Genomic DNA, 115,343 nt, shown 5'->3' on the forward strand with positions numbered 1-115,343 from the left:
TCTTACTGAACTTTTGGTGATGCTGATAACTGTATATATATCGTCTACCTATGTTATAAAAGCAGTAGCAGAAAAATCGATCTATTTAGTTTTGACCAAAGCTGTTACAAAACCTAAATATATTATGGGAATAAATCTGGGGATAATTTATTCTGTATTTTGTAATGTGTTTGTCATGGGAGGAATATTAGGGCTTATCCTTTATACCAAAGGGCAATTTGACTGGTGGTATATACGTGCATTATTCTTTATAGGATTAAAACTATCAATTGTGAGCAGTTTAGGAATATTTTTCTCAATAATCTCAGATTCCTTTGTAACTTCTACAATATTTACCTTATTTACCTATATATTGGGTCACGGGGTTATGGAGATAAAGGCTATCTCAGAAAAATTAACGGGAAGTTTATTTCAGTGGATCTTAGATCTGCTGTATATTGTTCTGCCTAAATTTAACCTGTTAAATTACAGGGATTATTTGAAACCATTAGATACTAATTATTTTTTGATTATTGGCTATGTAGTAATCTATATAACTTGTGTTGTGGTAGCTACCAATATAGCTTTTGAAAAAAAGCGACTGTGATGAATTGGAGATCCGTAATTAAAAATTGATAATGTACAATTGAAAATTAAAATCAAAAAATGAACCGCGAATGACGCAAATGTACGCGAAAAAAGATATGAAATTATTTTGCTTAAGAACCCAAAAACAAAGGTTTTATTCGTCAGCATTAGCGAATATTAGCGGTAAAAAATATTTTGAATTTATATATGCGGTTCGTGACAAAAGAAAAAGGTTGTGGTGTAAGTGATTAAAGACAGTAAAATATACATCCTTCTACTATGTCTTGGGATATTATTTTTATTAAATCCATATCTCAGAGCAGATGAAAAGATCTTACTTAAAAATAGTTATAGAGAGACTGATGGGATGAACCAGAACACCCTCCTCCTACGAACTATGGGAATGAAGAAGATCGGTACAGCATTTATATGGGTAGATCAGGTGTTGACAGTAGGAGAAGGTGGGGATCCAGATCTGGTAGTAGAGAAGATAAAGACCAATTCCGACAAGATGGCATATTTAGATCCTTATTTTCTCACAAATTATAATTTCAGCGGGAGTATCTTGGGGCTTATCAGGATCTATAAGAGATTTGATCTGGCCAGTGAAATATATCAAAAAGGAATAGAATATAACCCTGATGATATGGTATTGAAAAACTATTTTGCAGGGATGATGTCAGCGTCTAAAAATAATGTAGAGGGACTATTGGTAAATTTTGAAAAGGTAGTGGATGAGACCAGAGATGACCTCTTGACCAATATGGTGGCTTACCTATATGAAAGGCAGTATAAAAAATTAGGAGATAGGAAAGACCTGGAGAAGGCGCTTAAATATTGGAGCATATTGGCAAATTCTAAAGATGAAAAATACAGGGAGATAGGAGTGAGGAAGCTCGAGGAGATAAAAAAGAGATAAGAAGTTAGTCACAGACTATACAATTCTAACAAAATAATTTATATTAAAAAAAACCATGAAAAGAGTATAAGAATTAAAAAAAACTAATAAATGCTAATATACTTGACATAATGTGTTGATATCTTATAAACTATAATAGCGATAAGCATAAAAAAAATAAAAGTAATTTTTATTTTTGGAAGTAAAATAGTCTGGAGTAAGGAAAAAAAAAATTTGGAGGAATGAAAATGAAAAGATTGAAAAAAGGATTCACACTGATTGAATTATTAGTAGTAATCGCAATAATCGGAATATTAGCAACAACATTGGCACCGAAGTTAAGAGAACAGTTAGCAAAGGCTAAAGACTCAAAGGCAATAGCGTTATTAGGAGCAGCAAGAACAGCAGGGAGTGTAGTATTAGTAGATAAGATGATAACTACAACAACTGCGAGTATAACTATGAGTTTAGCAGATGTAGAAGTAAAATTAGATAAAAAATCAAAAGCTTTAACAACTACAAGTGCTGGAGGAGTGACTATTGGTGGAGGAGATAATGGTACTAAAATAGTGTATGGTGGAGTAGTAGACTTTACCATTACTGATGATGCCGGTGCTGAAAAATCTGCTGCTGGAGATGTTACTGTTGGAGAAGAGTTTGGGTTAAATTTAGTTAAAGGAACAGATGCTCAGGATAAAAGTACAGAAGGGAAACTTTGGACAGAATATTAAACTAATTTAAAGTATTAATAATAAATAAAATATTAAAAGGATTGAGGATTTTATCGATCCTTTTTTTATTCTCTAAAATGGAGCAATTAAAGTATAGGGAAGAATGGATAAATAGTTAGAATTTTAGGGAGATGTATAAGTTTATGTTTTTTCTTGTTAACTGATCTTACGTTGTCAAATTAAATGCAACACTTTTCAATTTCACCCCAAAATACTTCTTTTGGGGTTTTCCAATTTAAACACTTCCTTGGTCTATTATTAATTTTGTTTACCGCTTTATAAAATTCACATCTCTTTATCTTACTAAAAATAGTCCCTTTAGGGAAAGTTCTCCTTAATAAATCGTTTGTATTCTCATTTGTTCCTCTCTCCCATGAGTGATAAGGGTTAGCAAAATAAGCTTTAATACCTAATGCTTCCTCTAATTCTTTAAATTTAGAGAATTCTTTCCCGTTATCCGATGTAAATGTTTTTATGTATTCTTTAGGTATATATTTAAAATTCTCTATTGTTGCCTCATTAAAAGTATCTGATTTTCTATTAATCATTAGCTCCGCTACAAGATATCTTGATTTCCTATCAACATAAGTCATCATAGCACCTTTTTTCCTGCGCCAACGATAGTATCGCTTTCAAAATGACCAATCTCACTTCTATCATTCGCTTCTTCAGACCTTTCTTCTATCATCTTTTTATTAGGGATTTTACCCCTTGTTTCTTTCAATCCTCTAGGCTTTTGTTTGCCTTTTCTAGTTAAAAGGTATTTAGTACTCTCCGTAAGAAAATCAAGATATATTGCTCTATAAATTGTTTTAAATGAAATAGAATATTGGTTGTCTAATTTAGCTCTTCCTGATATTTGTTCTGGACTCCAACCTGATTCTAACTTTTCTTGAATATCTACCAAAAGGATCGAATCTCTTAATTTGTGCTTTCTTCCACAAAGTTGTTTTCTTTTTTTGTATAAAAACTGGGCTTTATTAGGAGTGTACTCACCATCAACTGAATTTCTATTAATTTCTCTATAAATACTAACTCTATTTTTCTTTAATTTAGCTGCAATAAAACTAATTGATTTTTTTTGCGCTAAAAATTTAAATATACTTTCTCTTTCTTCAATGGTAAAATGTTTATGATTCATAAATACTCCTTTAATGTTTGGTCGCACTTACATTATACCAAGGAAATATTTATGAATTTTTTTGTTGCATTTAATTATACAATTCAAGAGGTAAAAAAAAAAATAAAATAAAGGAAATTTTTTTTTTTTGAGAAGATGGTATATAGTTGTAATTTTAAATCGAGGAGGGATTGGTATGAGAAGAATGAAAAAAGGATTTACATTGATAGAACTATTAGTGGTAATCGCAATAATCGGGATATTAGCGACAACTCTAGCACCAAAGTTAAGAGAACAGTTAGCCAAGGCTAAGGACTCAAAAGCGGTGGCATTACTGGGAGCAGCAAGGACAGCAGGGCAAGTAGCATTTATGGATGAAATGGTAAAAAATGATACAGGAACTATAACTGTGACAATGGGGGGGATAAAAGCTAAACTAGATACAAAAGCAAATGATATGTTCGGTACAGATGATATATTAACAGTAGGAGGATCAAGGGCTTCAGAATCAGCTAGTATAGATTATGATAATAATAAAATTGCTTTAGCAATAACAATGAATGATGATGTTTCAGTAGATTTTACAACGACAGGAACAAGTGTAACAGTTGGAAGTCATAGTGTGGAAGATAAAGAGTGGGTTAAATACTAAATTAAGTTGTTATATTTAATTTCTTATTCTTGTGTTTCGGGTTAAAGTTAGAGGAAGTGAAATTAAGTGAGATAAAATTGAATGGAAAATATTTAAAGGGTTTGAGAAATATCTCAAACTCTTTTTTATTTCCTGGGTAATAAAAAAATCTCCTTTTTATTAGTATTTATTTATAGTATTATAATAGTATGAATATAACTAAGTATTATGGTGGAGAGTATGAAAAAATTAAAGCAAGGATTTACTCTGATAGAGCTGTTGGTAGTGATAGCTGTAATTGGTATTTTAGCAACAACGTTGGCACCTAAACTAAGGGAGCAATTGGCTAAGGGAAAGGATGCAAAGGTAATAGCAGCTTTAGGAACAGGAAGAACAGCGATAAGCACAATATCTTTTGAGAAGATGGTAAATACTGATACAAATAATATTACAATAACCTATGATGAATTCAGAGATAGGTTAGATAAAAAAAGCAGAAAAATATTTAAAGAGGACGATGGAGATATATGGGTAGGAGGATCAAGAAAGGATCCGAAGACAGATCCTAATTCACCTATTAAATATAATATGAATTTAACCCTGTCCCATGTATATAAAAATAATGAACAGGGAGAACAATCATTTAATAAAACATTGCCTATGATAATAGATGATGATGAGACATTGCTATTTTTATCTCCAAGGGCAACTCCAAATGGATATGTTTACAGTATAGAAGGAAAAAAATGGATTGATTATTAAAAAAGGAATTGAGGCAGCTGCCTCAATTCCTTTTTTTTTTTAAAACCCTAAACTATCCAGGATCTTTTCTCCTAATTTTCTATTTTTACCTTTATATGGGTAGCAGTGAATGTGGATAGCGGGATTAAAGTTGATCTCGATTATCCCGTGATTACTGTCATTTGGAATCTCTTTTATGTCTTTTATCATCATATCCACACCGCAGATAGTAGCATCTGCAGCTTTAGCTGAGTCTATGGCAATCTGCTTATATTCATCCAAAATATCATCGGTGAAATCGATACTGTCTCCCCCAGTGCTGATATTTGAGTTCTCTCTGAGGTATATAGTTTCAGCTTTTTTCGGTATATAGTCAAAGTTTAAATTTTGACTTGCTAAAAATGTCTCCTCAGCTTCTCCTAGATTTATCTTTTGCAGGGGTTTTTTATAACCTGTTCCCCTTAAAACATCTTTATTTTTTTCTTCCACCAATGTTTTGATAGAGTGTTTTCCGTCTCCTACAACATTTGCCGGGACCCTGTGAAGGATTCCTACAACTTTATCCTTTAATACAAAGATTCTATATTCCTTCCCCTCTATAAATTCCTCTATCAGGATAGAATCATCCTCTCCAAAGGCAAAATTTAGGGCAGTTTTATAATCTGTCAAAGTAAATTCCTTGGGAAGGATTGTTATCCCCAATCCAAAATTAGTGGAGTTAGGTTTGACAACTGTTTTAGTGCCCTGATATCTATAAAAGTCATCTATAGCATCCTGTGAATTGGTATAATATCCTCCTTTAGGAACTTTTATCTGATTCTTTTCCAATATCTTTTTAGTCACCAATTTATTTTCCATGATGAGGACAGTGCTATATGAATCTAAGGAAGTTTTAGTAGCCTGGACTATATATTCTGTCTTTCCACCCTTAGTCAGTGAGATAAAATTTTCCTTTCGATCTAAGATCTCAAATTTAACCCCTCTTTTAATAGCATCTTTAAGTAAAATTTGGGTAGAAAGCTCTAAATCTTCATACCCTTTTAGAGAGAAGTTATCGATCTGGCTTTCTTTATAGTATTTTTTAGCTAAATTCAGGTTGAAATCTATAAATCCTTCCTCCCTGATCCCCCTTTCGATTTGACTCGAGATAAGAAGATCGGTATTGTGGAATGATTCCAAGGCCTCTCTGAGAGTATTTGAATAATTTAAATTGGAAATTTTTAAGTTCTCTACAATCATTTCAATCTTTGAAATAATGTCTAATCCTAAATCCTTTAAAAATTTAAATTCTCCTCCATCAAATAATTCCAGATCCACCTTTCTGCCATAGTGGGCTACGAGGTCATGATTTTTATTTCCTTCCCACATCTCTTTTTCTGTGAGACTGTCTTCATCTGTAAATAGGCAGAACAATAGGAATAGGTGTACAAAGTACAGCTGATCTATGGAAATTCCTGTTTTTATCATGGGGTTTAGGTCTAATAACCGGACTTCTAAATATTCAATTCCATCTTCTTCGATGGATTTCAATAAGTTTGTATTGTCTTTAGCTTTTAATCTGATAGGGCTGTAGTATTCCTTTTCACTGATTAATTTTTCCTGAGAGATCAATTTTTTGATATTTTCTACATATTCTGCTCTGGAATTGTAAGGAATATTGAATACTTCCTTATTTTTATACCCGCACATCCCGTTTCTAAAAGAGTTACCTGAGGTATAGGAGAATGAATCGGGAGCTACTTCGTCTAACATATCCACACATTTTCTACTATACGTACCATGGATACTTGGGTTAGCTCCAAATAAGTATATAAGGATCCATCTGTACTTAAAGAAATTTCTCGAAATCTTTAGATAGATCTCATCTTTGAATAATTTAAAATCAGAACTTTCAGACTCTTTGTATAATAGATCTAAAAATTCATCTTTAAAGGAAAAATTATAGTGGATTCCCGATAAAAGCTGCTTTTGTTTACCATATTTTTGCGAGAGATAATCTCTGTATTTTTGAGCCCGATTCCCTTCACAGGTTTCTTCAAATGTAGAAACGGGAATATCCTCCTCGTCTGGGAGCGATGGAGGAGTGCTTTGAGGCCAGAGATACTCGTCTTTTAGTTCAAGACTCACAATATCGTGTAAACTATCTAAAAAATTATAAGTTTCCTCGATGGTATCCATAGAGGGAGTGATCATCTCTACCTGACTCTCGGAAAAATCAGTTGTAATATATGGATTTTTTAATTTATTTCCAAAAATATCAGGGTGTTTTGTCATAGCAAGATGACCGCTAGAATCTACCCTGACATTTTCCTTTTCTATCCCAAAATTGCATCTAGTTAAAAATCTATTTAATTTTTTATCATTTATAATATCCATTAATTTTTTCATTTCTGCCCTCCCTCTTTTTTATACTGTCTAGATTTTGATTGTTTTTAATTATTTATGCTATTTTTAATTTGTGACTAAAGTTTTTTCTTCTTTAAATCTTTTTAAATGGATCATAAACCAAATTGGAAGAGCTATCCCTTTGAAAATACTACTTATAGTAATACTCCACCAAATACCATTTAATTCTAACACTGTGGCAGATAATAGGAGAGCCATAGGTATACGAGCTCCTGTAAGGATTATACTTACAATAGATGGAGGCAATGTTTTTCCGATACCCTGGAATCCTCCTACAGTGGTCATCTCAACTACCATAAATAACTGGGATACCCCTAATATTCGTAGGTAATTAGCTCCTAAACTGACTATATAATCATCCTGTAAAAATATCCTGAATATAGGCTCTGGAAAGACTATCAGGATAAAACTTACAAAGACTCCTAAAACAGAGATTATCCCAATGGCATTGAAGTATCCTTTTTTTATTCGGTCATATTTTTTAGCTCCATAGTTTTGTCCTACAAAGGCAGCCAATGCTCCTTGGAACCCTCCTGCTGTAATCCATGAAATAGATTCTATCTGTACCCCTACTCTTTGGACAGCTATGGCATCTGCTCCCCAATTGGCTATAATCCTTGCGATAAATACAGAGAATCCTGTAAAAAGAATTCTTTGGGCAGCTATAGGAGTACCAATCTTTATAATATCTCTGGTTTTTTCCATATCATATATGAATCCACGAGTAAATATCTGGTAGTTTTTTCTAAGATAGATAAATAAAATAGTAGAAACTATTGTCTGGGCCAAGACTGTGGCTATGGCAGCTCCTACTACCCCCAATTTTGGAAATCCAAATAATCCAAAGATTAATATGGGGTCTAAGATAATATTTAAGATAAGCCCGATACTGGTTATTAAAAATGGTGTTTTACTGTCTCCATGACCATTGAATATTCGTGTGAAAACCAATGACAAAGAGGAGAAAAATATCCCGAAAGCTGTGATGGACATATAATCGACTGCCATCTTTTCAATTGCTGGATTATTTAATTTAAAAAATCCTATAAGCTGGTATCTGGAGATCAGAATCAAAACTATAAAGGCCGCAATAAGACCCATGGTATTGATGATAGATGTTTCGGCGTAGGAGTTTGCTTTTTTATAATTTTTTTCTCCTACAGACTGGGATGTTCTGATCCCTGTTCCTATAAAGATAAGGGCTGTTATTGCAAATCCGAATTTCAGGAAAAATCCAGCTGTACCAACAGCAGCTACAGCTCCATTTCCCAATCGTCCAATCCAAATCATATCTATCATATTATATGCCATCTGAATCAATGACATCCCCATGATAGGCAGGGAAAGAAGGGTCAATTTATAGAGAATATTCCCCTCGGTTAAATCATATTTTTTTTTCATATTTCCTCCAAACTGCCTCTCTATTTTCCTTATGAGGGGAATTTAGATGAGGGTCGTTAGTTATAAAAGTTTTTTGATGTAGTTGGTAGCCAAATCTTCACAGTTACTCAAAAGATCGATAGTTTTATCATCTGATATACGATAGTGGGAATAATTTCCTTCCTTTCTTTTGACAATCAGACCTGCATTGCTGAGAATTTTTAGATGCTGAGATAGATTTGCCTGTGTAAATTCAGTGTCATCTACTAATTTGCATACACAAAGTTCTCCATCTACTAATTTTTTTAAGATCTTTAATCTTAACGGGTGACCTAAAGCTTTGAATATTCGAGCTTGGAAATCAATGTTATTCATAAAATCCCTCCTTAAGTATTTAACTAAATAATTATTTGCTTATATATTAAGTTATTTTAATTATAAAAGCAAGGAATATTTATTAAATTAAATTTTAGATTTTATTGCATATAGAATAGATGTATAATAAACTGTTATTATCATAAAAAAAAGGGGTGCAGGAGATGAAAATAGCATTTGTATGTAACGGAAATTCCTTTAAATCTATCATAGGTGAAAGGTTTGGAAATGAATTTAATGATGGAACTTTTGAGATTTTTTCAGCAGGAACAAAGCCGGCTGAAAAACTAAATGAAGCAGGGAAGAAAATAATGGAATCCAAAGGTTATTCTATGGATGGTTATTTTCCTAAAGATATGGATACCTTACCTAAAAAATTAGATGTTTTGGTAAAGATGGGGTGTAATATAGATTGTCCGATCTATATGGCTGATAGAGTAGTAAATTTTGAATTAGAGGATGTAGATGACAAGGAAAGATGTATAGAGTTGATAGAGGTAAAAGTAAAGGAATTATTGGAAACTTTAAAAAGAGGGCGAAAAGCAGAGTCGGCAGCAAGCTGTTGAGGGGATATAAGAGATAATTCTGGAATTGAATTAAAGGAAGATAAAAAAATAAAAACTCCTATAGAGAAAAAGATGTATGAATATATCTGTTATTGTGACAAGGTAACCAAGGGAGACATAGTTACTGCTGTGTTTGGAGGAGCTAAAACTTTCAAGGAAGTAATACAAATAACAGGAGCTATGAAAAACTCTAATTGTGAGGAGAATAATCCAAAAGGTGTCTGTTGCAGTGCTGATATAATAGAACTGCTAAAAGAATACAGCTAAGATAAAGTCAACTAATAAAATGGTAAAATAAAGGTAAGATGAAAGTTGGGAAAGGGAAAATAAAGGGGTGTTAAAAATAACAGATATATAGTATAATGCCCTGTGAAATATAATAAATTTAAGGAGTGATTATTCAATGAATATCATGTTATTTGGAGCACCAGGTGCCGGTAAAGGTACGCAAGCAAAATTTCTAATAGAGAAATACGATATACCTCAAATCTCAACAGGAGATATTTTGAGAGCGGCTATAAAAGCTGGAACAGAGATGGGATTAGAAGCTAAGAAATTTATGGATGAGGGGAAGTTAGTACCAGATTCAACTATCATCGGAATAATAAGAGATAGATTAGCTGAAAAAGATTGTGCAGAAGGATTTATCTTAGATGGATTCCCTAGAACAATACCTCAGGCAGAGGCATTGGAAAAATTGATGGAGGATATGAAAATATCGTTGGATAGAGTAATATCTCTAAATGTACCTGATGAACTGATTGTAGATAGAATTACTGGAAGAAGAGTATGCCCTAAATGTGGAGCATCTTTCCATGTTGAATTTAATCCACCAAAATCTACAGATATCTGTGACTACTGTGGAGAAGCATTGATCATAAGAAAAGATGATACAGCTGAGACTGTTGTAAATAGATTGGCTTCATACCATGCTCAAACAGCACCATTATTTGACTTCTATACTACTAGAGGAGTAATGGCAGAAGTAGATGGAACAAAAGACGTTTCAGAAGTAAAGGAAGATATATTTAAAATATTAGGATAAAGTTATCTAAAAAAGGTGAGGTGGCTCACCTTTTTTATTAGGTAGCAATTAAGAGTTAATTCTCTTTTTATTATATTTAATTAAAATAAAGAGAGTGTAAGGAGGATAAGATGTCAATAACAATTAAAACAAGGGAAGAGATAGAAAAAATAAAGGCAGCAAACCAGATAATCGCTAGATTGTACAATGAAATATTACCTAGTAAGATAGTTCCAGGAGTATCAACAAATGAGCTCAATGTAATAATAGAGGATTATATCAGAAGCCAGGGAGCTATTCCTGCAACTATAGGTGTAGGAGGACCGCAAAATGCTTACCCGGCAGGTTCTTGTTTATCTGTAAATGAAGAGGTAGTACATGGGATTCCCGGGAACAGGATCTTACAGGAAGGAGATATAATCAGTGTCGATACTGTAACTAACCTAGATGGTTACTATGGAGATTCGGCTATTACATTTCCTGTAGGAGAGATCGATGAGGAATCAAAGAGATTATTAGAAGTAACAAAGGAAGCTCTGGAAATAGGTATAGAGCAATGCTATGCTGGGAACAGATTAGGAGATTTAGGAAATGCAATAGAAGCTCATGTAAAGAAAAATAAATTTACAGTGGTAAGAGACTTTTGCGGGCACGGAGTAGGACATGCTATGCATGAAGATCCTATGGTAATGAACTTTGGAAGAAAAGGCAGAGGGATAAAACTAGAAGAAGGAATGGTGATCGCTATAGAGCCTATGGTGAATTCGGGGTCTTATAAGGTAGGAATTCTAGATGATGGTTGGACAGCTGTAACTAGAGATGGAAAAAGAAGTGCACACTTCGAACATTCAGTGGCTATTGTAGATGGAAAACCACTAGTTTTAAGTAGATATGAAAAATAAAATTTTGATTATAAATATTAGATCTAACCTAGTAAAATAGAGTTTTTGAACAATATAGCAACAGAACTGTAGAACAATACTTTTATCTTTGTTGAAAACTAAAAAAAATAGAGCAAAACAAAAATAAAAAGTAGACTTCTTGTGTGACTTATGATATAATAATTCGGTATTAACAATAAGTTTCGAGGAGGAAGTATGGCGAAACAAGACGTAATAGAATTAGAAGGAGTAATACTTGAAACGTTACCTAATGCTATGTTTAAAGTAGAATTAGAGAACGGACATGTGATTTTAGGTCACATATCAGGAAAGATGAGAATGCATTACATTAGAATCTTGCCTGGAGATAAGGTATTAGTTCAAGTTTCACCTTATGATTTATCAAGAGGGAGAATTGTTTACAGAAAAAAATAATTTTTTTGTGAGAGGAGGTTTCAAATGAAAGTAAGAGCATCAGTAAAGCCTATTTGCGATAAGTGTAAAGTTATTAAAAGACACGGAAAGATCAGAGTAATCTGTAAATCTAATCCTAAGCACAAGCAAGTTCAAGGGTAATTGAAAGCAACACACATTTGAAAAACGCGTACTGTAAAGATATGTTGACCCGTAGGGGCGGTACTTTTGGGTGAAAATTCGGAGTAATCAAAAGGCATGTCGAGGAAAGTGTTTAGCTGGTTATTATACCAAGCGATATATAAAGTAAACGAGGAGGAAAATACGTGGCAAGAGTAGCAGGAGTAGATATCCCTAGAAATAAGAGAATCGTAATCGCATTAACTTATGTCTTTGGAATCGGACAAACAACTTCAGAAAGAGTTTTAACAGAAGCTGGAATCAGTTTTGATGTTAGAGTTAAAGATATGACTGAAGAAGAATTAAACAAGATCAGAGCTATAGTTGACGGAATTAAAGTTGAGGGTGACTTAAGAAAAGACATCAGACTTGATATCAAGAGATTATTAGACATCAGATGTTACAGAGGTTCTAGACATAGAGCAAACTTACCTGTAAGAGGGCAAAAGTCTAAAACTAATGCAAGAACTGTTAAAGGACCAAAGAAAGCAGTTAATAAGAAATAATAATAATAATAAATCTAATTATATAGAAAAATTTAAGTAAGGAGGAGTTAACTTGGCTAAGAAAAGAGGCGCAGTTAAGACTAAGAAGAAATTAAAGAATATTCCTTTAGGAATAGCTCATATACATTCAACTTTTAACAACACTATCATCGCTATCACAGATACTGAAGGAAGAGTTGTAGCTTGGAAATCTGGAGGAACTTCAGGATTCAAGAACACTAAAAAAGGAACTCCATTCGCAGCTCAAATAGCAGCGGAAGAAGTAGCTAAAGCAGCTATGGAGCATGGAATGAAAAAGGTAGAAGTAAGAGTGAAGGGACCTGGTTCTGGAAGAGAAGCTACTATCAGATCATTACAAGCAGCTGGATTAGAAGTATCAAAAATTGTTGATGCTACACCAGTTCCACATAATGGATGTAGACCACCTAAAAAGAGAAGAGTGTAGTTCACTTATTCAAAATTATCGTAGATAAAACGAATTCTGATTATCGGAGTTAAAATAAGAAATAAAGGAGGATATAGGTCAATGGCAATTAATAGACAGCCTGTATTAAAGAGATGTAGAGCTCTTGGATTGGATCCAATAGTTTTAGGTATAAATAAAAAATCAAACAGAGGTCCTAGACCAAATGCAAATCAAAAACCAACTGAATATGCTATTCAATTAAGAGAGAAGCAAAAAGCGAAATTCGTATATGCTGTAATGGAAAAGCAATTCAGAAAGTTATATGAAGAAGCATCAAGAAAAGACGGAGTAACTGGTCTTAACTTAATTCAATATTTAGAGAGAAGATTAGAAAATGTAGTATACAGAATGGGGTTTGTTTCAACTAGAAGACAAGCTAGACAAGTTGTATCTCATGGACATGTTTCTGTAAATGGAAGAAAAGTAAATATCGCGTCTTACAGAGTAAAAGCTGGAGATGTTGTAGCAGTTATAGAAAATTCAAAAAATGTTGAGCTTATCAAATCTGCAATTGAGGAAGCTAACGCTCCTTCATGGATTGAATTAGATAAAGCTAACTTTGCTGGAAAAATCTTACAAAACCCTACAAAAGACGATATGGACTTCGAATTAAATGAAGCATTAATCGTAGAATTCTACTCAAGATAATAAGTTTTGAGAGCACAAAATTTTATGTAGGAGTGATTCAATGTTAAAGATCGAAAAATTAGCAAGAAATATAAACATTACAGAAGAAAAAACTAGTGAATTTGGTGGAAGCTATGTAGTGGAGCCATTATATAGAGGGTATGGAAATACGATTGGTAATGCACTTAGAAGAGTGTTATTATCATCTATTCCAGGAACAGCTATTAAAGGTGTAAGAATTGACGGTGTTTTAAATGAATTTTCTACTATGGAAGGCGTTAAAGAAGCTGTAACTGATATTGTCCTTAATGTTAAGGAGATTATCGTTAAAGCCGATGAGCCTGGTGAGAAAAAAATGACATTATCAATTGAAGGACCAAGAGTTGTTACAGCTGCTGACATCATTCCTGATGCTGGTATCGAAGTAATAAATCCTGATCATATTATCTGTACAGTTACTACTGACAGAAAAGTAGATATGGAATTTATTGTTGATACTGGAGAAGGTTTTGTAGTTGCAGATGAGATCGACAATACAGACTGGTCTGTAGAGTATATCGCAGTTGATGCAATATATACTCCAATCAAAAAAGTTTCTTATGCTGTAGAAGATACTATGGTAGGAAGACAAACTGATTTTGATAAATTAACATTAAATGTTGCAACTGATGGAAGTGTTGAAATCAGAGATGCAATTTCATATGCAGTTGAGCTTTTAAGTTTCCACTTAAACCCATTCTTAGAGATTGGTGACAGAATGGATAGCTTAAGAGACCAAGATGAAGAAGAATTAAATGATGAGCCTGCAACAGCTGTTGTTGAAAACAATGTAGCGGGAACTAAAATTGAGGAGTTAGATCTTACTGTAAGATCATTCAATTGTCTTAAAAAGGCTGGAATTGAAGATGTTGGTCAACTTTCTGAGATGGGATTAACTGAATTGTTAAAGATCAAGAACTTAGGAAGAAAATCATTAGATGAAATTTTAGACAAAATGAGAGAATTAGGATTTGACTTACAGGGTAACAATACCTCTAATTAATCTTATAAGCAAAGGAGGCTAGCTTAAAAATGAATCATAATAAATCATATAGAAAGTTAGGTAGAAGATCAGACCATAGAAAAGCTATGTTAATGAACTTAACTATCTCTTTAATAAATGAAGAAAGAATAGAAACAACTGTAACTAGAGCAAAGGAATTAAGAAAGTTTGCTGAAAGAATGGTTACTTTAGGTAAAAAAGGAGACTTAGCGTCAAGAAGAAGAGCACTTGCATTCTTAAGAGACAAAGATACTGTAGCAAAGTTATTTGCTGAAGTAGCTCCTAAGTACACTGAAAGAAATGGTGGATATACTAGAATTATGAAAACTGCTATCAGAAGAGGAGACTCTTCACAAATGGCAATAATCGAATTAGTATAATTCAATTATAAATAGTTAGATCACTATGTGATCTAACTATTTTTTTATCTCTAAAAATATTAAGAAATAAAAAAGGAGAAGCAGTCAGCTTCTCCTTTACTATTTTTTTGAAAATTTATGATTTACTATGAGTGCTCCAAAGACACATCCCATTCCGATAAATGAGATAAGGTTAGGAGATTCATTGGGTAGGATACTCCAGCTGATGATAGCTCCCGACACAGGAACAAAAAACTTAAACATATTCAGTTCAGATACTTTAACTCCATCTACCTGTATCAAGAAGAACCAGATAGAGAAAGCAACAGCTGAGACCAATGCCAGCCAAACTAAAGCTATATAAAAATTAACTGGCTGATTCAGTTGAATTTCCCCTTCAAAAACTCTTCCCATACCTAGGAGGATAAGTCCCCCCCACAGCATTTGGTTGGTAGTTAAAAATACTCCTGAAATTCCTTTTTTTATCTGAGCTACCTTTATATTGGCAAAACTAGTCAGAGTAGAATTAGCCAGAAGCAGAAGGATTCCAAAAACTTCCTTCTGACCAACTGGTGTCAGAGGTTTGGAGTTGATCATAATAACAACTATTCCTGTCAATCCCAGCAATATACTCAACCCTTTATATCTGTCTATTTTATCATCAGCCATAGTAAAGTGAGTCATAACGGCTGTGATAAGCGGTCCGGATCCAATAACGATAGCAGCAGTAGCTCCTCCTACATAGCTCATGGCTATATAGTAAAGGGCATAACCCACAGCAGTATTGAGAAAAACGACATATGTGATCACCTTTCTATGGAGAAACAGCTGACTAAAACTATCTCTTTTCCAGGCAAAGGGGATCAGGATAAGTCCCGCTAAGGTAAATCTGAGTCCCGCAAAAGTAAACGGTTTTGGCATATATTCAAATCCGATCTTAACTCCTGCAAATGCAGTGGACCAGAGTAGGCAGGCTAGTATAGCCAGTCCTGCAACATATTTTTTTTGTAATTTCATTAAATACTCCTATTCCCTTTCTTTTAAATATTTTGATAGACTAGAAAATTATACTTGTAAATTGTATTACCAAAATATTAATAGTTTACTCTGTAAAAATAGAATTTTGCGATAAAATTTATGGATGTATTAAACCTTTAAACTCTATAATTAATTCTAGTCTGGATACAACGTCACGTTGCTTTATTTTCTGTTAAATTTTTCGATAACCCTGTCGATACTTTTGGCAGTGATCATAGACTTAGCTGCTTTAGATGCAGTTTCTATAAGAGGTTCAATCTCTTCAATTCTATCTTTTTTACTAAATGTATCTAAAACAAAGTTTATAACTTCCTCAGTTCTTTTAGGTTTTCCGATTCCGCATTTTATTCTGATAAATTCTTCTCCAAGGTGGGAGATGATAGATTTGACTCCGTTATGTCCCCCGGCTCTTCCTTTTTTCTTGATCTTAAGTTTACCCAATGTAATATCCATATCGTCATAGATAACTATGAGATCTTCGATGGGATCTAACTTATAGAACTTTACGACTTCCCTGATAGAATCTCCACTGAGGTTCATAAATGTCATAGGTTTCAATAAAAAAACTTTTTCCCCATCAACGGTAGCTTCTCCCAGATCACCATTGAACTTATCTCTAAAATTAGTTACTCCTAATTCCTCTGCTAAATAATCGATCACATCGAATCCAATATTATGTCTTGTCTTATCATACTTACTTCCTGGATTTCCCAGTCCTACAATTAATTTCATGCTTTTGTTCTCCTTCGTTTTTTTAGTTCTTATTTTTGGACACGGAGATTAACGGAGCTTTAAATCAGAGATTCACAGAATTGCTCCTCTGTGTAACTCAATATTTTCTCTGTGTAACTCAGTGACTAAATTTCATTTCTTTTAATTTATGTGGTCTTATTAATTATTTTGCCAGTCCATTTGCAAAATAACCCTTCATCTCCTTTAAAAATTCACCTTTATCTTTGATATTATTCGTAAAGAAAAATTCAATACCCATATAATGAGCTACTCCTAATAGGACCGATGAGATTATTCTCTTTTCCTCAAAGTTGTAGGAAAGGCCTTCCATGGTTTTTATATAGAGTTCATCCAGGGAATGGTTATAATCGACTACCATATCTTCAGCTATAAACTCAGATCTTCTTAAAAGTTCGTATTTATGGGGAGATCTTCCATAAAATTCCAATAATAGATAGAGGAACAGTATATGAGTCTCATTCTGAGAAAAATTATTTTGAACATTGTCTTTGAGAAAATAAAGGGTTGTCCTTTTTAAATTTTCTACAATTTCCCTTAAAAATATCTCTTTATTTTCATAAAAATGATAAAAGCTGCCTACGCCTATCTGGGCTTCTCCGGCAATATCATTTATGGTAACTTTGTAATAATTTGTCTCGCCAAAAAGTTTTTCTCCAACTTCTAAAAGTTTGTGTTTTTTATTGCCGCTATTGAACAAAACTCTCAAATAAAAATCCATATCTTCAAAAGTTTCTACTTCTAAATCACTCTCATTAAAGAATCCATGAAGTAGGATTTGAGCTAAAAACTTTTCATCTATCTCGAGGCCTCTTTTTACAAAATTAACATTTATATATCTTATACCTGACATTATGAATAGATACTCTAACTCCTTTAGTTCCCTTCCATAAACAACTTTTAATGCTTCTAAGTAAACATTTCGGAGTTTTTGCTCATACTCGATAAATTTATACTGCCCTTCACGATAAACTCTGATAAGGGGAAATTCCTTCTTGGTTATATCGAAATTTAAAAGGATGAAATTCTCCATTCTGGCTTGAAGATCCTTCCCCTCAATATTTTTAAATTGCTCCTCTATTCTGTTACTGGTTTCTTCCAAAAGGTATGTGAATAATTCCTCCTTATTTCTGAAATAGTTATATATTATACCATTTGAAATTTTTGCATTTTTACAGATTTGAGCTATTGAAACTTTTCCATATGAATCTTTTGAAAAAAGATCAATGGCTGAATCTATAATTTTCTGTTTAGTCTTTTTTTTCATATTTCCTCCAATAGCAATTTATTTTAATACCAATTAATACTTAATTATTCTCTCTATTATAACACGAAAGAAAAGACCATAAACAATTAATTTTGTCCATGGTCTTTTTCCCTTACACTAAGTGTCTGACTATGCTTTCTTTTCAGCTAATTTACTGATTTCATTATTTAAAAGTGGTAAAATTTTGTTAACATCTCCTACAATACCAAGATCTGCAGTATTGAATATAGGAGCTCCCTTGTCTTTATTTATAGCTATGATATACTCAGATTCTTCCATCCCGGCAATATGCTGTATAGCTCCAGAAATTCCCAAGGCAAAGTAGATATCCGGTCTAACAGTTTTTCCAGTCTGACCTACCTGTCTATCGTGACTCATGATTCCTGCATCTACCATAGCACGAGAAGTAGAAACTGTAGCGCCGATATTATCAGCTAATTTTTCTAAATTTTTAAAGTTTTCAGCAGTTCCAACTCCACGACCACCAGAAACTAAGACATGAGCATCTTCAATTTTTACTAATTGTTTAGCTTCTTTTACTTCTTCGATAAGTCTAACTTTAAATTTACTTTCATCAAAGTTTACACCGAACTCTATGATCTCTCCGGTTCTGGTATTGTCTACAGCTAACTTTTGCATTACTCCAGGTCTAACACTAGACATTTGTGGTCTATGATCCGGGCATACAATAGTTGCCATCAAGTTTCCACCGAAAGCAGGACGTGTCATAAGTAATTCTCTTTCTTCTGAGATCTCGAGAGATGTACAATCTGCTGTAAGTCCTGTAGATAATCTTGCAGATACTCTAGGAGCCAGGTCTCTTCCTGTAGAAGTAGCACCGATTAAAATTATATTTGGTTTTTCAAATTTTGAAATAGCATCAAGTGCCTGGGCATATGGTTCAGTTAAATATCTATCTAATTTAGGATGATCTACATAGATTACTCTGTCTGCTCCATGTGAAATAAGATCCTGACATTGGTCTTTAATTTCATTTCCTAAAAATACTGCCACTAATTCCTCTTCTAAGGTATCGGCTAACCCTCTACCTCTACCTAATAGTTCGAGGGAAACATTTTGAATCTCCCTGGATTTTTGTTCTATAAATACATATACGCCTTTATATTCGTTTAAATTCATAGTTCCCCCTACCTATATAATGAAATTTTCTTTTAATTTATCTACAATAATTGTAACAGCTTCTTGTGCTGTAACTTCATGAATTTTACCAGCTGTTTTTGCTCCCTTGGTAAATGATTTTTTTACCTTTGTAGGAGAACCAGCAAGTCCAAGAACTTCTAAGTTGATATCGATCATACTAGTATCCCAAACTTCTATTTTTTTCTCTCTAACTGCCTCTATTATTTTAGATACAGACATATATCTTGGGGTATTAGCTTCAGATAATATAGTCAGAACACATGGAGTTTCGGCCTCTAATAATTGATAACCATCTTCTACCCCTCTTTTAACTCTGACTAAATTTTCACCTACGATATCCATCTCTTTTACATATGACATCTGAGGTAATCCTAAATGTTCTGCTAATTGCGGACCAACCTGTGCTGTGTCTCCGTCGATAGCCTGTCTTCCTGTGATTACGATATCAAAATCTAATTTTCTTAGTGCACCTGCTAAGGCATTTGAAGTTGCCAAGGAATCTGCACCTGCAAATTTTCTGTCTGTCAATAATATTCCTTTATCTACACCCATTGCAAAAGCTTCTTTAAGAGCCTGCTCTGCTTGGGGAGGTCCCATTGTAATTGCTGTGATATGTGCTCCGTGAAGCTCTTTTAATTTTAGAGCCTCCTCTAAACCAGCCTTATCATCTGGATTTATAATACTAGGAACTCCATCTCTAATCAATGTTCCTTTGATTGGATCTAATCTGATTTCTGTGGTATCTGGTACTTGTTTTATACAAACTACTATATTCATAAAATCCCCCATTTTTATATTTTATTATTTCAATAAACTTCCTGCTATTACCATTTTTTGAACTTCAGAAGTTCCCTCATATATTTCAGTTATCTTGGCATCCCTCATCATTCTTTCTACAGGATAGTCTCTGGTATAACCATATCCTCCATGGAGTTGAACAGCTTTTGTAGTTACTTCCATAGCTGTTTCGGCAGCAAATAATTTTGCCATGGCAGCTTCTACAGAATACCTTTCTTTTTTATCTTTTTTCGCAGCAGCTTTTCTAACTAATAGTCTAGATGCCTCTACCTTTGTGTCCATGTCAGCCAATTGGAATTGAGTATTTTGGAATTTAGAAATTGTTCTTCCAAATTGAGCTCTTTCCTTTACATATTTTACAGTTTCATCCAATGCACCTTGGGCAATTCCAAGTGCTTGAGAAGCTATTCCGATACGTCCCCCATCAAGGGTCATCATAGCTATTTTAAATCCTTTTCCAACAGCCCCTAATAAATTTTCTTTAGGGATTCTGCAATCTTCAAATATAAGTTCGCAGGTAGCTGAGGCTTTTATTCCTAATTTTTTCTCTTTCTTTCCAATACTGAATCCATCTCTGTCTGCTTCTACAATAAATGCAGTGATACCCTTTAAACCTTTAGATTTATCGGTCATAGCAAAGATAACATAAACATGGGCATAGCCGGCATTGGTAATAAATATCTTAGAACCATTTAGCACCCATTCATTAGTTTCTTCATCTAAATAGGCAGTAGTCTGTTGTCCGGCAGCATCAGTTCCTGCATTTGGTTCTGTTAATCCGAAAGCTCCAAGCCATTCACCGCTACACATCTTAGGTAAATATTTTTGTTTTTGTTCCTCTGTACCAAATTCATAGATAGGAGCCATTCCAAGTGATGTATGTGCAGATACAATTACTCCTGTAGTTCCACAAGCTTTAGATAGTTCTTCTACTACCATAGAATACATGAGATTATCTCCGCCTTCTCCTCCATATTCCTTAGAAATAGGAATACCAAAAAGTCCCAACTTAGCCATTTTTTCCACCGTTTCTACAGGAAATCTTTCCTCTTCATCGATCTCTCCAGCTATAGGTTTGACTTCTCTCTCTGTGAACTCACCAATCATTTTTTCCAGTATTTTGTATTCTTCGTTCAATCCAAAATTCAATTTATGCCCCCCCTTTTGTTACAAAAAGTTATTTTTTTCACTTTTGTTATAAAAAAAATTATTTATTACTAAGTTTATATAACTTTTTATTGCTGATGTCAACATTTTTTTCGAAAAAAAGTATTTTTTTTGAATAGTCGCTCATTAAAGGAATGAGAGGCTTTTTTATAGAATTAAATTTTTAATTCATGAAATTTCGTTATAGTGTAAATAAAAATAGTTTATTTGTATTATTTAATTACAGTTATATATGTTTTTTCAAAAGTTTTCTAGTTGACTAAGTCAGGAAATGGTGGTAATATTCTATTGTTTATTGAATTAGTTCTCAAAAAAGAAAACGAAGGTAAATATATCCTTACTTATAGAATGAGTCAAGAAAAAAGTATTGTAAAATGTTTATAAAGTAGAAAAACTATAGTATATATTAGTATTGAAGAAAAATTAAAAGAGGGGGTAAAAAATGAGATTAGAAGGAAAAGTGTGTGTAGTAACTGGTGGAGCTAATGGAATAGGTGCTGAGATGTCTAAATTATTTGCTAAAAATGGAGCAAAGGTAATAGCGGCAGATATGGGAGATTTAACTTATACGGCAGAAAATGTTGAGGGATATAAACTCAATGTAACAGATCCAAAAGGTTGTGAGACATTATTTAATTTTGTATTGGAAAAATATGGAAAAATAGATGTTTTGGTAAATAATGCAGGGATAACTAGAGATGCACTTACTCATAAGATAACAGATGATATGTGGAATATGGTAATAGATGTTAATTTAAAAGGGGTATTTAATCTGACTAAATTTGTAGGACCTCATATGATGACTTCAGGGTCAGGATCTATAATTAATATTTCATCGGTAGTAGGAGAATATGGAAATGTAGGTCAGGCTAACTATGCAGCTACCAAGGCAGGAGTTATTGGTCTGACTAAAACATGGGCAAAGGAATTTGCTAGAAAAGGAGCAGCAGTAAGGGTAAATGCCATAGCTCCAGGTTATGTAATGACAGATATATTAAAGACTGTTCCTCAGGATTTATTGGATAAATTCGCTAAAAAGACAATGTTAGGTAGATTGGGTCAGCCTGAAGAAGTAGCTAAGGTAGCATTATTTTTAGCAAGTGACGATGCCAGTTATGTGACGGGACATACTCTCAGTACAAATGGTGGAATGAGATTATAGGTAAAAAAAAATGAAAAGTAGTTATAAAATTCACTTTATAGCTGGTAGGAGTTTTTACAAGGGGTGTTGATATGTCAAAGGTATATATAGTTTCGGCTAAAAGAACTGCAGTAGGTGGATTTATGGGAAGTTTAAGTGGTGTGAAAGCAGCACAATTAGGTGGAGCAGTTATAAAAAATATAATTGAAGAAACCAAGATAGATCCTAAAAATATAGATGAAGTAATCTTGGGGAATGTACTTTCTGCAGGTCAGGGACAGGGAGTGGGAAGACAAGCTGCAATAGATGGTGGAGTTCCAGTGGAAGTTCCGGCATACACGGTAAATATAATCTGTGGAAGCGGGATGAAAACTGTGATGTTAGCGTATAATGCTATAAAATCTGGAGAAGCTAATCTGATAATGGCTGGAGGAGTAGAATCTATGTCTACAGCACCATACTTAATCCCTGAATCTGCCAGATCCGGGCATAGGATGGGAGATTTTAAAACTATAGATCATATGGTTTTTGATGCTCTCACAGATGCTTTTGAAGGATGTCATATGGGAGTTACAGCTGAAAATATAGCCGAGAAATACAATTTATCTAAGGAATCTCAAGATGCCTTTGCTATAGAATCTCAAAGGAGAGCTATAGCTGCTGTAGACAGCGGCAGATTTAAAGATGAGATAGTACCTATAGAGGTAAGATCTAGAAGGGAAACTGTACTTTTTGATACTGATGAACACCCAAACAGAAAAACAAGTTTAGAAAAATTAGGGAAATTAAAAACTATCTTTAAAAAAGATGGAACAGTTACAGCAGGAAATGCTTCTGGAATAAATGATGGAGCCAGTGTGATGCTGGTGGCGTCTGAGGAAGCGATAAAAAAATATGATCTGACTCCTTTGGTTGAGATTGTGGCTACAGGACAGGGCGGAGTGGACCCGTCTATCATGGGGATGGGACCGGTTCCTGCTGTAAACAATGCTTTAAAAAAAGCCGGAATGACACTAAAAGAGATTGAACTACTGGAATTAAATGAAGCCTTTGCGGCACAATCTCTTGGTGTAATGACAGAATTAACCAGACAATATGATGTGACTCTAGATTGGTTTAGTGATAAAACCAATGTAAATGGAGGAGCTATAGCTTTGGGACATCCTGTAGGAGCAAGTGGAAACAGAATTACTACAACTCTTATCCATGAGATGAAAAAAAGAGAGGTAAACTTTGGTCTAGCATCCCTTTGTATCGGTGGAGGAATGGGAACAGCAGTGATTTTAAAAAATGTAAAATAAACTTTTGATTAAAAAAGGAGTTAACCAGTCTTTTTACTGGTTAACTCCTTTTTACTTCTTTAGAAAATTATAAATTATTTATAGAAATAAAAAAACGTATAATTACTCCTGATTGAATGAAATGTTATGTTTTTTTAATTATCTGAATCTGTAACCAATTCCAAATGTCCATCTAGAATAATCGTAGTTTGTTTTGTGCACCTTAGAACGGGTGTCCTGGTATGCAACTTCCAATACTACTCCATCATTTTCTACTCCGCCACCAAGAGCATAGTATAATCCATCTTTAGGAGTGTAATCTCCTCCATCTTTCATATTAAATGAGTAACCTAGGTTAGCTTTAAGGAAAGTTTCCCAAGAAGAGTCTCCTAAATATCCGATCTTATATTTTAATGCACCATAAACCGGAACAGATCTGAATAAAGGATCGTTTGCCTTCTTGTTTTCCTGGTTAATCTGGTAGGCGATACCGGCACCTAGATATAAATTGTCATTTACAGAGTTCATGATCTCCGCTGCAAAATCTACTCCTACACCAGAAGTTTTCTCTTTGTAAACAGTGCTGGAGTTATCATGGTTGTAGGTTCCAAAACCATTTAATCCGATTCTTGTTTCTATATACTTGTCTGCCATGGCTGTAGTAGCAGTTCCTACTAACAGTCCTATCAATAGTATTTTTTTCATAACTCCACCTCTTTAAATAAATTTAAATATGATTTGACCTGTATATTCAATAGGTCATAAAATGTTAATGTATTTTAATATGGTTTAGATTATAATACAACTAAAATTATAGATATATTAGTTAAATTTTTCTTCTACATATTTTTCACTGACTACAGCAGCTATAGCACCATCAGCAGAAGCTGTTATAACCTGGTATAATAATTTTTCCCTGCAGTCACCTGTAGCATATACACCTTCTAAATTATCTCCGGTAGAAGAAAGCTTTACATTTAGAGTTTTTTCATCTGTGATCAAGAATCTGCCAGAGTTAACTACTAATTTGTCTTTAAATAACTCGGTGTTTGGGACATTTCCAACTAGAACAAAGACACCGATTGGTTTATCTCCACCACTGTGTTCTGTGATTTCTCCAGTTATCTTATTCTTTAAAACGATACTCTCAAGACCTTTAATAGGGTCTCCCTTCATCTCCTCTACAACAGTATCCCAAATAAAGTTTATTTTTTCATTTTTAAATGCCTTTTCCTGGATAGATTTGGCAGCTCTTAACTTATCTCTTCTATGAACTACATTTACTTTTTTAGCAAATTTAGTTAAAAAGATAGCCTCCTCTACTGCAGTATCTCCACCACCGATTACAAATACCTCTAGATCTCTGACGAAAAATCCATCACAGGTAGCACAATAAGAAACTCCTCTGCCGGTATATTCTTTTTCCCCGGGAGCACCAACTAATCTAGGGGATGCTCCAGTAGCCAGGATAACGGACTTGGCTTTGTACTCAATTCCTGATTCCCCTGTTAGAGTTTTTATCTTGGATTCTAAATCAAGATCGATGATGGTGTCGGTCTTAAATTCACATCCAAAATTTGCAGCCTGGTTTTTCATCCTTATTGTAAGTTCGGTTCCCGATTCAGATATCATTCCACCGGGGTAATTTTCAATCTCAGATGTAGTAGAAATCTGCCCTCCTACCAGCATGTTTTTCTCTATTATTAGTGTTTTCATCATACCTCTGGCACCATAAAGACCGGCAGACAGACCAGCAGGACCGGCACCTAATATAATTAAATCATATAAATTTTCCATAAAATCCCTCCTAAAACATTAGTATTACATAATATAACTATATACTTATTTTACTGAAATAACAACTAATAAATTATTTTTCTTTTTCCCTTGCAATTGAGTAAAATGGAGGTATAATTGTATTAAAATATAAAAAAATGGAGGATGAACCTATGAAGGAAAAAATTTTAAAGTTGTTGTTTAAATCTGAGCCACTAAAGACTGGGGATATCGCTAAGATTTTGAAGGTTGACAGTAAGGAAGTTACCAAAGCTCTAAAAGCCTTGAAAAAGGAAGAAAAAATTATTTCTCCTAAAAGGTGTTTCTACACAGTTGAAAAAGTGGAGGAGAAATTAGTTGTAAATAAAAAAGAATTTATTTCTCTCTATAAAGAAAAGGGAACTTTTAAAACTAAAGTGGAAGCCGAAACAAATTTAAATGCCTTCATGGATCTTATAGGAGAGTTGCTGACCTCTGGAAAAGAAGTGAATTTCACAGGATGGGGAAAGTTTAAAGTGGTTGAAAGAGAGGAAAGAAAAGGAAGAAATCCTCAAACTGGAAAAGAGATTACTATTTCTGCAAAAAAATTAATTAAGTTTAAATCTGGAAAAAAATTAGATGAGAAAGTGAATAATTAATTTAAAAAGAAAGAGTAAAAAAAGTTCTAATATTTTACTATAGATGTAAAATAAGGAGGTTTGTATGAGTAAAATTAAAGTGAATAGTATACAGGATGTAAGAACAGAATTGTTGTGTAATTCAGAAAATGACATAAAAATAAGAACTAGAAATATAAAAGTGAAATATGAAAATGGAACCACAAGAGTTGTAAGGCATCTTCCAATAGAAGCTTTTTTACAAATTTCAGAAGATGAGAAATTTTTAAAAACTGCTAAAATAATTGACTTTTATGTGATGCGTGAAGATGCAGATTTAATAGTGTTTTTAGATGGTAGTATGGATGTATCTGCCTATGACTCGGTCTCTTATAAATCGTTAAAAGAGCTAAATGACCGGGATGTAGTTAAAACTATAGTTATAAAAAATGGAGAAGAATTAACTGAGGAATACAAAGAAAAAATTAAAAAGAAGTTGAAAAAAGTAGTTGTAAAAAATGTAGAATAAGGGAATTTTCGAATTTAGTTAAAATTAATTTAAATCTTCTTAGTTGATGGAGTGAAACCTGTTGATTAGGAGGATTTTTTATTGAGGAAAACAGTATATAACTTAAATAATGGTTGAAGTGAAAATGAAGTTCTAAAATAATTTTTAGAACTTCAAAATAATAATTTTCAATCTTTGTTTTTAAATTTTTTCTTCTTCACGTTCATCTTCCCTTCCATAGGGGTCTTCTGGGGTATCTAGGCCATATTTTGCTAAAATTTTCTGCATCATATCTTGGATAGCATACCATTGGGGAGAATAAACGTCCTCTTTCATAGAGTAAAGTCTTTGGTATTCACGGAAATCTTCCGGTGTCATCAATTCTTCTAATTTTTCTATACTCATAATTGTCCCATCCTTAATAATTTATTTTTTAAATTTATAACAACTAACAGTATATTCAATCTTATTTCTAAAATTCCTTTATTATCTTTGACAGTTTTTATTATGTTGTTCCGACTGGAGATATAAATTTATTTATTAGTTTTAGAGATATATTTGTCTTTGTGGTAGATAAGGTTAAAGGATCTTTTGAGAACGATGTCAGTGATACTATGGGTATTTATTTTGTCATCAAAAACTTCATTTTTGCAAGCTAAATTAGGGGATGCACTTACCCCTAAATTGTTTATAATTAATATTGGAGTCTGTTATAAAAATATAATAAAAAAGATGGAACGATACCGCTCCACCTCCAGTGTTTAATAGTTCTGTAGGAAAAATTAGTAATTTTTTCCTGCTGCCATTATATTGTTGATATCAAAGGCATGACAAGGAGTTACCCCGTATACCATCCCACAGTGAGGACAAGTATATTCCATAGTAACCATTGTTATTTCTTCGTTGCATTCGTGGCACTTAAAAACTGCCGGAATAGGCATAGACTGTTGACTGAATCCCATCATTCTCACCTTATCAACTACTTGTTTTCCATTTTCAAAACTTCCATTACATCCATCGTGCATATTTTTCCTCCTAATTTTTTATTATTTCAAAATTTGCTTCTAATTCTTGTCCATATCTAAGCTTAGTTCTCATTCCCTGTATAACTTCATCCAAAGATTCTAACTTATGTAAGATAGCTTTCTCTTCAACTGTTATCTCCATAACTTTGTCGATTCCACCGTTACTGATGATGATTCTTTTATCACCCATAAGAGCCAGGATAGGGTCGTGGGTAGCCATAAGAACTATCTTTTCTTCTCCTACCAGTAGATCCAGTGCTTTCTTTCTGTCAATCCCGGCATTTTCTATCTCATCTATAAGTACAATGGGAGATTTACTTAAGATAGCAACATCGGCAATCATAAGAGCTCTGGATTGACCGCCACTGAGGCTGGTAATGGGAGTATCCAGAGAGAATTTTTCTCCTGCTAGTTCATTGGCTTTATTGAATATTTTCTCTATAATTTCTTTTTCGTTTTCTACCATTCTACTCTTAGCGTGGAGTTCGATAAACTCCTCTACACTGAGGTCCATAACAAAGTTCATATTTTGTGACAGCTGTGCTACCAACTTGTTGTTGCTGGAAAATCTACTCTGGATATCCATAACTTTGCCGTCGATAAGAACAGTTCTGTTAGTAGGAGTGTCAGCATTAGCTCCCCATTCGATATCGGCTAACAACCTACTTTTCCCACTTCCAGTAGGACCGACGATGGCGATTATCTCGCCTTTATTTATAGTTAATTCATTAAAAGTTTCGGCTTCCTTATATTTATTGAATCCGGGTTTTAGAGTGATGCTTTGAACACCTTTGTCCTCTTCAACCCCTAAAAAATCTATCATCTGGTTAGTATAAGTGATAAATGAATCGATTAGCTCATCTGGAATAATAGCTTTTTCTTCCAAAACCTCTGGATCTAAAAGATTAAGATGTGTAATAAGTGTAGTATCTTTAGCGTCGTCTAAATCGATAAGGTGATCAGTCAAAAAATCTTCGATGAAAGGGTATAGATTAAGTAATTCTGCAACGGTTTTATTATCTACTATATTTTTATTAATCATTGTTATCCTCCAAATTTATTTTTCTGACGTTACCCATTTGATGTTCTTCACCTATTCTAGTCTCTCCTAAACAATAAGAACATAGAGCAGAAGGCATAGAGAATCTTAATTTTTTCCCTTTTAAAGTTTTTAATTCCTCGTCTTTACCATAGATAAGAGTTGAAAATTCATATGCACCCTGGCCAGTTAATCCATTGACATGCATAGTTGTGGCTCTAGGATTTACAGATGTAACTCTAGACATAAATACTTCCCTTTCAGCCTGAGATACTATATCTCCCTTTGTGATTACAACAATGTCTGCTGTTTTTAACATAGGTCCGATTTTTTTCGGGGTATTTATTCCACTTAAGTTGTCAATAACACAGATAGCTTTTATATCCTGGATATAAGGTGAACATCTGTTACATAATCCGGCACTCTCTGTGATAAGAAGATCTAGCCCCTGCTTTATCCCCCATTGGGTTACTTCCTCTATATTACTTACGAAATAGTGGTCAGGGCAAAGTGATGCAGATAATCCTTTTTTTACAGGAACACCAATTTTTTCATATAATATATCGTCATCGGTGTATAGACAGTCAAATTTTACAACTCCCACTTTTACACCTCTGGATTTTAGATTTTCTATTGTTTTTATTATTAAAGCTGTTTTCCCTGATGAAGGGGGTCCAGATACTGTTATTAAATTCATGATTTATACTCTCCTTATTTTACTTTTTAGTTTCTTCGAAAAATAATTTTTCACAGTGTTTCAAGATAGATCCAATATCGTTATTTTTTATATAATCCCATCCTACCCACATAAATTTTTTGTCTCCTAAGTTGTTTTCAACTCCGGGATTTACAGTCGGGAATAATCCTTGGTGAGATAAGATCTCTCCGATCTCCTTAGAAGCAAAGAAATCTGCCAGGGGTTTCAATTCTTTTTCCTTGGATTTTTTAGTCAGCATAAATATTGGAGAAAGTGCAGCACCGTCTTCGGGCCATTGTGCTACCATTGGTCCACCCTGTCCAGTCATCTTAGTGAAGAAATAAGGCATGATTGTTACTGCTGGAACATTTGCTTTAAGTTTGTCTGATTTAACCATTTGAGATGGGTGCATATTTTGTAGGAGTGTTTTTCCTAATTTTTTGACTCCATCCTCTCCGTAATTTTTATAGATACTGATCAAGATTGCATTGAACAGATCAAAGTCAGATATAGGTAAACTTACTGAATTTTCAAATTCGGGTTTTAAAAGATCAGCCCAAGATTTTGGGAAAGGTCTGTCTCCTAAAGCGTCTGTATTAACTAAAAATACAGCTGGAACTACTGCTAGCATAGAATAATCTCCATCTGGATCTTTCAATGATATATTTTCATTATTAAAATCTTTGTTATACTCTGTCATCCCTGTGATATCTTTAAAAATTCCCTCGTGTTTAAATTTACCCATAAGTTCATCTTCGAAAAACAGGTCAAATCCAGCAGAGATAAACATATCTGCTAATTTTTCTGGATGATTAGCCTTTATAACATCTTCTTTTAACCAATCAAGTCCGCTAGATGCAGCTTTCAATTCGTGGTTTATCTTCATTCCGGTTTTTGACTGGAATTTTTTCAGTCCTTCTAAAAGTGGATTTTTTACCGGGCAGGGTAGGAGACCCATTACAGATACGGCACCTTCATCATCAATTTTTTTGTTTAAATTGACATCTTCTGAATTTCTATCCTGCTCGATTATGTCATTTAATAGTTCTAAAAATGTATCTACATTAATTTTTTTAGCTTCTAACGCTTTTTGTATAGTTATCTTTCCTATTGTATTAAGTAAAGTTTTGTTGTCTAATCCCTTAAATCCCTTTGAATTAAAAAATTCAACAGTTTCTGGATAAGTGTTCACAATTTCTTTTAAGGTCATCTCTTTTTTTATATGATTCATTACTCGTCACCTCAACTTTTTATTTTATGATTTAGTATACTACAGAAATATATATAATACCTGTAACATAGGTTACGAAAATTAATTTTTTTTAAAAAATTATTTGGTATTGGATTTTATTCCTTATCTAATATATAATGAATTATAAATATTAGATGAAGTTTGGAGCAATATCAAAGAGTGGGGGAATTAATTGTGGATATATTTGAAAAATTGAAAAATGTGGAGATATTTAGGGATATACAGGAAGAGAATTTAAAAACTTTGTTGATTGAGTTAAAATATAAAGTTAAAAAATTAGATAAAAATGAAATTGTAGCTTTCAGAGGAGATGAGATTGAGGATCTGATAATAGTTGCTCAAGGAGAGGTCTATACCGAGATGCAAAAATTAAATGGTGATTCTATTGTGGTTGATAGATTGCCAGAGGGAAGTGTTTTAGCAGGGGCATTTATTTTTGGAAAAGATAATAGGTTTCCAGTAGATGTAGTGGCATCGTTAGATACAGAATTAATCTATATATCTAAGGATGAGGTTATAAAGATGTTTCAGATGAATGAAAGGTTGCTACAGAATTATTTAGGAGTAATAAGTAACAAAACTCAATTTTTATCCAAGAAAATTTGGTTTTCCTTTACCAATAAAAGTATAAACAATAAATTGATAGCCTACCTTCTTAATAATATGAATAGGAATAACTGTGTACTGCTTAAAAACTCTATGAAAGAGATAGCGCAGATGTTTGGTGTTGCCAGACCGTCGTTATCTCGTGTACTAAAAGAATTTATAGATGAGGGAGTTATAATAAGAAAGGAAAAGAACTTGTTAGAGATCCCATCAAAAGATATTTTATTGAAGAAAGTAGATTAATTTCAAAAAAGTTTTAAACTTTTTTGGAACACCCTGCGTCTGATAGATATAAGCAAATGAAAATAGTAATATTTTTTTCATTTCTTTCTTTCCTTAAAATAAATATAGATAAATAAAAATCTCTTAACTGTGTGACTATTACAGGAAAGAGATTTTTATTTATCTATTATAAATTGTATAAAAAGTTTATAGTTTTTATAGATTGAGTTGAGAAATAAAGCATCATGAGGAAAAACATGTTGTTGATGATTAAAAAAACATAAATTTTTTTAAGAACGATAACATATGTGTTTTTTAAGTTTTTAACTCAATAAAACCAAGGAAAAATGACGGTAGAGTTTAGTGTTTTGATTAAGAAATAGAAAAAAACAAAAAACTTTATAAAAAAAACAAAAAAAGTGTTGACGAAAAGTTGTAAACGCGGTATACTTCTTCTTGTCCGCGAGGGAAAGCGAAAGCGACTTGAAGCGAGACGAATAACAGGACATTAGCAATTAAATAGAGAAAGAAAGTGTAAATTAAAAACTCAATTGTCGTTTGAAACTTTGTTTTCAAACAATCGATTAAGGTGTACAGTGGAATGAACCACTATAAAAATAATTATCTTTTAATAGATAGCTAAACTTCATTTATGAAGTTAGGATATAAATTTGAATGTAGAGTTTGATCCTGGCTCAGGATGAACGCTGACAGAATGCTTAACACATGCAAGTCGACTGGAATTCTTCTTCGGAAGATAGTACGGTGGCGGACGGGTGAGTAACGCGTAAAGAATTTGCCCTTCAGACTGGGACAACTAATCGAAAGGTTAGCTAATACCGGATATTATGAGATCTTGGCATCAAGAACTTATGAAAGCTATATGCGCTGGAGGAGAACTTTGCGTTCCATTAGGTAGTTGGTAGGGTAATGGCCTACCAAGCCGACGATGGATAGCCGGCCTGAGAGGGTGAACGGCCACAAGGGGACTGAGACACGGCCCTTACTCCTACGGGAGGCAGCAGTGGGGAATATTGGACAATGGACCAAAAGTCTGATCCAGCAATTCTGTGTGCACGATGAAGGTCTTCGGATTGTAAAGTGCTTTCAGGTGGGAAGAAGAAAGTGACGGTACCACCAGAAGAAGCGACGGCTAAATACGTGCCAGCAGCCGCGGTAATACGTATGTCGCAAGCGTTATCCGGAATTATTGGGCGTAAAGCGAGTCTAGGCGGCTTGTTAAGTCAGATGTGAAAATGCGGGGCTCAACTCCGTATTGCGTTTGAAACTGGCAGGCTAGAGTACTGGAGAGGTGGGCGGAACTACAAGTGTAGAGGTGAAATTCGTAGATATTTGTAGGAATGCCGATAGTGAAGACAGCTCACTGGACAGATACTGACGCTAAAGCTCGAAAGCGTGGGGAGCGAACAGGATTAGATACCCTGGTAGTCCACGCCGTAAACGATGTTCACTGGGTGTAGGGGGTCGAACCTCTGTGCCGAAGCTAACGCGATAAGTGAACCGCCTGGGGAGTACGCACGCAAGTGTGAAACTCAAAGGAATTGACGGGGACCCGCACAAGCGGTGGAGCATGTGGTTTAATTCGACGCAACGCGAGGAACCTTACCAGCACTTGACATACAACGAACTCGTCAGAGATGACTTGGTGCCGCTTCGGTGGAACGTTGATACAGGTGGTGCATGGCTGTCGTCAGCTCGTGTCGTGAGATGTTGGGTTAAGTCCCGCAACGAGCGCAACCCCTATCGTATGTTACCATCATTAAGTTGGGGACTCATGCGAGACTGCCTGCGACGAGCAGGAGGAAGGTGGGGATGACGTCAAGTCATCATGCCCCTTATGTGCTGGGTACACACGTGCTACAATGGTTGGTACAGAGAGCAGCAATACGGCGACGTGGAGCAAATCTCAGAAAGCCAATCTTAGTTCGGATCGCAGTCTGCAACTCGACTGCGTGAAGTTGGAATCGCTAGTAATCGCGAATCAGCAATGTCGCGGTGAATACGTTCTCGGGTCTTGTACACACCGCCCGTCACACCACGAGAGTTGGTTGCACCTAAAGTAGCAGGCCTAACCATTTATGGAGGGATGTTCCTAAGGTGTGATTAGCGATTGGGGTGAAGTCGTAACAAGGTATCCGTACCGGAAGGTGCGGATGGATCACCTCCTTTCTAAGGAGCACTTTATGAGACCATGCAAATGGTATTACATAAAGAATATTTATACTGCTCTTTCTCTATTTATTTGGTAATGTTCTCTTTTTTTTGAGAGAAAATACCAGTTGGACATTGAAAACTATATAGTAATGAAATAATAAATTAACAATTTTATTAGATCTTCAGTTACACGAGAGTGTAACAATAATTAACGAAGAGTTAGAAATAACTGAACGATAATTAGATTTCAAAAATTCTAAAAACAAATTAAGCAAAAAATATTAAAATTCTATTTTAATAATAGGTTAAGAAATTAAGGGCGCACGGAGAATGCCTTGGTAGTAAGAGCCGATGAAGGACGTGATAAGCTGCGATAAGCTAAGACAAGCTGCAATTGAGCGTAATAGTCTTAGATTTCCGAATGGGTAAACCTACTAGTTTGAAGAACTAGTGTGGAAACGGGAACCGGATGAACTGAAACATCTAAGTAATCCGAGGAAGAGAAAGTAAAAACGATTCCCTAAGTAGCGGCGAGCGAACGGGGAAGAGCCCAAACCGAACAAGTGTGATAGCATGCAGGCGTTGCTTGTTGGGGGTAGTGGGATACAGAGCGGCAGAACTGCAAGGTATGCGCTTGACTAACAAAGGTACTAGAATGAACTGGAAAGTTCAACCGTAGAAGGTGATAGTCCTGTATAGGGAACTTATGTTAGCAAGTCACTGTAATCCCAAGTAGCACGGGACACGAGAAACCCTGTGTGAATCAGCGAGGACCATATCTCGTAAGGCTAAATACTCTTACTAACCGATAGTGAATAGTACCGTGAGGGAAAGGTGAAAAGAACCCCGGGAGGGGAGTGAAATAGAACCTGAAACCGTGTGCTTACAAGCGGTCAGAGCAGAGCCTTCGGGCGTGTGATGGCGTGCCTTTTGGAGAATGATCCTGCGAGTTACGATCAATGGCGAGGTTAAGTATAACGGAGCCGAAGGGAAACCGAGTCTGAATAGGGCGAATTAGTCGTTGGTTGTAGACGCGAAACCTGGTGATCTATGCCTGTCCAAGATGAAGCTGTGGTAAGACACAGTGGAGGTCTGAACCCACCGTCGTTGAAAAGCCGGGGGATGAGGTAGGTATAGGGGTGAAAAGCCAATCGAACCAGGAGATAGCTCGTTCTCTCCGAAATGCATTTAGTGCAGCCTTGATTGTTTAAATATGGGGGTAGAGCACTGAATGGTCTAGCGGGCATATTGCTTAGCGAAATCAATCAAACTCCGAATACCATATTTCAAGAGATCAGGAGTGAGACTATGGGTACTAAGATCCATGGTCAAAAGGGAAACAGCCCAGACCACCAACTAAGGTCCCAAATTATATCTAAGTGGGAAAGGAGGTGGAGATTCTGAAACAACCAGGATGTTGGCTTAGAAGCAGCCATACATTTAAAGAGTGCGTAATAGCTCACTGGTCGAGAGTCTCTGCGCCGACAATGTAACGGGGCTAAGATATAAACCGAAGTTGTGGAGTATACACTATGTGTAGACTGGTAGGAGAGCGTTCCGTAGGCCGTTGAAGGATAAGGGGTAACCCAATCTGGAGGTATCGGAAGTGAGAATGCAGGAATGAGTAGCGAGAAAGAGGGTGAGAATCCCTCTCGCCGGAAAACCAAGGTTTCCAGAGTAAAGCTTGTCTTCTCTGGGTAAGCCGGGACCTAAGCCGAGGCTAGATTGCGTAGGCGAATGGAAAGCAGTTTAATATTACTGCGCCACTGTAATTTGTTTGAGAGATGGAGGGACGCAGAAGGGTATGTGCGCAGACTGTTGGATATGTCTGTGTAAGCATGTAGGATGGAACCGCAGGAAAATCCACGGTTTTAGATCTGAGGTGTGATGCGGAGTGTTTGTAATGAACACGAAGGTACAAATCCCACGCTGCCGAGAAAAGCTTCTATTGAGAATTATAGTGCCCGTACCGTAAACCGACACAGGTGGTTAGGATGAGAAATCTAAGGCGTACAGGCTAACTCTCGCTAAGGAACTCTGCAAAATGGCCCCGTAACTTCGGGAGAAGGGGTGCCATTAAAGGTGATAAATACACGCGATTTTGAGCTTTTGATGGCCGCAGTGAAGAGATTCGAGCAACTGTTTAGCAAAAACACAGGTCTATGCTAAGCTGAAAGGCGATGTATATGGGCTGACACCTGCCCAGTGCCGGAAGGTTAAGAGGAGGGTTTAGCGACTCAAATTGAAGCCCCGGTGAACGGCGGCCGTAACTATAACGGTCCTAAGGTAGCGAAATTCCTTGTCGGGTAAGTTCCGACCTGCACGAATGGTGTAATGACTCGAATGCTGTCTTGGCGGGAGGCCTGGTGAAATTGTACTACCGGTGAAGATACCGGTTACCTACAGTAGGACGGAAAGACCCCGTGGAGCTTTACTATAGCTTGGTATTGGGTTGAGATGTTATGTGTATAGGATAGTTGGGAGACTGTGATTATATGGCGCTAGCTGTATATGAGTCGCTGGTGGAATACCAACCATATAACATTTTGATTCTAATCTGTGATGTGTAATCATGGAGACAGTGCTAGGTGGGTAGTTTGACTGGGGCGGTCGCCTCCGAAAGAGTAACGGAGGCGTTCAAAGGTTCCCTCAGGTTGGATGGAAATCAACCGAAGAGTGCAATGGCATAAGGGAGCTTGACTGTGAGATAGACACATCGAGCAGGTGCGAAAGCAGGACATAGTGATCCGGTGGTTCCGAATGGAAGGGCCATCGCTCAACGGATAAAAGCTACCCCGGGGATAACAGGCTGATTTTGCCCGAGAGTCCATATCGACGGCAAAGTTTGGCACCTCGATGTCGGCTCATCGCATCCTGGGGCTGGAGAAGGTCCCAAGGGTTGGGCTGTTCGCCCATTAAAGCGGTACGTGAGCTGGGTTCAGAACGTCGTGAGACAGTTCGGTCCCTATCCACTGTAGGCGTAAGAATATTGATGAGATCTGTCCTTAGTACGAGAGGACCGGGATGGACAAACCTCTAATGTACCAGTTGTCATGCCAATGGCATAGCTGGGTAGTCACGTTTGGAATGGATAACCGCTGAAAGCATCTAAGCGGGAAGCCAACTCAGAGATAAGTATTCTATCATTGATAAGTCACCTTCGAGACTAGGAGGTTGATAGGTTGGGGGTGTAAGGGCTGTGAAGTCTTTAGCTGACCAATACTAATATGACGAACACTTTACCTAAAGAAAATGATTTTTAGAAAGTTAATTTATGAAACATTATTATATAGTTTTGAATGTTTAACAATATTCAATAAGAAAGTAAGCTTGGTAAGAAAAGCTACGGGGGTACACCTGGTCACATTCCGAACCCAGAAGTTAAGTCCGTAAACGCCGAAAGTACTTAGGGGGCAGCCCCTTGGGAGGATAGGAACTTGCCAAGTCTTTCAAAATGCTTCTTTAGCTCAGTTGGTAGAGCGCTCGACTGTTAATCGAGTTGTCACAGGTTCAAGTCCTGTAAGAAGCGCCATTTGTTTAGCGAGAATAGCTATGGGGATACACCTGGTCACATTCCGAACCCAGAAGTTAAGTCCATATACGCCGAAAGTACTTAGGGGGCAGCCCCTTGGGAGGATAGGAACTCGCTAAACTCAATCTTGGGGATATAGCTCAGTTGGGAGAGCGCCGCACTTGCACTGCGGAGGTCAGCGGTTCGACCCCGCTTATCTCCACCAAATAAAATTTTAATCAGGATCTTTTCCTGATTTTTTTATATATTTGACACTTTTTGTAAATAAAGGTATAATGTTTAGATACTAAATGTGTTATGAATTGAGGTTAAGGAGTTAGAAATATAAATTTTATAGGTATAAAAAAGGAAAGACATAGAATTTATTTGTTCAAAATTGTGATGAGATCTTTGAGTTAGAAAAAACTTTTAAGGGATCTAGGAGGAATAAAAAATGATTTACATATTAGCGTTTATAGCTGCAATATCGCTGCTATTTACAGGATTAAAAAACACTTTAAGGGCATTACCAATAATAGCAATAGTTTCAGTTATAATTTTCTTTTTGGGATCAGCTTTTATTACATTTTTACCAGTTATTATTATATTAATTGCATTGAGGATGATATTTGGAAAAAAGCAGCCTCAAAGAAATACGAGAACATATTATTATAAAAGTAAAAATTCTGGCAATACTCAGGATTTTGAGGAGTTTTTTAGACAGGCAGCAGGGGGAAACTATGGAAATTACCAGAGACAAACAAATGGCGGTCATCCTGGTTATGTTGTAAATAAGGATAAATATTATGCTGAATTGGGTGTAACTAAGGATGCTACTCCAGATGAAATAAAGAAAGCCTATAGAGGAATGGCAAGGAAATATCATCCAGATAAAGCCAATAACTTAGATGAGACAACAAGAAATAAATATGAAGCTAAATTTAAGCAAATAAATGAAGCTTATGAAAATTTGAAATAAAAACAAGGGTTACTGCATTAAGTTGCAGTAACCCTTATTTTTTATGGAAAAAATAAATTTGACTGACATTTTATTCAGTGTAACGGAAGTTAAGGTATGGATCCCAGAAGAAAAATAAAATGGCTAAAATATAACCTAAAAAAATTATAATTTGCTTAGAAAATAAATTTTTTTATTATATTAAAATTTTAATTTAAATTTAAGGAAAAAGAAAAAAGGTGTTTATAAAATAGAGTGGTATAACATTAAGGATAAATTTTGTTTTAAATGTTTATTTAAATGATCACAAATTGATATTTAAAAAGAAAAATACAATTTGCTTTAGGTTTTAAAGTTATTTCATTTTTAAGTATTGAAGAATCGCGACTTAATTATTAATTAGTTTGATGCTCTAAATGTAGGTTGGACTGTATGTTTTACAAACACTTTGACGCAAAAGAGCTTAACAAAAGAGTGGAAATACTGTATAATGTTATTATAAAGTGAAATTAATAACTAAGAAATTATGGTTAACGTAATTGATTTATAATTAGAAGGAGGAGCAAAAATGTCTTGTAAAAACACGTTAAAGCAAGAATGTTTTAAACAATTAGATGAATTTATAATTGGATTACCTGAAAAAAATGGAGCACTAATATCAGTTCTACATAAGGCTCAAGAAATATTTGGATATCTTCCAACAGAGATCCAAGAGTTTATTGCTGATAGGTTGGACTTACCTTTAGCTAAAATATATGGAGTAGTAAGTTTCTATTCATTCTTTACGATGACTCCTAAGGGTAAATATCCTATCTCTGTCTGTATGGGGACAGCTTGTTTCGTAAGGGGAGCAGATAAGGTTTTAAAAGATTTAGAAAATAAATTAGGAATTAAAGCAGGGGAAACAACACTAGATGGATTATATTCAATAGATGCTTTAAGATGCGTAGGAGCTTGTGGATTAGCACCTGTTGTATTAGTTGGTGAAGAGGTATTTGGTAAAGATGAAGCCCGTGATATTGATGGGATCTTAGCAAAATTTAATTAAAGTGGGGGGATCAAGGATGTCTAAAAAGATAACTTCAATGGAAGAATTATTAAAAAAAGCAAAAGAGTGTGAAGAGTTAATAAAAATCAGAAAAAAATGAAAAGATTTAGAGGATATAATTAAGATAAAGGTGGGAGTATCATCGAAATATGAAGCTGCAATAAAAAATACCGACTTAGTTATAAAATCTATAGTTGATATGATTGAAGCGGAAGATATAGAAAATGTGGCTCTATATAAAACGGAATTTTTAGGGTATGGAGGAAAATTTCCAAGTTTAGAAATTATTATTCCTGATAAGGGAAATGTAGTTTTTGGAAATGTGGATTCTAAGGAAGCTATTAGATTGATAAAAAAATACCTTAAAGACACTTCTGAAATAGAGGAGTTTTTAGTAGACAATAACGGTACCAAAAGATGTAATCACTAATTTTAGGAGGTAAAATTGATGGCTTATAAGAAACATGTCCTAATTTGTGGAGGGACAGGCTGTTTATCATCAAAAGGTGGAGCGATAGCTGAGAATATAGAAAGCTTACTGGTAGAAAAAGGTATGAGTGAAGAAGTACAGGTAATCAAAACAGGATGTTTTGGATTTTGTGAAAAAGGACCAATCGTAAAGATCGTTCCTGACAATACATTTTATGTAGAAGTTAAGCCCGAGGATGCTGCTAGAATAGTAGAGGAAGACTTAATTAAGGGTGAAAAGATAGAAACTTTATTATTTAGAGACCCTGTTACTAAAAAAAGAATAGAAGATTCTGATCATATGGAATTTTATAAAAAACAACAAAGAATAGCTCTTAGAAACTGTGGATTAATAGATCCAGAAAATATCAATGAGTACTTTGGAAATAGAGGATACCAGGCATTAGGTAAAGTATTAACAGAGATGACTCAGCAAGAGGTAATCGATGAAATGAAGCTATCTGGTCTCCGTGGAAGAGGGGGAGGAGGATTCCCTACAGGTTTAAAATGGCAGTTTGCACTAAATAATGATGCAGATCAAAAATATGTAGTATGTAATGCAGATGAAGGAGATCCGGGAGCATTCATGGATAGATCTATCCTAGAAGGAGATGCACATTCTGTAATCGAAGCAATGGCAATTTGTGGATATTCTACTGGAGCAACTAAAGGATTAGTTTATATAAGAGCTGAATATCCATTAGCTATAAACAGATTGAAAAATGCCATGGCTCAGGCTAAAGAATATGGGATGTTAGGAGAGAATATCTTAAATTCAGGATTTGATTTCGATATCGAGATTAAATATGGAGCTGGAGCATTTGTATGTGGAGAAGAAACTGCACTTATTCATTCGATGGAAGGAGAAAGGGGAGAACCTACTTCAAAACCTCCATTCCCAGCTGAATCAGGATACTGGGGGAAACCGACAAATGTAAACAACGTTGAAACTTTTGCTAATATTCCAGAGATCATCTTAAATGGTGGAGAATGGTATAAAGGTATAGGAACGGAAAAATCATCTGGAACTAAGGTATTTGCTTTAGCAGGGAAAATAAATAACGTAGGTTTAGTAGAAGTACCTATGGGAACTACCCTTAGAGAGGTAATCTTTGAGATTGGTGGCGGAATTAGAAATGGAAAGAAATTTAAAGCTGTTCAAACAGGAGGACCATCTGGTGGATGTCTTACTGAAAAAGATTTAGATGTTAAAATTGATTTTGATTCATTGACGGCTATCGGATCTATGATGGGATCTGGTGGAATGATCGTATTGGACGAAGATGACTGTATGGTTTCTGTATCTAAATTCTATTTAGAATTTACAGTGGAAGAGTCTTGTGGAAAATGTACGCCATGTAGGATTGGAAACAAGAGATTATTAGAGATATTAGAAAAGATAACTAAAGGAAATGGAACTATGAAAGACCTTGAATTATTAAAAGAGTTATCTGAAACTATAAAGGATACATCATTATGCGGATTAGGTCAAACTGCTCCTAACCCTATCCTTTCAACTCTGAATAATTTCTGGGATGAATATGTAGCCCATGTAGTAGACAAAAAATGTCCGGCAGGATCATGTGAAGATCTATTAACTTATTCAATCAATGATAAATGTATCGGCTGTACCGCTTGTGCTAGAGTATGCCCAGTTAATTGTATTGCAGGAAAAGTTAAAGAAATGCATGTAATCGACGCTGAAAAATGTATCAAGTGTGGAGCTTGTTATGATAAATGTAAATTTGGAGCGATAGACAGAGGATAATCAAAATTAATAAGGATAGTGTCTTGGACCTGTTCTAAAAAAAGGGAGTGTGTAAAAACCAATGGAATTAATAAACATTATCATAGATGGTAAATCAATAGAAGTTCCCAAGGGAGCAACGATACTTTCTGCTGCTGAATCATTAGGAGTTTCTATTCCTACACTGTGTCACTTACAAATAGGTGAAAATGGATATAAAAATGATTGTGCATCATGTAGAATATGTGTTGTAGAGGTTGAAGGAAGAAGAAATTTAGCGCCTGCTTGTGCTACACCAGTTCATGAGGGAATGGTAGTAAAGACTAATACAATGAATGTAATGCAAAAAAGAAGAACTATAATGGAACTATTGCTATCGGATCATCCTAAGGATTGTTTATCATGTTCTAAAAATGGAGAGTGTGAGTTACAGGACTTAGCTATTCAATTAGGTGTGAGAGAGGTAAGATTTGAAGGAGAGATGTCAAGCTACAGATCTGACTACTCACCTTCTATCATAAGAGATATGGATAAGTGTATCATGTGTAGAAGATGTGAAACTATGTGTAATGATGTGCAGACAGTAGGAGCACTATCAGGAGTAAATAGAGGTTTTGACTCAGTAGTTGCACCAGCATTTGAAAAAAACTTAGAAGACAGTGTATGTACTTACTGTGGTCAATGTGTAGCTGTATGTCCAGTAGGAGCACTACATGAAAATGATCATACTTGGAAGTTAGTTAAAGACTTAGCTGACCCTAAGAAAAAAGTGATAGTTCAAGTTGCCCCTGCTGTAAGAGTAGCTTTAGGTGAGGAATTCGGAGAGGAACCGGGAACAAATGTAACTGGTAAAATGGTAACGGGACTTAGACAATTAGGATTTGACCAGGTATTCGATACTAACTGGGCCGCTGACCTTACTATAATGGAAGAAGCTTCTGAATTTAAAGACAGGTTAGAAAGATTCTTGTCAGGAGATAAAGATGTAAAATTACCATTATTAACTTCTTGCTGTCCGGCATGGGTAAAATTCTTCGAGCATAACTATCAAGATATGTTAGATGTACCATCTTCAGCTAAATCACCTCAACAAATGTTTGGTGCAGTTGCTAAAGGAATCTGGGCTAAGGAAGAGGGAATTGCGAGGGAAGATCTTATTGTGGTATCTGTAATGCCATGTTTAGCTAAAAAATATGAAACTTCCAGAGATGAATTTAAAGTGGATGACAATCCAGATGTAGATTATTCTATCTCGACTAGAGAATTAGCTAAGTTATTAAAGCAAGCCAATATAGATTTAAGAATATTAGAAACTTCTGAATTTGATAATCCATTGGGAGAATCATCTGGAGCAGCTGATATATTCGGTAGAACTGGTGGGGTAATTGAAGCCGCTACTAGAACTGCATACGAATGGGTAACAGGTGAAACATTAGAAAATTTAGACTTCGAAGCTTTAAGAGGATTTGAAGGATTCAGATCAGCTACTGTAAAGGTAGGAGACTTAGATCTTAATATCGGAATAGCTCATGGTTTAGGAGAAGCTAGAAAGATGTTAGATAAGATAAGAGCAGGAGAAGCTAGTTATCATGCGATAGAAATAATGGCATGTAAAGGTGGATGCGTAGGTGGAGGGGGACAACCTTACCATCACGGAGATTTCAGTATAGTTACTAAGAGAGCAGAAGGACTTCAAAATATAGATGATAACAAAACTTTGAGAAAATCTCATGAAAATAAATTTGTACAATCGATCTATGAAAATCATTTAGAAAAACCATTGAGTCATAAAGCTCATAAGTTACTACATACTAAATATTTTCCAAAGCATAAAATATAAGATAAAAAGTCAGCGAAATTCGCTGACTTTTTTTATTGCTTTAAATTTATATGAAATTAAAGTAGAATAAATGTGTCATTATTTAAGTATAAATAGAGTGTGATTGATCAAAATACTGAAATGTAAAGTAGATCTTAAAAAATTGAAAAATTCTGACGAATATGCTATACTTCTAGGTAATGAACTGAGGGGTGATGAAGGATGAAATTAGTTTCACTTATATTAGCGGCAGGAAAAGGTACAAGGATGAATTCTAACTTACCAAAGGTTGTTCACAAGGTTAACGGAATACCTATGGTAAAAAAAATAATGAACGTATTAGATGAATTAAAAGTAGAGAAAAATATATTAATATTAGGTCATAAAAAAGATGTTGTTTTGAAAAATGCAGGAGAGGAAAATACCTATGTTGTTCAAGAGGAACAGTTAGGTACAGGGCATGCAGTAATGATGGCGAAAGATATATTAAAGGATTACGATGGAGATGTAATGGTAGTGTGTGGAGATACACCACTATTGAGGTCAGAAACTTTAAAAAAACTTTATGACAAACATATAGCTACTAAGGCAGCTACAACTATTCTAACATCTGTCTATGAAGATCCATTTGGATATGGAAGAATAGTAAAAAAGGATGGTCTGGTAAAAGCCATAGTAGAGCAAAAAGAAGCTGATTTTGAGATTCAGGCTATAAAAGAAGTAAATGCAGGTGTATATGTCTTTAACAGTAAAAAACTATTTGAAGCACTATCTAAGATGGATAATAATAATGCCCAAGGGGAATATTATTTGACAGATGTAATAAAGATTCAGGTAGAGAAAAAAGAAGTAGTGGAAAGCTTTATCTTAGAGGACAATGAGGAGATCTTAGGTGTTAATTCTAAAGTACAGTTAGCCCAGGCAGAAAAAGTCTTGAGAATGAGAAAAAATGTTGCTCTCATGGAAGAAGGAGCAATTTTAATAGATCCACAAACTACATATGTAGAAGATGGTGTAAAGGTAGGTAAAGATACGGTTATTTATCCGGGAGCAGTTATCCAGGGAGAAACCGTTATTGGAGAAAACACAGAAATTATAGGAAATACTAGAATAATAGATTCTAAAATAGGTGGGAATGTAAGGATAGAATCTTCAGTAATAGAGGAATCAATAGTGGAAGATAAGGTTACAATTGGACCTTTTGCACATCTAAGACCGAAGACTCACTTAAAAGAAGAGGTGCATATAGGAAACTTCGTTGAAACTAAAAAATGTACATTAGAAAAAGGCGTTAAGGCCGGGCATTTGACATATTTAGGAGATGCTGAAATAGGTGAAAATACCAATATAGGAGCAGGAACCATAACTTGTAACTATGACGGGGTTAATAAACATAAAACAGTAATAGGGAAGAATGTATTTGTTGGAAGTGATACTGAATTAGTGGCACCTATAAGTATAGGAGATTCAGCAGTAATAGGAGCTGGGTCGGTAATTACTAAGGATGTACCTGCTAGAGCATTAGCAGTGGCTAGAGGAAAGCAGTTTATTAAGAAGGAGTGGACTAAATAACCATGATTAAAAATGTCAAAGATGTAAAGATTTTTACTGGAACATCAAATGTTAGCTTAGCAAATAAAATTGTAGAACATTTAGGAGTACCTTTAGGTAAGTCAGAAGTACTTAGATTTGCAGATGGAGAAGTTCTTACTAAGATCAATGAACCAGTTAGAGGTTGTCATGTATTCGTAATTCAACCAACAACAGAGCCTGTAAATGAATCTTTAATGGAATTATTGATATTTATCGATGCATTAAAGAGAGCTTCAGCGGCTAAAATAACTGTAGTTATGCCGTACTACGGATATGCAAGACAAGACAGAAAAGCCAGCCCAAGGGAACCAATTACATCTAAATTAGTAGCAAATTTACTTACAACAGCAGGAGCAACAAGAGTAATGACTATGGATTTACATGCAAACCAAATCCAAGGTTTCTTTGACATCCCAGTAGATCATTTTAAGGCATTACCTCTTTTAGCGAGAAACTTTATAGAGCACGGATTAAAAGGAGATGACGTAGTAGTAGTATCTCCAGATATCGGTGGTGTAAAAAGAGCCAGAGAATTAGCTAAATGGTTAGATTGTAAAATAGCTATAATCGACAAAAGAAGACCAAAACCTAATATGTCAGAAATCATGAATATAATAGGAGATGTTGAAGGAAAAACAGCTATCTTCATAGACGATATGATCGATACAGCAGGAACTATTACCAATGGAGCACAGGCTATCATGGATATGGGTGCAGTAGCATCTTATGCTTGTTGTACACATGCAGTATTTTCTGGACCAGCAATAGAAAGGTTAGAAGCTTCACCGCTTAAGAAAATAATCATAACGGATTCTATTGAACTACCTGAAGAAAAGATAATATCTAAGGTAAAGATTTTATCTATAGATAAATTATTTGCAGAAGGAATAAAAAGAGTAATAGAACATAAATCGATAAGTGAGTTATTTGAAATAAAATAATAATTTAAAAAGGAGGTCTTTGGACTTCCTTTTTTTTTTGCTCATCTTGAGAAAATTTATAAAATATGATAAAATGTTAAATAAATGTCATAAAAAAATGAGGTAGTTATGAAAAAATTATTTGGAAATAACGATTTGAATTATGAAGAAATCTCAAATATGGTAGCTGATGGAGACCTGATAATTTACCCAACCGATACAGTGTATGGATTGGGGGCAAGTATTGAGACAATAGAATCATTGGATAGAATCTATGAAGTAAAGGAAAGGGATAAAAAATCTCCCTTGATAGCTCTTTTAAGCGATAAAAAGTATGTGGAAAAAGTTGCTGTAATAAATGAACTCAATAGAAAGAAAATAGAAAAATTAATGGAAAATTTTTGGCCCGGTGGTCTAACAATAATTTTGGATAAGAAGAGGATAATTCCTTCTAACATGGTATCTAATGGTAGCAGTGTAGGAGTAAGAATCCCAAATCATAAAATATCTATAAAAATTATAGAAAGCTGTGGGGGAATACTAGCAACTACAAGTGCCAATATATCAGGGGAACCTAGCCCTAGATCATATGAAGAACTCAGCGAAGAGATAAAATCCAGAGTAGAGATAGTGGTAGATGATAATGAAACACCTAAAGGGGTAGAGTCAACTATAATCGATATGAGAGATACTCCTAAGATATTACGAGAGGGTCACATCACACAAATAGATATAGAAAAAATAATCGGGAAGATGAAATAATGGAGGGAATATGAAAGGGCAAAATATGAATGGAATGCAAATGAGAAATATGTCAGGTATGATGGGTATCCAAAATGCTATGCAAAGAATAGGAAAAGGAAAGAGAAAATATACTGTAAAGATCTCTAAACATAATAAAAAGTTTTTAGGTAAATTTGTAGAAGAGATTCAGAAACAAATGGGCTCTGAAAACAATCCTCAAATGAAAGGTGTTCAAGATTTTTTAAATTATTTAAAAGCTGAATGCGGTAAAAAATCTATAACTGAGATCAAGATGAGTTTTGATGAATTAGAGTTTTTAAAGAAAATGGTAGTGGATTCTGTTAAAGGTATGGAAGGTATGACCTATAAATGGTATCAAATTATTAATAAATTAATGGTAAAAACAATGATCAAGTCTAATAGAAGTCTATTGGAAGAGTTAAAATAATAAAGATTAAGGTAGAATGAAAATATAAAAACAAGGGGTAATTAAATTTAAATTTAATTACCCCTTGTTTTTATATTTAATTTTTTATAAGAGTAGAATAATCTTGTGCTATACTTATAATGGAGAAAATAAAAAGAGGTGACTTATGAAAAATAAACCAAAGATAGTAGTATTAGGTGGCGGAACCGGTCTCTCTAACTTATTGAGAGGATTAAAATATTTTCCATTAGATATCACTGCTATAGTTACAGTGGCAGATGATGGTGGATCTTCCGGAAGACTCAGAACAGAGTTTAATATACCGGCACCAGGTGATATAAGGAACGTTATGATTGCACTCAGTGAATTTGAAAGTAAAGGAGAGGAACTCCTAAATTATAGATTTGGCGGGACCAGCGACCTGGCGGGCCATCCAATAGGGAATCTTATGCTGACAGCCATGATAAATATGGAAGGGAATATAGTAGATGGAATAAAGGCACTAAATGAAGTGTTAAATATAAAAGGAACGGTATTACCGGCCACCTCCAGCAGCTGTACTCTCATTGCAGAGATGGAAGATGGTCAGATAGTCATGGGAGAATCTAAGATACCTGCCGTTAATAAAAAAATAAAAAGAGTGTATTTTGATAAAAAACCTAAGGCAGTCAGGGAAACTGTATCAGCTATTGAGCAGGCGGACATGGTGATAGTTGGGATTGGAAGCCTCTATACCAGTATTATGCCTAATTTAATCATAGAGGAGATAAGGGATGCTGTATTAAAATCAAATGCTCATAAAATATATGTGTCTAATGCTATGGAGCAGCCTGGAGAGACTGCAGGTTATAGTGTGGGAGATCATATAAAAGCTATATACTCCCATGTGGGAAAAGAATTTTTTAATTCTGTTATTGTGAACAGTAAAAAAATTCCAAATGATATTTTGGCTAAATATAAGGAACAGGATGTTAAGGAGATAAAGATAGATTTGGAAAATCTAAAAAAATATTCCCTTAAAATAATTCAGGAACCGTTGATAGAGATAAGTGAAAATAAAACTGTAAGACACAATCCATTGAAATTAGCATCAACTATATATTCATTGGTATTAGGAAAGATAAAACTGTAAAAAAGGGGGATTAAGATTGTATAAATATATATTTGGACCAGTGCCTTCTAGAAGATTAGGAGTTTCTCTAGGTGTGGACTTGGTTATGCCTAAAACATGTAATTTGGATTGCATCTATTGTGAGTGTGGATCTACAACTAAATTTTATAATATGAGAGATAGTTATATAGATATAGATAGATTAATAGGGGAACTTGAAGATGTATTGCAGAATCTGACTCCTGACTATATAACTTTTTCAGGTAGTGGAGAACCAACACTAAATAAAGATTTAGGTACGATAATCAAAAAAGTAAGAAAGATATACAATGGGAAGATAGCAGTTATAACTAATTCCAGCCTTCTGAATAATTTAGATGTAAGGGAATCACTGGAAGAAGCGGACCTTATCATCCCATCTTTAGATGCAATATCAGAAGACGTATTTAAAAGGATGAACAGACCTATCGAAGGTTTGTCTGCTGAAAACATCTTGGATGGGATGACTAAATTTCTATCTACAACTAAAAAAGAGGTATACCTGGAGATCTTTATTGTAGAGGGAATAAATGACAGTATAGAAGAGTTGGAAAAATTTGTAGAGTATCTCAAAGATAAAGAAATAACTGCAATTCAGCTGAATACTTTGGCTAGACCTGGAGCTGTAAGGGAGGTAAAGCCAGCCACTATAAAAAGGTTGTCTGAAATTAAGGATTATTTTATAAGCTCTGGTTTGAAATCGGTGGAAATTATAAAAAAATATACCTCCAGGGAAGAGCTCCCTAAGTACAGTGAAAAACTAGAAAAACTTATCTTAAATATGCTTACTAAGAGAAAATACAGTATAGATGAGATGGTTGAATTACTCCAAAGAAATGAAGTGGAGTTATTTAAATATTTAAATATTTTGCAAAAAGAAGGTAAGGTAAAAATAGTTATTGAAAATGATCAAATCTATATAAAATCTTAAAAAAATAATTGACAAAAATTGTATTATTTTATATAATGAATCGTATCTCTGTAAGGGATATAAAATACTCGTGGTTGGATTCCCGAGTGGTCAAAGGGAGCAGACTGTAAATCTGCCGGCTCAGCCTTCGAAGGTTCAAATCCTTCTCCAACCACCATTTTTTAAAACTGCACAAATTTCTTAAAGTAAATATTTAAGGGAAGGGTGTGGATTTTTTTTTTAAGACAGTGAATTAGGCCATGGGGTCATAATATAAATTCAAAAATAAATTAAAATTTTTAGGAGGCTTTAACAATGGCAAAAGAGCAATTTGACAGAAGTAAACCACATGTAAATATTGGAACAATAGGTCACGTAGACCATGGAAAGACAACAACAACAGCAGCAATCTCAAAAGTATTAGCAGACGCTGGATTAGCAGAAAGAGTAGATTTCGCTAACATCGACCAAGCACCAGAAGAAAGAGAAAGAGGAATCACTATCAACACGGCTCATATCGAGTACCAAACAGCAGCAAGACATTACGCTCACGTTGACTGTCCTGGCCATGCTGACTACGTAAAGAACATGATCACTGGAGCAGCACAAATGGATGGAGCTATCTTAGTAGTTTCAGCAGCTGACGGTCCAATGCCTCAAACAAGAGAGCATATCTTACTTTCTAAGCAAGTAGGAGTACCTTACATCATCGTATACTTAAACAAAGCTGACATGGTAGACGACGAAGAATTATTAGAATTAGTAGAAATGGAAGTAAGAGAATTATTAACTGAGTACGGATTCGACGGAGATGACGCACCAGTAGTAACAGGTTCTGCATTAGGAGCATTAAATGGAGAGCAACAATGGGTAGACAAGATCATGGAATTAATGGATGCAGTAGATTCATACATCCCAACTCCAGAAAGAGCAATTGACCAACCTTTCTTAATGCCAGTAGAGGACGTTTTCACTATCACAGGTAGAGGAACAGTAGTAACTGGAAGAGTAGAAAGAGGAGTAGTAAAAGTAGGAGAAGAGATTGAAATAGTAGGAATCAAAGATACTGTAAAATCTACTTGTACAGGTGTAGAGATGTTCAGAAAGTTATTAGACCAAGGACAAGCTGGAGATAACATCGGAGCATTATTAAGAGGAATCAAGAAAGAAGACGTAGAAAGAGGACAAGTTTTATGTCATCCTGGAACAATCAATCCACATACAAACTTCACAGGAGAAGTATATGTATTAACTAAAGAGGAAGGTGGAAGACATACTCCATTCTTCACAGGATACAGACCACAATTCTACTTCAGAACAACTGATATCACAGGAGCAGTACATTTACCAGAAGGTGTAGAAATGGTAATGCCTGGAGACAACATTGAAATGACAGTAGAATTAATCCATCCAATCGCAATGGAAGAAGGATTAAGATTCGCAATAAGAGAAGGTGGAAGAACAGTAGCATCAGGTGTAGTAGGACAAATCACTAAGTAATTAGTATTTCTTATGACTAGATGTAAGAGTTCAACAACTTTTATATAGAGAGGAGATAACCATTTGGTTATCTCCTTTTTTTATTAAATTTTTTTGAGAAACTAGTTGGGAGTGAGAATGTTGTAAAAGTGAAAAAAATGATTTTTTTTAATACATAATTTTGAAAATAAATTTTGTTTTTTACAAAAAAAGAGGTAATATAAAAACGAAAACAAGAAAAAACACTCTATAAATTAAGAATTCTAAGAAAAAACTAAAAAAGGAGAGATGAATATGTCCAATGAAAAAATGAAACAACCAGGAGGAATGTATCTACTGGGAACTATGATGGCTGGATGTAATTTTGGCTATTATGGGATGAGGTTAACTACATTACTATTTTTAGTAGCGGCAGTAGGCAGAGGTGGTGTAGGGTTCACAGATGTCAATGCGTCTTCTTTATTGGGAACCTTTATGGCTTTAGCATATATAACACCCATGTTAGGGGGATGGGCTGCAGATAAAATTTTAGGAACTAGAAAAAGTATTATGCTTGGATTAGGAATGTGTGCAGTAGGTTACTTTATAGGATTTGCATCCCAATCGGTGATCTCAGTTTATGCTATGATATACCTGGTGGCTTTAGGAGCAGGATTTTACAAGGGAAACTTGTTGACATTACTTGGTAGTATCTATGAAAAAGGTGATCCTAGAAAGGATGCAGCTTTTTCAATTAACTATACATTTATAAATATAGGAGTATTCTTCGGAACATTAATCTGTGGGTTTATTGCTAATAAATGGGGAGCAACATTGGATAGTGATGGAAAAATTTTGGTATATGGTTATAAATATGTCTTCTTAGCAACTTCAATGGCAGTGACATTTTCTTTAATTATTTTTATAATGTTAAAAGACCGGTTACTGGGAACAGCAGGGATATTACCTTCTCATAAGGAAGCCGCTGTGGGGTCTCAGAGTGAAAATGATGAAAAAATACCGTTGACTAAGGGAGAAAGAAACAGGGTAGTAGCTATATGCGCATTGGCTATCTTTGCTACGTTTTTTTGGGTGGCTTACTATCAAACAGCTACATCCATTGTTTTATATGCAAAAAACAGTGTCCAGTTAATATATAATGGGTTTGAAATACCCCTGGCATGGATGGATACTTATAATGGATTTCTCTGTATAATACTAGGTCCTATAATGGCTGTTGTTTGGGGATTAAAAGCTAAAACCAAGAATGGAGACTTCAACATAGCTACTAAGATGACTCTTGGCTTTTTATTTTTAGCAGCAGCATTTGGAGTTATGGCCCTGTCTATCACCCAGACTATAGGTGGAGGAAAGGCAAGTATTATATGGTTAGTGTTGTTCTCTACATTGTTAACAGTAGGAGAGATGTGTTTCTCGCCAATAGCTTATTCAATGGTAGATAAATTAGCTCCTAAAAAGATTGCAGGAGCTATGATGGGAGTTTGGTTTGCAAGTACATTCTTAGCCTCAAAAGCTTCTGGATATGTGCAGTTTTTTGTAGATAAACTTGGACCATTACAGGTATTTTTAGGGTTCACTGTAGCATTAGTTGCAGTAGGTCTGATATTATTTTCAATAAATAAACCTATTGAGAGGATGGAAAAAGGAGAAGAGGCAGAAGCAGAGATACAAGTTTCTTAGAAAAAGTGATAGAACAAAAAAGATGACCCCTGATACAGAGGTCATCTTTTTATTATCCTATATTTAATGCTTTTTTTAACTCTTCTACCTTGTTTAATCTTTCCCAAGGAAGATCGATATCAGTTCTACCGATGTGTCCAAAGGCAGCTAGATCTTGATATTTGAATTTAGGAGTTCTAAGTTCAAGCGCTCCTTCGATTCCTCTAGGTGAAAGATCAAAAATTTTCATTGTAGCTTGAGCTAATGCGATTTCTTCAACTGTACCAGTTCCAAAAGTATCTACTTTGATAGATGTAGGGTGATCTACTCCTATTGCATATGAAAGTTGTACTTCACACTTGGTAGCTAACTTAGCTCCTACAATTGTTTTTGCAACCCATCTAGCAGCATAAGCAGCTGATCTGTCTACCTTTGAAGGGTCCTTTCCAGAGAATGCTCCACCACCGTGACGGAAGAATCCACCATATGTATCTACGATGATCTTTCTACCTGTAAGACCTGCATCTCCATGTGGCCCGCCAATTACAAATCTACCAGTTGGATTGATATGGAAATGATTAACTTTTTTTACATCTAGCTCATAACTCTCTAAAACAGGAGTGATAACTAGTTTTATAATATCTTCTTTGATAGTTTCATTTGAAACTTCAGGATTATGCTGAACAGAAACAACAACAGTTTCCACATGATCAACATTTCCATTTTCATCATAGGCTAATGTTACTTGAGATTTAGCATCTGGTCTGGCCCATGCTAATTCACCGCTTCTAGTAATAGCAGTTAACTTTCTGATGATCTCTCTAGATAAAACAAGTGCTAAAGGCATAAGTTCAGGAGTTTCATCTACTGCTCCTCCGAACATGATTCCCTGGTCACCGGCTCCACCTGTATCTACACCTTGAGAGATGTCAGGTGATTGAGAATGAATTGCATTTAATACACCACAGTCTGAATCAAATCCCATCCCTTGTCTATATCCGATCTCATCAATCTTGTTTCTAACGATTGTCTGGATATCTACGTAAGTAGTTGTAGTGATCTCTCCTCCAACTACTACTTGTCCAGTTGTACAGAAAGTCTCACAAGCTACCCTAGATTTTGGATCCTCTGCTAAACAAGCATCTAATACTGCGTCTGAAATTTGGTCTGCGATCTTATCTGGATGTCCTGGTGATACACATTCAGATGTGAAATAAGTTTTGTTTGTCATTTTTTGCCTCCTAATATATTAATATATATGTTAATTACGATAATTTTTTAAAATGGATACCAAAATCCACTGAGATAAAATTTATTTATTAAAATTCCTGCAACTGCTCCTATTAGAAGAAGTGCAATGGCTAAGAAATCAAATTTACCATATTTTTTTCCATTGTACCAAGATCTGGTTTTTTCAGACCCGAATCCACGTAGGTTCATAGCATTTGAAACTACTTCTACCCTGTTTAACGAAGATAAAACCAAGGGGATAAGGATGGTGTTATAGTTTTTAAATCTATTTATAAGGCTGTCTTCTCCCTTTCTAAAGGCTACTCCACGAGCTTCTTGAGCGTGCATAATATTTACAAACTCATCTCTGACATCTGGGATATACCTAAGGGCTATATTGACCGCATAGGCAATCTTATATGAAACACCGATCTTATTTAAACTACTTGCAAACCTGCTAGGATGGGTAGTAAAGATAAATATGATGGTTATAGGCAGTATAGATAGATATTTTAAAGATAGCGTTATTGCAAACCACAGTGTTTCATAGGTAAGTGGTCTTCCTAAAATATTAAATATAGGTGTATATTGATCTATAAGTTCCGAGCCATAGGCAGGAGTAATTAAGATCAAAAATAAAGAGTTAAAGAGGGTAAATATCAGTAAAAATATAACCAGTGGTTTAACTTCTCTAAATGTAATGTTTGCCATTCTGATAAGGAGAGCTCCTCCTGTGATAAGGGCTAAGAATACTCTGATATCTGTAAACATAAAGGCTACAGCTGTCCAAACGAGTAACATTAGGAGTTTTATACTTCCGTCCAAAGAATGAATTGGAGATTTTTTATCGATATATAAAGTTCCGGTTGTAGTCACCTATACCATCTCCCTATGATCATGATTTATAAAAGTTTCCAACATCAATTTTTCATCGATGTTGAGAACTTCTGCTAATGTTGAAACAGATATCTTCTTTAGATTTGCCCGATTTAAAGTTTCTGTATGAGATAATACATTTGAAACGGTGTCGTCACAGATAATTTCTCCATTGGATAAGACAATGGCACGGTTACTGTATTCCAGGGCCAGGTGCATATCGTGGGTTATAAATATGATGCTTAATCCTGTTTTACTTAAACTTTCTATAAACTGCATAAATTCTAAATAATGTTTATAATCCTGTCCGGCTGTAGGTTCATCTAAGATGAGGATGCTAGGATCCAGAGCTAAGATTGTAGCAATACTTAGTCTTTTTTTCTGACCATAGCTGAGAGCTGTGATAGGCCAATTTCTAAAGGCGTGCAGTCCGCAGATCTTTAGAGTATTTTCTGCTTTTTCTGAGATCTCATCTTTTTTATATCCACGGAGTTTTAAACCAAAACTCACCTCATCCAAGAGGGTTTCCTGGGTAATCATATGGTTTGGATTCTGCATAACATAACCAATTTCCTGTCCTCTTTTTCTGATACTCCAGCTATCTATATTTCCTCCCTTATAGGAGATAGTTCCGCTTGATTTTTTGCAAATACCTGTGATGACCTTGGATAGTGTAGATTTACCTGCTCCATTATTTCCTAGAAGAGAGATGATCTCCCCTTTATACAGATCAAAATTTATATTTTTAATGATGTTGTCTCTCTTATTATATGAGAAAGTTAGATCTTTAACTTCTAATATTTTTTCACTATAAGATCTAATTTTAGGTTTTATATTTTCTATCCAGTTATCTATGTTTTTTTTGACAGCTGGAATTTTTAAACTATCTATGTTTAATATATCTAAATCTTTAAGATCGATATCAGCATGTCTCATAGTTTCGATATACAGGGGCTCACGCAGTCCAAAACGTCTCAATGATCCGTCTAAGATTAATTCTGCAGGGGTACCTGATGCAACTATTGTTCCCTTATCAACAATGATTATCTTATCAAATTTTTCAGCAAGAACATCCTCGATCCTATGTTCTATAACAACGATAGTTTTGTTGGATCTCTCGTGGACCGATGAGATCAGTTTCATAGCAGATCTTCCGCTTGCGGGATCCAGGTTTGCCAAGGGCTCATCAAAGAGTAGTATAGGTGCTTCACTCATTACTATACCTGCTAAGGAAGCTCTTTGTTTCAAACCACCGCTGAGTTCCTGAGGGCTCTTGAGAAGATGGTCTTCCATATCTACTTTTTTTAGAGCTGTCATTACATTCTCTTTCATGATATCTACGTCAACGTTGCTATTCTCATCCCTAAAAGCCACATCCTCTCCTACACTTAATCCTACAAACTGACCGTCTTGATCCTGCAGGATGGTAGAGACATGGCTGCTGATGTCAAAGATACTGGTTTTATGAGGTTCTATATTGTTTACTTTTAACTCTCCATTGATCTCACCGGAATAGGAAAACGGGATCAATCCGTTGAGACAATGTCCCAGGGTAGATTTACCTGATCCAGAAGGACCTGCAATGAGGACTTTTTCCCCACTCTGTATAGACAGGTTTATATTCTTTAATGTGGGAGTACCCAAACTCCTATATTGAAATGTAAAATTTTTGAATTCAATAATTTTTTTTTCTTCGTTTCCCATTTGTATCTCCTTAATTAAGTTTTATTCAGCTGTTAAATTTTTATGTTTGCCCTTTCTTTTAGCTAACATAATTACCGCAGGAATTCCCAGCCCGGCTGTTACAACAAAGTTTGAAGCTGTGGCTATAAGGATCTGAATCCATACTTTATTTGAAGGCTCACCGTAGAAGAATACATCTCCTATATAAGCTGCAATACCTGCTAAGATCATTCCGATCACTGCGTATATATATAGTTTAACTATATGTTTTTTGTTTAAAACTCCGTGTTCAGGGTCAAAACTTTTGTCTGACCTGATAAATCCCATGGAAAATCCTATCATAGCAGACAGCATAACCCAGCTCCACCATACTCCACCATACATCATGGTATCATTTAGAGCATGACCTATAAATCCAACTAAAAATCCAACAACTGGTCCGAATAGTGCACCAAATATAGTAAGCAGTGTAACTGCTATCCTAAGAGATGTGTTGGGCCCGATAGGTAGTGATACAGCAGACAGTACACCATACAGAGCTGCTCCTATTCCAATAGCTACAACATGTTTTGTAGTTAATTTCATTTTATTCCTCCTAATATTTTTTCAAATAAAAAACCTCTTATTTTTACAATAAGAGGTCGAATGTTTTATTCCTCTTATCTTCACGATTTAAAATCGCTTGGATGTAGCACCTTCCCTAAATGGGGGTTGCCGGACGTCGTAGGGCCAATTCCCTCAGTCTCTCTTAATAAGATGTTGCATATTTAATTTTTAATTTATTTTAACAAAATAATTATACTATATTAAAAGTAGTTTGGTCAACTTTTTTAATTTTTTTATATTTAAATTTGATTAATATGGTAAAATTAAAATGAGAGTTTAAAAGTTGAGGAGGGAACGTTATGAAAAAAATAATTTTAATTGTCTTTATTTTATTATCTGTACTCAGTTTTTCAGATAATGATAGAACGACGAAGGAGTCGGAGTCGAAATATAAATTTTCTTTAGGATTTATGGCAGGGTATGGGAGTAAACTTTATCAAATAGAGGAAAAACAACCGCGTTATATACCATTTATGGCTCTAGAAAGAAAAAATCTTTATATTTTAGGTTCTGAAATAGGCTATAAACATAAGTTGAATTCAAAATTGACTTTAACTGGATTTTCACAACTTTTTGGAGGGATAACACTCCAAGGTACTGGAGGAGCAATAGGGGCAACCCAGCTAAAGAATTCTGATATGGAAGATGGTTATAAGGGGATAAGCAGCAGAAAGACCCAGGTGGAATTTGGGTTGAGATTAGATTATGATACTGGTTTTCAAAAGATAAAACTTTCAGGTGAAGTAAGGGGAGGACAAAGAGGGGGAACAGGAAAAATATCTGCCCTCAGACCTTTTGTAGTAACAAATAAATTATTTATTATCCCACAGATCAACCTTAGTTTATTGGATAAAAACATGGTAGATTATTATTTCGGTGTAAGTGAAGATGAGGTAAATGATGAGAGAAATCATAAATTAGATAAGGCTTATGATCCAAATAAATTTGCATATGCTTCAGCTGTAGGAGTAACCATAAGATATAGTGTTACCCCTAAGTTTTCAGTGTTTAGTTTAGCTGAAATACAGTATGTAGGGAATGAAATTGGAGATTCACCCCTTGTAGATAATAGGGCAAATTATTTTGCAGGATTAGGTATGAGGTATGATTTTTAAAAAACAAATATAGTCTATACTAAATGAACCGTGGCAGTTGTTTGTCACGGTTTTTAAAATTGAAAAAATGTAGATGTGATGTTATACTAATAATACATAAAAAATGTGATTAATGGGAGGAAAGATGGTTGGTAAAACTAGATTAATAAGTATTTTAGATAAATTTAAAGATATGACAATCGCAGTAATAGGGGATATGATGTTAGATGACTATATTATAGGAGAGGTTACAAGGATCTCACCGGAAGCGCCGGTACCTGTAGTGAATGTAAAGGAGGAAAGGTTTGTTTTAGGCGGTGGAGCCAATGTCCTAAATAACTTGTCTGCCCTTTCTTGTAACTGTCATTCCTTTGGGGTAATAGGAGATGACGGGAACGGAACCAGGTTGTTGAATGAATTAAAAAAGGAAGAGATTAATACAGTAGGGATAGTGATAGCAGAAGACAGGCCTACCATAGTAAAGAGAAGAATAATTGCTCAGCATCAGCAGTTATTAAGATTGGACTGGGAAGATAAAAAAAACATAACTCCATATCATGAGGAACTTATCATTGAAAATTTGAAACCTCACTTAGATAAGTTAGATGCTATAATTTTATCGGACTATGATAAGGGTGTGCTTACTCCTGCTTTAGCTAAAAGAGTTATTGAAATAGCACGTGAAAATAATATAATAGTAACAGTAGATCCAAAGCCAAGTAATGCTGTAAACTATGTGGGAGCCACATCTATGACTCCTAATAGAAAGGAAGCTATGGAGTGTATGGGATTATCTAAGATAGAAAATGCAGAAAAACTAGGTGTGGAGTTAAAAGCTAAATTAAACTTAGACAACCTACTTCTAACTAGAAGTGAGGAAGGAATGAGTATATTTTTAGAGGATGAAATTATAAATATTCCTACCTTTGCCAAGGAAGTGTATGATGTAACTGGAGCAGGTGATACTGTTATTTCTGTATTTACACTGGCAGCAGCAGCAGGAGCATCATGGCATGAGGCTGCAAAAATAGCCAATGTAGCGGCAGGAGTTGTAGTTGGAAGGATGGGGACATCTACTGTGACCAAAGAAGAGATAGTAGAGTTTTATGATAAAATTTACCATGAGTGGAAGTAGGATGATGTTATGTATAGGATAGGAAATGGATATGATGTTCATAGATTGGTAGAGGGAAGAAAATTGATCCTGGGCGGTATAGAGATACCATTTGAAAAAGGATTACTGGGGCACTCAGATGCAGATGTATTGATCCATGCTATCATGGATGGATTGTTAGGAGCTCTGGCTTTAGGAGATATAGGACAGCATTTTCCAGATACAGATGAGGCCTATAAGGGGATATCCAGTATAAAATTATTAAACCATGTAAAAAAACTTATAGATGAGAAAGGTTTTGAGATAGTGAATATTGATTCTCAAATAGTGATGCAGCAGCCGAAATTAAAACCTTATATTGTTGAGATGAGGAAAAATCTGGCTGAAGAATTAGAATTGGAATTAAACAGAGTAAGCGTAAAGGCTACAACTGAGGAAAAATTAGGATTTACCGGGGAAGAAATAGGGGTAAAATCCTATGCAGTGGTCCTGTTGAGAGAGAAAAATAAATAGGTTCAAAAGGTTTTTGGAGTGAATCCAAAAACCTTTTTTTTTAAATTTATAAAAAAATCCCAGGTGAAAAACTCTCTAAAAGCTTATTGTTGACGATATTTTAGTATAAATATAAAAAAGAAGGTTGTTTTTTAATGATTTTTAAGTTATATACAATACTGATTAAATATTATATTTTATTTTTAATAAAAATTTTATCAAGAGTTGTTAAAAAAATCACGACTATACGTATGAAGGAGTTTGTAGGAGGTACTTTTGTGGTTTATCAGAAGGGAGACTTAATGCTGTTTTCGTTGATATATGCAGATGTTTCAAGGGGAGGCTATCCAGCTCCTAAACTAAGTCATGACATCCTCTATAAGTTATTTTTTTATTCTGCAGATAGGAAACAAAATATATTTAGAAAGGATAGGAACTCTCTGAAAAAAATAATCTTAGAATCAGTGCATATATTAAAACTGGAAAACCCCAGAATAAAGGCTGAAAAAAGAGTAGAAAATGCACTCTTATATTTTTTATCAGAAGAAGGGATGTTAAACTTGAAAAGATTAAAATCCAGGGTAGATGAGGAGTTTGAAATCTGTGAAAAAGAGGGGATAGAGTATATAGGATATTCTTCTAAAAATTATCCTAAAAATTTAAAGGAGTTGAAAGATCCCCCCTTTATGATATTTTACAGAGGTTATTTTCCCAATGAGAGTGAGCTGGAAAAATCCTTAGCAATAATCGGCAGTCGAAAACCAGAGAAAAAATATGGACGGGAAGTGGCTAGGAGGATGGGGATCTTGCTGGCTCAAAATAATTGGTGGAATATCAGCGGATTAGCCCTTGGATGTGATGAGTGTGGTCATCTGGGAAGCCTTGAGGGAGAGGGGCAGACAGGAGCAATATTAGGTCAGGGTCTGGCAACTCCCATATATCCTAAAGAAAATAGGGTATTAGCAGAAAGAATATTGGAAAAACATGGGTTTTTGATGTCGGAGCTCCCACCGACAACTTCTAACTTATCTATATTTTTTATCTTGAGGAACCGCCTTCAGTCTGGGATGACTCGGGGGATCTTTGTGGTGCAGACAGGAAAATCCGGGGGAACACTTCATACCATCAAGTATTCTCTGGAGCAGGAAAGGAAAACAATTCTTTGGGATCCTGGTTATATAGAGGAGCTAGAGGGGGTGAATGAAGTTTTAGGGAATAAAATACTGATTGAGGACAGAAAAGATAAGTTGGGAGTTTCCATAGGAGGAGATTTGAGAAAAAACATATTGAAGATAAAACAGGCCAAAGAGATCTATGAAATATTGGATAAAAAAAGTTCAAAAAAACATATAATATTTCATAATAAAACCTTATTTTAGGACGAAAAAACGTGTATAGCTACAGTTAACATATTTATGGGGTAAAAACGTTATTTTGGATTTCAAAGGAGAAAAGTAATTAATTCACAACACTAATTGTTGTATTAGTGAACGAATTGTGGTAAAATTAAGGGCAAAATTCGAAAAAAATAATTAAATATAAATTAACAAAAAGGAGTGTTTTGTAGATGAAACTGTTTACGTTCAAAGGCGGGGTACACCCTTCTGAAAACAAGGTACAGACTGAAAATGAAGCTATTCAAACTTTTGACGCACCAAAGATGGTACATGTAGCATTATTGCAGCATATTGGTGCACCACTAAATGCCTTGGTTAAACCTGGGGATAGAGTATTGAAAGGTCAAAAAATTGCCGATAGTGAAGCTTTTATGTCAGCACCGGTTCATTCATCAGTGAGTGGAGTAGTTAAGAAAATTGAATTTTTACCATTCCCACTAAGTGGAAAGGTAAATACTATCATTATTGAAAATGATGGAGAAGAAGAATTAGCAGAATTAACAACGATAAAAGATTGGAAATCAGCACCTAAAGAAGACCTACTTGCAATGATTAGAGAAAAAGGAATAGTTGGAGTAGGAGGAGCATGTTTCCCAACTCATATAAAACTTAATCCGCCAAAAGATGTGACTATCGACACTTTAGTGATGAATGGAGCAGAATGTGAGCCGTATCTAAATGCAGATAACAGACTTATGTTAGAAGATCCTAAATCAATTATTGAGGGAATAAAGATCATCATGCATATCTTAGGAGTAAAAAATGCTAAGATTGGTATTGAAAACAATAAGCCAGAAGCTATAGCTTCTATGATAAAAGCTAGTGAAGGGGATAATGGTATAGAAGTCTGTCCTCTGAAAACTCAATACCCGCAAGGTGGAGAGAAGCAGCTTATCAAAGCTATCTTAGATAGAGAGGTTCCAAGTGGGAAATTACCTTCTGCTGTAGGAGTAGTAGTACAAAATACTGCAACGGCAGCTTTAGTATATGAAGGGATTGTCAAAGGAATGCCCCTTATTGAAAAAGTAGTAACTATTTCAGGAAAAGCAATCAAAAAGCCTATGAACTTAAAAGTTAGAATAGGAACTATGTTTAGAGATATGTTAGATTATGCAGGTGTAGAGAGAGAAGATGTAGACAAACTTGTTATGGGTGGACCTATGATGGGAATGGCTCAACATTCTGAAGATGTACCGGTAGTTAAAGGAACATCTGGTTTACTAGCTCTTACAACGGCAGAGACAAACCCTTGTAAAGCTAAAAACTGTATTCTTTGCGGGAAATGTATAGGAGCCTGTCCAATGGGATTAGAGCCTCTTATGTATGCTAAATTAGCTAAATTTAATCAATGGGAAGAGATGGGGAAATATAAATTAATGGATTGTATCTCATGTGGATCTTGTTCATATATTTGTCCGGCAAACAGACCGTTGACGGAAGCTATCAATATTGGAAAAGCTAAGTTAAGAGCTATGCCAAGAAAATAATTCTTCCTTGTTTATGGGATTTCATAATTATTTAAATCAAATGATAAAAATTTGAATTGAAATGTGAACTCGATTTATGAATAAAAAAAATCGAGATATAAAGTATGAAGAATAACTTTAATTGAAATTAGGAGGCAAAAAAGTGGCGAAATTGTTAAAGATGGGTCCTTCACCACATGTAAGAACTAGTGAAACAGTAGAAAAAGTAATGTACGACGTAATAATAGCTTTATTACCAGCATTACTTATGGCAGTTTATGTATTTGGAATACAGGCACTGACTACTACCTTGATCGCAGTTGGAACATGTATGGCAACTGAAGGAATTATGCAAAAAATAATGGGTAAGGATATAGATATAAAAGATGGAAGTGCAATTATAACAGGTATATTATTTGCATTTGTTGTTCCGGTAACTATGGCATATTGGATAGTTATAGTTGGATCTGTAATTTCTATCCTATTAGGGAAGATGTTATTTGGTGGATTAGGACATAATATATTCAATCCTGCATTGGTTGGTAGAGCGTTTGTTCAGGCGTCTTGGCCGGTAGCTATAACGACATTTGTATTAGATGGCCAGGCAGGACCAACTATGCTAGATGCTATGAAAAGAGGATTAGATGGGACTTTAGTTGCAGCAGGAAATCCATATGTGAACGCCCTATTAGGTAAAATGGGTGGAACGATTGGAGAAACTTCAGCAATAGCACTTCTATTAGGAGGAGCTTACTTAATCTATAAAGGTCAGGTAAACTGGAAAGTACCAGCTATTATAATAGGAACTGTAGGAATCGGAGCATTTTTATTCGGGGGAGATCCGATAATGCATATGTTATCTGGAGGATTATTCTTAGGAGCGTTCTTCATGGCAACAGATATGGTAACTTCTCCATATACTGAAAAAGGTCAAATGATATTTGCCTTTGGAATAGGTGCATTGGTAACTTTAATCAGATTTAAAGGTGGATATCCTGAAGGTATGGCATACTCTATCTTAATCATGAATGGAGTTGTACCACTTATAAATAAATACACTAAACCGAAGATGTTTGGAGGTGTAGCAAAATAATGAATAGATTAGTACATTATGGTGCTGTATTATTGGTAATAGCAGCAGTTGCAGCTGGATTATTATCTAGTGTAAATACAATAACTGCACCACAAATAGAAAAGATAAACAAAGAGATAGTAAATAAAGCTAGAAAAGAAGTGATGCCATTGGCATCAGAATTTAAAGAATCAGAAGAAATAATAGCTGGAGAGGAAACATTTATTCCAGGTTATGACGCTACAGGAAACTTAGTAGGGTATGCAAGTACTGTAAAAACTAATGGATATTCTGGCGTAATAACTTTCGTATTGGGATTAGATATAAAGGGAACTATCACTGGGCTAAAGGTTACAGGGCAGTCAGAAACTCCTGGATTAGGAACAAATGTAGAAAATGCTGATTGGCAGGCTCTTTGGGTTGGCAGAGATGAATCTTATGAATTTGATAAAAGTATAGACGGTTTTGCAGGAGCTACAATATCTCCTATGGCTGTATTTACTGGAGTAAAAAAATCAACTAAAGCATTTGAAGCAGAGGTGAAAAACTAATGGCTAAGAATAACTATATAAAGCTTTTAACAGATCCATTAATTAAGGGAAATCCGGTATTTGTATTGTTGCTTGGATTATGTCCTACACTAGGTGTAACTAACTCAGCTATAAATGGTATGGCAATGGGACTTGCGACACTGGTAGTTTTATCATGTTCAAATGTAATCATATCAGCTATAAAAAACTTGATACCGGCAAAGGTTAGAATACCAGCTTATATCATTGTAATAGCTACTTTAGTAACTATCGTACAGATGGTAATGCAAGGTTACCTTCCAGATCTATATGCAGTATTAGGGTTATTCTTACCTCTAATAGTTGTTAACTGTATAATCTTAGGAAGAGCTGAGAGTTTTGCTTCTAAAAATGGAATATTTCCTTCATTATTAGATGGTATTGGAAATGGATTAGGATTCACTCTGGCACTTACAGTATTAGGTGCTATCAGAGAAATTTTAGGAAACGGAAGTTTCTTCGGATTACAATTGACTCCTCCAACCTTCCAACCGGCGTTAATATTCATATTAGCACCTGGAGCATTTATAACAATTGGTTTTATCATAGCGACACAAAATTTTATTAAGATGAAAAAGGAGGGATAATCGATGGATTTAGGAAATTTATTTGGAATCATATTTGGTTCTATATTTATAAATAACTTTGTATTTGCTAAATTTTTGGGAATATGTCCTTTCATGGGTGTTTCTAAAAAGGTAGAATCTTCAATAGGGATGGGTATGGCTGTTACTTTCGTAATGACGTTAGCATCAGCAGTAACTTGGGTAGTGCAAAACTATCTATTAGTTCCTTTTGGATTAGAATATTTACAGACAATAGCATTTATATTAATAATAGCTTCATTGGTACAATTTGTTGAGATGGCAGTACAAAAGACTTCACCTAACCTTTACAAGGCTTTAGGAGTATTTTTACCACTTATCACAACTAACTGTGCAGTACTAGGGGTAGCAATTTTAAATATTCAAGAGAAGTATAACTTTATTGAAACTGTTGTAAATGGTATGGCAGCAGCAATAGGATTTACTATGGCACTTATCTTACTTGCAGGAATAAGAGAAAGATTAGAGTATGCAGATGTACCAAAACCATTTCAAGGTGTAGCAATAGCCTTTGTCACAGCTGGATTATTAGCGATGGCATTTATGGGATTCTCTGGGATGAAAATATAATTTAAATAATTAATCTATGACATAGATTTGGAGGTTAGAAATGATATACGCTATATTAGTATTAGGAGGAATAGGTCTTACTATGGGACTATTCTTAGCCTTTGCTTCAAAGAAATTTGAGGTAGAGATAGATCCTAATGTTGAAAAGATAATGGATATATTACCTGGTGCCAATTGTGGAGCTTGTGGATTCCCTGGATGTGGAGGGTATGCAGAAGCAGTAGCATTAGAAGGTGCTGACCCTGCATTATGTGCTCCTGGTGGTGCACAGGTTGTAAATGATATAGCAGCTATTATGGGTGGAGAAGGTGCTGACCCGAATGCTGTAAAGCAGGTGGCTAGAGTAAAATGTCAAGGAGATAACTCTAAGACAACTAAGATATATGATCTAAACACTGAGATGAAAACGTGTGCTACATCTACCCTTTATTTTGGTGGAGATAAGTCGTGCTGGCATGGTTGTTTAGGATATGGAGACTGTGTAAAAGTATGTCCGGCTGATGCAATAGAGATTAACGCAAGAGGAATTGCAGTTATAAATGAGGAAAAATGTATCTCATGTACTAAGTGTGTAAAGGAATGTCCTAAAAATATCATAGAGATGATGCCTGAAAATCAAAAAGTAACGGTATTATGTAACTCTAAAGATAAGGGTGCCCAAGCTAGAAAATCTTGTACTGTAGCATGTATCGCATGTGGAATGTGTGTGAAGGCATGTCCGGTACAGGTAAAAGATGCCGATGGTAATATAACTAAGGCAATCTCAATAACTAACAACTTAGCTAAGATCGATAAAGATCTTTGTATCAACTGCGGGCTTTGCTCGATGAAGTGTCCGACAAATGCAATAATAAATGAGATTAAAGAGGTTAAGAAAGCCGAAGTAATCGAAGAAAAATGTATTGGTTGTACAGCTTGTGCAAGAGTATGTCCGGTTGACTGTATTGAAGGAGCAGTTAAAGAAAAGCATAAAGTTGACCAGGAAAAATGTATTGGTTGCGGGCTTTGTTTCGATAAGTGTAAATTCTCTGCAATTAAGATGAATGTAACTGAAATAAGAAAATAGACCTATAGTAATAACCTTAAATGGGGATAGATAAAAAAGCAGAATCATAGATCTATGGTTCTGCTTTTTTAGTATCTATTTCTTATACATATCTATATCAAATAATAAACAAATTTTACTTCTATTCCTAGTTAAAAGGTGATACTATTAATGAATGCAAAAAGATTAGAGGGGGGTTATAGATGAAAAAGGATCTTATTATATTACACATTGCGGTTTTACTTTTCGGGTTATCAGGACTTTTTGGTAAACTCATAGAGGCGCCTTCTCAGGTGATTGTCAGTGGCCGGGTTATATTTGCTACAATGTTTCTTTATATTGTTCTTAAGTTTAAAAATGAAAAGGTAGAGATGAGTTCTCCAACTTCAAAAAAAATTATAATTTTGCAGGGGTCACTCTTATTTCTCCATTGGTTTTCATTTTTTCAGGCGATTAAGTTATCCAGTGTAGCTCTAGGGTTATTGTCTTTTTCGAGTTTTCCTATCTTTACAACCTTTATGGAACCTTTATTTTTTAAGGAAAAATTAGAGCGTGGAAAAGTCATTACAGCTATAATAACTTTTATTGGAATTTCCATGGTAATACCGCTAAATGGGATAGATGTTAAGATGTTAAGCGGGATAGGTATGGGTATATTTTCTGGATTTTCATTTGCAGTACTAGCTATAATGAATAGAAAATTTTCAAGTTCAGTATCGGGGATTAAACTTACATTCTATCAATGTCTGGGAGCATCATTTTGGTCAATCCCTGTTTTATTGTTATGGAATAAAGTTCCATCGGGAAAAGACATATTTTTCATGCTGATATTAGGAGTAGTTTTTACAGGGGTAGCTCATACTCTCTTTGTTATGTCGCTAAAGAGAATTAGTGCAAGTACGGTGAGTGTTACCACATGTTTAGAGCCTGTATATGCTATTATATTTGCAGCCTTTATATTGGGAGAAATACCTACTCTAAAGATAGTATTAGGAAGTAGTATAATCATATTGGCAGCATTTTTATCGACTAAAAGAACAGTTTTAAAAGATAAACCTGCTGTATAATTAAGTATAAAAAAAAACTAGAGAACCATCTATAGATGATCCTCTAGTTTTTTTTTATACTTAATTATTTTTCTTTATATGTTTCAAAAAATTCTTTTTTTGCTATTCTATAAACTTCAGAACAATCTAGTGGTGAAACTAAAAAGTCTCCCTTTTTAACAATCATTTTTTCGCCCCACGGAGCTGTGAAATAAAATACCTCTCCTACTTGAAGGTTCTTTAGGAGGTCTTTATCAACTTCTACACCTTTGATTTTACCGACAGCTTTATAGATCTTCCATCCGTTTTTTTCCTCCTAAATCAATTAGATAATAGATATTTCACATAAAATTATAAAATGTTTATAACTCTTTCAGCACTACCTTGATCTCATAATATTCTATATCATTTGGTAGCTCATCTTTGATAGGTCGGAGCATAGTCCCGCCAACTTTTTCAATGGCAGCCAATATCAACTTCTTTTTTTGGCTGTCTACGATCCTTGAGAGGTCAACTTCTAATCCTTCATCCATACACTTAAACAGATGGCTGAGGATGGTATCGAACTTACTTTTCCTTTCAGCTGCAATCTTATCTACATTTTTACCATCTAAAAATAATTGGTAGGAGATCCTGTGTGTGCTGTCTTTGGTGCTGGCTTTTTTAGGTTTAGCCTCTTTTTTTACAGTTTCTCTTACTTCTATTGGGCTGGTATCACCCTTTATCTCTTTTATTACCTCTAAAAATTTTATTCCGTATTTTTCATATTTTTTCTCTCCTACACCATTTATATCCAATAGACCTTCGTAGTCAGTAGGGAGATATTTGGCCATCTCCTGGAGGGTTTTGTCAGAAAATATAGTATATGGCGGTTTCCCTTCAGTCCTTGCAATATCAGCTCGAAGTTTACGAAGGAGATCAAAGCTTCCCTCCCATTCATAGGTAGTTTTTCTCTGAATTTTAGTCACTTTTCTAGTGAATTTTTCCTTGCTCTTTATGAATTCAAAGGCTTTTTTAGTCAATCTCAAAGTAGGGAACTCTGTTTTAGTAACATCTAAATACTCATCGCCTACCAGAAGGTCAACCAAAGCTCTGATGTCTTTCTGGGAATAATCTGATAGCAGTCCATAGGTAGAAGCTTTATCTAGATTCCAACTAAGAATACTCTTATTTTTAGAGCCTCCCAGGACTCCTACAATCATATTTATCCCGAACCTCTGCTCAGTACGGTAGACACAAGAAAGTATTTTTTGAACCTCAACTGTGATATCTTCTACCTCACCGTCATCTAAACAGTTACTACAATTATTGCAGTTTTCTATCCTGTCGTCTCCGAAATATTCCAAAATATATGATCTGACACATTTAGAAGTATGGCAGTAGTTCACCATAGAACTCAATTTTTCACGTTTGATATTCATAATCTCTTCAGAGGATTCAAACTGATTATTATTTATGAAAAAAGTCTGAGTCTGGATATCTTTAGGATTAAATATCAATATACAGTGAGAATCCAACCCGTCTCTTCCAGCTCTTCCGGCTTCCTGATAGTAACTTTCCAGATCCTTTGGCAGGTTACTATGGATAACAAAACGAACATTGGATTTATCGATTCCCATTCCAAAGGCGTTGGTTGCTACCATGAGAGTTAATCTGTCATTTATGAAATCATCCTGGTTTTGTTGTCTTTCATTATCAGATAATCCGGCATGATATCTTCCTACCTTGTATCCACGTTCAGATAGTTCAGAGTAGATGGAGTCAACTTCCTTTCTTGTAGAGGCATAGATAATCCCCCCTTCATCGCTGTGTTCCTTGAGATATTTCTTGATATAGGATAAGCTGTTAACCCCTTTTATAGTTGTAAATTTCAGATTTTTCCTATCGAATCCATTTATGAACACATTGGGATTAAACCTCATATTTTTTATAATATCTTCCCTGACTTTAGGAGTTGCAGTAGCAGTAAATGCTGTAACTATAGGATTACCAGGGAGCTGTTTTATAAAATTAGGAACATTGAGGTATGATCTTCTAAAATCATGTCCCCATTGGGAGATACAATGTGCCTCATCTATGGCTATCTGGGAGATCTTCTCCATTCTGATCCTGTCTATGAACTCTGAATTTTCAAATCGTTCCGGGGTAACATAGATGATCTTGTGGTCTCCATTTGAGATCTCCATGTAGATGGTATGCATCTCTTTAGGAGTAAGGGTACTATTGATATAGACAGAAGAAACTCCTAATGTATTTAGTGCATCTACCTGGTCCTGCATAAGGGAGATCAGAGGAGATACCACAAGGGTTATCCCTTCAAATATAAGAGCAGGAATTTGGTAACAGATAGATTTACCTCCTCCAGTCGGCATAATTCCCAAGGTATCCTGTCCCTCCAGGATGTTTTTAATGATGGGTTCCTGTCCCTCTTTAAAGGTGGTGTACCCAAAATATTTTTTTAAAATTTCATAAGCTTTATCCACTATTATCTCTCCTTTTCTCTGTGTGCTCAGTGTTCCAAATTATATTATCGTTATGATTAATTGGATCCAGAGTTATACTGTTTTTCTACTAATTCTTTTGCCACTAATTCCAGCATAAATAACTCTCTATCTATATAAAGACCAATATTTTCAGGCTGATTTTTGATAACTTCCTTATTGTGGGCAATAGCCTCATAGATATTTACCCATCTGGCATCCATGCCATTGTTTATCTCATAATCCTCTAAATTAGTTTCTCCTAATTCCTTGTGGATATCACAGATGAAAAAATGCGAGATCATATTGATATAGTCATAGTCTTTTTTATAGATAGGTTTTATCTCGTCATAGACACCATATTCATCTAATATCTCTATATTTTTAGCTCCTGTCTCCTCATTGATCTCTCTTTTTACACCTTCTACTAGATCTTCACCTTCATCGACTCCTCCTCCGGGGAAGCTGTAGTCATCATACCTTTTTGTATAGAGGAGTAAGATATTTTCACCATCTAATATAATTCCCCTGGCAGCAATTCTTTTATACGTTTTTTTATCTTCTAAATTTATATTTTCTGAAATAAATTTTCTGAGTATTCTCATTTTTTACCTCCAATAATAGTTTTTTATAATATATATATTATATCATACTAATAGAATAATTCTATTAATCACATTTCCTAGAATTGCTTAAATTTTTATCCCTCTTTTTTTCTACCGTCATTAAAGAAGGTTACAGATTAAATAAATTTTAATTAAAAACAAAAGCGTACCCATACACTTCGCATTTTTTTTATTGAACAAACAATATAATACAAGTATCATATTAATTGGAGTTATTATAAAATATTATTAGGGAGAAATTATATGAAAAGATTAACGAAAATTTTAAATTTAGTATTGGCACTATCACTTCTATTGGTTGTAGCTTGTGGAAAAAATGATGATAAAAATGATGAAATACCTGCTCAAAGCAATGAAGTCACGGTATATTCACCACTTTTTCCTGATGCTATCAATAGTGTTGTTGATGGTTTTACAAACAAAACAGGAATCAAGGTTAACCTGGTTGTAGCAGGTACTGGAGAATTACTTAAAAGAGTCCAAGCTGAAAGTGAGAATCCTTTAGGGGATGTTATTTTTGGAGGAGGAGCTGAATCTCTGAATTCATACAAAGAATATTTCGCACCATATAAAAGTGTAAACCATAATAATATAGATCCTTTATTTAGGGACCCTGAAGATAAGTGGTTTGGTTTTGCTGTACTGCCTATGGTTATGATCTATAATACTGATCTTGTAACTAAGGAAGAAGCTCCTACTTCTTGGAATGATTTAATCGACCCTAAGTGGAGTGGAAAAATAGCTATGGCTTCTCCTGTTAAATCCGGATCATCTTATACTATCACTGCTACTCTATTGACTGCCTTTGGAAAAGATTCTGAAGCTGGTTTTGATTTTGTTAAAAAATTCGTAACTAATCTTGATGGTAAGATTTTAGGAGGTTCATCTGCTGTACCTAAAGGTGTAGTAGATAAGGAATACTCTATCGGATTAACTTTAGAGAGTTCAGCTGTTAAATATAAAAATGCCGGTGGACACATCGAAATAGTATATCCATCTGAAGGTACTTCTGTTGTTGCTGATGGTGCTGCTTTAATTAAAGGTGCTATCAACGAAGAGAATGCTAAATTATTCTTAGACTATGTGGGGAGTAAAGAGGTTCAGGAAATTTTAGCTACAAAGTTTAATATCAGAGGAGTTAGAACTGATGTTGCTCTTCCAGAGGGATTAGGACCGATTTCAGATATCAAACTACTTGATTATGATTTTGACTGGGCATCTAGTAGTAAAAAAGATATAGTTAAAAGATGGAAAAATATAGTTTCAGGAAAGGAGTAAGATATAATAATTATAGGTAAATTATCAAAAATATCTCTTTAGGTCTGTTGCAAATATTAAAACTTTATAATCATATATAATTTTGAAGATTCAAAAAGGGTGACTTACAAGTAGATTTTCTACTTGAGTCGCCCTTTTTTTTAGTATTTTTATTTTCTAGGTCGAAAAGACTAATAAAAGTCGATCATATAGTTTCTAAAATTGATATCGGTATTTTTCTCTAGTTCCTCGGCTACAAGTTCTAATATAAATAACTCCCTTTCCAGGTATCTGCTCATATATATTGGTTTTTCTTTCTGGACTTTCTTATTGTGTGCTACGGCATCATGGATATTTATCCATAGAGCTTTAATTCCCATCTCCTCCTCATAATCTTCTAATTGAGGTTTTCCTAGATTAGAATCAACACTACATATAAAAAAATAAGAGGTCATATAGATATAATCAATCTCTTTTCTCTTTAAAGGCGGAATAATTTCATTATAGATTCCATAATTAGAAATTATCTTAATATTGTTGGCACCAGTTTCCTCTTGTATCTCCCGGATTAAACCTTCCCTGGGAGTTTCATCTTTTTCTAAACCTCCACCGGGGAAGCTGTAATCATCGTGTTTTTTTATATATAAAAGTAAAATTTTATCGTCCTTTAAAATAATTCCACGAGAAGATGGCCTTTTATAGACTCTTTTATCTTTAAGAATTGTACAGTCAATATCCTTTAATAGTTTCATAGAATCCCCCTAAAAATCTTATTGCCTATTATAATAGATGTATCTATTTTTGATTGTACCATAAAAACTAAAAAACCCAACCTGTTTAAAGGTTGGGTTTAAAAATTATATATACTTATTAGTAATATAGATCTCTCTTACTATTTTTTATCTCCTCTAATTTTACCTTTAGAGAAGCTTTAGTTTCTTCAGTTAATCTAGATGTATCGACGCTGGAATCGATTAGATTATACCCTACTTTTTTAGTCTCTTCACTGGCATAATCTTCAAGATATTCAGCTAAAGTCAGGATAGCATTAGGAGTACAGAAATTATGGATAAATCCAGGTTTTGAAAATTCCATAAAGTGTTCCCCGGTACGGCCAAGTCTATAACAGGCTGTACAGAATGAAGGAGTAAATCCATTTTTCATAAGTTCTCTTAAGATATCATCGAGATCTCTGGAATCACCAATCTTAAACTGTTCCTTATCTAAGTCCTGCTGACATTTATTTTTCTTATTAGAATATCCCTGTAACTCTATCTGAGTACCGGCATCGATTTGAGATACTCCAAGTTCCATACATTCACGTCTTAATTCAGCATTTTCACGGGCTGTAAGGATAAGTCCTGTATAAGGAACTGCCAGTCTAAGGATAGCTATAATTCTCTTTAATTCCATATCATTGATCAGGTATTTATCATCATGGTTGACTCCGGAAGCTTCATTTAACCTGGGAAATGATATTGTATGGGGTCCTACACCAAAATTATCTTCTAAATGTTCCACATGCTGCATCAATCCTAAAACTTCGAATTTCCACTTATAGATACCAAATAATGCTCCAATACCTACATCGTCTATACCTGCTTTCATAGCACGGGACAGACCAAATAATCTCCACTTAAAGTTAGATTTTTCTCCCTTTGGATGAACCATTGCATAAGACGGCTCATGGTATGTTTCTTGGAATATTTGATATGTTCCAATCTCTGATTCCTTTATAATTTTAAAATCCTCAATAGTCTGAGGAGCTGCATTTATATTGACACGTCTGATCTCTCCATTACCTTTTTTTACAGAATAAGTTTTATTTACAGTATCTCTGATATATTCAGGAGAATAGTCAGGATGAGTACCATATACCTGGATAATTCTCTTGTGTCCTTCATCTACAAGAGCTTCTATCTCTTGTCCCAATTCATCCAGGGATAATGTTTTTCTGGTCATTTGCTGGTTATGAACATTGAACCCACAGTATGTACAAGAGTTAGTACATTTATTTCCTAGATATAGGGGAGCAAATAACACTACTCTATTTCCATAAACATCCTCTTTGATATGTTTTGCCAGTGCAAACATCTCATCGATCTTATCCTGATCTTCGGTATTTAAAAGAACAGTTGTTTCTTCCAAACTAAGTCTTTCACCTTTTTTAGCCTTTTCCATAACCCTATAAAAATCTTCATCTGTAGGATTAGTTAATAATAGAGATTCGATTAAATCAGAATTAATAAAACTTTCCTCTTTAACCTCCTCTTTCCATGCTAAGTTATTCATCTTATACCTCCAAAATTTAATAATTTGAAGATTGATATGAAAATCATATAATCTAAAAGAAAAAATGATCTTCAATCATCTCCCTTTTACTTAGAAATTTAATAAATCTCCTTGTAATTAGGATAAATTAGGTTATTTCTTGGTAGCAGTCTTTACAGACACACCTTTAAGATTACCCATTTTACCTGATAGTGACCCTATTTTATCATTATCTGTTTCTAAAATCAACACAATAACAGAAATGCCTGCTTCTCTGTAGGGGATTCCCATTCTAGAGATTATAATGTCTGAAAAGTCCATTAATATACTATTTATACTGGCTATACTATCTCTGTTTTCAACAAATATCGACATAGTGGCTATTCTTTTGTTCATAATTCACTCCTTTATGGCTTACAGCCAAATTGATAATTATTTAAATTATATCATATATTTTAATGATTTTTAGAGGGAAATGGTGGGCAAAAAAATAAAAGTTGCCGAAATAAAATTTTCATATAGAAAGTTTACGAGAAATAAGGGGGAATTATATAAAGTTGACTTCCAGAAAAAGTAGAGGTATTCTAGATATGATAGAGATTATCTCAACTCATGACAGATTCTCTCTAAAAAATTTAATTTCAGAATCAAAAAAAGATGATGAAGAACTGGGGGGAATCATGAGGATATGTATTTTGTTTGGAAGTTTAAGAAGCAGCAGTAACACCAGATTGTTACTAGAACCTTTTGTAGATGAATTAAAGCAGCTTGGAGCAGAGATTGACTATATAACACTTAAAGATAAACATATAGAGCCTTGTACAGCATGCTGGACGTGTCAAAATATTTTTGAAGAGCCTGGCTGTCCAAAGGATGATGATATGAATATAATATATGAAGCTGTTTTAAATTCCGATTGTATTATATTTGCAACACCTATCTATTCATGGTATTGCACGCCGCCTATGAAGGCAGTTATGGACAGACTGGTTTATGGTATGAATAAATACTATGGGGATTCTAAAGGTCCCTGCCTTTGGGAAGGGAAAAAGTGTGCATTGGTTACCACATGCGGCTATGAAATCCAAGAGGGAGCCGGAGTCTTTGAGGAGGGGCTGAAGAGATATTCAAAACACTCAAATTTAGAATATATAGGAAAATTAGCTGTTCGGGATATTGATGGGAAGAAATATTTTCAAAATAAATTTACAGTAAAAGCTGCAAAAGAGTTTGCCGAAAAGGTATTTAAATCACTTTGATTAACAGATATGGATAAAATATCCTAAGTTTTATATATCGTTTAATCTTAATAGAGAAAGGCTCTCAAAATTGGGAAACCTTCTCTAATTATTGAAGAAGTTATAATTCTAAGAGATTGTAAAAATATGTTTGAAAGTAATATTAATAATGAAATTATAATAAAAACCCCCTCAGAAATTTCTGAGGGGGTTCATTAATTTTTACAGGTTAATTTCTTTATTGATAACAATTTTCTTTCCTGCTTTTCTCCATTCAGCAAATTCAGCTACAGCTGTAAATAATGCGTCTGTTGAAGAGTTAAGACCAGTTTCTACTGAATCCTGAATTACTCCGATTACGAATCCTACTCCAACAACCTGCATTGCTACTTCATTTGGGATACCAAATAAACTACAAGCTAATGGGATAAGAAGTAATGATCCACCTGCTACACCAGATGCTCCACAAGCACTGACAGCTGATAAGATACTTAAGATAAGAGCAGTTCCGAAGTCTACCTGGATACCTAATGTATGTACTGCTGCAAGAGTTAATACAGATATTGTGATAGCTGCTCCTGCCATGTTTATTGTAGCTCCTAAAGGAATAGATACTGAATACATGTCTTTGTCTAATCCTAATTCCTCACATAATTCCATATTTACCGGGATGTTAGCAGCCGAACTTCTAGTGAAGAAAGCTGTAAGTCCACTTTGCTTTAGACATCTAAATACTAATGGATAAGGATTTTGTCTCATCATAACAAATGCAATAGTTGGATTTACTACAAGTGCCATAAATGCCATAGCTCCTAATAATAATCCTAATAATTTACCGTAAGCTAATAATGAACCTAATCCACTAGTTGCGATTGAGTTGAATACTAATCCCATGATACCGAATGGTGCTAAATGAATAACCCATCTTACAACTTGAGATAAAGCGTTTGAGAAATCTGTGATCATTGTTTTAGTAGAAGCTGGTGCATGCTTTAATGCTACTCCTAATAATAATGCCCAAACTAAGATTCCGATATAGTTAGCATTTGATAATGCATTGATTGGATTGTCTACAACGTTCATTAATAATGTTTTTAATACTTCACTTACACCACTTGGAGGAGATACATTTTCTACTCCTTTTCCTAAAGCGATAGTTACCGGGAATATGAAACTTCCTACTACTGCAACTACACCGGCTAAGAATGTTCCGATAAGGTAAAGACTGATAACTGATTTCATATTTGTTTTTTGACCAGGTTTATGCTGCGATACTGCTGACATTACTAAGAAAAATACTAAGATAGGTGCTACTGCTTTTAGTGCTCCTACAAATAATGATCCTAATAATCCAACTGGTGCAGCTGCCACTGGTGCAGCGATTGATAAGATAATACCAACGATTAAACCGACAATTATTCTTTTTACTAAACTTAATTGGTTCCATTTACTAAACATAATTACACCACCTTTAAAATTTGTTTGTTCATTTATACTAATCAGTTAATTGATCTCCTTTAATTTGTTTTTGGAGTATTTAACTGATAGGATACTTTTTTAGATCTTTTATCTTTTTTGGGCAATGATAAAGAAACGATGACAAATCAGATCTATATATCCCTGTTTCCTGATAAACCCATGTATATGAAATAATTGTTTATAGTACTTATCTACACTGAAATCAGGGATCTGCCAAGGAATTGCCTTTAGATAGTATACTATTGCACCGATATCATAAAATCTTGTTTTTACTTTATCTTCCTTTAGTTTTTTCAATTCAAAACCACATGATCTCAGGGCTTCAGAGGATTTATCTAAGCTCCAATCTTCATATTGATTTGAATCCGCTCCTAAGAGCAGGTTCAAATCAATATCATTTAATCCCCCAACCTGCTGGGTTATAAAATATCCTTCTGGTTTTAAAATCCTCATAACTTCAAGAGGGGAGAAAGATTCATGGCGGTTGATTATCAAATCAAACCTTTCTGAAGGGATAGGAAGTGCTGTATCTTCCTCTACAGGGAAAACAGTTATTCCAATAGGCTCCAGTCGTTTCCTGGCTTCTTCAATATTTGGTTCATACCCTTCTGTAGCACAGGTATCTTTAGGTAAAAAAGTTAATGAAGACAAGAATTCACCGCCGCCGGTTCCCATATCTAAAAGAGAAGGTACACCAGTGCAGTAGTCAATTATTTCATTATAATAATTCCAGCTTAGTGGAAACTCTTTCATTCGTCCATAATGTGTTAAATAATTAAAACTCCACCCTCTAAATTCTTTCTCGATATCTAAAAGATATCTTTCAAATTGTTCCTTTTCATCTATATTCATTTTATTCCTCCTATTCATAATCAATAATTATTTTTTTCAAATATTCATTAGAATTATTTGGGAGGAGGCCTCTTAAGTTGTTACAACCCATCAAAACTATAGAATCTAAACATAGTATCACTCCTAATTTTTTATTACATAAGTATATTCTATTTATACTGTTATATTCCTTGGATTTTAAATAAAAAATTCTAAAACGTTATTACTAAAAACTATTAAACTCTATAAAGGGGAAATTTTTTACAGAGTTCTGCAACCTCATTTTTTATAGTTTCTAATATTTTAGGAGAATCGCCGTTGTTTAAAGATTTTAGAATTAAGGCAGCGACTTCTTTCATCTCTCCTTCTTTCATCCCTCTGGTTGTAAGGGCAGGAGTTCCGATCCTGATACCGCTGGTTACAAATGGGCTTTTAGTATCGTATGGAATCCCGTTTTTATTTACCGTGATATTTGCCTCTTCAAGGATCTTCTCAGCTTCTTTCCCGGTAAGATTTTTATTAGTAAGATCGACCAATATCATATGGTTATCGGTTCCTCCGCTTACAATTCTTAAACCTCCTTTTTTCAGTTCCTCAGATAAAGTATGAGCATTTATTACTACCTGTTTTTGATATTCTTTGAACTCGATACCTAAGGCCTCATTGAAAGCCGCAGCTTTTGCAGCGATGATGTGCATGAGAGGACCACCTTGAATTCCAGGGAAGATAACTTTATTGACCTTTTTTATTATCTCCTCATCGTTAGTCAGGATCATTCCTCCCCTGGGACCTCTCAAAGTTTTGTGAGTAGTAGTGGTAACAACATGGGCATGAGGGATAGGAGAAGGGTGCTCTCCTGTAGCTACAAGACCTGCAATATGTGCCATATCTACCATTAGGTAAGCTCCTACCATGTCTGCAATTTCCCTGAATCTCTTAAAATCTATGGTACGGGAATATGCACTGGCTCCGGCTACAATTATACGAGGGTTTACCTCCAGAGCCATCTCTTCTACTTTTTTATAATCTATCATCTCTGTGTCACGATCTACCCCATAAGAATAAACCTTGTAGTCTTGTCCTGAAAAGTTGACATTTTTACCGTGGGTTAAGTGTCCGCCGTGGTCTAATTTCATTCCCAAGATGATATCTCCATGTTTTATAAGTCCTCTGTATACAGCCATATTTGCCTGGGAACCTGAATGGGGCTGGACATTTACATATTTTGCCCCGAATAGTTCTCCAGCTCTTTCTATGGCAAGGTCCTCGGCTACATCTACAAATTGGCATCCCCCATAATATCTTTTTCCAGAATAACCTTCAGCATATTTGTTTGTCATTACACTTCCTGCGGCCTCCATTACAGCCTCTGAGACAAAATTTTCAGAAGCTATTAACTCCAAACCATATTCCTGACGTTCTTCCTCTTTTTGGATTGCTTTCCAAAGTTTTTCATCGTTCATTTTTAATCCTTTCATTGTGTATCCTCCTTTTGGGTAAATAAAAAAAGCCCTAGATATATTCAATCTACGGCTTTAAATTCAATAAAATTAAAGTGGTATTGCAGATATAGATTTACATCAAAAATTCAAAAAGCATATGATATTTTTTATGGCATTTAGAATTTTGGGAGGATATAAATCTTTTAGTCATGGCTTTGTTCTCCTTTGAAATTTTTTATTTGCTAAAGAATACTCCATAAAAAAAAGTTTGTCAAGAAAAGATAAAACTCTCTATTCTTTCAAAGAAATTTCTAAAATTTATCTAAGATTGCTATTCATTTTTAATCGATTAAACTTGAAGCAAATTCCTGTCCGAATTTATAGCAGAGTTCCTTACTTTCATGGTTTAAATTCCAATTAACTTTTATTCCTTCATTGACTAATTTTAAAGAGGTGAAATTTAAATTTTCATTGATAATATCTAAGTTTTTTGCATTCCAGCCGTAACTTCCAAAGGCTGCGACACTTTTATTCTTGAAGTTCAGACCTTTTACACCTTCTAATAGGGCAGCCATTGATGGCAGGATCCTGTTGTTGATAGTAGGTGATCCGAATAAGACAGCTTTGGATCTAAAAATTTCTGTCAGGACCTCACTTTCACTGTGTTTGGCACTGTTAATCAATGAAATATTTGTAGAAGGGGAGACACTTCTAATCCCGTCAGCTATAGACTCGGCCATCTTTTTAGTAGTTTCCCACATGGTATCATAGGTGATTAATATCTGATTCTCTTTATAGCTATCACACCATTTCATATATTTTTCTACAATTTGAAGGGGATCTTTTCTCCAGATTACACCGTGTGAAGTACAGATTTGATCAATTGTTAAGTTCAAGCTTAATATTTCATCTATTTTTCTTTTGATTAAAGGGCTGAACGGTGTCAGGATGCAGGCATAATATTTTAATGCTTCATAGTTTAAGATATCCTGTTCACACTGGTCATTGAATAATCCGTTGGCTCCATAGTGCTGTCCGAAGGCATCATTGCTAAAAAGAATATTATCTTCACTCAGATAGGATGCCATTGAATCCGGCCAGTGCAACATCTTCATCTCAACAAATGTTAATTTTTTCTTTCCTAAATCCAAAACATCCCCGGTCTTAACAACTCTGAATTCAGCATCTATCTTGTGATAGGCCTTTATGATCTCAACACCCTTATCTGTACAATAGATAGGTGTATTAGGAATTTCCTTCATCAGTGCACTTAAAGAACCACTATGATCAGGTTCGTTATGATTCATAACAATATAATCAATGGTATTTAAATCAATCTCTTCTTTCAACTGCTCGATCCATACACTACTGAATTTTTCAATTACAGTATCAACCAAAACTATTTTTTCATCCCTTATCAGGTAGGAGTTAAAGGAAGTCCCATGGGGGATATCTAATTCTTCTCCGTGAAACTTAGTAAGGTCTTGATCAACGACTCCAACCCATTTGACACTTTTACTGACATCAACAAATTTTTTCATATTATTTTCTCCTTTTATACAAAACGATAATATGTTTTTATATGTTCTTGAATTAGTATTTTTTCCTTTTTTCTAGCAAATTTTAGAATTGGTATTGAGATGTTGTAATACTTTTCCAGTCACCTAATAGTTTGGTTCTATTACACTAAAGTTTTTTATTTATAATCTGATTGAGGTAATAATCCTTTTACCACATCATCAAATGTATAGTTCTTAAGGCTTGCAAGTTTAGGAAGAAGGCTTGTCTCTGTCATTCCAGGACAAGTATTAACCTCTAAAAAATAGATTTTGTCATCTGATAGGATAAAGTCACTTCTAGAAGCACCGCTTAATTTAAGTTCATCATGGATAAGTTTGGCGTTTCTCATAGCATTTTCATAAATCTTTTCCGAGACCTTTGCAGGATACTCGTAATCTGTCTTTCCTTCTGTATATTTTGATTCATAGTCATATGTTCCATCATGGGGAATTATCTTCAATACTCCAAGAGCTTCTCCATTTAAAACCCCTGCAGTCAATTCCACTCCTTTTATATATTCTTCTATTATTACACTTCTACCTGATAGCTTTTCCAAAGCTGCTTCTGCATCTTCCATATTTTTACAAATATAAAGTCCCGTACTAGACCCTTCTTTTGACGGTTTTATAACTGCTGGAAACTTATCTATCTCCCCTTTGTTTGCATAAGTCTTGGGGATTCTTATTCCTATGCCGTTTGCTATCTTTTTAGTTATGATTTTATCCATTGCAACTGCACTTGGAGCTGCTTTAGACCCTGTATATTTTTTTCCTAAAAGATCAAGGAATCCTTGGATCTTACCGTCTTCACCACACCCGCCATGTAGAGATAAAAATGCTATATCATATTCATTTTCAATAAATGATGTAACCAGGTTTTCACTTGTTAAATCCACTCCATATGCATCATATCCCTGTTTTATTAAGCTGTTTAATACTGCATTTCCTGTTTTTAATGATACTTCCCTTTCCGTTGATGTTCCACCCATAAAAACTGCAATTTTCATCTTTTCCTCCTATAATGGTTGTTTTTTCTAATTCTATTCCAGATGTTTTTTTTACTCTTGGACAGATTTTTTATATCTGGTTGCCTTTACAAATAGATCGGAAGGGTTAACTGTTATTTCATGTTGTTGAATAACATAGCCATGATCAAACAAAATATCCCTTACCATTGCACCGATAAGTTGTTTAAACCTGGTTAATTTCACATGATTTTTTAATGGAAAATTATTTATAAGATCTTTTTGTAATCCAGTAACAGCAGGTTTTTTTAGATACGTAGCCGTTTCCATTTTGATTAAACTTTCTCTTGTTTTAAGAAACTCCCAAATATCTTGGGATAATTGACTATATTGTCCTACCAATAGATCGTTAAATTTCTTGTTTGTATACAAAGTTATTCCTCCTTGCTTTAAACCCTATTAGATTAACAGTGTCTTAATTCTAAAGTGCCTTATATTTGTAATATGTTCTATTTTAGATATACTAAAATTTAATTTTTTCCCTTTAATTTTGATAGTTCTTTATAAATTCTTTAGAAGTTATTAGTTATTTTAAATGTTTTTTATCTTTTGTACGATTAAAGATTAAAGTATAAAAAATAATAAATGATACTAAAATAAGAGACGATATCCCCTCTCTTTATAAAAAAAACCAAAATGAAATAAAAAGGATTTTTCTTTTTTTCCAGTAAAAAATATTTAAATGTTTATAGTAAAAGAGGGGGAAAAAATGCCTAGAAATATTCCTATTGGAAATGGAAATATGCTTATAGCCTTTGATGGTGACTACTGTATATACCCCTATGTGGGAGAGGAAAATCAAACCAATGGGAACTCTTTTATGACTGGTATATGGAAAAATTTATAAAGTAAATATTTTTTTAGTTTCATTTATAGTGGTCTATATTTTATAGAAGGGGAGGAGGGGTCTATGACACTTAGAGAAAGATTTAATGCAGCTTTTAAAAGGGAACCTACCGAAAAGGAGATGGAGGTATTAAAGAGAGTAGATGATACATGGTATGGAGAACATATGGATTGGAATTCTTCCCTTTTTGTGAATTATTTTTGTGATTATTATTTTGAGATGTATCGTGAAAACTGTTCTCTGAAACTCCCTGGGGAAGAATAATATAAATTTATCTGACAACGTTAAATCTAAAAAGTAGATTTGAAAAAAATACCTGAACAAGGAGGTGAGGTTAAAAATGAGTATGTATTTTGTGCAGCATGGTATAGCTCTGGCAAAAGAGGTAGATCCAAATCGTCCACTGTCCGCAGAAGGACGAAGAGAAGTAGAGTGTGTCGCAGCTTACCTGAAAAAGATAGGAGTTAGTGCTAGTAGAATCTGTCATAGTGGTAAAACAAGAGCAATGGAAACTGCTCAGATCTTTTCAGATCAAATTGGTGATGGTAATATATACAAATTGTTAGGGATGGACCCTAAAGATAGTGTTAAAGTGTTCGCTACCTTTTTAGAATCAAATGATACAATGTATGTCGGGCATCTACCCCATATGGAAAAACTTGTTTCGTATTTGACGACTGGCAATGAAGATGCAGGTGTGGTTAAGTTTGCAAAGGGTGGTGTCGTCTGTATTGAAAATGATGGTGAAAACTTTTATGTTGAATGGTACTTAAAACCAGCAGTATGCAGTATCTAAATATTTATTAAAAATTAGAATAAGCGAATGAAAAAAGTCACTCTTGGTAATTTTTTTTTAAAGATAAAAAAAATTTAAACTTTTTTCGCTTAAGTGACGTCTGATAGTTATAAGCAAATGAAAATAATAATTTTTTCATTTCTTTCTTTCCTTAAAATAAAATATAAAAATAAAAGACCTCCTAACTGTGTGACTATTACAGCTGGGAGGTCTTTTATTTTATCCAATTTTGGTTTTTAACCATTGCTTTATTTCAAAAATCATATTTTTCTCATCAACTTTACAATTGATATTATTTAGTCTTTTACAGATAGTATCTATCTTAAATGGTGCTTTTAAAAGCTCACTTTGGATATCTTTAATTAAGATACTATTCATCGCGTCGGAATAAACAGCCAAAGAATCAATTATCCCATCTTTTAAATTTAGATTGAGGTCTATCTCTCCCCATCTAAATCTATTTACAAAGTTTATATCAAACTTAGGAGTTTCTCCATATTTCCAATCCCAAGAAGAATATTTTTCATAAAAATCTTCTATAGAATGTCTGTCTTTAATATACTCTATATTTGATCTGCCTTTATAGACATCTACAAAACTATTTATAAAACTTTGTTTTAAATTTTCAATGGTTATATCATCTTTAATAGTTTTTAAATTTACTACTCTAGAACGAACAGATTTAATTCCTTTAGAAGCAATTTTCTCTTTAGATACTTTTAAATATTTACTTAAATTTTCCATATTTGCATCTACAAGTATTGTCCCGTGATGGTATGATGAATTTTCCTTTTCATAAAATGCATTCCCTGAAAACTTTTTTTCACCGACTAATATATCATTTCTTCCTGAAAATTTAGCATCGATACCTAGATTTTTAACGGCTTTAAGGATCACGCTTAATTGTCTTTCTAAATTGTATAGGTTTTTATCCATAATAAAAGTAAAATTTAAATTTCCAAGATCGTGAAAAACTGTTCCTCCACCAGATAACCTCCTGGCGATCTTTCCTCCATCAGCTTCAAAATCTTTACATCTGCATTCTTTCCATGGATTTTGATTTCTCCCTACTACAATAGTATTGTCATTTTGCCATAGATATAATATTATTTCATTTTTTTTAACGTTTTCCAGAAGATATTCTTCGAGAGCCAGATTATGCCATGGATTATATGACGTTGAACATATTATTTTAGTTGAAATATTACTATGCAAAGTGGATAGCCCCCCCTTCTACATTTAATGCTGCTTCATGTATTGATTCAGCAGTTGTTGGATGTGCAAAGATCGTTTCTGTTATTTGCTCCGTAGTAAGCCCGTTATTTATACATAATGTGACAGAAGAAAGTAGATCTGTTGCATGGGGTCCTATTATTGTGCTGCCAATTATTTTTCCAGTTGATTTGTCTTTTATTATTTTAACAAAACCTTTAGCATCTCCTAATGTTAATGCTTTCCCATTAGCAGACATAGGGAATTTACCAATTTCTATTTCTATGCCTTTTTCAGCAGCAATTTTTTCAGTAATTCCTACAACTGCTATTTCAGGTTCAGTGAAAATAGCACTTGGAACTGTGGAATAATCAATAGTTTTATTTTCTCCTAAAATATTATCCACAGCAGCAATTCCCTGATGTGAAGCAACGTGTGCTAACTGCAGTATGTTTGTAACATCCCCTATAGCATAAATATTTGAGAGATTTGTCTGCATTTTTTCATTGACTTTGATACCTTTTTTGTTTTCATTCATTTCAATACCTAATTCTTCAATACCTAATCCTTCAAAGTACGGTTGTCTTCCAACTGCAACCAGGACTTTGTCACATGAAATATACTTATTTTTCCCTTCTTTAACAAAGGAAACTATACACTCATCGTTTTCAGTTTCATCAATTCCTTCAACTTTTGAACCGGTATATAATTTAATTCCGTTTTCTTCTGCAATCTTACTTATCTCTTCACATATATCGGTGTCGAAAGAAGCTAATATTTCATCTGCATATTCAACAACAAAAACTTCCACTCCAAAGCTTTCATAAATAAAAGCAAATTCCATTCCTATAACTCCTCCACCAACTATTACTAGTTTTTTTGGTAAATTCGTCATATCCAGAGCTTCCTTGCTTGTTAATACATTTTTAGAATCGATCCCTTTAATAGGCACAATAGAAGATTCTGATCCAGTAGCGATTATTATATCTTTAGTATTTATAGTTGTTTCTGTTCTGTTTGTTTTTACGAATACAGTATTCCCATCTATAATTTTACCCTTCCCGTCAATTTTTTCTATACTATGTTTTTCCAAGAGGTATTCAATACCACTTTTAAGCTGATCTTTAATATTATCTTTCCTGTTAATAACTTTCTTCATATCAACAGAAACATTTTCAGCAAAAATTCCAAAACTATCAGATTCTTTCATATTCCGATAAATTTCCGATGAACGAACCAGTGCTTTTGTAGGTATACATCCATGATTTAAACAAGTTCCTCCTACATGTTCTTTTTCAATTAGAACTACTTTTTTTCCCTGTTTTGCGGCATAAATTGCTGCAACATATCCACCTGGACCTGCTCCTATAATAGTTATATCAGTTTCTACCTCTTTCTTTTGGGGTTTCATCAAACTATTAAAATAATTAAATCCCCCTGTTTTAGGAGTAGATTTTTCATTTTTTGCGCCATCTATCTCAAATAAAACATCTCCTATATTAATAGTGTCACCTTCATCTATTACAATTTTTTCAATAATACCACTGGCATTGGATTTTATAGAAACATTTCCTTTTTCAGATTCAACTTGAAGCAGGAGATCTCCAGCTTTTATTTCATCTCCTATTTTTACATTTATTTTTCCAACATCTCCTTTTTTACTCTCTCCAGATAGTTTTTCGAGTTTAATTTCCATTATTTTATTCCCCCACTAAAAAAAATCGATCTATTCGATCGAATAGTTTATATAAAGAAAAGGCAGTTATAATATCATCTGCCTTTTTTCTAATTGTTAAATATTATTTAAAATCATTTTCAAATTCATCGATTGAATCTTTTAAAAGTGTTGCACTGTATGCCATAGCGGGTCCTCCACCAAAAGCTACTGAGACCATTGCAGCTTCCATAATTTCTTCACGCTTAGCCCCTGCTTCTAAAGCTTTGTAGGCATGAAATACGATACAATATTCACAACGATTATAAATCCCAATGGCTACACTGATTAACTCTTTAGCTTTTGTGTCGAGAGCTCCAGGATTATAAGCTGCTCCCAATAAGCCCATAAAAGAGTTTACATGTTCTTCGTTAGTTTGACCTACATCTTGAAGTCCTCCCATAAATGCATCTAATAATTGTCTTGGATTTTTTTTCATTGTTATCCCCCCCCATATTTTATTAATAGTTAGTTATACAATAGTTAGTATAGCAACTACATTTGAGTAGATAATAACATTATATATTTAATAAATCAACACTTTTATAAATAAATTTATATCTATAAGAGTGTTGATTTAATCGTTTACTTGTTAAGTTCTGCATTTTCAACCAATTTATTTAATACATTTTTAAAAATCCTCATATCTTCATCGGAAATATCTTTAGAAATTAAATCACTAAACTCTTTTCCAAAAGGCAATAATTTTTTTCTCAATTTTTTACCCAATGCAGTTAAGAATATATATGTGATTCTTCTGTCTTTTATATCTTTTTTACGCTGAACATATCCTTCTTTTTCCATTCTGTCAATTAGTCTTACTATTGTAGATTTTTTAATATTCATTTTTTCAGCTAACTCACTCTGATTAATATATTCAGATGTACCTAAAAAATATAAAGCTATCCACTGTACCCGGGTCACATCATAAGAGTTTAATTTAGCATTAAAAACATCAGCGATTCTTTTTGAGGTGTTGTTTGTGATGAATCCAACACAATCATCAAGTTTAAACATATTTTACCTCCTAATAAAGCATATTGTTCTATAGTTTAATATATAATAATATTATAGCATTTATAATTATTTTGCTTCAAGATTAAAAAATTAATCCTGTTAATTCAAATTTTTTTCTTAAGTCTTATTTTCTTGCTCTACTTTATAAGTTAAAGATCACCCTTTAAAAAATTATTATATATTAAAAAAAATCCTTGACTTAAAATGTAAAAATTGTTATTATAATTTTGTAATCAATACAAAGTTGAAATAAAAGTAAATCAAAATATAGGGAGTGAAGTGAAATGGCAAAAGTAAGATGTACAGTATGTGGAGAAATATTAGATGTAAACGTTGAGGTCTGTCCAGTATGTAAGGCAGGGAAGGATAAATTCGTAGCTTATGATGAAAATGCAACTGAAGAGTGGGCAACTGAGCATAAGTTAGGAGAAGGATTAGCTTGTGGAGATGCAGAAATTATCGAAGGATTAAAGGCTAACTTTGCAGGAGAATGTACAGAAGTTGGGATGTACTTAGCAATGTCAAGAGTAGCAGATAGAGAAGGATATCCGGAAGTAGCAGAAGCATACAAGAGAATTGCATTTGAAGAGGCAGAACATGCAGCTAAATTTGCTGAGTTATTAGGAGAAGTAGTAACAGATTCAACAGAAGAAAACTTAAGATTAAGAGTAGCGGCAGAATACGGAGCTACATCTGGTAAATTTGAAATTGCAAAAAGAGCTAAGAAATTAGGATTAGATGCAATTCATGATACAGTACATGAAATGGCTAAAGATGAAGCTAGACATGGAAAAGCTTTCAAAGGTTTATTAGAAAGACATTTTGAAGGGAAATAATTAGAAACTAAAAATTACTATAAAAATAAAGAGGTGGAATAATATGAAAAAATATGTTTGTGAAGTATGTGGGTATGTTTATGATCCAGAAGTTGGAGATGTAGATAATGGAATTGAAGCTGGAACTAAATTTGAAGATATTCCTGAAGACTGGGTTTGTCCTCCATGCAGCATGGGGAAAGATGTATTCGCTGAAGAAAACTAAAAAATCTAAACTCTCAGGAATTTCTTGAGAGTTTTTTTTTAAAATTTAAACTTTTTTTATCTAAATGACGTCTGATAAGTATAAGCAAATGAAAATAATAATTTTTTCATTTCTTTCTTTCCTTAAATAATAAAATAAAGACCTCCTGACTGTACGACTATTACAGTTAGGAGGTCTTTTATTTTTGATTATATACTATAAATAAAATAAAAAGGAAATATAGGGTTTGTAAGTATAAGTGGTTTAAGTTATTATTATAACGAATTCCGCATAGCTGAAAAAGGAGAAAACAGAATAAGTTATAATATTTTTTATATTTACAATAAGGAGGAAAGGAAATGAATTTAAACAAAAAAGTACTCAAAGTAGCAATATTTTCAGTATTAGTAATAACAGTTATGACATCGTGTGCTGTTGCTAAAAAATCAACATCTGTATCTACTGAAAAAAGGACAGAAATGACTGTGGGACCCACACCTGGGTATAATACAAAAATACCAAGTAAGATTATGACTCCAGATAAGGTGGAAACAAGGATAGGTACTCTTGAATTTTTTGATGGTATTCCTACTAAAGAAACCTCAGATCTTCTTTACGATAATCTTGATTTTCTTCGTGGGATAGAAACATTTTTAAATGGAATACCATTGGCTTCATTGGAATCTATCAGACTTGCTCATAGATCTCTCGGTGCTACAGAAGCAAATCAAGTTCTTATATTTGATAAGTTGATGGATAGTACTCCTCTATTTCTTACTGGAAATACCAGTACGGTGTACGCACTTGGAATGCTAGATCTAAAGAAAGACGGTCCAACGGTAATTGAGGTCCCTGCTGGAGCTGGTCCTGGAACTGTTAACAATGCCTTATTCCGTTTTGTAATTGATCTGGGAGCACCGGGGCCCGATAGAGGTAAGGGTGGAAAATATCTAATTCTTCCTCCAGGCTATGAAGGGGAAGTTCCAGAGGGGTATTTTACAGTGAAATCTCCTAGTTATATAAACTGGATTGCTTTACGTGGATTCCTTGAAGATAATAAACCTGATGCAGCAACTAAGATGTGGAAAGAAGGTCTAAAGATCTATCCTCTTTCAAAGGTTTCTCATCAACCAACAATGGAATTTATTAGCGGATCAGGAAAGGAATTTAACACTATTCATGCAAATAACTATGAGTTCTACGAAGAGCTTCACACTGTTATAGAAAGAGAGCCGGTAGAGATGTTAGATCCTGAGCTCCGTGGACTTTTTGCATCTATTGGTATTGAAAAAGGAAAACCTTTTAACCCTGATAAGCGTATGAAAGAAATATTAACAGATGCAGCTGAAGTAGCAAATGGTACTGCACGATCAATTTTTTGGAGTACAAAATATGAAGGCGGATTCCTTTTCGAAGACAGATATTGGAAAAAAGGATTTCTAAGTGAATCTCATGAATTTTTAAAAGATGAAGGGATGGGTGGCCGTGATTTAGATGATCGAAGTCATTTTTATTATATGGCAACAGTAAATACACCTATGATGGCTATTAAATTAGTTGATAAAGGTTCAACATATGCCTGGGGATACCTAGATTCAAAAGGAAATCATCTAGACGGGTCTAAAAATTATAAGATAAATCTACCTAAAGATGCACCTGCAAGGGATTTTATGTCGATAGCAGTTTATGACTCACAGACACGTTCTTTACTTCAGACTGATGAGCCATTTCCTAGTAAAAATAATAAGCGGGATAAGATGATTACCAATGAAGACGGCTCAACTGATATTTATTTTGGACCTAAACCGCCTGTAGGAAAAGAGAGTAACTGGATTCAAACAGTTCCTGGTAAGGGTTGGTTTACAGTTCTGCGTCTCTATAGCCCGAAACAGGAATGGTGGGACAAGAAATGGATTCCTAGTGATATCGAGTTAATAAAATAATAGAATAAAAAATTAAAAAGGATACTAATTTTAGTATCCTTTTTTTAGTTTTATTGAAATAAGTTATCTAACTTTTCTAAATCATCTTTTAAAAAATAACCTTATCCGATAAAAAAAATTAGATATCTTATATTTTATAAGATAGTTTTTAGTCTCTTTGAAATTTCTCCAAGACCCATCCTTTAATCTGGAAGGACCTGCATTGTAAGCTACTAAAACTTTTTCAATGTCCCCGTCATACCTCTTAATAAGGTAACGGAGGTAGAGGGTACCGATTTTAATATTATATGCAGGATCTAATAACATCTTTTCAGAATAGGGAAGATTATGAGTTTTTGCCATCCACTCTCCAGTAGGAGGCATGATCTGCATAAGACCAACAGCTCCCTTATGGGAAATAACACCCTCTCTGAAATTACTTTCGACCTTAATAACCGAATAGATAATCTCTCTGTTTATCTCATATTTTTTAGATATTTTATCTATTTCTCCATAATAATTTAAGGGGAAAAATGAGATAACTCCAATTATCCCTGTAAATATAAGAAAAATTAAGATATAGATATAGATTCGTTTCATATTACTCTCCGAAGTTAAAATCAATCTGCCTTAAAGATTCATATAAAACAATAGCTGCTGAATTTGAAAGATTCAGCGATCTTCCCATCTTAATCATAGGAATAGTGATACAGGTTTCCTTGTTTTTTTCCAAGATCTCAACAGGAACTCCTCTAGATTCAGGACCGAATACAATAAAGTCATTTTCTTTATATGTAACATCTGAATACCTTTGAGTAGTCTTAGTTGTAGCAAAATAAAATTTAGATTCAGGATAAGCTGCCATCAACTCATCTAAACTATCCCATTCATGGAGGTCGATATGCTGCCAGTAATCTAAACCAGCTCTCTTGATTTGTTTTTCATCTAGTGAGAATCCAAAGGGTTTAATAAGGTGCAGCGATGTATTTGTAAGAACACAACTTCTCCCTATATTTCCTGTGTTGTATGGTATTTCTGGTTCCATTAAAACTATATTCATTAATTTACTCCTCTTTTAATATTATTTTTGTCCATTTTGAATATTCTGATTTTATGGAAAACTTAAATCCTAATTTGGTAAAGACCTCTTTAGCTATAGTAAGACCTAAGCCGGTTCCATAAATTTTAGAGGAATAAAAAGGAATGGTAACCTCTTCTATCCTGTGTTTTTGTATGCCAATTCCATTATCCTTTATAGTTATCTTGTTTTTCTTGTTTGCTGAAAGGTTAATAGTGATAAAACGATCGTTTTTACTGTAATCGCAATTTTCAATGGAATTTTTAAACAGGTGGTAGAAGGCTGTAACGACCTTTTCCCTGTTAAATGTAATTTCAATATCATTTTCTATAATCATATAAGTTTTGATATTAGATTTCTTTAAATGCAGGTTTAACTTTTGAAGAACTTCCCTGATAAGATAGGAAAGGTAAAAAGTAGTTGATTTATTTTTAATATTTTCATCTTCGCTGGAGTATTCGCCGATATCTTCACAAAGTTTGATGACTTTATCGGATTCCTTGAGAATATAATCTAAATAAAGCTCAATTTTTTTCGGGTCATTTAGTTTCTTTTTAGCCAGAGATGCAAAACCAACAATAGATGAGATAGGTGTTCTCAGTTCATGGATGATGGAATTTGCAAAGGAACCTACAGTTTTTAACCTGATGTCCTCAGCTTCAAAATCTTCTAATTCTCTAGAGTGCATATAGAGTGAAAAATTATATTTAAACAGCTCTAAAATATGCATCTCCTGTACATTGAGTTCATAGGGAGTCTTTGTTTGTCTGTCTAAGACAAAACATCCATAGTATGTATTTTCATAATTTATAGGGATGATGGTGAAGTTTTTAAATCTATTGAGCAGCCCGTAATTTTCATGAAAATCAGGTTTAGTTAGATTTGTCTGTATCTCTATGCTTTTTAAGACTTTTTCTATGGGAGTACCATAAAAATTGATCTCTTTTTCTAAGTTGGTTGAGATAAATTCTACCTCATCCTTCTTTAATTTTTTCAGATCAAAATATGAGTTTAGATGTTTTAAATTTCTATTCCATCTGTCGTATTTAAAAAAATATCCTTCTGAATAGCCTAGATCTAATTTTTCAATTAAATTTAAGAGGATAAAAAATACAACTTTTTCAGTATTTTTTTCCTGATGAATTGTAGAAGCTATAGTTTCTAAGGAATTTAAATAAGAAACCATAGATGAGTTTTCCAAGTTTTTAAACATAAAAATCAATCCTTTTTGTTTAATAGATTTCGATACTCTGCTGCACTTATTTTACCGTTTTTAATGCCAGCTATCTTAGAAATATTAGGCTTAGAAGCTAAAACATACCCGCTGTTCAAGGAATTTATATGGGTGATGGCAATAGCCAATGCATCGGCGGCGTCATCTGGCTGGGGAATCTTGGAAAGTCCCAAAATCCTTTGAACCATTAATTGAACTTGTTTTTTTTCAGCCCGGCCATATCCTGTTATCCCCATCTTTATCTGGAGGGGGGTAAATGATACCTGGGGAATATTATTTTTTTCCCCGCAGAGGACTATTACACCTCTGGCCTGTCCCACAGAGATAACCGTTTTAGCATTTTTAAAATAAAAAAGATCCTCTACAGCCATGTGGGTAGGAGAATATTTTTTTAAGATATTATCTAATTCGTCGTAGATAGCAGAAATCCTCTTTTCCATAGGAAGATCTTTGGAGGTATATATACAGCCATAATCTACAACTTTATATTTACTTCCAATATAGTCTATAATTCCAAAACCGACAATTGCCGTTCCGGGATCTATTCCAATTACTCTCATTCTTACTCCTCATATTTAAACAAAATTATAGAGCCAAAAGAATATTAAATGCCTCTGTTTTCATATTTATTTTTGTATATTAAATCTTATCATAAATTATAATAAAATTCTATAAATTATAAAAGGAAGTTTAAATAACAAATAGTATATTGTTGATACAGATAAAATACATAAAAAGGAGGTAAAAATGAATATTTCGAACTATTTAAAAGAAATAGGTCGCTATCCCCTCCTGACTAAAGATGAGGAAATTGAGATATCTAAACATATATTAGAGGGGGATATAGATGCACAAGATCGATTGATAACAGCTAATTTAAGATTAGTTGTTAGTATAGCTAAAAAATATACTAAGCTAGGAATTCCCATTCAAGATTTGATTCAAGAAGGAAATATAGGGTTGATGAAAGCTGTCGAAAAATTTGACTATACCATGGGAAAAAAATTTTCTACCTATGCCACTTTTTGGATAAAACAAAGTATTTTGAGATATATATCCTCTAATAAGGGGGTTATCAGATATCCTGTATATATATACGATAATTTAGCTAAGATAAAAAAATATATGACAAAATATAAATCAAAATATGGATGTGAACCCAGCATAGAAGATATTGCAGCAAAAACAGAGTTAAAGGTAAAGGATGTAAAAAGATATCTGAAATTAAACGATGTAACTTTTAATTCCTTAGATGAGTCTTATGGAGAAACCGGGGATCTCCACAGTATGATTGCAGATAAAAATGGTTATATAGAGGAAAATTTAATATTAGAAAATGACAGGGAAAAATTATTAAAAACTTTGGATGTATTAGGAGCTAAGGAAAGGGAGATAATAATACACAGGTTTGGTTTGTTGAATAATGAAGTTTTAACCTTGGATATATTGGGAAAAAGGCTGCATCTAACCAGAGAAAGGATCAGGCAGCTGCAGATTCGAGCCTTGAATAAACTAAAAATACATTTACAATATAATAATTAGGGGTGATTTCTATGAGAAAGATATATATACTAGACACAAACGTACTTATTCATGATCCTAAGGCTATGACGAACTTTGAAGACAATGATGTGGTTTTACCGATCTATGTGATTGAGGAGATAGACAAGTTAAAAAAAGAAAGTGGAAATAGAGGTGCATCGGCCAGGGTAGCAGCCAGGTTTATAGATGATCTTCGTTCTAAGGGATGTCTGGCAAAAGGGGTAGAGATGGAAAATGGAATATTTTTCAGAGTAGAAACCAAGGGAGAAACCACAGAACTGCCTAATTCTTTAAAGAGGGATATAGTGGATAATAGAATCCTGGCAATAGCACTGTATATCAAGAATAAAGATAAGGATAAGAAAGTGGTGTTGGTCTCAAAAGATATCAATATGAGGATAAAAGCAGATGCCATGGAGATCCATGTAGAAGATTATAAGAGTGATAAGATGGATATAGAGGAGCTCTATACTGGAAATATGGAGATAGGAGTAAATGAAGAGTTTATAAAAAAATATGAGAAATCCGGAAGAATTAAGTATGTAGACATTATGCCGGAGGAACCCTCAGATAACTGTTTTGTAAGTTTAAAAAACAAGGAAAAAACTCTGTTTGGCAGGTATAATAAGAAGACAAAGAGGATTGAAAGGATGACCTATGGAGATGTCAGTGTTTGGGGAGTTCGGGGCAGAAATGAGGAGCAAAATTTTGCATTGGATCTCTTAATGGATGAGGATATCAAGGTGGTTACCTTAGTTGGGAAAGCAGGAACAGGAAAGACTTTATTAGCAGTAGCTTCAGGGTTGGAATTGGTTGTAGAGAGGAGTAAATATAAGAAATTATTTATAGCCAGACCGATAATTTCAATGGGGAAAGACTTAGGGTATCTTCCAGGAAGTGAAAAGGAAAAGTTAAAACCTTGGATGCAGCCTATTTTTGATAATATAGATTTTTTGGCCAGTAACAAGGAAGAGAAAGCAGGAGAAAAGGTAATAGCAGGATTGGAAGCTTTGGGATTATTAAAGATAGAAGCACTGTCTTATATAAGAGGTAGGAGTATTCCAGCAGGATTTTTAATCATAGATGAGGCACAGAATTTAACACCTCACGAGATAAAAACCATAGTTACCAGGGCAGGAGAAAATACAAAGATAGTATTTACAGGTGACCCATATCAAATAGACAACCCGTATCTCGATACAGGAAGTAATGGCCTTACTTATTTAGCTGAAAGATTTAGAGATGTCAGTATATCAGGACATATTATATTGAAAAAAGGTGAAAGATCAGAGTTAGCCGAATTGGCAGCTACATTACTATAGCCCCCCTTTTAACCTCCTATATTTAGTTTATAGGAGGTTTTTTATTTTCTTTATTTTAAAATTTTTAATTATATCTATATTCACCTTTTGCCACTAATTCACTTGGGCCAGTCATATAGACCTCATCTTTTACTTCGATAGTCAGATCACCTAAAGTCAGATGGACAATAACTTTAGAACTCAGGTATCCCAGAAGTTCCCCTATCACAACACTGGCACAAGATCCTGTTCCGCATGCCAGAGTATGTCCGGCTCCCCTTTCCCAGGTATCCACAAGAATCTCATCTACATCTAAAATCTGGACAAAATTTACATTGGTTTTTTCAGGGAAAAGCGGATTGTTTTCAATAGCTTTTCCAACTTCTACCAGATCGATATCTTCTAAACTATCTACGAAAATTACAGCATGGGGAACCCCCATAAGAAGAGCTGAAACCTTGTAAACTTCACCATTAGCAACGATCTCCTCATTGATGAATTTTTCTTTAGAAGTGGCCATAGGAATAGATTCAGGATCTAAAAGTGGTTTTCCCATATCAACTTTTACATTGAACTTTTCATCGGGAGAGATGTCCAAACTGAGTAATCCAGCCAGGGTCTCTACCTTGTAGGTAGTTCCGTCTAAAATTTTATTGTTATAGATATAGTTAGAAAAACACCTGATACCATTACCACACATAGATACGATACTTCCATCAGAATTAATAAATATCATCTGGCACGAATCTTCTTTTTCAACCAAAACCATCATACCGTCAGCACCAATTCCAGTGTGTCTGTCACAGACTTTTACAGCTAGATCAGAGAAACTTTCTTCCTTTATATTGTTTGCCATCAAATCTTTATAGTTAAAAATTATAAAATCATTTCCTAAACCATGGTATTTTTCAAATTTAATCATATCGTATTCTCCCTTGTTCTTGATTATGTTGTTTTATATTTAAATTATAGTATGAGAAAACATAATATTCAACTAAAGAATATTCCATATCTATTGTTTATTGTGATCTATAGTTTTTGATATAATCTTCTATCTTATCCAAAGCTGTTTTTAAAGTTTCTACAGGTCTGGTACAGGAAATTCTAAAGTATCCTTCTACCCCAAAGGCTATTCCTGGAACTACAGCTACATGTTTGTTTTCAAGGAGATCTAAGGCAAAATCCAAAGATGAAGAAAGGTTAAAATTCTTTAAAGAACCAAAAATATAAAATGATCCTTTGGGTTGAAGGGTAACTATACCCATAGAGTTTAACCTGTTGTATACATACTCACACCTTTTTTTATATTCCATTGTATAGGAGGACATATCTGAACATTTAGAAAGTGCCATATATCCGCCATATTCTGAAACGATAGAAGGTGCTGTGATGGTATATTGATGGACCTTTATCAGCTGGTCTTTGAGCTTTTTAGAGGTTAAAATATATCCCAGACGCCACCCGGTCATAGAGTGAGATTTTGAAAATCCATTGATCAATATTACTTTTTCTTTAAGAAAATCGTACTTTCCGACAGATATAAAGTCATCGTTAAAAACAATTTCACTGTATATCTCATCGGAGATAATATATATATCTTTATCCCTTAAAAAATTCATAATTTCATCTAAGTTTTTTTTAGATAAAATAACTCCCGATGGATTGTTGGGATAATTTAAGATAAGAGCCTTTGTTTTAGGAGTAAGATGCTTTTTTAAAGTCTCCACTGTAAGCTGTAATTCATCAGAAGTAGTATCGATAAATACTGATTTTCCACCATTTAAGTCGATGTTTGGGAGGTATCCTGGATAAAATGGCAGGGGAATCAAGACTTCATCCCCTTCATTTAAGATAGCTCTCAGAGTAGTAGAGATAGCCTCTGTAGCACCTGCTGTGACAATAACTTCATCTATTTTGTAGGAGGACCCGTATTTGGTATTATAAAAGTTGACAATAGCTTCTCTTATCTCTAAAGATCCTCCTAACACAGGATATCCCATCCGATTATTTTTCATATATATAGTAGTTTCTTCAATTATTTCAGCAGGGATAGGCAGATCAGGCTCTCCTACAGTAAGGTTGATAACGTCTTTATACTCCCTGCTCTTTATAGAGATTTGTCTGATAAGGGAGATCTCTTTATTTATTACTTTAGGATTTATCTTCATAATGACCTCCAATTAATTTTAATGATATTACTTTATAACTCTCAGATCTTCCATAATTTCAGTTTTACCGGCAGTTTTTTCATCCTTATCTTTGATTATTCTAGCTGGGTTTCCAGCTACCACAACACCGGCTGGGACGTTCTTTGTAACAATTGCTCCAGCAGCTACAACGGCTCCCTTACCTACTCTGATACCTTCTAATATTACTGCATTAGCACCTACAACTACGTCATCTTCGATGACAACAGGATCAGCACTAGGCGGCTCGATTACTCCGGCCAGGACAGCACCTGCTCCAATGTGGCAGTTTTCTCCTACAGTGGCTCTCCCTCCCATGACTACATTTAGATCTATCATGGTACCGGCACCGATTTTAGAACCGATATTTATAACTGCACCCATCATGATGACAGCATTGTTTCCAATCTCAACCATATCTCTGATGACAGCCCCGGGTTCGATTCTGGCATGGATATTTTTGGTATCCAGCATTGGAATAGCTGAATTTCTTCTATCACTCTCTATATGGGAATCGCTGATTAAATTAGAGTTAGTGGTTAAAATTTCATTGACTTCACTCCACTCTCCAAAGATTGTTTTACTGTTTTGACATCCAAAAACTTTACAGTTTAGGAAATCTATCCCTTCTAATTCCCCATTAATATAGGCTTTTACAGGGGTAGATTTTGTAGAGTTTTTAATATATTGAATTATTTCATGGGCATTATTTAATTTAGTCATAAGATGTTCTCCTTTTAAAATATATTTTTTATAGTCTAGGAAATTATACCCGCAAGGGGCATCACCAAGACTTCCACTCGATAAAGAGTATCACCAAAGTATCTAAAAATTTACAATGTAAATTAAGAACTTTGAGATAAAGATTATTACATAATTTAAGAATTTTGAGATACCCGTAAGGGTGTCACTAAACCTGTTTGGGTGCAACGTCACGTTGCTTTTTAGTTGAAAATATCTTTCATTGTGTAGAATCCTGGTTGTTTATTATAGAGCCAGGTTGCTCCCTTGAGGGCTCCGTTAACAAAGATCATCTTAGAGTGGGCCTCATGTTTTACCTCGATTACTTCATCTTCACCGGCGAAGATAATGGAGTGTTCTCCAACTATACTTCCTCCACGAACTACATGTACTCCGATCTCCTCCTTCTTTCTAGGAGAGATTCCCTCTCTACCGTAGGTCAACTCCCTTTTAGAAGTTAGGGTATTATTTATTTTTTCCAGCAGTGACTGGGCTGTCCCACTGGGGGCGTCGATTTTTTTATTATGATGTTTTTCAATCAACTCAATATCCCAGTCCTCTAGAGATGAAACCAGAGTTTCCAATAATTCTGTAATCAGATTTATTCCAAGGGAGGTATTCGTTGCCTTAAGTATAGGAACTACCTGAGATGCCTTTTTTATATTTTTTAGTTCCTCCTCACTGTGCCCTGTAGTGGCAATTAGTGTGGGAACATTGTGAGCTGTGATCCATGGAAGAATCTTTTCTGAGTTGCTGTAATGGGAAAAATCTATGAGAACATCGGGAACAGTAGAAAGGTCTTCTAAAGTTTCGACGATCCTAGAATCTTTTCCCAAGGAAAAAGAATCGATTATTCCGGCTAAGTTTAAGTTTTGGCTGTTATTAATGCTATCACAAAGGAGTTTACCCATCTGTCCCCATCCGTATATGGCTATATTCAAAATGTTACCTCCTTTTAGATTAAATTTAATTTTTTCATCTCTGCTTTTAAAAGTTCGAGAGATTCAGAACTCATCTCCCATAGGGGTTGTCTTACTCCTCCGACCTTCATATTCATAAGATTCATTGCAGATTTTACAGGTATTGGATTGGTCTCCAAAAATAAAGAATTTACAAATGAATTCAAAGAAAGTTGTAAATCTCTAGATTTAGTAACATCTCCTTCTAGGTAAGACATAACAAGGTTGTGAGTTTCAAGGGGCATAACGTTAGCTAACACAGATATAACTCCAACTCCTCCTAAGGAAAGGACAGGAACTATGATATCGTCATTTCCAGAGTAGATAGAAAAACTATTATCACAGACTCTGGCTACCTCGGCTAGGTAGGAGATATCTCCACTGGCTTCCTTGAGCCCAACCATATTTTTATGGTTACTCAATTCAACAACTACATCAACAGGAATATTCATTCCGGTTCTCCCTGGAACATTGTATAGGATGATGGGGATATTTACTTGATCAGCTATAGTTGTATAGTGATTGATCAATCCCTGTCTGTTGGTTTTATTGTAGTAAGGTGTAACTATGAGGAGACCATCGGCTCCTGCTCTTTCACACTCAATACTCAATTTGATCCCGTGACGGGTATCGTTACTGCCGCTTCCTGCTATTACAGGAACTCTCCCTCTAACCATCTCAACACTTCTTCTGATTAATTCTATATGTTCTTCGTCTGGAAGGGTAGATGCTTCACCGGTTGTGCCGGCAATTACCAGGGCATCGGTCTTATTTTCGATATGCCACTCTATGAGCTCTTCTAATTTAGTATAGTTGATACTCATATCCTCGTTGAATGGGGTGATAAGAGCTACTCCGGATCCTTTAAAAATTCCCATAATTCCTCCTATTTAAAGTTGTAATAAAATATATAAATATTATTGTTCTATCAATAATTCAGCAATTTGTACGGTATTTGTAGCAGCACCTTTTCTAATGTTGTCGGCTACTATCCATAGGTTCACACCATTTTTTACACTATAATCTCTTCGAATTCTGCCTACAAATACTTCATCAGATCCGCTGGCATTTATAGGCATTGGATAGATATTGTTTTTTACATCATCCTGTAAGACAATTCCTTCTTTATTTTGAAGAGCTTCTTTTAACTCTGATAAACCAAATTCTTTTTCAAATTCTAAGTTAACAGATACAGAATGTCCATTTTCTACAGGGACTCTCACACAGGTAGAAGTAATGGGAAGATTCGGTTTATTTAAAATTTTTCTGGTTTCATCGATCATCTTCAACTCCTCTTTGGTATACCCGCTCTCTGTAAACTCATCTATGTGGGGAAGACAGTTAAAGGCTATAGGGTGCGGGTAATTAGAAGGTTTCTTTCCCTCTATTCCATTTTTTAAATCTTCTACCCCGGCTACTCCAGATCCAGATACAGCCTGATAGGTAGAATAAATAACTCTTTTTATTCCATAGAGATCATCTAAGACTTTTAGAGGAACTACGACCTGGATGGTAGAGCAGTTAGGGTTGGCAATTAGTTTATTTGTTGCTGCTGCTTCTGGATTTACCTCAGGTACAACTAAAGGAATATTTGGGTCCATCCTCCATGCGCTGCTGTTGTCTATAACTGTGATCCCGTGGGAAACCGCTATAGGAGCCATCTTTTTACTGATACTTCCTCCGGCAGAAAATAAAGCTATATCTATTTCTTTGGTAAAAGATTCGGGAGTAAGTTCCTCAACTATATATGTTTTATTTTTAAAATTAATTTCTGTCCCGAAAGATCTGGATGAAGCTAAAAGATAAAGGTTATCTATGGGGAAATTTCTCTCTTCTAATACCTTGAGAAAAGTTCTTCCGACCATTCCGGTAGCTCCTACAATGGCGATGTTATATTTTTTCATGATCTCCTCCTAAATAATTTTTTTATTGTTTTTTACAGGTCAAATTCTTCAGCTAACATCTGAATAGCTATATTTTTATGTTCTTTGGAGATAGTACATGAGATACTGATCTCAGAAGTAGTTATATGATAAAAAGGAACACTATTTTCAGCTAGGGTATTAAATACCTTGGCCGCCACTCCGGAATGGCTTACCATTCCAATTCCAACCAATGAAATCATGATTAAGTCGGATTTGATCTCTATAGAAATTTCCTGGGATTTATTTTTTAATTCGTCTATGGCTTTTCTCAAAAGAGATTCTTCTCTTTTAAAGCAGCTGAATGAAAGGTCTAAAGTACCAGAAGTGGTAATGTTTTGACTGATCATATCGATATTTAGCTCGTATTTACCCAGGGTGTTAAAAATATTTGCTACCAAACTCTCCGAATAAGGAAGGTGCTGGATATTTACCATAAAAATATCTTCATTTAAAGTGATACCGGTAATGGGCTTATCTTCCATTATTTCATTTTGGTTTAATATCAGAGTACCATCATGATCCCTTAAACTTTCACCGACATAGATGGGAACATTATATTTTTTCCCTAACTCTACAGCTCTTGTTTCCATAATACCGGCTCCTAAATTTGCCATCTCCATCATCTCCTCGTAAGATATATTTTTTATTTTTTTAGCTTTTGAATATACTCTTGGATCTATACCATAAATCCCATCGACATCGGTATAGATCTCACACTGTGCTCCTAAACTGGCAGCCAAAGCTACTGCACTGGTATCTGATCCACCTCTGCCCAAGGTAGTGATGTCTCCGTCCTGATTAACTCCTTGAAACCCAGCAACGATAACTATCTTCCCAGAATTTAGATGGGATCTAATTATTTTTGGATCTACACTCTTGATCCTGCTTTTAGTGTGATGACCTACGGTAGTTATCCCTGCCTGGGGACCAGTAAGGGAGATGGAGTCTTTACCTAATTCGTTTAATGCCATAGATAAAAGAGCAACTGTCTGCTGTTCGCCTGTAGCCATTAGGGTATCCAATTCCCTTATATTTGGTGTTTCAGATATTTTTTTAGCCATCTCAATTAAGTTATTTGTGGTTTTTCCCATGGCAGAAGCCACTACAACTATCTGCTCTCCTACATCACTTAATTTTGAGATGTGGGAGGCTATTTTTTTTATTTTATCCAGATCAGCCAGTGAGCTTCCTCCATATTTGTGTACAATGATCATATTTATTTCCTCCTAAAAAAAAACTCTCCAGTAGTGGGAACTACTGAAGAGTAAAATTACATCTAATCAAAAACGAGATAAAAAGATTAATCTATGACTTCAAATAGCACCCCATTACCTAATTATGATAATGACAGTTATATGGATCTTATCCATATCCCCAACATAGATTTTTGCAGAATCTATATTTCGGCAACTACACCTTTCAAAACAGATCTTAAAATGCCTTCTCCCTGTCTTTACTATTTGTATTTGCAACCTCTATTCTTATGATTTGAAGTAAGTATAGCACTAAACATAAAATAAAATAAAATATATATAATATATATGTTATATAATGAGGAGATATACTTTAGTTTTCAGTTTATGTTGTATATGTTACGTATATATAATATATATTTTTAAAAATTAAAAAAATAAGGTTTACTTTTATCTAAGATAATACGAGAAATTTCTTTTAGGGAGGCAGGGATGGGAAAAATAATAGAAAATATGAAAAAACACAGAAGAAATTTACATGAAATTCCGGAATTAGGGTATATGGAAAAAAAGACCCAGGCTTACTTACTGGGAGAGATAAAAAAGATGGGATATAAGCCTGAAATAATTTGTGAAACGGGAATCTATATCTATCTAGACGGCAACTCTGAGGAAACTTATGGGTTCAGGACAGATATGGATGCCCTTACAATTTTAGAGGAAACAGGAGTTTCTTATACCTCCAAACACGAGGGGTTTATGCATGCCTGTGGACATGATGGTCATATGGCAACTCTCCTGGGATTCATGGATTATTTAAGAGGAAAAAAATTGAAGAAAAATATCCTTTTAATTTTTCAGCCTGCTGAAGAGGGACCGGGAGGAGCCAAGGACATTACAGAAAGTGGAATTTTGGAAAAATATAATGTTTTAGGGATCTTTGGGTTGCATCTTTTTCCCAAGTTAGAAGAGGGAATAATTGCTTGCAGAGCAGGGGGATTCATGGCAAAAGCAGCAGAGATAAATATCGTTATCAAGGGAAAGAGCGGTCATGGGGGACAGCCCCAGTTAGGGATAGATTCCATCCAGGTAGCAGGGAAGATGCTGGAAGGATTTAATCTTATAACCTCAAAATTTGTAGCTCCTTTTGATCCCAGTATAATTGCCATAGGTAAGATAGAGGGTGGAACCATAAGAAACATCATTCCGGAAGTTACCCGGATGGAGGGAACCATAAGGACTTTTTCCACAGATACCTTTAATTTTATCGTGGATAAAATAAGGGGTATAGCTCGTGGTATGGAGCTCAGTTATGGAGTTGAAATAGAGATTGATCTGGCTGAAGGATATCCTCCTGTTATAAATGATAAGAAATATTATAGTGTTTTAGAAGAGGTAGTCAGAGGGGAGGAAAAGTTGGAATTTGAGGAGATTGATCCAGAGATGTTGGCTGAAGATTTCGGGTTTTATCAGGAAGTAACCAGGGGCCTTTTTTTCTTTGTAGGAACTAAAAATAAGGAACTTGGATATACAGCATCACTCCATAATTCTAAATTTAATTTTGATGAGAAAGTATTGGAAAACGGGCTCAGGGTATACACAGGTATCTGCCAGAAATTAGGAGTCTTTGAATAAAAAATAATGTGACATTGTATCCAAGAGGCTCTAAATTTATAATTTACTAGGAAATAAAAAAAGCTGAGGTTAGCCTCAGCTTTTTATTTTAGTTATACATCTCTGCAAGTCTAGCTTCTACACCTTCGTCTTTGATATATTCATCAAATTCCATCAATTTATCGACAATTCCGTTAGGAGTTATCTCGATAATTCTATTGGCTACAGTCTGGATGAACTCATGGTCATGAGCAGCAAATATAATAGTTCCATTAAATTTAATCAATGCTTTATTTAGTGATGTGATAGATTCAAGATCTAAATGGTCTGTAGGATTGTCAAATAAGTAAACATTAGCTCCTGTCATCATTGTTTTAGATAACATACATCTTACTTTTTCTCCTCCAGAAAGAACACTAGGTTTCTTTTGAGAATCTTCACCGGCAAATAACATTCTTCCTAAGAATCCTCTGATGAAACTCTCATGAGGATCAGATGAATATGGTCTTAACCAGTCAATAAGGTCAGTTCCGCTACCTTCTTTAAAGTACTCAGAGTTATCTCTAGGCATATAACCTAAAGAAGTAGTTACTCCCCAAGTGATACTACCTGAATCAGGTTCAATCTCTCCAGCCATTATCTTGATAAGAGTTGTTTTAACTATATCATTTTTAGCTAAAAGTACTACTTTATCCCCTGTATTAATAGTGAATGAGATATTATCTAATACCTTTACTCCATCGATAGTTTTAGTTAAGTTTTCAACTTTTAACATGTTGTTTCCGGCATCTCTTTCAGATTTGAATTCGATGAATGGATATTTTCTATTAGAAACCTGCATATCTTCAAACTTTAAGTTATCCAACATCTTTTTTCTTGCTGTTGCCTGATTTGATTTTGAAGCATTGGCACTGAACCTGGCGATGAAGGTTTGTAATTCTTCTCTTTTTTGCTCTAATTTTTTATTTTTATTTCTCATTAATTCTAATACAACTTGACTTGATTCATACCAGAAATCATAGTTTCCTACGAACATCTTAACTTTACCAAAGTCGATATCAGCAATATGAGTACATACTTTATTTAAGAAATGTCTGTCATGTGATACTACGATAACAGTTGCGTTAAAGTTTGCTAAAAAGTTCTCTAACCAGTTGATAGCGTGGATATCCAGACCATTTGTAGGCTCGTCTAATAAAAGAACATCTGGATCACCAAATAATGCCTGTGCTAAAAGGATCTTAACTCTCTCAGGTTCTGTAAGTTCGTTCATCACTTTATAGTGAATTGAAGGGTCTACTCCTAATCCTGTAAGTAGTTTTTCTGCATTAGTTTCAGCAGACCATCCGTCTAATTCTTCAATTCTATCAGTTAATTCTCCGGCTTTTGCATAGTCCTCGTCTGTTGCATCAGGTTTTGCATAAAGCTCTTCCTGCTCTTTTTTTATAGCAAATAATTCTTTATGACCCATCATTACTACATTTAAAACTACTTCATCAGCGTGAGCGAAATGGTCCTGTTGTAGGAAAGATAATCTTTCTCTAGGTCCTAAGATAACGTCACCTTCAGTAGCATCAATTTCACCAGCCAAGATCTTTAAAAATGTAGATTTTCCGGCACCGTTAGCTCCAATAAGCCCGTAACAGTTACCAGGTGTAAACTTGATGTTTACATCTTCGAATAATTTTTTTCCAGGGAACATAAGCCCTAAACCACTAGTTGATATCATTTATTAACCTCCAAATTTTTATAAGTTCCACAGATAATTAAGATTAAATATCTATAGCCAATTATAAAAAATAATTTTTTTATTCGTAACATTATATCATATTTTTCAAGTATTTAGTATATACTATTAGTAGTAAGTATTGAAACTCTACCTAGATAAAAAATAGAAATAAAAAAATAAAGTGACGGAAAAAATAAACTCAAAATAATATCTAAAGATGAGGGAGCGATATTAAAAAAAATTGTGTTCCCAGTGTAAAAAAATCTAAGATTAGAAATGAGAGTTAAATCTATAAAATAGGAGTGATGTATATGTTAGCAGCATTTATAATGGCAGGAGGATCTGGGGAAAGATTTTGGCCCCTGTCAACTAAGGAAAGACCTAAGCAGTTGTTGAAATTAATAGATGAAGAAAGAAGTTTAATCAGAATGACAGTAGATCGTATATTACCCATTATATCAGCGGATAAAATATTTATAGGGACCAATGCTATCCAGGCAGAGGCCATAAGAAGGGAGCTCCCTGATCTTCCCTATGAAAATATAATTGTGGAACCGGCATTCAAAGATACTGCTGCTGCCATTGGATATGGAGCAGTTAAGATAAAGGAAAAATTAAAGGGTGAAGATATTACCATGGTGGTATTGGCTTCGGATCATATCATAAAAAATGAGGATAACTTCAGAAAGAGGATTGTAGGAGCCAGTGAGATAGCCATGGAAACCAATTCCATCATTACATTGGGAATAAAGCCCAATAAACCTGAGACAGGATATGGTTATATAGAGGTAAAGGAAGCCTATATAGGGGAACCAAGCAAGGTAATAAGATTTTGGGAAAAGCCAAATTTAGAAAGAGCCGAAGAATACGTAGAAGCCGGGAACTATCTTTGGAACAGTGGGATGTTTGTCATAGGACTAGATATGATCATGGGATCATTTGAAAAATATATGCCAAAACATTTCAAAAATTTTAATAAGATCACTGCATTAAAGGATAAAAAATTAGATGCAGAAGCTGAAACAGAGGAACTTAAAACTTTATTTGAGAAGTTTGAAAAGATATCTATCGATTTCGGAATTATGGAAAAAGCTCAGAATATTCAGGTTATACCTGTAGATTTTGGTTGGAATGATGTGGGGAGTTACCCAGCTCTAGATGAGGTGCTGGAACACAATGAAAACGGGACAGTAAACAGGGCAAATGAACTCATTGAGATCGGAAGTAAGAATAATATAATAATAGGAACAAAAAAAATAGTAGCTACAATAGGATTAGAAGATCTGGTAGTAGTAGAAACTGACGATGCCCTCTTGGTGTGCAAAAAAGAGAGAGCTCAGGATATAAAGAAGGTGTTGAAGGAGATAGCAGAGAGGGAGAAAGTTAATTAACTCCTCCTTATCGGCATTCTAAATCAAGTTTTAACTATACTTGATTTAGATAATCGTAGAAAAACGTGTAATTAAAACTTAATTTTTAAATGTGAACTTAAAAAAGAGAGGCTGAGGTAGAAGTGAAAGTCTTTAATTTCAAATTAATAATGAAAAGTTGAAAAAAGGAGTCAGAGAATGAGTGAAAAAAATATAATAGATAAAACCAAAACCCCTGTTACAAAAAAATCTATATTAGAGGATTTGAAGGGTTTAGGAATAGAAAAAGGTGATACATTATTACTTCACTCATCTCTCTCTAGTTTAGGTTGGGTATGTGGAGGAGCAGAGGCTGTAATAATGGCTCTGATAGATGCAATAGGAGAAGAGGGAACTTTAATAATGCCTACTCATAGCGGAGAAAATTCCAATCCATTTAATTGGAATAACCCCAGTGTTCCTAAGGAATGGCATGAAATAATTCGAAATAATATGCCAGCCTATGATCCTAAAACAACAATAACTAATGGCATAGGAAAAATCCCCGAATTATTCAGAACAATGCCGGGAGTCTCAAGATCACTTCATCCCCAGGTTTCCTTTGGGGCTATTGGAAGGTTAAAAGATGATATTTTAAGAAATCATCAATTGAGTTCTTTTTTTGATATGGATTCTCCCCTTGGAAAATTATATAAATTAAGGGAAGCAAAAATTTTATTACTGGGAGCAGGTTATGACTCGTGCACCAGCTTTCATGTAGGAGAAACTCTTATAGGAGATAAAGTAAATATAAGCAAAACAGGATCAGCAATCTATGAAGACGGAAAAAGAATCTGGAAATGGTTTGAAGCTCATGAACATAACTCAGATGATTTTTCAGAACTCGGAAAAGCATTTGAAAATAGGCATAAAGTAATAAAAAAACTTGTGGGGAATGCAGAGAGTAGATTATTTTCTCTGAGAGAAGCGGTGGATTTTTCCAAGGAGTGGCTGTTGGAAAACAGGTAAGTCGGTGAATCCCCGATTCTTAGTGGGATGCCTGACGGGCACAGTGGGCAGGACGAAACTCGCTAGATATTTATTGTGAAGTCGGACGACTATAAACTTCAAAATATAAACTCAAAAAGTTGAGTTCTTTGGTGATAAAAAATTAAATACTGTGCATATAAATATACAAGCAGGAGGGAAAAATGGTAGAAGAAATTTATCGAAATATTTGGAAGATAGAGGTACCACTTCCTAAAAGTCCTTTAAAATTTTTAAATGCTTATGTTGTTGTAGGAGAGAAAAGGAATCTTCTTATAGATACCGGGTTTAACCGCCAGGAATGTAAGGATGCTCTATCTAAAGGTTTAGAAAAAATAGGGATCTCCATGGATCAGACCGATATTTTTATTACCCATCTTCACAGTGATCATTCTGGTTTAGTATCAGATTTTATAAAAAAAGGAAGAAAAGTCTACTGCAGCAAAAAAGATGCTTTGGATATAAATATTCTCCGGGACTTTAACAGCTGGAAAAATAAATTTATAGGGGCTGAAAAGTTAGGGTTCCCAGAAAATTTAGATGAATATTTTGACAGACATCCCGGGTTTAAGTTTAACAATACCCGTGATGTAGAGTTTTCCTATGTAGAAGATAAAGAGGTAATCCAGATAGGGGAATATTCACTCCAGTGTATATCTACTCCGGGACACACCCAGGGGATAATGTGCCTCTATGAAAAAGATCACAGGTTGCTGTTTTCCGGGGATCATATTTTAGAGAGGATAACTCCTAATATATCGGTATGGTCAATGGAAAGTAATGCTCTTGGTGACTATATGAACAGCTTGGAAAAAATCAAAAAATTAAATGTAGATAAGGTTTTTCCTTCCCATAGAAAGCTCTTTGATCATTGTCATAGAAGAATCGATAAATTAATCGAACATCACCATGAAAGACTTATGGAGATAGAAGAAATTCTGGCTAAAAAAAGTTTACAGTCACCCTATGAGGTAGCTTCTCAAATGAAGTGGGATATTAAATTTACAAACTGGGATGATCTTCCCCATGTTCAAAGGTGGTTTGCTACTGGAGAAGCTATGGCTCACTTAGTTTATCTCTATAATTTAAAAAAGATATCTCTTTCTGACAATAAATATTATGAATTTTCTAATGTTTAATCTTTATTTACTTAAAGGGTTGGAAAAATTATAGAAGCATTAAAAACAGCTTTTTGAAGATTTAGATTAATGGAAAAAAGATTCTTACAGTATCAATAAATATAAAAAAGGAGAAAAATATGAAAATACTATGGTACGACACGGAAACAACAGGATTAACAGAGAACAGTGCGATGTTTCAAATATCAGGAGTGATAGAGGTAGAGGGTGAAGTAAAGGAGGAGTTTGATATCTTCTGTCATCCTCATGAGGGAGCGGATATATCGGAGCAAGCCTTGGAAGTGACAGGGGTGAGTCGTGAAAAATTAGATGGTTTTCAATCTCCTAAAAAAGCCTATGAGGAGTTAATAGAGATTTTTTCAAAATATATCGATAAATTTGACAGAGAGGATAAATTTATCATTGCAGGGCAGAATGTAAAATTTGACATAGATGTACTCAATAGATTTTTTAAAAGAAACAATGATAATTATCTGGGAAGTTTTCTTAACTATAAACAGGTATTTGATACCCTCAGTGTATACACGGCATTGGAGATAGCAGATGTAGTACCTAAATTAGAAAATCATAAGCTGGAAACTATATGCAAAATTATGGGAGTAGAACTGAGTAATGCCCATAACAGTCTGGCCGACATAAAAGCTACTAAAGAGGTGGGAGATAAGTTGCTTCAGGGGCTTAGAAGGATAAAAAAACAGAAGATAAAACTTTAAAATAGGAGTTTATAAAAAAAATCTATCCCTTATGAGGGATAGATAAAGATAATCTATTTAATTGTTGTCAAATGACCTAAGGCAAAGATATTAATTTTTCATAATCGATTGCACTTGCGTAATCTTTTAATTCTTTCTTTGTTATTTCCTGTCCTTGGACTAACACCAAAAATCTATCAGCAACAATGATCTCAATTTTCCCGCTCTTAGTGTCTGGAGTAAATTTTACAATAGCTTTTTGACGGTTAACTCTTTCCAGCCTTCCACCATTAGATGTAGTGAACCTAGGATTGGTAAACATTGCCGTCATACTCTGGATGAGTGGAGAATCGGTGATGATTTGGATAGTAATGGAGCTGGATTTTTTATTGTATTGACGTTTAGTAGTTATAGCGCCACCGAATAAAGATGCATTCATTGGTTGAGAATTAGTATTTGGAGTAGTCCACCCGGTTAAAGGTTTTGGAAGGAAAGGTTCGAGTTTTCCTGCCACCTCTTGCTGAATTAATTGCGAGGCATAGTTGAGACTTTCCACAGAGTTTTTATATTCGCCGTCTTTATAATATTTAGATGCATCCTTCATAGATTCCTCAATATCGTTGGCATATGCAGGGACAGAAAATATCATTAATATGATGAATAGCACATTCATCTTTAGAATTTTGACATTTAAATTTAACATATAAACCTCCTTTTTTTAAGATTAAATTGATTGATAATAACAGTTCTAGTATAACTATAATTAGCAAAGAGACATTAACCGAATAAAAATAAATATTCATTATTAGTATATAAGGAACAGTAAAAAAATCCTTTTTTATTAATGAAAAATTTTATATGAATTTAATCTTAAATAAGAAAAATGAAGAAAATATACAGATATCGTAAATAAATTTATTCTGTTATAATTTTATTTATGATATCTGGGTCTATGTCTATATCAAATTTTCTAGCAAAAAGTTTAGTAGAATTTTTTAATTTTGAATAATCATCCATAGTTAAAATTTTAGGATTAGGATTTCCCTCTGACCAGTCGATATATACTGTATTTTCCCCTACCACCTTATCTTTAAAGGGGGAGTTCATAAGTAATGTCTGGATAAAATGTTCATCGGAGCAGGTGGTAGACTTGAATCCTTCTATTAATCTATTGTCTACGCTGTCTAAGATATATTCTACAGCATTATTTGTTATGGTGAACCAAGAGGAACCCATATAGATATCCAGATTTTTAAAAAAAGATTTTTTTATATTTAATAAATTTTGCAATTTTATAGAGACACTGTTTAGTTTGTTCAGAGGAAAGTTACGGATAGATCTACTCTCACTCCACGGGCTGTATCTTAAAAGCCTCCAGCTGTAGTTTTTATAGTTAGGGGCGATATGGATAAATTCCCGGTGGACATCTTCCGATAAAAAACTTATAATCTCTGAATGAGACTTGATAGGGAGATCCTGTCCGCTTAGAAGGGTAATGTAGTCATAGTTTTTATTTCTGACAGCTTGGAGTAAATTTAATGTAGCTTTTACCTGGGAAAAACCGGACCAGTTGACAGAAACTCTATCTGAAATAATAAAAACATTATCTAGAGAGAGATAATGATCCTTTAACTGTTGATATAAATAATTATTTTTTAAGTCAATATGAAGATAGACATCTGAATTTTTTGATAGAATATCTATTAAAAGACTTAGTTGTTTGAAGCCCTTATGGGCCTGGATGATATATGCTAATTTCATAATAAAATCTCCTGAGGGTAAATTAGATAAATGTTAGTATAATATATTATACTAATATTTTTTTTAAAATCAAAACTATTAAATGACAACTTTTATCTGAGGTCTATACATTTAAAATAAAGAAAAAATCTGGTTCTTAACAAGGTTTTGATTGTCGCAAATATTGAGAAAATAATAAATTTTGGCATCATTGAGTGCTTTTTAAAAGGAGATAAATTTATGATAAAGAAATTTTTTACATTTGCAGCAGGGAATTGGCTGGGAATACTTTTCGGAATAATGACCACCCCTATCCTCACAAGAATACTGACACCAGAGGAATTCGGACAGGCGGCTATGTATTTACTGGTAATAAATACCATAGGTCCCATGCTGTTATTGGGGACGGTGGATACCTATAGTCGTTTTTTTTATGAGGAGACCAGGGAACTTCGTGGGAATCTCCTGCATAATACAATAAAATATCCACTGATCTTAACAGGGATAGTTGGGATAATCGGGTTATTTTCCTATAGATGGATAGGAGAATTTTTATTCAAAGACCCGGATTTTTCTGTAGTTTTGGTTCTGGTACTTGCTCTATTTTTTCACCATCTCCAGCTCTTTACCGACTATGTATTGAGATTGAATGAATCTTATAAATTATATTCAGTTTTTACTTTCTCCCGGAAGTTTTTTGAGTTTGTATTGGTGATTATTTTATACTATATAATGGGGAAAACCTATAAGATTGTTATATATTCCGGATTTTTATCCATAGTCCTTACGGTTATACTGGGGATTGGATTAAATTTGAAATCATGGAAAAAAGGTCGTGGAACTCCAAGACACAGTCAGGCAGAAATTATGAAATATTCATTTCCCCTTCTACTGAATAAGATGGTAATCTGGCTCTTCTTTTCCTTTGACCAGATAGCTATAAAATTATGGAGTAACTACGGAGAGTTAGGAGTATATAGTGCCGCTCTGAAATTGATGGCCATCCTGACAATACTCCAGGGAACCATCTCATCCTTTATAGTGCCGAGGCAGTTAAAAAGGTATGAAGAGAATCCAGAGGATCAATCATATTTTACTAAAACCTCAATGGTAATAACAGGGGTGATGTTTGGAATAGCCGTATCCACAATGATATTCAGGGATTTGGCTCATATAGTACTAGGAGACAGTTATAGGAAAGCTATCTATGTGATACCTATCTTGACCATGGCACCAGTATTAAACTGTATGTCTGAAGTCCTTTCCCAGGGGATAAACTTTGCCAAAAAACCTAAGTGGCACTTTATTGCAGGATTAGTGGCAAGTTTAATAAATATAGGATTAAACTTTATCCTGGTTCCGAAATACGGGGCTAAAGGAGCTGCCATAGCCACTGCCATAGCATGGATTGGTTTCTTTGTGGTAAAGCTCAAGGTTTCCATGAAATATTATTACTATGAATATGACAGAAATAAGATCATTCTGGGTCTGGTTTTTTTGCTGGTAATGGGTATCTATCTGGCTTTCAATGACGGGAATATAAAAAGTTATACAGCATTATTTGTGAGTCTGGGAATATTAGGAGTTTATTATGGGAAGAAGGTTCTGGCTTTTAGGAAAAGTTAATTCCTCCTTTTTAAGTTTTTGAAAAGTCACAAATTACATGAATCAGTGTGAAGAAAAAATGGATATAAAAAGATAAAAGGGAGACGTTATGAAAAAGAAAAAGATCTTATTTTATTACTCCATATTTTTAAATGGAGGAATAGAGAGAGTTTTTGTAAATATATTAAATAACTTAGATTTAAAAAAATATGAAGTGGTACTTTTGAATACCAATAACAGATCTACATTTCATCTGAAGGATGAGATCAGGAGGATAAATTTAGATAAAAAAAGGGCCCGGGAGGGTGTGATTGAATCTATCCAGGTGATGAGGCGAGAAGATCCTGATATTATCATAGCTGGAGGGTGTATAAATAACCTGACTATCCTACTGGCTAAAAAAATATTTAGGATGAAAGCCAAGGTGATATTTTCCCTCCATGCTATAGACAGAACTGCAGTCAGAAAAAAAATAATTAAGTGGTTTTACCCCGTGGCAGATAAGGTGGTCGGAATAAATCGTGGAAGTATCGACTTGACTATAAAAATATCTGGGGTAAAATTAAGAGAGGATAAAATTGAGATCATAAACAATCCTGTAGTGGATGAAAATATGATGAAGATGTCAAAGGAAGAGGTATCCCACAAGTGGCTGGATGGAAATCATAAAGTTTTTACCACAATAGGGAGGTTATCGTGGGAAAAAACACAGGATGTTATGATCCATGCCTTGAATGAAATAAAGGATAAAAGTGTAAAGCTGCTGATAATAGGAGAGGGACCTGAGGAAGAAAAACATCGTGAACTGGTTAAAAAATTAAAATTAGAAGACCGGGTGGATTTTATAGGGCATCAAATAAACCCATTTAAATATATATCCAAGTGTGACGGCTTCTTATTGTCTTCAAAAACCGAAGGGTTTGGGATGGTATTGGTAGAAGCTATGGCCTGCAAGATACCTGTGATATCTACAAGATCCATGGCCAGATCTGAGGATGTAATCTTAGATGGAAAGACAGGGTTACTGTGTGATGTAGGAGATTATAGAGAGATGGCCAGATTGATGAAACTCCTCTTAGACAATAAGGGTTTAAAATCCGAACTAATAAAGAGTTCATATGAGACTGTAGAAAAATTTAGTGTGAAGGAGTCGGTGAAAAAATACGAAGAATTATTTGATGGGTTATAAAAGGGGGAGATTATGATGATGGTAACAGTATTAATGCCTGTATATAATGCAAGTGAATTTTTAAGGGAAACAATGGACAGTATTTTAGATCAAACGTATGAGGAGTTTGAATTTTTGATAATCAATGACGGGTCTACAGATTCAAGTGTAAATATAATTGAATCCTATGAAGACGAAAGGATAAGACTGGTTCATAACACAGAAAACATAGGATTAATAAAAACATTGAATAAAGGGATAGAGACAGCTCACGGAAAATATATTGTCCGGATGGATGCTGATGATATAGCGGAAAAAAACAGAATAGAAACTCAGGTAAACTTTATGGAAAATAATTCTGATGTAGCAGTGGCAGGATCCAATGGAATGATGTTTTTATCCAATAAACCTATGATAAAAAAACCGACAGACTTTCCTACAAGATACAGTGAGATCAGATGTAAACTCCTCTTTGAAAGCCCGATAATGCATCCAGCTGTAATAATGAGAAAAAGTGTGTTATTAGAAGATAATTATAGATATAGGGATGAATATAAGGCCACAGAAGATTATGGATTGTGGATGGAGATAGCCAAGGATCATAAGGTCGTAAATATATCTCAAAAATTATTGAGATACAGAATAGTATCCAGCAGTATAACCAATCAGGCACTAAAAAGAATGAATGACAGAATAAAGATAATGAAAAAAATATATATTCTGGGACTGGATTATTTGGGAGTTGAATATAGTGAAGATGAGCTGGATATCCATGCAGAAATAGCCCTCTCTTCTACTTTAAAACATTTTCAATACACTAAGAGAAGTGTTGAAAAATGGCTTTCTAAATTAATAGTTGTAAACAACTCTACCGGTAGATTTAAGTCAGAAATTTTTAATAGAGAGATAGCGGAACAGTATTTTAGAGTTTGTGTGTACAATGGAGCCTATGTAGATTATAAAAACAGTAAATTTGCTAACTATAATCCTAAGAGTTTCTTTACGTATATGAAGTTAAAAAGTGCCGTCAGGATAAAACAGATGGTAAGATAAAAAAATAAAGGTTAAAATTTAAAGGAGTTATAATATGCCAGAAGATAGATTAAATAAGATAAGTTGTAGTAATTATAAGTGTGAGATTGAGCTAACCCTTGAAATAATAAGTGGGAAATGGAAAGCACTGATTTTATGGAATTTGGGGAACTATGGGACCATAAGGTTCAATGAATTTAAAAGACGTATCCCAGGGATAACTCAAAAGATGCTGACACAGCAGCTGAGAGATCTTGAAAATAATAAGCTGGTAAGTAGAAAGGTATACCCGCAAGTTCCTCCCATGGTGGAGTATTCACTGACAGAGTTAGGTGAAAGACTTATGCCGATCTTAGAAGAGATGGATAAATGGGGAAAAGACTATATAGATTTAAGATAAAAAAACAGATATTGGGAGAAAAAAGATCGATGAATAGATTTTTTATTTGATTTGATTAATTTTTTTAAACTTTTTTCCCTCTTTCTGCGACTAACTAGTATAAGCAAATGAAAATAATAATTTTTTCATTTCTTTCTTTCCTTAAATAAAATATAAAAATGAAAGACCTCCTGACTGTACGACTATTACAGTTGGGAGGTCTTTTATTTTTTGGACTGTGTAT

At 34.4% G+C, this 115,343-nt stretch carries 114 protein-coding genes, 3 tRNA genes, 4 rRNA genes, 2 pseudogenes and 2 riboswitches (1 of these 125 running past the window's edge); of the genes and pseudogenes, 72 read left to right on the top strand and 51 right to left on the bottom strand.

All coding sequences use genetic code 11. From position 1 onward, the window contains the following. The 3 genes from NRK67_08125 to NRK67_08135 form a co-directional block, all read left to right on the top strand. A protein-coding gene (locus NRK67_08125) for a hypothetical protein (GenBank protein ID UUV19390.1) crosses the window boundary here: on the top strand, positions 1 to 586 show its 3' portion. It extends 167 nt beyond the left edge of the window; only the last 586 of its 753 coding nucleotides appear in the window; its start codon lies beyond the left edge, outside the window; the stop codon is at positions 584 to 586. A gap of 225 nt (positions 587 to 811) precedes the next feature. Further along, entirely contained in the window at positions 812 to 1,486 is a 675-nt protein-coding gene (locus NRK67_08130) for a hypothetical protein (GenBank protein UUV19391.1), read from the top strand. Positions 1,487 to 1,713: 227 nt separating this feature from the next. Next, positions 1,714 to 2,196, top strand: coding sequence for a type II secretion system GspH family protein (locus tag NRK67_08135; GenBank protein UUV19392.1), 483 nt, complete (start codon positions 1,714 to 1,716; stop codon positions 2,194 to 2,196). 179 nt (positions 2,197 to 2,375) lie between these two features. On the opposite strand, the gene NRK67_08140 is transcribed toward NRK67_08135, so the two are convergent. Together NRK67_08140 and NRK67_08145 are read right to left on the bottom strand one after the other, a co-directional pair. Further along, on the bottom strand, positions 2,376 to 2,792 hold the full coding sequence (locus NRK67_08140; GenBank protein UUV19393.1) for an IS30 family transposase: 417 nt from the start codon (positions 2,790 to 2,792) through the stop codon (positions 2,376 to 2,378). Beyond that, positions 2,789 to 3,337 carry an IS30 family transposase gene (locus tag NRK67_08145; protein UUV19394.1) on the bottom strand — a complete coding sequence of 183 codons (549 nt, stop codon included), beginning with the start codon at positions 3,335 to 3,337 and terminating at the stop codon, positions 2,789 to 2,791. Before NRK67_08145 ends, NRK67_08140 begins: the two co-directional genes overlap by 4 nt. A 175-nt stretch (positions 3,338 to 3,512) precedes the next feature. On the opposite strand from NRK67_08145, the gene NRK67_08150 reads away from it, so the two are divergent. Both NRK67_08150 and NRK67_08155 read left to right on the top strand, forming a co-directional pair. Next, on the top strand, positions 3,513 to 3,968 hold the full coding sequence (locus NRK67_08150; GenBank protein UUV19395.1) for a type II secretion system GspH family protein: 456 nt from the start codon (positions 3,513 to 3,515) through the stop codon (positions 3,966 to 3,968). 219 nt (positions 3,969 to 4,187) lie between these two features. Beyond that, positions 4,188 to 4,709, top strand: coding sequence for a type II secretion system GspH family protein (locus NRK67_08155; GenBank protein ID UUV19396.1), 522 nt, complete (start codon positions 4,188 to 4,190; stop codon positions 4,707 to 4,709). A gap of 39 nt (positions 4,710 to 4,748) precedes the next feature. Here NRK67_08155 and gshAB read toward each other — a convergent pair whose 3' ends face one another. The 3 genes from gshAB to NRK67_08170 form a co-directional block, all read right to left on the bottom strand. Beyond that, positions 4,749 to 7,076, bottom strand: a complete 2,328-nt coding sequence (gene gshAB, locus NRK67_08160; protein ID UUV19397.1) for a bifunctional glutamate--cysteine ligase GshA/glutathione synthetase GshB — start codon at positions 7,074 to 7,076, stop codon at positions 4,749 to 4,751. A 63-nt stretch (positions 7,077 to 7,139) separates the two neighbouring features. After that, positions 7,140 to 8,495, bottom strand: a complete 1,356-nt coding sequence (locus tag NRK67_08165) for an MATE family efflux transporter (GenBank protein UUV19398.1) — start codon at positions 8,493 to 8,495, stop codon at positions 7,140 to 7,142. 60 nt (positions 8,496 to 8,555) lie between these two features. Beyond that, positions 8,556 to 8,849: a metalloregulator ArsR/SmtB family transcription factor gene (locus tag NRK67_08170; protein UUV19399.1), complete on the bottom strand. Its 294-nt coding sequence runs from the start codon at positions 8,847 to 8,849 to the stop codon at positions 8,556 to 8,558. 164 nt (positions 8,850 to 9,013) lie between these two features. Between NRK67_08170 and NRK67_08175 the strand changes: the two genes are divergently transcribed. From NRK67_08175 to rplQ, 11 genes are all read left to right on the top strand, one after another. Next, positions 9,014 to 9,415, top strand: a complete 402-nt coding sequence (locus tag NRK67_08175) for a hypothetical protein (GenBank protein ID UUV19400.1) — start codon at positions 9,014 to 9,016, stop codon at positions 9,413 to 9,415. A gap of 72 nt (positions 9,416 to 9,487) precedes the next feature. Then, positions 9,488 to 9,682, top strand: coding sequence for a (2Fe-2S)-binding protein (locus NRK67_08180; protein ID UUV19401.1), 195 nt, complete (start codon positions 9,488 to 9,490; stop codon positions 9,680 to 9,682). Between the two features lie 136 nt (positions 9,683 to 9,818). Continuing rightward, complete coding sequence (locus NRK67_08185) at positions 9,819 to 10,460, top strand: adenylate kinase (protein ID UUV19402.1); 642 nt, start codon at positions 9,819 to 9,821, stop codon at positions 10,458 to 10,460. A gap of 110 nt (positions 10,461 to 10,570) precedes the next feature. Then, a complete protein-coding gene (gene map, locus NRK67_08190; protein ID UUV19403.1) occupies positions 10,571 to 11,341 on the top strand; it encodes a type I methionyl aminopeptidase in 771 nt (256 codons plus the stop codon). 195 nt (positions 11,342 to 11,536) lie between these two features. After that, positions 11,537 to 11,755, top strand: coding sequence for a translation initiation factor IF-1 (infA, locus tag NRK67_08195; protein ID UUV19404.1), 219 nt, complete (start codon positions 11,537 to 11,539; stop codon positions 11,753 to 11,755). A gap of 24 nt (positions 11,756 to 11,779) precedes the next feature. After that, positions 11,780 to 11,896, top strand: a complete 117-nt coding sequence (gene rpmJ / locus NRK67_08200) for a 50S ribosomal protein L36 (protein UUV19405.1) — start codon at positions 11,780 to 11,782, stop codon at positions 11,894 to 11,896. A 164-nt stretch (positions 11,897 to 12,060) separates the two neighbouring features. Next, positions 12,061 to 12,420: a 30S ribosomal protein S13 gene (gene rpsM / locus NRK67_08205; GenBank protein UUV19406.1), complete on the top strand. Its 360-nt coding sequence runs from the start codon at positions 12,061 to 12,063 to the stop codon at positions 12,418 to 12,420. Positions 12,421 to 12,472: 52 nt separating this feature from the next. Further along, complete coding sequence (rpsK, locus tag NRK67_08210; protein ID UUV19407.1) at positions 12,473 to 12,865, top strand: 30S ribosomal protein S11; 393 nt, start codon at positions 12,473 to 12,475, stop codon at positions 12,863 to 12,865. An 81-nt stretch (positions 12,866 to 12,946) separates the two neighbouring features. Continuing rightward, positions 12,947 to 13,534, top strand: coding sequence for a 30S ribosomal protein S4 (rpsD, locus tag NRK67_08215; GenBank protein UUV19408.1), 588 nt, complete (start codon positions 12,947 to 12,949; stop codon positions 13,532 to 13,534). A 40-nt stretch (positions 13,535 to 13,574) separates the two neighbouring features. After that, a complete protein-coding gene (locus NRK67_08220) occupies positions 13,575 to 14,555 on the top strand; it encodes a DNA-directed RNA polymerase subunit alpha (GenBank protein ID UUV19409.1) in 981 nt (326 codons plus the stop codon). 29 nt (positions 14,556 to 14,584) lie between these two features. Next, positions 14,585 to 14,935 carry a 50S ribosomal protein L17 gene (gene rplQ, locus NRK67_08225; GenBank protein ID UUV19410.1) on the top strand — a complete coding sequence of 117 codons (351 nt, stop codon included), beginning with the start codon at positions 14,585 to 14,587 and terminating at the stop codon, positions 14,933 to 14,935. A 99-nt stretch (positions 14,936 to 15,034) separates the two neighbouring features. Here rplQ and NRK67_08230 read toward each other — a convergent pair whose 3' ends face one another. The 6 genes from NRK67_08230 to NRK67_08255 all read right to left on the bottom strand — a co-directional run bounded on the left by NRK67_08230 (position 15,035) and on the right by NRK67_08255 (position 21,077). Continuing rightward, entirely contained in the window at positions 15,035 to 15,931 is an 897-nt protein-coding gene (locus tag NRK67_08230) for a DMT family transporter (GenBank protein UUV19411.1), read from the bottom strand. A 183-nt stretch (positions 15,932 to 16,114) separates the two neighbouring features. Then, positions 16,115 to 16,684 (bottom strand): aminoacyl-tRNA hydrolase, encoded by a 570-nt coding sequence (gene pth, locus NRK67_08235; protein UUV19412.1) that lies wholly within the window; start codon positions 16,682 to 16,684, stop codon positions 16,115 to 16,117. A gap of 163 nt (positions 16,685 to 16,847) precedes the next feature. After that, entirely contained in the window at positions 16,848 to 17,969 is a 1,122-nt protein-coding gene (locus tag NRK67_08240; protein ID UUV19413.1) for a TetR/AcrR family transcriptional regulator, read from the bottom strand. A 129-nt stretch (positions 17,970 to 18,098) separates the two neighbouring features. Continuing rightward, positions 18,099 to 19,109 (bottom strand): electron transfer flavoprotein subunit alpha/FixB family protein, encoded by a 1,011-nt coding sequence (locus NRK67_08245; GenBank protein ID UUV19414.1) that lies wholly within the window; start codon positions 19,107 to 19,109, stop codon positions 18,099 to 18,101. 12 nt (positions 19,110 to 19,121) lie between these two features. Further along, on the bottom strand, positions 19,122 to 19,907 hold the full coding sequence (locus NRK67_08250) for an electron transfer flavoprotein subunit beta/FixA family protein (GenBank protein ID UUV19415.1): 786 nt from the start codon (positions 19,905 to 19,907) through the stop codon (positions 19,122 to 19,124). A gap of 24 nt (positions 19,908 to 19,931) precedes the next feature. Then, positions 19,932 to 21,077 (bottom strand): acyl-CoA dehydrogenase, encoded by a 1,146-nt coding sequence (locus tag NRK67_08255; GenBank protein UUV19416.1) that lies wholly within the window; start codon positions 21,075 to 21,077, stop codon positions 19,932 to 19,934. A 460-nt stretch (positions 21,078 to 21,537) separates the two neighbouring features. Here NRK67_08255 and NRK67_08260 point away from each other — a divergent pair, with 460 nt between their 5' ends. Both NRK67_08260 and NRK67_08265 read left to right on the top strand, forming a co-directional pair. After that, positions 21,538 to 22,257: a beta-ketoacyl-ACP reductase gene (locus tag NRK67_08260; protein UUV19417.1), complete on the top strand. Its 720-nt coding sequence runs from the start codon at positions 21,538 to 21,540 to the stop codon at positions 22,255 to 22,257. 71 nt (positions 22,258 to 22,328) lie between these two features. Next, positions 22,329 to 23,537, top strand: coding sequence for an acetyl-CoA C-acetyltransferase (locus NRK67_08265; protein UUV19418.1), 1,209 nt, complete (start codon positions 22,329 to 22,331; stop codon positions 23,535 to 23,537). 138 nt (positions 23,538 to 23,675) lie between these two features. Here the strand turns inward: NRK67_08265 and NRK67_08270 are convergent, their stop codons facing one another. Continuing rightward, positions 23,676 to 24,221 (bottom strand): porin family protein, encoded by a 546-nt coding sequence (locus NRK67_08270; GenBank protein UUV19419.1) that lies wholly within the window; start codon positions 24,219 to 24,221, stop codon positions 23,676 to 23,678. A gap of 117 nt (positions 24,222 to 24,338) precedes the next feature. Beyond that, the gene (locus NRK67_08275; protein UUV19420.1) at positions 24,339 to 25,313 is read right to left on the bottom strand and encodes an FAD-dependent oxidoreductase; all 975 of its coding nucleotides are present in this window, start codon (positions 25,311 to 25,313) and stop codon (positions 24,339 to 24,341) included. Positions 25,314 to 25,465: 152 nt separating this feature from the next. Here NRK67_08275 and NRK67_08280 point away from each other — a divergent pair. The 3 genes and pseudogenes from NRK67_08280 to NRK67_08290 all read left to right on the top strand — a co-directional run bounded on the left by NRK67_08280 (position 25,466) and on the right by NRK67_08290 (position 26,417). Then, positions 25,466 to 25,576, top strand: a pseudogene (locus NRK67_08280) (MarR family transcriptional regulator). Positions 25,577 to 25,633: 57 nt separating this feature from the next. Beyond that, positions 25,634 to 25,930, top strand: a complete 297-nt coding sequence (locus NRK67_08285) for an HU family DNA-binding protein (protein UUV19906.1) — start codon at positions 25,634 to 25,636, stop codon at positions 25,928 to 25,930. A 64-nt stretch (positions 25,931 to 25,994) separates the two neighbouring features. Continuing rightward, a complete protein-coding gene (locus NRK67_08290; GenBank protein UUV19421.1) occupies positions 25,995 to 26,417 on the top strand; it encodes a hypothetical protein in 423 nt (140 codons plus the stop codon). Between the two features lie 180 nt (positions 26,418 to 26,597). Here the strand turns inward: NRK67_08290 and NRK67_08295 are convergent, their stop codons facing one another. The 5 genes from NRK67_08295 to NRK67_08315 all read right to left on the bottom strand — a co-directional run bounded on the left by NRK67_08295 (position 26,598) and on the right by NRK67_08315 (position 30,388). Next, positions 26,598 to 26,801: a hypothetical protein gene (locus tag NRK67_08295; protein ID UUV19422.1), complete on the bottom strand. Its 204-nt coding sequence runs from the start codon at positions 26,799 to 26,801 to the stop codon at positions 26,598 to 26,600. A gap of 377 nt (positions 26,802 to 27,178) precedes the next feature. Further along, on the bottom strand, positions 27,179 to 27,421 hold the full coding sequence (locus tag NRK67_08300) for a hypothetical protein (GenBank protein UUV19423.1): 243 nt from the start codon (positions 27,419 to 27,421) through the stop codon (positions 27,179 to 27,181). Between the two features lie 10 nt (positions 27,422 to 27,431). Next, positions 27,432 to 28,244, bottom strand: a complete 813-nt coding sequence (locus tag NRK67_08305) for an ABC transporter ATP-binding protein (GenBank protein UUV19907.1) — start codon at positions 28,242 to 28,244, stop codon at positions 27,432 to 27,434. A gap of 211 nt (positions 28,245 to 28,455) precedes the next feature. Beyond that, positions 28,456 to 29,157 (bottom strand): hypothetical protein, encoded by a 702-nt coding sequence (locus tag NRK67_08310; GenBank protein ID UUV19424.1) that lies wholly within the window; start codon positions 29,155 to 29,157, stop codon positions 28,456 to 28,458. A gap of 19 nt (positions 29,158 to 29,176) precedes the next feature. Beyond that, positions 29,177 to 30,388: an ABC transporter substrate-binding protein gene (locus NRK67_08315; protein UUV19425.1), complete on the bottom strand. Its 1,212-nt coding sequence runs from the start codon at positions 30,386 to 30,388 to the stop codon at positions 29,177 to 29,179. Between the two features lie 195 nt (positions 30,389 to 30,583). On the opposite strand from NRK67_08315, the gene NRK67_08320 reads away from it, so the two are divergent. From NRK67_08320 to NRK67_08420, 21 genes and pseudogenes are all read left to right on the top strand, one after another. Next, positions 30,584 to 31,258 (top strand): Crp/Fnr family transcriptional regulator, encoded by a 675-nt coding sequence (locus NRK67_08320; protein ID UUV19426.1) that lies wholly within the window; start codon positions 30,584 to 30,586, stop codon positions 31,256 to 31,258. A 651-nt stretch (positions 31,259 to 31,909) separates the two neighbouring features. Next, positions 31,910 to 33,427, top strand: a 16S ribosomal RNA gene (locus NRK67_08325). Between the two features lie 288 nt (positions 33,428 to 33,715). Continuing rightward, a 23S ribosomal RNA gene (locus tag NRK67_08330) occupies positions 33,716 to 36,658 on the top strand. Positions 36,659 to 36,741: 83 nt separating this feature from the next. Then, positions 36,742 to 36,858 (top strand): 5S ribosomal RNA (gene rrf, locus NRK67_08335). Positions 36,859 to 36,868: 10 nt separating this feature from the next. After that, positions 36,869 to 36,944, top strand: a tRNA-Asn gene (locus NRK67_08340). A gap of 4 nt (positions 36,945 to 36,948) precedes the next feature. After that, positions 36,949 to 37,065 (top strand): 5S ribosomal RNA (rrf, locus tag NRK67_08345). Together the 16S, 23S and 5S rRNA genes with 2 tRNA genes alongside form the textbook arrangement of a ribosomal RNA operon. A gap of 8 nt (positions 37,066 to 37,073) precedes the next feature. Further along, positions 37,074 to 37,149, top strand: a tRNA-Ala gene (locus NRK67_08350). A gap of 576 nt (positions 37,150 to 37,725) precedes the next feature. Continuing rightward, positions 37,726 to 37,887, top strand: a pseudogene (locus NRK67_08355) (DnaJ domain-containing protein). A 562-nt stretch (positions 37,888 to 38,449) separates the two neighbouring features. Then, entirely contained in the window at positions 38,450 to 38,929 is a 480-nt protein-coding gene (locus NRK67_08360) for an NAD(P)H-dependent oxidoreductase subunit E (GenBank protein ID UUV19427.1), read from the top strand. 130 nt (positions 38,930 to 39,059) lie between these two features. Further along, a complete protein-coding gene (locus tag NRK67_08365; protein ID UUV19428.1) occupies positions 39,060 to 39,359 on the top strand; it encodes a hypothetical protein in 300 nt (99 codons plus the stop codon). Positions 39,360 to 39,377: 18 nt separating this feature from the next. Further along, the gene (locus tag NRK67_08370) at positions 39,378 to 41,165 is read left to right on the top strand and encodes an NADH-quinone oxidoreductase subunit NuoF (protein UUV19429.1); all 1,788 of its coding nucleotides are present in this window, start codon (positions 39,378 to 39,380) and stop codon (positions 41,163 to 41,165) included. 61 nt (positions 41,166 to 41,226) lie between these two features. Next, entirely contained in the window at positions 41,227 to 42,984 is a 1,758-nt protein-coding gene (locus NRK67_08375; GenBank protein ID UUV19430.1) for an NADH-dependent [FeFe] hydrogenase, group A6, read from the top strand. A 201-nt stretch (positions 42,985 to 43,185) separates the two neighbouring features. After that, entirely contained in the window at positions 43,186 to 44,535 is a 1,350-nt protein-coding gene (glmU, locus tag NRK67_08380) for a bifunctional UDP-N-acetylglucosamine diphosphorylase/glucosamine-1-phosphate N-acetyltransferase GlmU (GenBank protein UUV19431.1), read from the top strand. Positions 44,536 to 44,540: 5 nt separating this feature from the next. Beyond that, a complete protein-coding gene (locus tag NRK67_08385; GenBank protein UUV19908.1) occupies positions 44,541 to 45,497 on the top strand; it encodes a ribose-phosphate diphosphokinase in 957 nt (318 codons plus the stop codon). A gap of 108 nt (positions 45,498 to 45,605) precedes the next feature. Then, entirely contained in the window at positions 45,606 to 46,238 is a 633-nt protein-coding gene (locus tag NRK67_08390; protein ID UUV19432.1) for an L-threonylcarbamoyladenylate synthase, read from the top strand. Between the two features lie 10 nt (positions 46,239 to 46,248). After that, positions 46,249 to 46,668: a hypothetical protein gene (locus NRK67_08395; protein UUV19433.1), complete on the top strand. Its 420-nt coding sequence runs from the start codon at positions 46,249 to 46,251 to the stop codon at positions 46,666 to 46,668. Positions 46,669 to 46,813: 145 nt separating this feature from the next. After that, positions 46,814 to 47,779, top strand: coding sequence for a uridine diphosphate-N-acetylglucosamine-binding protein YvcK (gene yvcK, locus NRK67_08400; GenBank protein ID UUV19434.1), 966 nt, complete (start codon positions 46,814 to 46,816; stop codon positions 47,777 to 47,779). Positions 47,780 to 47,795: 16 nt separating this feature from the next. After that, positions 47,796 to 48,728 carry a radical SAM protein gene (locus tag NRK67_08405; protein ID UUV19435.1) on the top strand — a complete coding sequence of 311 codons (933 nt, stop codon included), beginning with the start codon at positions 47,796 to 47,798 and terminating at the stop codon, positions 48,726 to 48,728. A 72-nt stretch (positions 48,729 to 48,800) separates the two neighbouring features. Continuing rightward, a tRNA-Tyr gene (locus NRK67_08410) sits at positions 48,801 to 48,885 on the top strand. Between the two features lie 137 nt (positions 48,886 to 49,022). Next, positions 49,023 to 50,207: an elongation factor Tu gene (gene tuf / locus NRK67_08415; GenBank protein UUV19436.1), complete on the top strand. Its 1,185-nt coding sequence runs from the start codon at positions 49,023 to 49,025 to the stop codon at positions 50,205 to 50,207. Between the two features lie 273 nt (positions 50,208 to 50,480). Continuing rightward, positions 50,481 to 51,866 carry a peptide MFS transporter gene (locus NRK67_08420; protein UUV19437.1) on the top strand — a complete coding sequence of 462 codons (1,386 nt, stop codon included), beginning with the start codon at positions 50,481 to 50,483 and terminating at the stop codon, positions 51,864 to 51,866. 52 nt (positions 51,867 to 51,918) lie between these two features. Here the strand turns inward: NRK67_08420 and metK are convergent, their stop codons facing one another. The 4 genes from metK to NRK67_08440 are packed head-to-tail and all read right to left on the bottom strand — an operon-like array spanning position 51,919 to position 56,219. Further along, positions 51,919 to 53,076 (bottom strand): methionine adenosyltransferase, encoded by a 1,158-nt coding sequence (gene metK, locus NRK67_08425; protein UUV19438.1) that lies wholly within the window; start codon positions 53,074 to 53,076, stop codon positions 51,919 to 51,921. A gap of 47 nt (positions 53,077 to 53,123) precedes the next feature. Then, the gene (locus NRK67_08430; GenBank protein ID UUV19439.1) at positions 53,124 to 53,951 is read right to left on the bottom strand and encodes an energy-coupling factor transporter transmembrane protein EcfT; all 828 of its coding nucleotides are present in this window, start codon (positions 53,949 to 53,951) and stop codon (positions 53,124 to 53,126) included. Beyond that, positions 53,952 to 55,655, bottom strand: a complete 1,704-nt coding sequence (locus NRK67_08435; GenBank protein UUV19440.1) for a DUF3744 domain-containing protein — start codon at positions 55,653 to 55,655, stop codon at positions 53,952 to 53,954. It lies immediately after the preceding gene. A gap of 21 nt (positions 55,656 to 55,676) precedes the next feature. Beyond that, positions 55,677 to 56,219 (bottom strand): ECF-type riboflavin transporter substrate-binding protein, encoded by a 543-nt coding sequence (locus NRK67_08440; protein ID UUV19441.1) that lies wholly within the window; start codon positions 56,217 to 56,219, stop codon positions 55,677 to 55,679. 71 nt (positions 56,220 to 56,290) lie between these two features. Beyond that, positions 56,291 to 56,392: riboswitch (SAM riboswitch) on the bottom strand. A 147-nt stretch (positions 56,393 to 56,539) separates the two neighbouring features. On the opposite strand from NRK67_08440, the gene NRK67_08445 reads away from it, so the two are divergent. From NRK67_08445 to NRK67_08495, 11 genes are all read left to right on the top strand, one after another. Beyond that, positions 56,540 to 57,355: a MipA/OmpV family protein gene (locus tag NRK67_08445; GenBank protein UUV19442.1), complete on the top strand. Its 816-nt coding sequence runs from the start codon at positions 56,540 to 56,542 to the stop codon at positions 57,353 to 57,355. 124 nt (positions 57,356 to 57,479) lie between these two features. Continuing rightward, positions 57,480 to 58,469 (top strand): D-glycero-beta-D-manno-heptose-7-phosphate kinase, encoded by a 990-nt coding sequence (gene rfaE1 / locus NRK67_08450; protein UUV19443.1) that lies wholly within the window; start codon positions 57,480 to 57,482, stop codon positions 58,467 to 58,469. 9 nt (positions 58,470 to 58,478) lie between these two features. Then, entirely contained in the window at positions 58,479 to 58,961 is a 483-nt protein-coding gene (gene ispF / locus NRK67_08455) for a 2-C-methyl-D-erythritol 2,4-cyclodiphosphate synthase (protein ID UUV19444.1), read from the top strand. A gap of 257 nt (positions 58,962 to 59,218) precedes the next feature. Beyond that, complete coding sequence (locus NRK67_08460; protein UUV19445.1) at positions 59,219 to 60,319, top strand: DNA-protecting protein DprA; 1,101 nt, start codon at positions 59,219 to 59,221, stop codon at positions 60,317 to 60,319. A 188-nt stretch (positions 60,320 to 60,507) separates the two neighbouring features. Next, positions 60,508 to 61,824, top strand: coding sequence for an electron transport complex subunit RsxC (gene rsxC, locus NRK67_08465; GenBank protein UUV19446.1), 1,317 nt, complete (start codon positions 60,508 to 60,510; stop codon positions 61,822 to 61,824). 142 nt (positions 61,825 to 61,966) lie between these two features. Continuing rightward, positions 61,967 to 62,896 (top strand): RnfABCDGE type electron transport complex subunit D, encoded by a 930-nt coding sequence (locus NRK67_08470; GenBank protein ID UUV19447.1) that lies wholly within the window; start codon positions 61,967 to 61,969, stop codon positions 62,894 to 62,896. Further along, a complete protein-coding gene (locus NRK67_08475; protein ID UUV19448.1) occupies positions 62,896 to 63,426 on the top strand; it encodes an RnfABCDGE type electron transport complex subunit G in 531 nt (176 codons plus the stop codon). The genes NRK67_08470 and NRK67_08475 overlap by 1 nt, the downstream gene beginning before the upstream one ends. Then, complete coding sequence (locus NRK67_08480) at positions 63,426 to 64,031, top strand: electron transport complex subunit E (protein UUV19449.1); 606 nt, start codon at positions 63,426 to 63,428, stop codon at positions 64,029 to 64,031. The genes NRK67_08475 and NRK67_08480 overlap by 1 nt, the downstream gene beginning before the upstream one ends. 3 nt (positions 64,032 to 64,034) lie before the next feature. Then, positions 64,035 to 64,619, top strand: coding sequence for an electron transport complex subunit RsxA (gene rsxA, locus NRK67_08485; GenBank protein UUV19450.1), 585 nt, complete (start codon positions 64,035 to 64,037; stop codon positions 64,617 to 64,619). A 40-nt stretch (positions 64,620 to 64,659) separates the two neighbouring features. Further along, positions 64,660 to 65,685: an RnfABCDGE type electron transport complex subunit B gene (locus tag NRK67_08490; protein ID UUV19451.1), complete on the top strand. Its 1,026-nt coding sequence runs from the start codon at positions 64,660 to 64,662 to the stop codon at positions 65,683 to 65,685. Positions 65,686 to 65,867: 182 nt separating this feature from the next. Next, the gene (locus tag NRK67_08495) at positions 65,868 to 66,731 is read left to right on the top strand and encodes a DMT family transporter (protein ID UUV19452.1); all 864 of its coding nucleotides are present in this window, start codon (positions 65,868 to 65,870) and stop codon (positions 66,729 to 66,731) included. Between the two features lie 341 nt (positions 66,732 to 67,072). Here the strand turns inward: NRK67_08495 and recQ are convergent, their stop codons facing one another. Together recQ and NRK67_08505 are read right to left on the bottom strand one after the other, a co-directional pair. Beyond that, positions 67,073 to 69,196: a DNA helicase RecQ gene (gene recQ, locus NRK67_08500; GenBank protein ID UUV19909.1), complete on the bottom strand. Its 2,124-nt coding sequence runs from the start codon at positions 69,194 to 69,196 to the stop codon at positions 67,073 to 67,075. A gap of 53 nt (positions 69,197 to 69,249) precedes the next feature. After that, positions 69,250 to 69,795, bottom strand: a complete 546-nt coding sequence (locus NRK67_08505) for an NUDIX domain-containing protein (GenBank protein UUV19453.1) — start codon at positions 69,793 to 69,795, stop codon at positions 69,250 to 69,252. A 264-nt stretch (positions 69,796 to 70,059) separates the two neighbouring features. On the opposite strand from NRK67_08505, the gene NRK67_08510 reads away from it, so the two are divergent. After that, positions 70,060 to 71,094 carry an ABC transporter substrate-binding protein gene (locus NRK67_08510; protein UUV19454.1) on the top strand — a complete coding sequence of 345 codons (1,035 nt, stop codon included), beginning with the start codon at positions 70,060 to 70,062 and terminating at the stop codon, positions 71,092 to 71,094. 170 nt (positions 71,095 to 71,264) lie between these two features. Here NRK67_08510 and NRK67_08515 read toward each other — a convergent pair whose 3' ends face one another. The 3 genes from NRK67_08515 to NRK67_08525 form a co-directional block, all read right to left on the bottom strand. Next, complete coding sequence (locus NRK67_08515; GenBank protein ID UUV19455.1) at positions 71,265 to 71,825, bottom strand: NUDIX domain-containing protein; 561 nt, start codon at positions 71,823 to 71,825, stop codon at positions 71,265 to 71,267. 118 nt (positions 71,826 to 71,943) lie between these two features. After that, a complete protein-coding gene (gene hydG, locus NRK67_08520) occupies positions 71,944 to 73,365 on the bottom strand; it encodes a [FeFe] hydrogenase H-cluster radical SAM maturase HydG (protein UUV19456.1) in 1,422 nt (473 codons plus the stop codon). A gap of 132 nt (positions 73,366 to 73,497) precedes the next feature. Further along, positions 73,498 to 73,740: an iron-only hydrogenase system regulator gene (locus NRK67_08525; protein UUV19457.1), complete on the bottom strand. Its 243-nt coding sequence runs from the start codon at positions 73,738 to 73,740 to the stop codon at positions 73,498 to 73,500. A gap of 284 nt (positions 73,741 to 74,024) precedes the next feature. On the opposite strand from NRK67_08525, the gene NRK67_08530 reads away from it, so the two are divergent. After that, positions 74,025 to 74,603: a flavodoxin family protein gene (locus tag NRK67_08530; GenBank protein UUV19910.1), complete on the top strand. Its 579-nt coding sequence runs from the start codon at positions 74,025 to 74,027 to the stop codon at positions 74,601 to 74,603. Between the two features lie 201 nt (positions 74,604 to 74,804). Here the strand turns inward: NRK67_08530 and sstT are convergent, their stop codons facing one another. The 6 genes from sstT to NRK67_08560 form a co-directional block, all read right to left on the bottom strand. Then, entirely contained in the window at positions 74,805 to 76,040 is a 1,236-nt protein-coding gene (gene sstT, locus NRK67_08535; protein UUV19458.1) for a serine/threonine transporter SstT, read from the bottom strand. 108 nt (positions 76,041 to 76,148) lie between these two features. Then, positions 76,149 to 76,913 carry a class I SAM-dependent methyltransferase gene (locus NRK67_08540; GenBank protein UUV19459.1) on the bottom strand — a complete coding sequence of 255 codons (765 nt, stop codon included), beginning with the start codon at positions 76,911 to 76,913 and terminating at the stop codon, positions 76,149 to 76,151. Positions 76,914 to 77,128: 215 nt separating this feature from the next. Then, the gene (locus NRK67_08545; GenBank protein UUV19460.1) at positions 77,129 to 78,370 is read right to left on the bottom strand and encodes a serine hydroxymethyltransferase; all 1,242 of its coding nucleotides are present in this window, start codon (positions 78,368 to 78,370) and stop codon (positions 77,129 to 77,131) included. Positions 78,371 to 78,675: 305 nt separating this feature from the next. Then, the gene (locus NRK67_08550; protein UUV19461.1) at positions 78,676 to 79,875 is read right to left on the bottom strand and encodes an MBL fold metallo-hydrolase; all 1,200 of its coding nucleotides are present in this window, start codon (positions 79,873 to 79,875) and stop codon (positions 78,676 to 78,678) included. A 155-nt stretch (positions 79,876 to 80,030) separates the two neighbouring features. Continuing rightward, the gene (locus NRK67_08555) at positions 80,031 to 80,900 is read right to left on the bottom strand and encodes a D-alanine--D-alanine ligase (GenBank protein ID UUV19462.1); all 870 of its coding nucleotides are present in this window, start codon (positions 80,898 to 80,900) and stop codon (positions 80,031 to 80,033) included. Between the two features lie 51 nt (positions 80,901 to 80,951). After that, positions 80,952 to 81,290 carry a hypothetical protein gene (locus tag NRK67_08560; GenBank protein UUV19463.1) on the bottom strand — a complete coding sequence of 113 codons (339 nt, stop codon included), beginning with the start codon at positions 81,288 to 81,290 and terminating at the stop codon, positions 80,952 to 80,954. 337 nt (positions 81,291 to 81,627) lie between these two features. On the opposite strand from NRK67_08560, the gene NRK67_08565 reads away from it, so the two are divergent. The 3 genes from NRK67_08565 to sixA all read left to right on the top strand — a co-directional run bounded on the left by NRK67_08565 (position 81,628) and on the right by sixA (position 82,561). Then, the gene (locus tag NRK67_08565) at positions 81,628 to 81,765 is read left to right on the top strand and encodes a hypothetical protein (protein ID UUV19464.1); all 138 of its coding nucleotides are present in this window, start codon (positions 81,628 to 81,630) and stop codon (positions 81,763 to 81,765) included. A gap of 63 nt (positions 81,766 to 81,828) precedes the next feature. Further along, positions 81,829 to 82,029 (top strand): hypothetical protein, encoded by a 201-nt coding sequence (locus tag NRK67_08570; protein UUV19465.1) that lies wholly within the window; start codon positions 81,829 to 81,831, stop codon positions 82,027 to 82,029. Between the two features lie 76 nt (positions 82,030 to 82,105). Beyond that, positions 82,106 to 82,561, top strand: coding sequence for a phosphohistidine phosphatase SixA (sixA, locus tag NRK67_08575; GenBank protein UUV19466.1), 456 nt, complete (start codon positions 82,106 to 82,108; stop codon positions 82,559 to 82,561). 219 nt (positions 82,562 to 82,780) lie between these two features. Here sixA and NRK67_08580 read toward each other — a convergent pair whose 3' ends face one another. From NRK67_08580 to NRK67_08595, 4 genes are all read right to left on the bottom strand, one after another. Next, a complete protein-coding gene (locus tag NRK67_08580) occupies positions 82,781 to 83,776 on the bottom strand; it encodes a lipoate--protein ligase (protein ID UUV19467.1) in 996 nt (331 codons plus the stop codon). After that, complete coding sequence (gene lpdA, locus NRK67_08585) at positions 83,769 to 85,469, bottom strand: dihydrolipoyl dehydrogenase (protein ID UUV19468.1); 1,701 nt, start codon at positions 85,467 to 85,469, stop codon at positions 83,769 to 83,771. The genes NRK67_08580 and lpdA overlap by 8 nt, the downstream gene beginning before the upstream one ends. Before the next feature lie 103 nt (positions 85,470 to 85,572). Next, positions 85,573 to 85,926 carry a carboxymuconolactone decarboxylase family protein gene (locus tag NRK67_08590; GenBank protein UUV19469.1) on the bottom strand — a complete coding sequence of 118 codons (354 nt, stop codon included), beginning with the start codon at positions 85,924 to 85,926 and terminating at the stop codon, positions 85,573 to 85,575. Positions 85,927 to 86,072: 146 nt separating this feature from the next. Continuing rightward, entirely contained in the window at positions 86,073 to 86,504 is a 432-nt protein-coding gene (locus NRK67_08595) for a MarR family transcriptional regulator (GenBank protein ID UUV19470.1), read from the bottom strand. A 284-nt stretch (positions 86,505 to 86,788) separates the two neighbouring features. Between NRK67_08595 and NRK67_08600 the strand changes: the two genes are divergently transcribed. The 3 genes from NRK67_08600 (at position 86,789) to NRK67_08610 (ending at position 89,467) form a co-directional block, all read left to right on the top strand. After that, positions 86,789 to 87,340: an NADH peroxidase gene (locus NRK67_08600; GenBank protein UUV19471.1), complete on the top strand. Its 552-nt coding sequence runs from the start codon at positions 86,789 to 86,791 to the stop codon at positions 87,338 to 87,340. Between the two features lie 43 nt (positions 87,341 to 87,383). Next, positions 87,384 to 87,545 (top strand): rubredoxin, encoded by a 162-nt coding sequence (locus NRK67_08605; protein UUV19472.1) that lies wholly within the window; start codon positions 87,384 to 87,386, stop codon positions 87,543 to 87,545. Between the two features lie 338 nt (positions 87,546 to 87,883). Next, on the top strand, positions 87,884 to 89,467 hold the full coding sequence (locus tag NRK67_08610; GenBank protein ID UUV19473.1) for a DUF1254 domain-containing protein: 1,584 nt from the start codon (positions 87,884 to 87,886) through the stop codon (positions 89,465 to 89,467). Positions 89,468 to 89,548: 81 nt separating this feature from the next. Here the strand turns inward: NRK67_08610 and NRK67_08615 are convergent, their stop codons facing one another. Genes NRK67_08615 through ruvC form a run of 4 tightly spaced genes read right to left on the bottom strand, consistent with a single transcriptional unit; the run spans position 89,549 to position 92,318 of the window. Beyond that, the gene (locus tag NRK67_08615) at positions 89,549 to 90,046 is read right to left on the bottom strand and encodes a lytic transglycosylase domain-containing protein (GenBank protein UUV19474.1); all 498 of its coding nucleotides are present in this window, start codon (positions 90,044 to 90,046) and stop codon (positions 89,549 to 89,551) included. A gap of 1 nt (position 90,047) precedes the next feature. Then, positions 90,048 to 90,506, bottom strand: coding sequence for a tRNA (cytidine(34)-2'-O)-methyltransferase (locus tag NRK67_08620; GenBank protein UUV19475.1), 459 nt, complete (start codon positions 90,504 to 90,506; stop codon positions 90,048 to 90,050). Positions 90,507 to 90,510: 4 nt separating this feature from the next. Then, on the bottom strand, positions 90,511 to 91,737 hold the full coding sequence (locus NRK67_08625; GenBank protein UUV19476.1) for a HAMP domain-containing histidine kinase: 1,227 nt from the start codon (positions 91,735 to 91,737) through the stop codon (positions 90,511 to 90,513). 5 nt (positions 91,738 to 91,742) lie between these two features. Further along, a complete protein-coding gene (ruvC, locus tag NRK67_08630; GenBank protein ID UUV19477.1) occupies positions 91,743 to 92,318 on the bottom strand; it encodes a crossover junction endodeoxyribonuclease RuvC in 576 nt (191 codons plus the stop codon). A 187-nt stretch (positions 92,319 to 92,505) separates the two neighbouring features. Between ruvC and NRK67_08635 the strand changes: the two genes are divergently transcribed. Beyond that, the gene (locus tag NRK67_08635; GenBank protein UUV19478.1) at positions 92,506 to 93,300 is read left to right on the top strand and encodes a sigma-70 family RNA polymerase sigma factor; all 795 of its coding nucleotides are present in this window, start codon (positions 92,506 to 92,508) and stop codon (positions 93,298 to 93,300) included. An 11-nt stretch (positions 93,301 to 93,311) separates the two neighbouring features. After that, positions 93,312 to 94,622, top strand: a complete 1,311-nt coding sequence (locus NRK67_08640) for a PhoH family protein (protein UUV19479.1) — start codon at positions 93,312 to 93,314, stop codon at positions 94,620 to 94,622. Positions 94,623 to 94,686: 64 nt separating this feature from the next. Here NRK67_08640 and dapF read toward each other — a convergent pair whose 3' ends face one another. The 7 genes from dapF to NRK67_08675 all read right to left on the bottom strand — a co-directional run bounded on the left by dapF (position 94,687) and on the right by NRK67_08675 (position 101,626). Beyond that, positions 94,687 to 95,523, bottom strand: a complete 837-nt coding sequence (gene dapF, locus NRK67_08645; protein ID UUV19480.1) for a diaminopimelate epimerase — start codon at positions 95,521 to 95,523, stop codon at positions 94,687 to 94,689. A 97-nt stretch (positions 95,524 to 95,620) separates the two neighbouring features. After that, positions 95,621 to 96,769: an aminotransferase class I/II-fold pyridoxal phosphate-dependent enzyme gene (locus NRK67_08650; protein UUV19481.1), complete on the bottom strand. Its 1,149-nt coding sequence runs from the start codon at positions 96,767 to 96,769 to the stop codon at positions 95,621 to 95,623. A 27-nt stretch (positions 96,770 to 96,796) separates the two neighbouring features. Further along, complete coding sequence (gene dapD, locus NRK67_08655) at positions 96,797 to 97,510, bottom strand: 2,3,4,5-tetrahydropyridine-2,6-dicarboxylate N-acetyltransferase (GenBank protein UUV19482.1); 714 nt, start codon at positions 97,508 to 97,510, stop codon at positions 96,797 to 96,799. A 221-nt stretch (positions 97,511 to 97,731) separates the two neighbouring features. Next, complete coding sequence (dapB, locus tag NRK67_08660) at positions 97,732 to 98,469, bottom strand: 4-hydroxy-tetrahydrodipicolinate reductase (GenBank protein UUV19483.1); 738 nt, start codon at positions 98,467 to 98,469, stop codon at positions 97,732 to 97,734. A gap of 14 nt (positions 98,470 to 98,483) precedes the next feature. Continuing rightward, entirely contained in the window at positions 98,484 to 99,365 is an 882-nt protein-coding gene (gene dapA / locus NRK67_08665) for a 4-hydroxy-tetrahydrodipicolinate synthase (GenBank protein ID UUV19484.1), read from the bottom strand. A gap of 39 nt (positions 99,366 to 99,404) precedes the next feature. After that, positions 99,405 to 100,391, bottom strand: coding sequence for an aspartate-semialdehyde dehydrogenase (locus NRK67_08670; protein ID UUV19485.1), 987 nt, complete (start codon positions 100,389 to 100,391; stop codon positions 99,405 to 99,407). Between the two features lie 32 nt (positions 100,392 to 100,423). Beyond that, the gene (locus NRK67_08675; GenBank protein UUV19486.1) at positions 100,424 to 101,626 is read right to left on the bottom strand and encodes an aspartate kinase; all 1,203 of its coding nucleotides are present in this window, start codon (positions 101,624 to 101,626) and stop codon (positions 100,424 to 100,426) included. 96 nt (positions 101,627 to 101,722) lie between these two features. Next, positions 101,723 to 101,898: riboswitch (Lysine riboswitch) on the bottom strand. Between the two features lie 199 nt (positions 101,899 to 102,097). On the opposite strand from NRK67_08675, the gene NRK67_08680 reads away from it, so the two are divergent. Next, on the top strand, positions 102,098 to 103,240 hold the full coding sequence (locus tag NRK67_08680) for an amidohydrolase (GenBank protein UUV19487.1): 1,143 nt from the start codon (positions 102,098 to 102,100) through the stop codon (positions 103,238 to 103,240). An 88-nt stretch (positions 103,241 to 103,328) separates the two neighbouring features. Here NRK67_08680 and NRK67_08685 read toward each other — a convergent pair whose 3' ends face one another. Then, positions 103,329 to 104,948 carry an ATP-binding cassette domain-containing protein gene (locus NRK67_08685; GenBank protein ID UUV19488.1) on the bottom strand — a complete coding sequence of 540 codons (1,620 nt, stop codon included), beginning with the start codon at positions 104,946 to 104,948 and terminating at the stop codon, positions 103,329 to 103,331. 311 nt (positions 104,949 to 105,259) lie between these two features. Here NRK67_08685 and NRK67_08690 point away from each other — a divergent pair, with 311 nt between their 5' ends. From NRK67_08690 to NRK67_08705, 4 genes are all read left to right on the top strand, one after another. Beyond that, positions 105,260 to 106,339 carry a sugar phosphate nucleotidyltransferase gene (locus NRK67_08690; GenBank protein ID UUV19489.1) on the top strand — a complete coding sequence of 360 codons (1,080 nt, stop codon included), beginning with the start codon at positions 105,260 to 105,262 and terminating at the stop codon, positions 106,337 to 106,339. Between the two features lie 177 nt (positions 106,340 to 106,516). Further along, complete coding sequence (locus tag NRK67_08695) at positions 106,517 to 107,326, top strand: AAC(3) family N-acetyltransferase (GenBank protein ID UUV19490.1); 810 nt, start codon at positions 106,517 to 106,519, stop codon at positions 107,324 to 107,326. Positions 107,327 to 107,508: 182 nt separating this feature from the next. Then, positions 107,509 to 108,483, top strand: coding sequence for an MBL fold metallo-hydrolase (locus NRK67_08700; GenBank protein UUV19491.1), 975 nt, complete (start codon positions 107,509 to 107,511; stop codon positions 108,481 to 108,483). A gap of 119 nt (positions 108,484 to 108,602) precedes the next feature. Then, positions 108,603 to 109,196, top strand: a complete 594-nt coding sequence (locus NRK67_08705; GenBank protein ID UUV19492.1) for a 3'-5' exonuclease — start codon at positions 108,603 to 108,605, stop codon at positions 109,194 to 109,196. A 76-nt stretch (positions 109,197 to 109,272) separates the two neighbouring features. On the opposite strand, the gene NRK67_08710 is transcribed toward NRK67_08705, so the two are convergent. Next, positions 109,273 to 109,848 carry a hypothetical protein gene (locus NRK67_08710; GenBank protein UUV19493.1) on the bottom strand — a complete coding sequence of 192 codons (576 nt, stop codon included), beginning with the start codon at positions 109,846 to 109,848 and terminating at the stop codon, positions 109,273 to 109,275. 242 nt (positions 109,849 to 110,090) lie between these two features. Then, a complete protein-coding gene (locus NRK67_08715; protein ID UUV19494.1) occupies positions 110,091 to 110,936 on the bottom strand; it encodes a beta-1,6-N-acetylglucosaminyltransferase in 846 nt (281 codons plus the stop codon). Between the two features lie 219 nt (positions 110,937 to 111,155). On the opposite strand from NRK67_08715, the gene NRK67_08720 reads away from it, so the two are divergent. The 4 genes from NRK67_08720 (at position 111,156) to NRK67_08735 (ending at position 115,120) form a co-directional block, all read left to right on the top strand. Continuing rightward, positions 111,156 to 112,541, top strand: a complete 1,386-nt coding sequence (locus tag NRK67_08720) for an oligosaccharide flippase family protein (protein UUV19495.1) — start codon at positions 111,156 to 111,158, stop codon at positions 112,539 to 112,541. A gap of 88 nt (positions 112,542 to 112,629) precedes the next feature. After that, a complete protein-coding gene (locus NRK67_08725; GenBank protein ID UUV19496.1) occupies positions 112,630 to 113,709 on the top strand; it encodes a glycosyltransferase in 1,080 nt (359 codons plus the stop codon). Between the two features lie 12 nt (positions 113,710 to 113,721). Next, positions 113,722 to 114,741: a glycosyltransferase gene (locus NRK67_08730; GenBank protein ID UUV19497.1), complete on the top strand. Its 1,020-nt coding sequence runs from the start codon at positions 113,722 to 113,724 to the stop codon at positions 114,739 to 114,741. Positions 114,742 to 114,775: 34 nt separating this feature from the next. After that, positions 114,776 to 115,120 (top strand): helix-turn-helix transcriptional regulator, encoded by a 345-nt coding sequence (locus tag NRK67_08735; protein ID UUV19498.1) that lies wholly within the window; start codon positions 114,776 to 114,778, stop codon positions 115,118 to 115,120. Positions 115,121 to 115,343: the final 223 nt, after the last annotated feature.

The sequence above is a fragment of the Fusobacteria bacterium ZRK30 genome (assembly GCA_024628785.1).
Lineage (GTDB): Bacteria > Fusobacteriota > Fusobacteriia > Fusobacteriales > Fusobacteriaceae > Psychrilyobacter.

What these genes read in the sequence shown, in the direction of transcription:
- NRK67_08495 (UUV19452.1), top strand. Translation starts at nt 65,868, where the DNA reads ATGAAAAAGGATCTTATTATATTACACATTGCGGTTTTACTTTTCGGG.
- NRK67_08640 (UUV19479.1), top strand. Translation starts at nt 93,312, where the DNA reads ATGAGAAAGATATATATACTAGACACAAACGTACTTATTCATGATCCT.
- rsxC (UUV19446.1), top strand. Translation starts at nt 60,508, where the DNA reads ATGAAACTGTTTACGTTCAAAGGCGGGGTACACCCTTCTGAAAACAAG.
- NRK67_08705 (UUV19492.1), top strand. Translation starts at nt 108,603, where the DNA reads ATGAAAATACTATGGTACGACACGGAAACAACAGGATTAACAGAGAAC.
- NRK67_08680 (UUV19487.1), top strand. Translation starts at nt 102,098, where the DNA reads ATGGGAAAAATAATAGAAAATATGAAAAAACACAGAAGAAATTTACAT.
- NRK67_08615 (UUV19474.1), bottom strand. Translation starts at nt 90,046, where the DNA reads ATGAAACGAATCTATATCTATATCTTAATTTTTCTTATATTTACAGGG.
- tuf (UUV19436.1), top strand. Translation starts at nt 49,023, where the DNA reads ATGGCAAAAGAGCAATTTGACAGAAGTAAACCACATGTAAATATTGGA.
- metK (UUV19438.1), bottom strand. Translation starts at nt 53,076, where the DNA reads ATGACAAACAAAACTTATTTCACATCTGAATGTGTATCACCAGGACAT.
- NRK67_08310 (UUV19424.1), bottom strand. Translation starts at nt 29,157, where the DNA reads ATGAATTTAATAACAGTATCTGGACCCCCTTCATCAGGGAAAACAGCT.
- NRK67_08605 (UUV19472.1), top strand. Translation starts at nt 87,384, where the DNA reads ATGAAAAAATATGTTTGTGAAGTATGTGGGTATGTTTATGATCCAGAA.
- NRK67_08730 (UUV19497.1), top strand. Translation starts at nt 113,722, where the DNA reads ATGATGATGGTAACAGTATTAATGCCTGTATATAATGCAAGTGAATTT.
- NRK67_08375 (UUV19430.1), top strand. Translation starts at nt 41,227, where the DNA reads ATGGAATTAATAAACATTATCATAGATGGTAAATCAATAGAAGTTCCC.
- ruvC (UUV19477.1), bottom strand. Translation starts at nt 92,318, where the DNA reads ATGAGAGTAATTGGAATAGATCCCGGAACGGCAATTGTCGGTTTTGGA.
- NRK67_08165 (UUV19398.1), bottom strand. Translation starts at nt 8,495, where the DNA reads ATGAAAAAAAAATATGATTTAACCGAGGGGAATATTCTCTATAAATTG.
- NRK67_08155 (UUV19396.1), top strand. Translation starts at nt 4,188, where the DNA reads ATGAAAAAATTAAAGCAAGGATTTACTCTGATAGAGCTGTTGGTAGTG.
- dapD (UUV19482.1), bottom strand. Translation starts at nt 97,510, where the DNA reads ATGACTAAATTAAATAATGCCCATGAAATAATTCAATATATTAAAAAC.
- NRK67_08275 (UUV19420.1), bottom strand. Translation starts at nt 25,313, where the DNA reads ATGGAAAATTTATATGATTTAATTATATTAGGTGCCGGTCCTGCTGGT.
- NRK67_08595 (UUV19470.1), bottom strand. Translation starts at nt 86,504, where the DNA reads ATGTTTAAACTTGATGATTGTGTTGGATTCATCACAAACAACACCTCA.
- NRK67_08720 (UUV19495.1), top strand. Translation starts at nt 111,156, where the DNA reads ATGATAAAGAAATTTTTTACATTTGCAGCAGGGAATTGGCTGGGAATA.
- NRK67_08295 (UUV19422.1), bottom strand. Translation starts at nt 26,801, where the DNA reads ATGAGTATAGAAAAATTAGAAGAATTGATGACACCGGAAGATTTCCGT.
- NRK67_08435 (UUV19440.1), bottom strand. Translation starts at nt 55,655, where the DNA reads ATGGGAAACGAAGAAAAAAAAATTATTGAATTCAAAAATTTTACATTT.
- rsxA (UUV19450.1), top strand. Translation starts at nt 64,035, where the DNA reads ATGGATTTAGGAAATTTATTTGGAATCATATTTGGTTCTATATTTATA.
- NRK67_08510 (UUV19454.1), top strand. Translation starts at nt 70,060, where the DNA reads ATGAAAAGATTAACGAAAATTTTAAATTTAGTATTGGCACTATCACTT.
- yvcK (UUV19434.1), top strand. Translation starts at nt 46,814, where the DNA reads ATGAAAAATAAACCAAAGATAGTAGTATTAGGTGGCGGAACCGGTCTC.
- NRK67_08550 (UUV19461.1), bottom strand. Translation starts at nt 79,875, where the DNA reads ATGAAAAAATTTGTTGATGTCAGTAAAAGTGTCAAATGGGTTGGAGTC.
- sixA (UUV19466.1), top strand. Translation starts at nt 82,106, where the DNA reads ATGAGTATGTATTTTGTGCAGCATGGTATAGCTCTGGCAAAAGAGGTA.
- dapA (UUV19484.1), bottom strand. Translation starts at nt 99,365, where the DNA reads ATGGGAATTTTTAAAGGATCCGGAGTAGCTCTTATCACCCCATTCAAC.
- NRK67_08540 (UUV19459.1), bottom strand. Translation starts at nt 76,913, where the DNA reads ATGAATATAGATGAAAAGGAACAATTTGAAAGATATCTTTTAGATATC.
- NRK67_08710 (UUV19493.1), bottom strand. Translation starts at nt 109,848, where the DNA reads ATGAATGTGCTATTCATCATATTAATGATATTTTCTGTCCCTGCATAT.
- NRK67_08150 (UUV19395.1), top strand. Translation starts at nt 3,513, where the DNA reads ATGAGAAGAATGAAAAAAGGATTTACATTGATAGAACTATTAGTGGTA.
- lpdA (UUV19468.1), bottom strand. Translation starts at nt 85,469, where the DNA reads ATGGAAATTAAACTCGAAAAACTATCTGGAGAGAGTAAAAAAGGAGAT.
- pth (UUV19412.1), bottom strand. Translation starts at nt 16,684, where the DNA reads ATGAAATTAATTGTAGGACTGGGAAATCCAGGAAGTAAGTATGATAAG.
- NRK67_08135 (UUV19392.1), top strand. Translation starts at nt 1,714, where the DNA reads ATGAAAAGATTGAAAAAAGGATTCACACTGATTGAATTATTAGTAGTA.
- NRK67_08305 (UUV19907.1), bottom strand. Translation starts at nt 28,244, where the DNA reads ATGATAGATTTTTTAGGGGTTGAAGAGGACAAAGGTGTTCAAAGCATC.
- NRK67_08395 (UUV19433.1), top strand. Translation starts at nt 46,249, where the DNA reads ATGAAAGGGCAAAATATGAATGGAATGCAAATGAGAAATATGTCAGGT.
- NRK67_08145 (UUV19394.1), bottom strand. Translation starts at nt 3,337, where the DNA reads ATGAATCATAAACATTTTACCATTGAAGAAAGAGAAAGTATATTTAAA.
- NRK67_08370 (UUV19429.1), top strand. Translation starts at nt 39,378, where the DNA reads ATGGCTTATAAGAAACATGTCCTAATTTGTGGAGGGACAGGCTGTTTA.
- hydG (UUV19456.1), bottom strand. Translation starts at nt 73,365, where the DNA reads ATGAATAACTTAGCATGGAAAGAGGAGGTTAAAGAGGAAAGTTTTATT.
- NRK67_08690 (UUV19489.1), top strand. Translation starts at nt 105,260, where the DNA reads ATGTTAGCAGCATTTATAATGGCAGGAGGATCTGGGGAAAGATTTTGG.
- NRK67_08315 (UUV19425.1), bottom strand. Translation starts at nt 30,388, where the DNA reads ATGAATCATATAAAAAAAGAGATGACCTTAAAAGAAATTGTGAACACT.
- NRK67_08555 (UUV19462.1), bottom strand. Translation starts at nt 80,900, where the DNA reads ATGAAAATTGCAGTTTTTATGGGTGGAACATCAACGGAAAGGGAAGTA.
- ispF (UUV19444.1), top strand. Translation starts at nt 58,479, where the DNA reads ATGTATAGGATAGGAAATGGATATGATGTTCATAGATTGGTAGAGGGA.
- glmU (UUV19431.1), top strand. Translation starts at nt 43,186, where the DNA reads ATGAAATTAGTTTCACTTATATTAGCGGCAGGAAAAGGTACAAGGATG.
- NRK67_08505 (UUV19453.1), bottom strand. Translation starts at nt 69,795, where the DNA reads ATGAGAATACTCAGAAAATTTATTTCAGAAAATATAAATTTAGAAGAT.
- rpmJ (UUV19405.1), top strand. Translation starts at nt 11,780, where the DNA reads ATGAAAGTAAGAGCATCAGTAAAGCCTATTTGCGATAAGTGTAAAGTT.
- NRK67_08390 (UUV19432.1), top strand. Translation starts at nt 45,606, where the DNA reads ATGAAAAAATTATTTGGAAATAACGATTTGAATTATGAAGAAATCTCA.
- dapF (UUV19480.1), bottom strand. Translation starts at nt 95,523, where the DNA reads ATGATTAAATTTGAAAAATACCATGGTTTAGGAAATGATTTTATAATT.
- NRK67_08565 (UUV19464.1), top strand. Translation starts at nt 81,628, where the DNA reads ATGCCTAGAAATATTCCTATTGGAAATGGAAATATGCTTATAGCCTTT.
- NRK67_08245 (UUV19414.1), bottom strand. Translation starts at nt 19,109, where the DNA reads ATGAATTTAAACGAATATAAAGGCGTATATGTATTTATAGAACAAAAA.
- NRK67_08440 (UUV19441.1), bottom strand. Translation starts at nt 56,219, where the DNA reads ATGAAATTAACTACAAAACATGTTGTAGCTATTGGAATAGGAGCAGCT.
- NRK67_08265 (UUV19418.1), top strand. Translation starts at nt 22,329, where the DNA reads ATGTCAAAGGTATATATAGTTTCGGCTAAAAGAACTGCAGTAGGTGGA.
- NRK67_08650 (UUV19481.1), bottom strand. Translation starts at nt 96,769, where the DNA reads ATGAAGATAAATCCTAAAGTAATAAATAAAGAGATCTCCCTTATCAGA.
- infA (UUV19404.1), top strand. Translation starts at nt 11,537, where the DNA reads ATGGCGAAACAAGACGTAATAGAATTAGAAGGAGTAATACTTGAAACG.
- NRK67_08360 (UUV19427.1), top strand. Translation starts at nt 38,450, where the DNA reads ATGTCTTGTAAAAACACGTTAAAGCAAGAATGTTTTAAACAATTAGAT.
- NRK67_08725 (UUV19496.1), top strand. Translation starts at nt 112,630, where the DNA reads ATGAAAAAGAAAAAGATCTTATTTTATTACTCCATATTTTTAAATGGA.
- gshAB (UUV19397.1), bottom strand. Translation starts at nt 7,076, where the DNA reads ATGAAAAAATTAATGGATATTATAAATGATAAAAAATTAAATAGATTT.
- sstT (UUV19458.1), bottom strand. Translation starts at nt 76,040, where the DNA reads ATGTTTAGTAAATGGAACCAATTAAGTTTAGTAAAAAGAATAATTGTC.
- NRK67_08625 (UUV19476.1), bottom strand. Translation starts at nt 91,737, where the DNA reads ATGTTTAAAAACTTGGAAAACTCATCTATGGTTTCTTATTTAAATTCC.
- NRK67_08260 (UUV19417.1), top strand. Translation starts at nt 21,538, where the DNA reads ATGAGATTAGAAGGAAAAGTGTGTGTAGTAACTGGTGGAGCTAATGGA.
- NRK67_08515 (UUV19455.1), bottom strand. Translation starts at nt 71,825, where the DNA reads ATGAAACTATTAAAGGATATTGACTGTACAATTCTTAAAGATAAAAGA.
- NRK67_08490 (UUV19451.1), top strand. Translation starts at nt 64,660, where the DNA reads ATGATATACGCTATATTAGTATTAGGAGGAATAGGTCTTACTATGGGA.
- NRK67_08220 (UUV19409.1), top strand. Translation starts at nt 13,575, where the DNA reads ATGTTAAAGATCGAAAAATTAGCAAGAAATATAAACATTACAGAAGAA.
- NRK67_08735 (UUV19498.1), top strand. Translation starts at nt 114,776, where the DNA reads ATGCCAGAAGATAGATTAAATAAGATAAGTTGTAGTAATTATAAGTGT.
- NRK67_08480 (UUV19449.1), top strand. Translation starts at nt 63,426, where the DNA reads ATGGCTAAGAATAACTATATAAAGCTTTTAACAGATCCATTAATTAAG.
- NRK67_08530 (UUV19910.1), top strand. Translation starts at nt 74,025, where the DNA reads ATGAGGATATGTATTTTGTTTGGAAGTTTAAGAAGCAGCAGTAACACC.
- NRK67_08670 (UUV19485.1), bottom strand. Translation starts at nt 100,391, where the DNA reads ATGAAAAAATATAACATCGCCATTGTAGGAGCTACCGGAATGGTCGGA.
- NRK67_08685 (UUV19488.1), bottom strand. Translation starts at nt 104,948, where the DNA reads ATGATATCAACTAGTGGTTTAGGGCTTATGTTCCCTGGAAAAAAATTA.
- NRK67_08230 (UUV19411.1), bottom strand. Translation starts at nt 15,931, where the DNA reads ATGAAATTACAAAAAAAATATGTTGCAGGACTGGCTATACTAGCCTGC.
- NRK67_08240 (UUV19413.1), bottom strand. Translation starts at nt 17,969, where the DNA reads ATGAAAAAAAAGACTAAACAGAAAATTATAGATTCAGCCATTGATCTT.
- NRK67_08610 (UUV19473.1), top strand. Translation starts at nt 87,884, where the DNA reads ATGAATTTAAACAAAAAAGTACTCAAAGTAGCAATATTTTCAGTATTA.
- NRK67_08590 (UUV19469.1), bottom strand. Translation starts at nt 85,926, where the DNA reads ATGAAAAAAAATCCAAGACAATTATTAGATGCATTTATGGGAGGACTT.
- NRK67_08175 (UUV19400.1), top strand. Translation starts at nt 9,014, where the DNA reads ATGAAAATAGCATTTGTATGTAACGGAAATTCCTTTAAATCTATCATA.
- NRK67_08475 (UUV19448.1), top strand. Translation starts at nt 62,896, where the DNA reads ATGAATAGATTAGTACATTATGGTGCTGTATTATTGGTAATAGCAGCA.
- NRK67_08300 (UUV19423.1), bottom strand. Translation starts at nt 27,421, where the DNA reads ATGCACGATGGATGTAATGGAAGTTTTGAAAATGGAAAACAAGTAGTT.
- NRK67_08695 (UUV19490.1), top strand. Translation starts at nt 106,517, where the DNA reads ATGAGTGAAAAAAATATAATAGATAAAACCAAAACCCCTGTTACAAAA.
- rfaE1 (UUV19443.1), top strand. Translation starts at nt 57,480, where the DNA reads ATGGTTGGTAAAACTAGATTAATAAGTATTTTAGATAAATTTAAAGAT.
- NRK67_08600 (UUV19471.1), top strand. Translation starts at nt 86,789, where the DNA reads ATGGCAAAAGTAAGATGTACAGTATGTGGAGAAATATTAGATGTAAAC.
- NRK67_08420 (UUV19437.1), top strand. Translation starts at nt 50,481, where the DNA reads ATGTCCAATGAAAAAATGAAACAACCAGGAGGAATGTATCTACTGGGA.
- NRK67_08620 (UUV19475.1), bottom strand. Translation starts at nt 90,506, where the DNA reads ATGAATATAGTTTTAATGGAACCAGAAATACCATACAACACAGGAAAT.
- NRK67_08250 (UUV19415.1), bottom strand. Translation starts at nt 19,907, where the DNA reads ATGAATATAGTAGTTTGTATAAAACAAGTACCAGATACCACAGAAATC.
- rpsD (UUV19408.1), top strand. Translation starts at nt 12,947, where the DNA reads ATGGCAATTAATAGACAGCCTGTATTAAAGAGATGTAGAGCTCTTGGA.
- NRK67_08270 (UUV19419.1), bottom strand. Translation starts at nt 24,221, where the DNA reads ATGAAAAAAATACTATTGATAGGACTGTTAGTAGGAACTGCTACTACA.
- rplQ (UUV19410.1), top strand. Translation starts at nt 14,585, where the DNA reads ATGAATCATAATAAATCATATAGAAAGTTAGGTAGAAGATCAGACCAT.
- NRK67_08715 (UUV19494.1), bottom strand. Translation starts at nt 110,936, where the DNA reads ATGAAATTAGCATATATCATCCAGGCCCATAAGGGCTTCAAACAACTA.
- NRK67_08700 (UUV19491.1), top strand. Translation starts at nt 107,509, where the DNA reads ATGGTAGAAGAAATTTATCGAAATATTTGGAAGATAGAGGTACCACTT.
- NRK67_08180 (UUV19401.1), top strand. Translation starts at nt 9,488, where the DNA reads ATGTATGAATATATCTGTTATTGTGACAAGGTAACCAAGGGAGACATA.
- NRK67_08140 (UUV19393.1), bottom strand. Translation starts at nt 2,792, where the DNA reads ATGATGACTTATGTTGATAGGAAATCAAGATATCTTGTAGCGGAGCTA.
- NRK67_08525 (UUV19457.1), bottom strand. Translation starts at nt 73,740, where the DNA reads ATGAACAAAAGAATAGCCACTATGTCGATATTTGTTGAAAACAGAGAT.
- map (UUV19403.1), top strand. Translation starts at nt 10,571, where the DNA reads ATGTCAATAACAATTAAAACAAGGGAAGAGATAGAAAAAATAAAGGCA.
- NRK67_08545 (UUV19460.1), bottom strand. Translation starts at nt 78,370, where the DNA reads ATGAAAGGATTAAAAATGAACGATGAAAAACTTTGGAAAGCAATCCAA.
- NRK67_08675 (UUV19486.1), bottom strand. Translation starts at nt 101,626, where the DNA reads ATGATCATTGTACACAAATATGGAGGAAGCTCACTGGCTGATCTGGAT.
- NRK67_08185 (UUV19402.1), top strand. Translation starts at nt 9,819, where the DNA reads ATGAATATCATGTTATTTGGAGCACCAGGTGCCGGTAAAGGTACGCAA.
- NRK67_08570 (UUV19465.1), top strand. Translation starts at nt 81,829, where the DNA reads ATGACACTTAGAGAAAGATTTAATGCAGCTTTTAAAAGGGAACCTACC.
- NRK67_08170 (UUV19399.1), bottom strand. Translation starts at nt 8,849, where the DNA reads ATGAATAACATTGATTTCCAAGCTCGAATATTCAAAGCTTTAGGTCAC.
- NRK67_08445 (UUV19442.1), top strand. Translation starts at nt 56,540, where the DNA reads ATGAAAAAAATAATTTTAATTGTCTTTATTTTATTATCTGTACTCAGT.
- NRK67_08290 (UUV19421.1), top strand. Translation starts at nt 25,995, where the DNA reads ATGAGTAAAATTAAAGTGAATAGTATACAGGATGTAAGAACAGAATTG.
- NRK67_08635 (UUV19478.1), top strand. Translation starts at nt 92,506, where the DNA reads ATGAATATTTCGAACTATTTAAAAGAAATAGGTCGCTATCCCCTCCTG.